The following is a 115,343-nucleotide window of genomic DNA, read 5'->3' as shown; positions in this document are numbered from 1 at the left end:
GCAGAAGTGATTGGTCTAAATGAATTTCCTGAAGATGAAATTCCTCCGCTTTATATCCACTATTTGTTTAATATCATGGTATTTATTGGAATGTTTATGACGTTACTTTCAATACTTTATGTTGCTGGTGTATGGAGAGGATGGCAATTCATTAAAAAGGCATGGTTCAGATGGTTGACCGTTTTAGGAGGACCATTATCCATTATTGCGATAGAAACTGGTTGGTGGCTTGCAGAAGTAGGGAGACAGCCATGGATTTTAAGAGGATATATGCGAACTGCACAAGGAGCTACAACGAGTGAACATGTCGATATGATGTTTATTTTATTCTGTATTTTGTACATCGTTTTAGGAATTGGAAGCATTGTCGTATTAAGTAGAATGTACCGTGCTAACCCAATTGAACAGGAGATCCAAGACCGAATGGCTGAAGTGGAAGGGGGCGTACGATGAATCTAGAAGTGTTAGGAATTATTGTGTTATGGATTTTCCTTTTCGGGTACGTCATTGTCGCTTCAATCGATTTTGGAGCAGGATTTTTTAACGCTTATAGTTTATTAACGAACAAATCACATATTTTATCGAATATTATTCAACGATATTTATCCCCTGTATGGGAAGTGACGAATGTTTTTTTAGTATTTTTCTTTGTCGGCATAGTTGGATTTTTTCCGCAAACTGCCTTCTATTACGGAACGGTATTGCTCGTACCTGTAAGCATTGCAATCATTTTATTAGCGGTACGAGGTTCATATTATGCCTTTGAATCGTACGGATCAAGAGGCCATAAAGGATATGCATTTGCTTATGGAGTATCAGGCTTACTCATTCCTTCATCACTTTCTGTTGTGTTGACGATTTCAGAAGGTGGATTTGTTGAGATAATCAATGATCGCCCTCAGTTAGATTTTTGGGCTTTGTTTACAAGTCCCTTAACTTGGAGCATCGTTCTTTTAAGTATTGCCAGTGTGTTATATATATCTGCCGTGTTTTTAACATGGTATGCATGGAAAGCGCAAGATTGGGAAGCGCATGAATTAATGAGAAAGTATGCGCTCATTTGGGCAGGACCGTTAATTTTTATGGCCGTTGCAATCATCATACAAATGCAACAGCATAACCCGGAACGATTTCGAAATATGATTTCCATTTGGCCGATGTTTGGCATCTCTGGGATGTTATTTTTGATGACGGTTTGGCTGATTTGGAAGAAACGGGGTCTTGGGCTTTCAGTGGGGTTGTTGATTCTTCAATTCTTATTTGCATTTTTTGCATACGGTATTTCCCATTATCCATATTTACTCTATCCCCATTTAACAATCTATGAAGGGTTTACGAATCAAGAAATGGCCATTTCTCTTGTGATTGCCTTTATTGCGGGACTATGTTTGCTTATTCCGTCACTCTATTTACTGTTTCGATTGTTTTTATTTAATAAAGAATACCTTACTGGGAATCAAAAGGATTTTCATGCCTAATAGGAGGGGTTGCCATGAATGAATTCATGATATTTGTAGCGCCGTTTTTGACGGTTCTACTTTCTCTTGTGATTGCCTTTTTCACAGCGCCACTAGATAAAGGGGTTAGGGAAGAAGAAAAATAAACTCTCGCGAAAGCTGCGAGAGTATTTTATTTTTGTTCACGGGAAGAAGCGATTCTTCCTCCCACTTTAAATAATAACGGAATCAGAGCGAGTAGAAGGCTTCCAACCGCAATAGTTGATATGATAAGCTCTTTCCAGGTAATATAATGGTTTAGGAACATTTGAACGATGATGAATAAATTGAATGGAATGTTTAGGAATAAACCAGTGATAAGCCTGGGTGCATACTTTTTCATCAAAATGGTTGTAATAAGATGCGGAAAAATCGCATTCACGATTATGGAACCTAAAAATCCGATGAAAAACCATTTTGCCAATTCTGATGCCTGATTATAAAAAAATAAAATGCGGATAAATAAGCCAGCATAGTAATGACAAACACTGCAAAATGAAATTCACTTGGGGTGACGGGTTTATGAAACTTCGAAGCTTGTTGTGACCAATTTCGGCAACCAAACGGCTTCTTCTTTGTTATGAAAGGTAATGGCAAAACAATGCGACAAGATAAAAGTCCATCTTCATCCACACGATACATATTGATAGTTCTATTTTACAAGCGGTTCGAAAAAAAGGTGAAATTTAAATATATCCATTTCCTATTTTGAGGTAGAATAATATTTGTTTGATTTTAATAAAAACTCCGTGCGACAAAGAAAAACGAAATGGAGGACGGAATGTATGACAGCACCCGTAAAGAAAAATGATCGAGTAACGGTTTATATAGAAGATTTGACCCATGATGGCCTGGGCGTGGGAAAAGTGGATGGTTATCCATTATTTATCCATGGAGCGTTGCCTCAAGAAACGGCGGAAGTGCATGTATTAAAAACGTTAAAAAGCTACGGCTTTGCCAAAATTGTAGAATTGAAAGAACCTTCACCTGACAGGGTAGACGCGCCTTGCATTTACTTTGAAAAGTGCGGTGGATGCCAATTGCAACATTTATCTTATGAAGCCCAGTTGCAATGGAAAGAAAACATGGTTCGCAATGTCATGAAACGCATTGGAAAAATTGATGCACCAGTACGACCAATCAAAGGAATGGAACACCCTTGGAATTACCGCAACAAATCGCAAATCCCTTTTGCTATGAGTGAAACAGGTCCAATTGCAGGTTTCTATAAAGCGAGAACCCATCAAATCGTTGATATGGAGCGCTGCCTCATTCAAATGAGTGAGGCGGATATCATCATGGCCAATTTGAAAAAAGAGTTGGAGAAGATCGGGATCGAGCCTTACAATGAAACGACTCATCAAGGAATGTTGCGCCATGTGATTGTGCGGACAGGAAGAGCTACTGGCGAAGTGATGGTGGTGCTCGTTACAAAAAAACGCAAATTTCCTCAGAAGGATGCGGCGGTGGAAGTGATTCGAAAGCTCATTCCGCATGTTACATCCATCGTACAAAACGTGAACAGTGAAAAAACGAATGTCATTTTAGGAAAAGAAACGATTGTGCTGTGGGGTCAGGAAACGATTGAAGATACCATCGACGACATCCGGTTTGAAATCTCTGCCCGCTCCTTTTACCAAGTAAACCCGATTCAAACGGAAGTATTATACAACCAAGCTTTGAAATATGCAGGGTTAACGGGAGAAGAAACAGTGATTGACGCCTATTGCGGCATCGGAACAATATCCTTGTTTTTAGCAAAAAAAGCAAAACAAGTGATGGGGGTTGAAATTGTAGAGGAAGCCATTGAGGACGCAAAACGCAATGCAGAGCTGAACGGTTTTACAAACACTTACTTTGAATCTGGACCTGCGGAAGAAGTAATTCCTCGTTGGTATCAGGAAGGAAAACGCGCGGATGTGCTTGTTGTCGACCCGCCGCGCAAAGGCTGCGACCAGGCATTGCTGAACACCATCATCGAATACAAACCAAATCGGGTGGTGTATGTATCCTGCAACCCTTCAACTTTAGCGCGGGACTTGCGTATTTTGGAAGACGGGGGATACAGAACGGTGGAGATTACACCGGTGGACATGTTCCCGCAGACGACACATGTGGAGTGTGTAGCGAAACTAGCCTTGAAATTGTAGAAACTGAATAAACTTGTGCGAAAATTAAAATAAAGTTTTGCGAGAAAAAAGGGAAAGGGGAAGGGAAATCCTTATTTCTCAAGCCCTTTCCCCTTTTCCATGTCAAAAGTTTATTTTTCGGTCTTTATTCTGTTTGACAACACTTTTTCGAAACCATCATAAATGCAAAACGAGCGAAAACTAAAACTATAAGTTAAAGTTAATGAGTTCTGCTGCTCAACAAACATTAAAGCAATTTAATAAAGACGAATTTTTCGAATGAAGTTATTCGCAATTCAAATACAAAAAGGCAGAACATTTCATATTCCAATGTCACCGGCTTTTAAGAAAAAGCAAGTTGTAGATGATCTATGCAAAAGAGTATGAAAGTCGGACAATTGAGAGGGAAAGTCCTCTCTTGTCTAAAGCTGATTCATTCTGACGGCAAGATGACAGGTTTTCTTGGCTAAACTTCTATAAACAAGTACACCTATTTCATTCAGCTTTCAGGCTGATCAATGAACTTCACTCTTCTTTTCAAAGTTAAAGTCGCACTATTAGAATTTTATTTCTATTATTTTTTTGCCGGCAATTTCTTTATGTTCTTTATTTAGCACTTCACTTGTCATTAGTTTGATCCATTCTAAATGATTACTCTTAGCTTTGTCTTCTTGCCCATGAACATGGTTATTTAAAGGAAATCCCATGTTGCCTATCTTCTCTTCGCTGCCGCTATACATGCCGTTTAATTCTTCAAGATAAAAATCATTTTCCCAAGTCATCTTTTCCCCTGAGCTTGTTTCTAATAAAGCGATTGGTGCGAAGTATACTTCTTCATTTGTTGTATTTTTAATCTTCATCTGCACTCTTATAAAATCAAAGTCTTCTGCTTCATGTGTAAATCCATGGAAAAAATCAATTAAGTTATATGCTGGAAGATAATGAAGTACTTTGACATCTAATATGGTTAACTCTATAGGACCGATTTTATACGTTTTGTTCACCTCTTTTATGTCTTCTAATATCAATTTTCCTTTTTCATCCCAAAACGAATCACCGGCTTTTTGTAATGACGAATCGTCTGTAACTTGAGGATTACCGCTATATTCTGTCTTTGAATACTCGGTCTTATTTGCTTCGTTTTCTCTTATTTCGCTTTGATTAGCAGCTTTTGTCCGGGTTATTTCTTCTTTTTTATCTTGATTGGCTGAACATCCAAATAACAGCATAAAACTTAAAATCAATGGAACATATTTCACCATTCGTGTTCCTCCTAAAACGAAATTTTTAAGTAGCATAAATTTATGATAATAAAGAAATATGAATTTTCTTTTAATATAAATTAAATGAATGTAAATTGGTGTAAAAATAATGGCATATCTCTTTGAAGCATTGTAAGCCCGTAATCAAATAACGCATATAATATATTTGGCACCTTCGGTACGATAGACGTATCAATTAAAGGAGGTGCCATATCTATGTCCAAAAATAAATTAACAATTGTCCCTGTTAAACTTAATCCTCTTCCAACTGAAGCTACTTCGTTTCATTCTCCACATGATGCAGCTAAACCAGGTTGCGTCATTAAAACTGCTCTCGCTGAGATTTCCTTCTTTAATGGCGTAGATGAGCACATTATTCAAACCATTATGAGGGAGTTGAAAAATCTATGAAACATGATTTTACGAGCGTAAAAAATATTTATATTATTTGCGGGAAGACCGACATGCGAAAAGGTATCGATGGTCTGGCTACGCTCATTCAAGATTCGTTTCAATTAGATCCATATGGTGATTCAATTTTTCTATTTTCAGGTTGGAGTAAGGATCGCTATAAATGTTTGTATTTCGATGGTGATGGATTTGCGATGCTTTATAAACGCTTGGATAATGGAAAATTACAATGGCCAAAAAATGAAAATGAAGTAAGAAAACTCTCTCAACAAGAACTACGTTGGTTGTTAGAAGGATTATCCCTTCAACAACCGAAGGCTATTGTAAAATCTAAAAAAGGTGTCTTTTAATCAAAACACTTTCAATGGTATAATTATCCATAGTATATATTGAACGAAATGTGGTGAATGATTTGGGCAACACTTCTATGCAACAAAAAGAACGATTGATTCAATTACTGGAACAACAATTAGCACATTCAAATAAGCAGAATAACGAATTAGCAAAGAAATTGGAGCAATCGTTGAAACAAATTGAGGTGTTAACTGAACAAGTTCGCCAATTAACAAAAGCTTTATATGGTTCTAAATCTGAAAAGTCTAAGTATCGAGCGCCTGATGGGCAAATTTCTTTATTTGAAGATGAAGATGACCCTTTTTTTAACGAATCTGAGCACACAGAAGAACAAAGCACGGAAACAATTTGTTATACCGTTACTCGTAAAAAGACAAATAAAAAGCGAAATGATTCCTTTCGTGGAGATATTGAAATAGAAGAAATTCATCATCATCCAGAAAACATAATTTGTGACTGTTGCCATGGAGAAATGGTGGAATTTAGTTCAGTCCTTGTGCGTGAAGAGGCGAAATTTATTCCAGCAACAATGAAACGGGTACAACATTTTGAACATGTATACGAATGTAAAACATGTAAAAAAGACAACTTACAAAAAGCTCAAATTAAACGTGGGAAAGCACCACAAGGTGCCATTCAAAGAAGTATTGCCGGGCCTACTGTTCTAGCGAAACTTATTTATGATAAGTTTATTCAGTACTTACCTCTCTATCGTCAGGTAAAGGAATGGGAACGTTATGGTTTACTAACGAATGATAAAAATTTATCGAATTGGGTCATTCGTGTATCTGAAGATTGGCTACAGCCCTTATATGACTTGATGAAGCAGCAGCTAATGAAAAAATCAGTGTTACACATTGATGAAACTTATTCGAAAATCATCAAACGTTCCGATGGAAAGGCTCCTCAATCAAACGCCTATAATTGGGTGTGTCGTAGCGTCCAAAGTGAAGGTCCGATTATTGTTTTATTTAAGAGTGCTCTATCTCGTGGACGAGCTATCTTAGAAGATTTAATCAAGGACTTTAAAGGAACTGTCATTTGCGATGGTTATTCAGCTTACAATCAATTGCCTAATGTGAAATTCGCCAACTGTTGGGCCCATGTACGTCGATATTGGTTAAAAGTAGACAGTAAGAATGGTCGAATAGGTGTGGAATATTGTGATCGGTTATTTCATATCGAGCGTAAAATAAAACATCTGTCACCAGAAAAACGTGTGCAAATTCGGCAAAAAGAAGCTAAACCCATCATCGACGAATTTTTTGATTGGATTGATCGCTCACCTTTCTTCGGTAAAAATGCCATTGCGAAAGCTGCGGAATATACATTGAGCCGAAAAGAAGAGTTAAAGGTGTTTCTCGATAACGGAAACGTTGCCATTGATAACAATCCAGCTGAAAATGCCATTCGTCCCAATGTGATTGGTCGAAAAAACTGGCTTTTTTCTTTTAGCGAAGCAGGTGCAAAAGCAAATGCGATTTGTTTAAGTTTAGCTGAAACAGCCAAAGCAAATGGGATTGACTTCTATCGATATTTAGTAAAGCTGATGACAGATCTTCCTAATTTACCAATTCATCAGCAACCTGAAATTTTACATGACTATCTGCCTTGGTCTGAAAATATCCAAGCCACATGTGCAAAATAGCCAGCTAACCGAAAAAATTTTCAGTTAGCTGGCCATTCGTCGTGCGTACCGAAAGGTGCGCTATTTTTATTTCGGGCTTACGAAGCATTACGTGAAGAATGAACAGTTTTTGTACAGTTGGTCAAGTTTAATTGTTATTGTATTTTCGGAAATTTTACAAATATTAATAGAAAATTCATAATCTATTAATACAATCGTTGTATGTTTATTATTGATATAAAACATTGTAAGGAGGTTTTGTATTTGGACAAGAAGAAGTTTTTTAGAGGATTAACGGCGTTCACGTTAGCTTCTAGTTTAGGAGTCAGCAGCTTAGTAACGAATCATGATGTTGTCAAAGCTGAGACAAAACCGAAGCAAGTTAAAAATATCATCTTTATGATAGGGGACGGAATGGGGGTTTCTTACCTAACAGCACATCGTTATATGAAAGATAACCCTGATACATTTGTTGTCGAAAATACAACATTTGATGACTACTTAATTGGTATGCAATCTACAAATCCAGAAGATGAACATCAAAATATCACGGACTCTGCTTCTGCAGCAACAGCGATGTCAGCCGGTATTAAAACGTATAATGCGGCTATCGCGGTTGATAATGATAAGACGGAAGTAAAAACGGTATTGGAAGCAGCAAAGGAAAAAGGAATGTCGACAGGTCTTGTAGCGACATCAGAAATTACGCACGCAACACCGGCTGCTTACGGTGCCCATGATGTGAACCGAAAGAACATGAATGCGATTGCGGATGACTACTATGACGAATTAATCAATGGCCAACATAAGATTGATGTCATGTTAGGCGGAGGACTTAAGAACTTCATTCGTGAAGATCGGAGTTTAGTCGAAGAATTTAAAAAAGATGGATACAGTTTTGTGACAAATAAAGATGAATTGTTAAAAGACAATAACGAACGTATTTTAGGATTGTTCGCTGAAGGCGGTCTTCCTAAACGCATTGACCGTACTGAAGAAACTCCGGATCTAGAAGAAATGACAAGAGAAGCGATTGAACGTTTAAGTAAAAACGAAAATGGTTTCTTCTTAATGGTTGAAGGAAGCCAAATTGACTGGGCTGGACATGATAATGACATTGTAGCGGCAATGTCTGAAATGGAAGATTTCGAACAAGCTTTTAAAGTAGCTCTTGATTTTGCGAAAAAAGACGGTGAAACCTTAGTCGTATTAACAGCAGACCATTCTACAGGGGGATTCTCATTAGGAGCTAATGGTATTTATAACTGGTTCCCAGAGCCAATCAAAGCAGCGAAAAGAACACCTGATTTTATGGCAGAAAAAATCGTCAATGGTGCAAATGTGAGAGAAACATTAAAGAAATATATTGCTCTTGATTTAACGGAAGAAGAAATTAAATCCGTAGAAGACGCTGCGCAAACGAAAGACCTTAGAACAATTGATGATGCGATTGAAGCAATTTTTAATACCCGTTCTGTTACTGGTTGGACAACAGGCGGTCATACTGGAGAAGATGTAGCGGTTTATGGATACGGACCGCAAATTGAACGTTTTGCTGGTAAAATTGACAACACTGATCATGCGAAAATTATTTTTGACATTTTAGAAAATAAAAAAGTGAATAAACCAAAAACAGGACAAACTCCTGCCGATATGAAAGAGGGTCAATTTGCTTATAATGAAATTCAACATTTAATCAGTCAAAATGTCATTTCTCTAGATGATAAAGGAAACTACTATCCAAACAAAGCGATTACACGCGCTGAGGCAGCTGTTATGTTGCAGCGTGCATTAAATCTTGAGATTCCAACTGATTTAAACGCTTTTAAAGATGTGAATGAAAATCATCCATATGCTAAAGAAATTGCTGCAACAAAAGCAAAAGGCATTTTTAAGGGAAAAGCAGATGGAACATTTGGTGTTAATGATGTATTAACCCGTGAACAAATGGCGACTATTTTAGTTCGTGCGTTTTCTTTAAAAGCTCAAAACCATGTTCAAGTAAAATTATCTGATTTAAAATCCGCTTCGCCTGCTCATCAAGAAAATATAAAAATCCTTTATCAAAATGGGGTAACAACTGGTAGAAAAGGTGGAATGTTTGATCCACGTTCTAAAACGACACGAGCTGAATTTGCAGTGTTCTTATATCGTGCGTTAAATTTAAATAATTAAGGTACATGATAGATTATAGAAGAAAGCCTGAAAACCTTAGTTCCACTACACATATAGGGAACTAAGGTTTTTATTTGGTTATATGTAAATTATTAGGTGTTGGATATGAAGTGTACTTCTTTTATGTTAGGCCCATCCTCCGGCGTTTTCGCTATTTTCAGCGAGCTTGCGGGCTTCGGGAAGTCCCTCCTCGTTTTTCCGCGCGGCGAAGTGGTTGAGAACAGGGATTTCCTGTTTTTCGCGCACAGCTGCTCAAAGATTTAGAAGTACGGTATCCCCAAATTGTGTGGATCCGACAGCACGGAACTTCGAAGTAGTTTTTACGATTCGCAAGCAAAATGAGGAGCGGCCACCCGATACCACTGGTTTAAAGGATATAAGCTCCATCTCTTCACCACTGCCGAGGGAATCATTTTATCTCCTGTGTTGACCACAGCGAATCGGAATGATGCGGCAGTAGCACCAGAATTGCTTGTTTCAGGATATAGTTCTAAAGAAATAACATCTTGAACACGGGTATTAAGAAAACAGCAAACACTATCCACTTCTGAATAATTGTTCTTACTGTATAGTCAACACACGTTGAGTGCGTTTCGCAGATAGTTTTAAAATAAAAAAATGAGGCAAGATAAGGTTTCTCTCTTGCCTCTATGCAATTTTTGGTGTGGCAAACCGGTAATGAATTATTGGTGTACCGTCCTCTTTTTCCTCGATTCGATTAATCAGTCGATGAAGAATATCCTCGGTTAATTCATCGAAATTTAGGAATTGAAGTAATTCCTTTTTGAGCTTTTCAATCGTTTCGATTACATCCTCGCTTTCCATCAATGAAAGAAGTTCATTTTTCTGTTCCATTAATTCAGTTAAATCCTTGTTCGTTGCTTCAATACTCTCTTGATATTCTTCATTGGTAATGATTCCGTCAGCTAACAGGTTGATGAATTTCCTTTTTCGATTTTTTAAAACATCCATCTGTTTGTTAATCTTATTGATTTTCTTTTGAGAATCCGATTTTGTACTTTTCGATTTTCTCTCCATCTTCTTTAAATATTGCTCTTTGTCAATTTGATGAATTAAGGATTTTATGTCATTTAGAATTGTTTCTTTTAAAAAATCCTCTTTTATTGTGTGGGCGGTACAAGCTTTTTTTTCCATGACGCGCATAAGCCCCACAAATGTATCCGTCTCGATTGCTTCGGAACCACATACCTGTACCACAATCGGCACAAAAGAGGACATTAGTAAAAAGATGTATCTTGGGTGCTGTAATATATTTTCTTCTCTGCTCTAATTGATTTTGGACAGCATCAAACGTTTCCCTAGATATAATTGGCTCATGTGCATTTTTGATAATAAACTGTTCTTCTTTAGGAACGTTTTTTCTTCTTTTACTTGTTACACTTACTGTCGTTGTTCTTCCTTGAACAAGATCCCCAACGTAATGGGGATTTGTCAAGATGCATCTAATTGTAGAATCATGCCACTTATCTCCTGCGTTTGCTTTTCCAGCTATTTGAGCAGGGGTTGGAACTCCCTCGTTATATAGCCGTCTTGCAATACTTTGTCGTCCGTTTCCTTCCAAATATTCTTTAAAAATTCGTCTAACAATATTTGGTGTTTCATCATTTCGGATATACAATTTTCCATCTCTTACTTCATACCCATATGGAGGGTTTGATCCTTTAAAAAGTCCATTTTTTGCTCGAGTTTTTAATGTCTCTTTCACACGATTACTCGTGTTTTGAGATTCTTGTTCGTACATCCATGCATAAAGGCCAAACATATGAGTGTTCTCTGTTAATGTATTGATCGCATTATCTAATGTAATAATGTGAATCCCTTGGTTTTCACATAAGTTTTTGATTTTATAGGATAACTCTCCATTTCGGGCAAGACGTGATAACTCTTTGGCAAGAATGATATCGAACTTCTTATCCTGAGCATCTTCAATCAGTTTTTGAAGTTCTTCTCGTTTTGCCGTCGTCCCGCTCTCAACGTCAATATAAAATTTGTAAATATCCTAACCTTTTTCCGCTATATAATTATAAAACAGTTCTTGCTGATATTTTAAGGAATCTTTTTGTTCTTCTTTATCGGTAGAAACACGAACATAAACTGCACATCTCATTTTGAATCATACTCCTTCTCGTCTTTTTGAGATGTAGCAGTGTTTACCTTACTAGCATTATTGACGAGTTCTTCAATTTTATGATCAATAATGGAATTTATAACATCCATGAAAGTGAGCGAAGTATCTGCAAAAATTCGCTCAACGGTGTTTTCTGATCTATTCATGATTTATCGCTCTCCCTTTTATAATTTTTCAATATAAAAAAATCCGCAGAATTACATAACCAACAATGTGAATGGTTACGTAACCTCTGCGGTTCTCGCTTTTTTTCGGGTTACATTATTTATTTGACTTTGACAAATATTCTTCAATACGACGTTTATATGAATTTCTTTTTCCGTTGAAACTATCCTTTTTATACTCAATTAAAAAATTGGTTAATAGTGAATTCAAAATCTGTGAATATCTTATTGTTGATCCATTCGTTCTTGTATAGATAACTATTTTCATATTTTCTAGTTTGTTAATCATTGTACTTCTCCTTTCATTTATTGAATCCGCAGAAAATTTCAGCTAAGTATTCGCTTATGCTACATAGCTTCTGCGGTTTCTTTTTTTATAGGATTATTTAATCGTTTGATTAACTGTGTGTTTTGATAGAATGTTTCGTTTTATCCCGGCTTTAATTAACCCACTTCTTTTCTCGATTTGTTCGAAAAACAAACTGCAAATATTTAATAATTAATCTTTATCGTTTTGAATGGTATTAATCCGATTATCAACTGTTACGATATGGACTTTGTTCGTATTACGAAGATTTCCATTTTCCGATAATAGTTCAGTACTTCTTAAAATTCTTGAAGGATCTGTTGCAACGATAATATCAAACTTACCTTGACGGGCATCTTCAATCATTAATTTTAAATTTTTATTTTTACCAAACCCAGAATCAATATCAGACATAAACGTATGTGAGTTTCCAACCTTTTTCCAAGACAAAATCCTTAATTAGCTCTTTTTGCATTCTCAATTTTTCATCTGCATGGTTTTTATTCGAAGTTCGAACATAAGCTACACATTGCATTATATAAACCTCTCCTTTGTTTTTTTGTGATTTCTGTTTTGCATAAAGCATTGTATCTTCGTTTTTTCATATTTGAAGAGAAAAAGGAATTTTTTTTCTTAGACGGAATAAATCAAAAAAATATTTAAAAAATTCGTAAGCGGAACCAATGTTTATGTACCAGTATTGGTTCCGCTTTTTTAGAATAAAGAAAAAATTTTATGAAATGAAAATTATCAAATAATTTATTGACAAATCAAATTAGCTGCATATATAATCGTACCTAACAATCGTTAGGTGGTGATATATTGCATACAAAATTAATCGATGCAGCCATAAAGCTATATGCGATTCACGGATATCACGGCGCCACAATGCGGAAAATCGCGGATGAAGTTGGCATTAAGCCGGCGTCCATTTATTTTTTCTACAAAAATAAGGAAGAATTGTTTATGGCTGCATTTAAACAGCTTCTGGATAACCATTTCCGGAAGATGGAGAGCATCGTTAAAGAAAATCAGGACAGGCCTGTTGAAGAGATTTTCGTTGCGATGATTCACGGAATCGTAGCTCACCACAAAAGGGATATGGAGGGAACGGATGCGTATATTTCCCTCGTCACCGCGCCGATGAAAGAAATTTCCAGCCATCTCTTTCAGCATATGCAGCGTTACAATCAGTGGCTGTCCGAGTCGCTGGAATCCTTGTTGCGAAAAAGCTATCCGAACATTACAGCTGCTGAAATTGACCGGATCATTAAACAGTTTGTGCTGATCGGCAACGGCGTTTTTTGGGGAATCAAGCTGTATAAGGATGATGCTTTTGAGGAGCAAGTAACCCTTGCCATTCAAATCATCCGGGCGTTGTTTGATGAGCTGGACGAAAAGTATGCATAACCACCACGAAAGAAAATTTTTAACAATATATTTCTGAAAAAAGCTGATAATGGGATTTTTATTAAATTTCAAGAAAATTTCGTCATTCAACATGCGGGTTTTACGATTTTTGAAATCCCTCATGTTTAAGTTCCGAATCACGAAATTGGGGGGAAAACTTATGCAAAAGAAAGTAAATATTGGGGATGACTATTCGCTGACAAGGGTGCCGATGTCGGCAAGGCAATCCCTTTGGAGCATAACAATTATACGGGTCGGGGCGCTGGCAACGATTTCCCAGTTTATACTGGGGGCGTCCCTTGGATACGGAATGACCTTCTGGGAAGCCTTTTGGGCAACGATGCTCGGCAGTGTCATTTTACAGGTTATCAGTTTTCTGTTAGGTTATGCCGGTGCGAGAGAAGGACTTTCGACGAGTCTATTGTCCCGGTATACCGGCTTTGGCCGATACGGGTCAAGCATTATCGGCGGGGTCATCGCCATTTCCTGTGTCGGCTGGTTTGGCGTCCAAAACTCAGTATTTGCGGAAGGAATTGTCCAGTCCACCGGAGGAAAACTTCCGCTTGCCACTGCGGCGGTCATTACAGGTTTGAGTGTCACCGTGCTTGTTATTTTTGGCTTTAAATTATTAAGTATTACCGCGACGATTACCGTCCCGCTCTTTCTATTGGCGGTCGGCTACGGCTTTTTCGATGTGTTGAGCGAACATTCCATTGGCCAATTGATTTCTGCTGCACCGGCCGGGGAGGCGTTGTCCATGGGCGCAGCGGCAACGATGGTTGCTGGCGGATTTATCATTGGTGCGGTCATTACTCCGGACTTTAGCCGGTTTGCGAAAAGCGGCAAAGACGTATTTTGGATGGCGACCATCGGGGTGCTTGTCGGCGAACTGGGAATTAATATGATTGCGGTACTCCTCGCCCTTGCTGCGAGAACGAATGACGTTGTCAGCATTATGGTGCAAACTTCCGGCTGGTTTGGAGCCTTGGTCGTGATTCTATCGACGGTTAAAATTAATAACTTGAACCTTTATTCCTCTTCATTAGGTTTTACAAATATTTTTGACTCGATGTTTAACATCAAATTAAATCGCGGCATGGTTACATTGGTCATCGGCGTCATAGGAACGGTGTTGTCGGTAATGGGAATTCTAGATCACTTTGTTGCCTTTCTGACATTCCTTGGCGTACTCGTTCCGCCGATTGCGGGAATTATCGTGGTCGAATACTTTATCTTAAAAACGTACCGGAAAGAACTGGACGAAACAAGGGAAAAGGGAACGTTGCCGGAAAATATCGGAAAAATGCATCCGATTACGCTGATTGCCTGGGCGGCCGGATTTGCCTCCGGTTACGTCATCACCATCGGCATTCCTTCGCTGAATTCCTTGATCATCAGCGGTGTCGTGTACTATATCGGCGCATTGGTCGTCAAAAAGGCAAAAAGCGATGTAGCTGGGGATGCAGTATAAAAATTAGGGGATTTCCGCTCCATGACCGCCTAAAATCTTGGAGCGGTTTCTCCTTAATCGTTACAGGAAGGGAAGCGTATAGGTACAACAATTCGTATGCAGGAGGTAATGGATGAAATGAGAAAAATAGGGAAACAAGAGATAGAAGATATTGCCGTAGGAGCCGCATTGCTGGGCACCGGCGGCGGCGGAGACCCTTACATCGGAAAATTAATGGCGCTGCAGGCGATCGAAGAATTTGGGCCGGTCACTGTGTTAGACCCGGAGGAAGTTCCCGACGATGCCCTGCTCGTTCCGTCTTCGATGATGGGGGCGCCGACAGTTATGCTTGAAAAAGTGCCGAACGGGGAAGAGGCGATTGTCGCCTTTAAGCAGCTGGAAGAATATGTAGGAGAAAAAATTTATGCCACGTTTCCGATTGAAGCCGGCGGATTAAACTCGATGCTGCCTTTCGTCCTCGCCGCCAGATTAGGGCTTCCGGTCGTTGATGCGGACGGCATGGGACGTGCATTCCCGGAACTGCAAATGGTTACCTTCTACCTGGACGGCATTTCCGCTACGCCGGCTGTCATTGCCGACGAAAAAGGAAATACCGCATTGCTGTCGACGATCGATAACGTATGGACGGAACGAATTGCCCGGGCGGCAACGATACAAATGGGCGGGTCCGTTATGAACGCTATGTATTCGATGCGCGGAAAAGATATTAAAGCAAGCGGCATTCCAAACATTTTACAGCTGGAAGAAGAAATCGGAAAAACGATTCGCCTAGCGAAGGAGAATAATGCCAATGCCATCGAAGAGGTGCTGAAGACGGTGGGCGGCTTTGAATTATTCCGCGGAAAAGTAACCGATATTGACCGGAAAACGGAAACAGGCTTTGCGAGAGGCGTTGCCACCTTTGAAGGCATGGACAAATATAAGGATGAAACATTAAAGCTCCGGTTCCAAAACGAACATCTCATTGCCCAGACGGAAAAACAGCTGCTTTGTGTCACACCGGACTTGATTGCTGTCCTTGACGCAGAGACAGGGCTGCCGATTACGACGGAAGGAATCCGTTATGGGGCAAGATGTGTTGTCATCGGCATCCCGTGTCATCCGAAATGGCGGACGAAGAAGGGAATCGAAACCGTCGGGCCGAGATATTTTGGCTATGATGTAGATTATGTTCCGGTGGAAGAACTGGTGAAAGGAGCGGCGAAATAATGGGAACTTATCGTATCGGAATTGATGTAGGCGGAACCCATACAGACGCAGTTTTATTAGACGAAAATAATGAAATTGTTTCAGAAACGAAAGCATCCACAACGCCGGATGTTACAACGGGCATTTATAATGCGATGCATAAAGTAATCACTGAAGCCAATGTCGACCGGGAAAACATCCGCTATGCCATGCTCGGGACAACCCATTGCACCAATGCGATTGTGGAGCGAAAAGGACTGAACAATGTAGCCGTCGTCCGGATTGGCGCACCGGCTACGTTAGCGGTGAAGCCATTGACCGGCGTTCCGGAAGATTTGAAGGAAGCGCTAGGCAAATACGTCTATCTCGTGCGCGGCGGACATGAATTTGACGGCCGGGAAATCGCAGCGTTAGATGAAGCCCATCTATATGAGATTGCCAATGAAGTAAAAGGCAAAGTCGATTCGATTGCGATTACATCCGTATTTTCTCCGGTGTCGCGGGTTCATGAAGAACGGGCCCGGGATATTTTCGCCGAAGTATTAGGCCCGGACGTCGCAATTTCCTTATCTTCAGAAATCGGTTCGGTCGGCCTGCTGGAAAGAGAAAACGCGACCATCCTGAATGCTTCCGTTGTGAATGTGGCAAAAACCGCTGCGGACGGGTTTATTCAGGCGCTGAAAAATGAAGGAATTAACGCAAACGTCTTTTTCGGGCAAAATGACGGAACGTTAATGTCCGTTGATTACGCCGTGAAATATCCGATTTTTACCGTCGCTTGCGGACCGACAAACTCCCTGCGCGGCGCCTCCTACTTAGCAGATTTAACCGATGCAATTGTCGTTGACGTAGGCGGAACAACATCGGATGTGGGGATTTTAGTAAATTCCTTCCCGCGGGAATCTTCCTTAGAGGTGGAAATCGGCGGAGCCCGCACGAACTTCCGCATGCCGGACTTAGTTTCCATCGGTCTAGGCGGCGGGACAATAATTCGCATGAAAGATAATGGGGATTTCACCATTGGGCCGGACAGTGTCGGCTACCGTCTGCCGGAAAAAGCGCTGATTTTTGGCGGAGATACCCTTACAGCAACAGACGTTGCCGTTGCTCTCGGGAAAGCAGAGCTCGGCGATCCAGCCAAAGTGGCTCATTTGGACCGGGCGCTATTGGAACGGGTCTATGCCAAAATGGTAGAGATGGTAGAAGAAGCGATCGATAAGATGAAAACGAGCGCTGATCCGATTCCAGTTATTCTCGTCGGCGGCGGAAGCATTCTCCTGCCGACGGAATTAGAGGGGGCTTCCGAAGTTATCCGTCCGGAGCATTCGGGAGTTGCCAATGCCATCGGTTCGGCTATCTCCCAAGTGAGCGGTCAAATTGAAAAAATTTATCTGCTCGATGAGGTCGGCCGGGAAAATGCATTGGAAGCGGCGAAGGAAGAAGCGAAGGAAGAAGCGGTGACCGCAGGAGCAAATAAAGACAGCTTGGTGATTGTTGATATTGAAGACGTTCCGCTCGCATACTTGCCGGGAAATGCGACGAGAATCCGCGTAAAAGTGGCAGGAGAACTGCGTTAAGTTTTTTATAAAGTTCTGTAATTATTTCTTATATAAGTTGTAAAAAAATTGTTCCTGTCATCAAACTTATGACGTTACTCTAAATAGGTAAAATATTTATAATGAAACTGTTTGGCTGGTTTGAGTTCGGTTTTTGTATCGGGCTTAAACCAGCCTATTTTTGTTATATTCGCTCTAGTAATTTATGTAGCCATTAATTAATTTCATAAAAGACAGTAACGGTTAGCTAAAGTACATTTTTTTTTCGTAATCCCAATAATATCCATCGATGCATTATTAGTACTTGTAGCTTTTAGACATACATTGAAAATTATTTGTTTTAACCAATTTACGGTATTGTTTGAGGTGATAAAAAACAAACCGATTATTTAGAAAAATAAAAAAAAAGAACTTGTCTAAATATTTTATTTAATATATAACTCAACTTTCGCACACAGAAATTGTCAGACTTCTCTTGATGTAATTGGGTAAAGACGCAATCCATTCTTGTACTTTACTTTTAAATAATTCCATGTTCAAACAAACATTAGCTTCTGCTAATGTTTGGAAGATCGCTAATAATTGATTCAATGCACTCTCTAGATTCATATCTTTTACATCTTCACATAATAGAAAAAAGAGATTTCCAATCGTTTTAGGATCGTTGTTTTGTCTACGCTCCCACTCTAAGAGTATAAAGCGAGTAAACACAATCGTTGTATGACTAATCAACAGATCATACGAACGACCTTGAAATTCTTTTGCTAGGTTAAGCAATGATTTGGTACACTTGAAAAATGTTTCGATGTCCCAGCGCATCCCGTAAATACGCACAATTTCTTCATCTGAAAGTGTGGTATCTGTACTCAAAATGGCTAACCATTCACTCTTTTTATTGCGGTTACGCACGAATACAATCTTGACTTGTCGTCCTTTTGCAAGATGAACATGGATCGAACCGAGTAGGTCTTTCTTTTCCATGGTACGCTTTGCTTTTTTAAAGAGTTCATCCAGAGTATGGGCTTCACCATCTATGAAATAACGTTGTTTTAGCTGCTTGACCATACCAATGACAAATAAACCTTTATCCGTGATTTTTTCAATCAAAGGCTCATGCGTAAACCAAGTATCCATTAACACATAATCAGCTGTAATTCCTGCATTTAAGGCATGATCCAATAAAGCAGAGACAACGCTTGGCTTATCTTGTTGTGCTTCAAGACGACGCTTGTAGCCGGAAGTGCGTTTATCAATGGATTCATCGACCCCGTTAAGTTGATTTTCCTTTTTCGCTGAACTCAATAAAGCAAAGTCTACAGGTAGAAAAGAATATCCATCAGACCAACCAAGAGTAAGCAACTGAAACCCCTTATAGAATCGTTTCTCTGTATGATCAAATACTCGTGAAAGAAGTTCAACAGACTTGCTTCGGTTGCGTGAAAAGAGTGAATCATCAACAATAAACACCTTCACTCTGTTGTTTGATGTAAGCTTTTTTATACGTCCAGTAAGATCTTGACATAAGGAAAGTAAAAAAGTTCGCCAAGCATAAGTAGATGAATTTAGAAAACGGTAGATCGTATCTTTTTTAGGTAAGTCCACGGCTTTCTTACTTTGAAGTGCTTGAAACCAATTTTTATATTGGAAAACAAGCAAAAAAATAAGACGGAAAATAGATAAGCATGAATAACCAAATCCCTTAGTAATTCTCGCTTTTCTCAAATGTTTGCCTATATTTAATTCAGAAAATCTTCGTTCAAGTTCTTTTGGTAGTTGTGCAAAAGTATCTTTTTTCGTTATCATAATGGTGACACCTTCTTTGGTATTTGGTTTGTTCACCATAATTTTACCAAAAGATAGGTGTCTTTTTCTTTTAAAAAAATAAAATCAATAAAAAACAAGAGAAATAATGAAAGACGATATAAAACAGTCATATCAAGAGTTGCAATAAGATATTACTCTGCGAAAGTTGAGTATATAATTTCATACAACTAAGAATGATATAATTCTCTATTTATATAAAATGTAGCAAAAAATTCACCATATAAAAGAGGTGGTACATATGAAGACAGAAAAGAAAATCGAACAGTTAATTGCCGGAAAATTCAGGGAATTATCTCCCGGACAGCGGAGAGTTGCAGAATATTTAACCGACAGTCCGATAGAGTTTTGCATGTCTACAGTTGCCCAAATTGCCAAAAAAGTAAATTTAAGTGAAACAACGGTTATCCGTCTTTCCTATAGCCTGGGTTTTGACAGTTTTTCGCAAATGCAGCGAAAATTGCAAAAAGAATTTTTGGAAACTTCCGGTAAGGAAAACGTTTCACATGAAGAAACAGCGCAAGAAGATCCGGTGGATACAATGTTAGAAAAAATTGTTCTGCGGGAAACGAAGATTATTCAAGAAATGTTGAAAAAGATGGATAAAAGAGCGTTTCACCAAGCTATCGATTTATTAATGACGGCTGATTTTGTAAAAATCGGTGGATTCCTTGCCTCGCATTCTTCCGCAAGCTGGTTTTATTTAAAAATGTCCATGATGCGGGATAATGTGATGCTTTTGTCAAGAGAGCATCATCCTTTTAGCAGCTTTATCATGGAAAACGGTAGAGAAACGGTTGTCTTCCTCGTTTCCATGCCTAGTTATGCAACAGAAACACTACAAATCGCCCAAATTGCAAAGGAACAGGGTGCAACCTTGATTGTCTTGACTGATCGCCGATTATCACCGGTTGGCCGCCTTGCAGATATCTGCCTAACCACTGATATTGAGGTTTATTCTAAAGGGATGATTTCTATTGCTTCCGTAATGACCTATCTGAATTTAATTACAGCTGGAATTGAAGTGAAATACAGTGAAGAAGTTTCTCAACGATTAAAGAATCAGATGGATTTCTTTTCGAAGCTAAATCTTGTCATTGAATAGAATTTTGGGAGGTTAATTTGTTGGAGCAAATTGTAGTACATTTGGAAAAACAAACAGAAGAAATGTGTAATTATTTGCAAGAACTTGTAGAAATGGAATCGCCCTCTATGAATAAGCAGCTTGTTGATCAAGTTGCGGAATGGCTGGCGAAAAACTTTCAAAATTTAACTGGAGGAAGTGCAGAAATAATCCAGGATAATACATTTGGAAACCATGTTAAATGTCAATGGGGGAGCGGGGAAAAGCAAATTTTAGTCTTAGGTCATATGGATACGGTTTGGCCTGAGGGAACGATTGAAACAATGCCCTTCCGGATAAAAGATGATAAAGTATTTGGCCCGGGAGTATTTGATATGAAGGGAGGGCTAATACAAGGTCTGTTTGCACTGAAAGCCTTAAAGGAACTGGAGATTACCTTAAATAAAAAAGTAGTCTTTCTTATCGATTCGGATGAGGAAATTGGGAATCCTTCTTCAAGGGCAATCATTGAAAAGGAAGCGAAAAAAAGTGATGCCGTTTTTGTTCTTGAGCCTGCTATTGGTAAAAAAGGAAGTCTAAAAACTTCGCGCAAAGGTGTTGGCATTTTTCATCTGGAAGTCACAGGGATTGCTGCCCACGCCGGAATTGAACCGCAAAAAGGCGTCAGTGCGATAGAAGAGCTCGCACATCAAATTATTAAAATTCAATCGATGAATGATTTAGAAAAGGGAACGACTTTTAATGTGGGAACAATTTCAGGTGGCAGTACGATTAATGTTGTTCCGGAGAAGGCGTACGCGGAAGTGGATGTTCGTGTGAAGACGAAATCTGAAATGGAAAAAGCTATTGCCTCACTTCAGAAATTAAAGCCGGTGTTAAAAGGAACTTCCGTTTCAATAACAGGGGGTGCCAACCGTATGTCTCTAGAACGAACAGAAGAAGTTGCTGCATTGTTTCGAAAGGCAAAACAATTGGCAGGCCAATATTTACATATTGAATTAACTGAGAGAGGAACGGGAGGAGGAAGCGATGGTAATTTGACGGCTCCATTTGCCCCTACCTTGGATGGATTAGGTGCGGTTGGTGATGGAGCCCATGCTAATCATGAGCACCTTCTCGTCAACCATATGCCAAAACGAAGTGCGCTTTTGGCAATGCTGCTTGCAATATGTGGGAAGTAAGGAGTGAGAAATGGAGTTTATGATAAAACGAGATAAAGTAGAATTATTGAACCAAGTAAACCAGGAAAAATTAATGGAAGAAGGGAGGCTGTTAAGAGAAAAATATTTGGAGAAGAAAAAAGTATTCCATCACTCAAGTGCATTTGCCATAACAACTCCAGAAGGGAAACGATTGACTGAAGAAGAGTTTTCAGATTACTTGAAAGGCGCCAAGCTGACAAGGTTGAGCATGGAGTTTAATGCGCATTATTGCCGGGGACTGTTGGAGGCATGATATAATTTGTCTGCTGATTATGAAGACAGTTTGGCAAAATGATTCATAATTTTTACAGCGTACAAATAATTTCATAATAAAAGGAAAGGTGATGTAAGATGAGTAAAAATGTTCTTATTATTACTGGCGATGCTGCTGAAGCATTAGAAGTGTTTTATCCTTATTATCGTTGTATTGAAGAAAATATTAATTGTACAATTGCCTCACCTGTTAAAAAGAAGCTCCAGACGGTTGTCCATGATTTCCTTCCTGAAATGGAGACTTTTACAGAAAAATGGGCATATAAAATCGAATCTCATGCATCAGTAGATGAGATTAATCCTGCCGACTATGATGGATTAATTATCCCAGGAGGGCGTGCGCCTGAATATATTCGTATGAATCCAAAGGTTCAGGAAATTACTGCTCACTTTTTAAAAGAAAATAAACCTCTTGGGGTGATCTGTCATGGACAATTAGTCTTAACAACTGTAAGAGAATATATCAAAGGAAGAGAGATGACAGCTTACACTGCTTGTAGACCAGAAGTGGAAGCAGCAGGCGCTACTTATGTGGAAAAAATGCTTCATGTGGATGGGAACATTGTATCGGGCCACGCTTGGCCGGATTTACCGGGATTCATGAGAGAATTCTTTAAATTGTTGAATGTAAGAGAAAAGTCTGCTGTTTAAAACATAAAAGGGCTGATGTATTTGAAAATGCAACCCGAATATCGGATACTTAAAAAAAGTTCGATATTCGGGATTTTTTGTTTCATCAGGAAAAATACGTTTATCATCGAATCCAAGATGTAAGCGGAGGAAATCCAATGAGGATGATTTTGAGTGACGTTCAAATGAGACAGTTAGTGAAAATCATTGGAATGTCAAACATGTGTCCAGACGTTCTCCACATTTAGAGCAGTTCTTAATTACTTGTCTAAAAGGAAATTGCCCATTGAAAGACACTATGGACTTAAATACTTGGTGTATGGCAGTAATCCCAAATTTTTCCTGACGGTCGTCTCCCCGAACAACATTTGCCGATTGTCTTTTTTCATTCACTCCCGTTTCGATCAAATTATACGGACTTAACGGTTTAAAGAATTTAATAACAGTAACGATATATAAAATATGACAATTCCTTCTGTTGTTTTAGGGTTAATTCCTGTCAGCTCTTCGATTTTATTTAAACGGTAGTGCAGTGTATTAATATGGATATTCATTTCCTCTGCCGTTCTTTTGATCGATTGATTATTGTTCATATAGTGTTGTAACGTTTCGATTAGAATTTGATCTTTTTCCATCATATGAATGGTTTGCTTCAAAAAATCCTTTTGCATCTCTGTTGGGATATCATCCAAGATGATTTCTAATATAAGATCCTCATAAAATACGATGCCTTTATTTTTTCGCGCTACCTTTAATGCTTTTTGTGCTTCTTTAAAAGATTTATTGATCATGTGTTTGCAAGCTGTTTTTCCTATGCCAATAGCTAAAGTGCTTTTGTATCTGTTTTCGATTCTTTTTTTAAAATCGTTTAACTGACTGTAAAAATAATTTTGTTTATAAGAAGCATCCATCTTTTTTAATACTAAAAAGCGCTCTTGCCCCCATCGAACAATAAAATGTTTTTCTTTCCCGAAGATAGAATAAAACAATTCTATGATTTCTTTTTGAATTCGATGAATATCGTAATTATTTAATGTGTGTATCTCCAATTCCATGAGTGTGCAAACATGAGTGTCATACACAGGAATGCCTAACATAAACCCGCGCTCTAAAAAATCTTTATCCACAGATGAAGCATTGATCCATTCATAAAGATACGATTCTATTCCTCTTATTTCCCATTCGTTTCTTTCAGTATAATATGCTTCTTGTATAATGAGCTCTGTCATTCTTCTAATTAAGTCCGCATAAGGCTCCACTTGTTTCGGTTCGCCAGTTATTCCGATCACTCCAATTACCTTCTTATGAAACATAATGGGCATATTGATTCCTGCTTTGACGCCTTTCAGCACTTGTGCTTTGATTTGATCAATGTAAAGCTTTTGTTTGGACTTAATAACAATCGTAGCTCCTTCATGAAAAGAGCCGATCCGACTCTCATCAGTGGAGGATATGATGATCCCATTAATATCAACTAATATAATATCCTCTTTGACTACGTCCTGAACCTCTGAAATAATTTTAGCAGCCAGCTTTGGGGATAATTGCAACTCGTATCACCACCCTTTTGGTTAAAAAGACAATAAAAAAGGCATTTTTGGTATGTTAATTATATCATCATACATAGATAATATGACTCTCATTCTTTATAATAAAACGAAAAGAATAAAAGTGAGGGGTTTGAATGATTGCTCCTGATATAAAGAGGGAATTCATAAATATTGTAGGAGAAGAAAATTTTGAAGATTCGGAAGTTGAAAGGTTAGTATATTCGTATGATGCGACTCCAAATTTTCAATCGATTCCGGATGCGGTCGTTTCGCCTAGAAATACAGAGGAAGTATCTAAAATATTGCAATTATGTAATAAAAATAAAATACCGATTGTTCCGCGGGGCTCTGGTACGAACTTATGCGCCGGCACTTGTCCTGTTGAAGGAGGAATCGTTCTTCTATTTAAACATATGAACAAAATTTTAGAGATCGATGAGGAAAACTTAACCGTCACATGTCAACCGGGAGTTATCACACTTGATTTAATCCATGCGGTGGAACAAAAAGGTTTGTTTTATCCACCAGACCCAAGCTCAATGAAAATATCTACAATTGGGGGAAATATTAACGAAAATTCTGGAGGATTAAGAGGACTGAAATATGGAGTAACTCGTGATTATGTGCTGGGGCTAGAGGCGGTTCTTCCTAATGGGGAAATTGTTCGAACAGGAGGAAAGCTAGCGAAAGATGTGGCAGGGTATGATTTAACGCGCTTATTTATAGGTTCTGAAGGAACGTTAGGAGTGATTACAGAAGCGACATTAAAGCTGATCCCACTGCCTGAATCAAAAAAGACAATGCTTGCTTTATTTCAAGATTTAGAAGCTGCTGCGCGTTCCGTATCGAAAATTATTGCCAATAAAGTAATTCCGGCAACTTTAGAGTTTTTAGATCAGCCGACGCTAAAAGTAGTGGAGGACTATTCACAAATCGGACTGCCAACAGACGTTCAAGCCGTATTACTGATTGAACAAGATGGAACGCCTGAAAATGTGAGTAAAGATATGAAGGTCATGGAAGAAATATGCAGGAGTGAAAACGCCGTATCTGTACAAATTGCCCAGTCAGAAGAAGAAGCTGAAGCTTTACGAACAGCGAGACGCACCGCTTTGTCCGCCTTAGCCAGACTAGCACCAACTACCATTTTAGAAGATGCGACTGTTCCAAGATCAGAAATTGCCAAAATGGTCAAAGCCATTAATGAAATAGCCGCAAAACATAACGTAAAAATATGCACGTTTGGTCATGCGGGAGACGGAAACCTTCATCCTACCTGCACGACAGATATTCGGAAGAAAGATGAGATGGAACGGGTGGAAAAAGCTTTTGCTGAAATATTTGCAAAGGCCATTGAACTGGGAGGAACAATTACTGGAGAACATGGAGTAGGAGCCATGAAAGCGCCTTATTTAGAATGGAAGCTGGGGAAATCTGGCATCGATGTGATGAAGTCGATCAAAGCTGCATTGGATCCAAACAATATTATGAATCCTGGGAAATTATTTGCAAAGGATACACGAAAACGAGTGGTGATCTCAAAATGATGACAGAATCAGAAAAGCAAAATATCCAAAGAGATTTCAAGGAACGCATGGACGAAGATGAGCTGTTAAATTGTATGAGATGCGGTTTTTGTTTGCCATCTTGCCCAACTTACATTGTGTCTGGATATAAAGAAAGCCAATCACCAAGAGGAAGAATTGCCTTAATGAAGGCAGTTTATGATGGGGTCCTTCAACCGGATGATGAATTTGAAAAGTCTTTAAACTTGTGTTTAGGATGTCGTGCGTGTGAGCCGGTTTGTCCATCAGGTGTGAATTATGGACATTTATTAGAAGAAGCAAGAGACATAATTAACCAAAATAAAAAGCATTCTTTACCTGTGCGGGCAGTTCGAAATGTGGTTTTTAAACAACTATTTCCTAAAAAAAGTAATTTAATCAACATAACTAGCTTAGTTGGATTTTATCAAAAATCTGGACTTCAAAAAGCGGCACGTAAAATAGGATTTATGAAACTGTTTCCAGATCATCTCCGGGAAATGGAAAAAATATTGCCTGATGTTCCTGAGAGAAAGACACTGAAACAGCGATCTGAATATTTCCCGCCAAAAGGAGAGAAAAAAGCAACTGTTGCTTTCTTTTCCGGATGTTTAATGGACACGTTGTTTCTCGAAACAAATCATGCAACCATTCAATTATTGCAAAAAGCCGGGTGTGAAATTGTTATTCCTAAAACACAAGCATGCTGTGGAGCTTTGCACGGTCATAGCGGAGAAAAAGAACTAGCGAAAGAATTAGCAAAACAAAATATTGAAGCGTTTGGAAAAAACGAAGTAGATTATATTATAACAAACGCAGGTGGCTGCGGCGCTTTCTTGATTGAATATGATCACTTATTAAAAGATGATCCGCAATGGTCAGAGCGCGCTGAAAAATTTGTTGCAAAAATAAAAGACATTACGTCCATTTTATATGAGCTTGATTTTCACAAACAATTTCGCCTTTCACTTCCTGAACAAGTCGTCACATATCAAGATTCCTGTCACCTGAGAAACGTCATGAAAACGTCAAAAGCTCCTAGAGAATTGCTTCGTTCAATTAAAGGAGTAACATTCACAGAAATGGAAAATGCCGATAACTGCTGTGGCTCTGCAGGCATTTATAACATTGTCGAACCGAAAACATCCATGGAAATTTTAGATCAGAAAATGGAAAAAATGAAAAAAACCAGTGCCACTACAATAGTAACAGCTAATCCAGGATGCTTCATGCAAATGAAGCTAGGAATTGAAAGAGAAGGATTAAAGGATGTAAAAGCTGTTCATATTGTGGATCTATTGTTAGAAGCAGCGAAATAACGAACAAGCACTTTAGTTGAAGTAATTTTGAAACTTAATGTGAATGTTTAATTGTTAAGCTGCAGTTTTTTGTTCAGATGATTATGGGGGGAGGACTTTCTCTAAGAAGTGGACTTGTTTGAAGTAGCTTCTACTCAAGTTCCTCAGACCTTCGGAAGCATCTGTGTCTGATTTTAAGTTAAATTCAACATAAAATGAAGAAAAGAAACGGAATGTACCGCGCATGCATTCCGTTATTTCAACCGCCATCAAGATAGATTTTACGGTTGTGAGAACATTTAGATTTTTCATGAATGAAATAACTAAACGTTTCTTTTTATTCCAGACTTTTCATCATTGGAGATTTTGCTTGCGGCGTTGGCAAGTTTGCTTTCGTTTGATGATCCAGTCTAACTTTAAGCAGTCTCATTCCCTTTTAGAACAAGAATATTTTTTGGGCTGTCCAGAATGAAACATCATAATCATTGATATATCAGCGTTTCTAAAATATTAAAGGGGCGCCTATAAGCGGAAAATCGACTTATTAGACAGCCCCTATGTGTAGAAGACTCCGCTCATGGAATACATTAGTTAGCATTCCGCCTATGTGAAACATCTCAGCCAAAAGGTGCCTTCACCCGCAAACAAGTTACGATTGCTCCGCTAAAAAATAAATTTTCTTCACTTTCTCCTTAAACTGCTCAACATGAACAAACCGTGCTTCTCGCAAAACCTCTTTTCCATCGACATATAAAATTAAAACAGGTGCGGTAAATATGGATAAGTGACCGGCTATGCTCGGAATATCATCGACGTTGATAAAGCCCATTTGAATTTTTGGAAACTCAGCCAGCACTTTTTCCACCTTTGGCAGCAAAGCATGACAAACACTGCAATTTGTTTTGGATATATATAAAAATGCCAAATGATGACTATTAATAAATTGCTCGACATCTTCTATGGAAAATAAATCATGGTTTGTCTGCAAAATTCATTTCGTCTCCTTTCATGATCAAAAAACTTACTTCATTATACCATAGGAAGGTATAAAGAAATTGAACAGATGCTTCACACGTTGAGAAGCAGGAGATTCACTTGGAGGGGCTTTAGAAGATGAGTATTGACGGCTTCTATTCTTTAATCGTTTGAATAGAAAATATTTGGAAAAACGATTATGAACAAAAACTGGAAGTGATGAATCAAATTTGAGAGTAAACGTTCGATGATTTCAAATTGTGCGGATGATATCGCTTACCTTCACAGTAAAGAACACGGAAAAACGAATGATGTTAGAAGTCTTTCTTGTATATAACAAAGAAATTTTAACTTATTGCCCTTTGTATTGTTCTTGTTCGTTGATCTGCCGGGCAAAAATACCTTTTTCTATTTATTAGGCAGCTGGCAGCAAAATCAACGGATGCTCTTTTCTACCCCTTGTAAGTGAACACGTACATTAATTATGTTGAATTACACAAGTAATTCAGCCGCTTTGATGCGAAATCATTCAACATTGCAGACCTTAATGTAGATTTTCTTCGTAAGAAATCTTCTCCAATAAATACATTAACCCCCAGCACCTAAGTACTGGGGAAAAAAACATGAATCCCCCGCTGACGGGGTGAAATGGCCTGCGACGCGGCAGGCAACTTATCATTAAGTTATGAGTTTATTGTTGATATTATGCAATGAGAGGAACCATTTAGGGCTCCTCTCCGTTGAAAACACAAACGAATCCACGTTTTTTCACGTGTGAAATGGTCTGTGACGAGACAGACAACTTATTTTGTATTCTAAGTATAGAAAAATCTTGGGAAATGTCAATACATGTCAATACGTTGTAAGTACGTTACAGATTAAATACCCATTTTACACGGTTCATAATCTTATTTAAATCATCCTTGTTTATATTGCCGATATGTTGCTTTAGCCTTACTTTGTTGACTGTCGTTAATTCTTCCACCTTTACAGCTGAAGTCTGCGTTAAAAACGGATAGACTTCCTTTTTGAGAAATTAATGTGTCGCAAGTTTTGGCGATACCTTTGTTTTTCCTTTCCGGTCTGTTATAATTTTGGTTTTTAACTTTGTAGTCAAAGGAGCTATCTTAACATTACCGGATGTACGGTTAATTCTGTCATTAGAAAGGACAAGCACCGATCGTTCTCCGTTTTGCTCTGTGCCGATATTTTCCCCGAGTTCACAAGTGAAAATGGTCCCTTGAACGATCAGTCGTTTCATTTGCGTTTGCTCATTCTCAATCCATTCATTAGCTAATGTGATCTTATTGGGATAACATTCGTCTATTTTAGCTTTTTGTCAGCTTTTTTTAAACTAATCATCGCTCCTGTTTTACTGCATCTGATTCCATCTTCTTCTCCCTTTCCCTTTGTTTTATACCGTCACACTCATGATTGTATCACGTCATGATCTCATGATTGTATCACGTCATGATCTTAAAGTTTGTTAAAGCTTCAATATTTTTTCCGCTATACATTCTCATTATTTTGTCGTTTGCAGGGTATGCCGAAACATCAATAGAATGATTATATAACAGTGTTATAACAGAATGTATCGGTGTTTTGACTAGTGATATAGACGAAGGACTAATATTGATTGAACTGAGAGACGTGTGTACCTAGTTAAGAATGAAGGAATCTGCTTTAAGAAAGTATGTTCTCATTCTCCAAGCAAGACGCGGGTGGGAGCGAGGCTATTTAGAAAAGACATTATATTCTCTTGAAGCGTTTTATGGATATAAAATAGAGCAGCGATATGACCTATGACCCGATGATGGACTGGTTTTCTGAATGGAGATGGAACCGCGTGGATCACCGCTTGCCGGGAGTATTTCGGAAAACGGCAGGAACACCGATTTACAAGCATTAAAAGTGTTGAAAGGGTTTTAAAAAACAAAAGAGGCACACACAAACAGGATGAGATGGTTGGCGAACGCTTACAAAACAGATCGTAAAAACGAAATATACCCAAAAAATCAAAACATCAAAAAAATCCCCATCAAAATCTTATCTCAATCTCTCTGCAAATCTATTACAATAGAAATAAAAACATAATTTATAAGGTGATGCATAATGGATTCTTCATGGCTGAAGCCGATTTCTGAGGCAAAGTATTTGGCAACGGACAATGCTTATCGCTATCGGGCGATTTTACGATATTTTTATATGCAGCATGAACGAATGCGGCAATATTTGTTTCCTGAAGAAGTATTTGCATTTTTAAAAGAACATGAGGAGTTTCAGAACTATACGGACGACGATCTCCAGCAGGATTTAGATCAGCTTGTCAAATGGAAAAACTTAATTGCTCGGCAAGAGACGGTGAATATTCGCACAATCGAAGAATTTAAAAAGAAACGGTTTCGTTATCAATGCAGTCCTTACACGGTTGAAATTGAGAGGATGATCCGCACGTTAGAGAAGCTAGGGGATTCATTCGGAGGATCTTTAGAAAAAACGCGTTTTGACCGTTTATACTCTTCACTCGTTCGGATAGAAAATATTATACAAAACGATTTTCAAGAAAAACGAGAAGAGATTAATCAAAATTGGGAAGAAACATTCGATTATTTCAAAAAAATCATTCAAAATTCTGCAGATTACATCGCTTACCTTAACAGTGAGAACACGGAAGAACGAATGATGTCGGAAGCCTTTCTTGTATATAAAGAAAAATTTACGACATATTTACGTGATTTCATCGTTGCCTTACAGAAAACATCGTTAAAAATTGAAAAGTTGTTGGAAGATATCAGAGAAGATGATGTTCACAAACTAGTCGCAATTGTTGCTGATTATCAAATGACGATTCCTCGATTAGAAGAAATGGAAGTGACGAAAAAACAACTTGAAGAAGATTTATTCGAAAAATGGAAAGGTCTAAAAGAATGGTTTTTAGGCAGAGAAGGACGTGAAAGCGAATTGTATTTTCTTCAGCACCAAACGAATGAAGCCATTCGCCGCATGACCCGGGTCGTGCAAAGGCTGGGGGAACGTCATCACAATTTCCGCAGCCGCAAGAAAGATTTTCTCCATTTAGCAAAGTGGTTTTCCGAGCTTCCGAGTTTAGTAGACGCCCACCGACTATCCTCTGTTGTTTTCGGCTGTTTCCATACAAAGCATCTCATAACAGAGAACGATGCAACAGAAAACTTTTATCGCGATATTTGGGAAGAAGAGCCGACAGAATGGACGGTAAAGCCTCGCGTTCGCCATTACCGTGAAAAGAAAAAGCCGGAAGCGATCGAAACACATGAAAAAGAGAAACAGGAGATGAAGGAGAAATTTTTGCTTGAGAAAAAACGTGAGAAAGAAGAGTTAGAGAACCTCATTCAAGACAATAAAATCGTATTACGAGAGTTGCCGGTGATCGAACCGCACATTCGAAAAACATTGTTAAGCTGGATAGCAAAATCAATGACAAAACAAGACGGAGTCGTAAAAACGGAAAACGGGTGGAAAGTGAAAATCTTGCAAAAGGATTCTTCCTCGATTCAATTGAAAGCCTCTGACGGTACACTTACGATGCCGAATTATGAACTTTATGTCCTCGAAAAGGGAGAGATGTAACATTGGAAAAGACGGAGCAAGGGTTTGATGAAAAAGCGAAAGAAGCCATGACAGCCCTGTTTGAAAACTTCTGGATTGTCCGGGAAGAGGAACCAGAGCTTTATCAAAAGATTAGAGAACGTGAAAAAGTATTGAAACGTTACTTGCAAGAAAAGTTTGGATATCGGCTAATCATTCACCGCTATTTTGCAAAGCTCGAGAAAATCCCGGCTGAGCCAGAATCGTGGATGGGTATTCAAGATTTTCAAGATATATTAGATTATGCCTTGTTTTGCTGCTTATTAGCATATTTAGAGAGCAAAGCCGTCGATGAAAAATTTCTTCTGTCCGATTTATGTGAAGAGATTCAAGCGATGTATCCTGGGGAACTGCCAATCGATTGGACGAATTATCAACATCGGAAGTCGCTCATTCGCGTGCTGAGAACGTCGGAGCAAATTGGTATCGTAAAACGCGTCGATGGGGATATTGAAGGGTTTGCAAATAAAGAAGACCATGAAGCACTCTATGAAGTTCCCGTTGTATCCCGCTATTTTATGAGATCATATCCGAAAGACTTGTTTCAATATGAAACGATAGAGGAGATTTTAGAAGAAGAATGGAAAGCGTCCCCGCAAGACTATCGCCGCCATCGGATATATCGGCAACTATTTTTGTCGCCAGCCATTTATCGAAGACAAAAAGACGATCCTGACTTTTATTATTTAAGAAACTTTCGCCATCGCTTGCGGGAAGATATTGAAAAACATACTGATTATCACTATGAACTTTTTAAAAATGCGGCACTTTTAACTTTACCGGAACGTCAAAGCCGCTATACGCTGTTTCCGGATCAAAAAGGTACTTCGGAGATTATTCTTCATTTTTCCAAAATTATTCGCCAGCATCTTGATGTTCACATGCCTGATGAATATGGACAAATCCGCTTAACACCAAATGATTTTTTAGGTCTGTTAAAAAAATGCCGTGACGAATTTTCCGAAGGATGGAGTAAAACATACCGCGACATGACAATCTCTCAGCTTTCTGATGAAGTATTGAGTGCATTAAAGGAGTGGAAAATGGCAGAACGTGAAGCGGAGACTGGGATGATTATTCTCTACCCTCTTTTAGGTCGATTAGTCGGAACATATCCTGATGATTTTCTAATGAAAGGAACGAATGAAGATGACGAGTAAATGGGAGTTATATCGAGCGGGAGTGTTAAATTTTTGGTATTATGATGAAGAATTTTTTCATTTCGCAGACGGAAAACTTTTATTGCGTGGAAGCAACGGCTCCGGCAAATCGGTGACGATGCAAAGTTTTCTTCCGGTTCTGCTTGATGGAAAAAAGAGTCCTGACCGCCTCGATCCGTTCGGTTCCCGAGCTAGAAGAATGGAAGATTACTTGCTTGGGGAAAAAGAACTCGTCGACAGGGACGAACGAACAGGCTATTTATTTTTAGAATATAAGCGGAAAAACTCTGAACAATATATCACAACGGGTATCGGCTTACGGGCAAAACGGCAGAAAAATATGGATTTTTGGGGATTTGTCGTTTTTGACAATCGGCGCATCGGCAAAGACTTGCGTTTATATAAAGAAGAAAAGACAGACGGGAAGACGCAAAAAATTCCTTTAACGAAACGGGAGTTGATCACTGTTATTGGTGAAGGCGGTACGGTTGTTGATTCGCAACGTGAATATATGGAGTTAGTGAATAAACATATTTTTCGATTTGAGTCGCTTGATGCGTTCCACGAATTGATTGAATTACTCATTCAATTACGCAGTCCGAAGCTTTCAAAAGATTTTAAGCCAACTGTGATCTACGAAATATTAGAAAGCTCGCTGCCAGCACTTACAGATGAAGAGCTGCGACACTTGTCAGAAACGATAGAAAACATGGATCAAGCAAAACAACAATTAGAACAGCTTGAAAAAGACGAGAAGGCTCTAAAGCATCTTTGCCAGCATTATTCGACTTACAATGAGTATATGTTGGCTGAGAAAGCGAATGAATATTTAAAATCGGAAAAAAGCTTTAAAAAGTTAGCTGAAGAAAAGGAACAGCTTGTCGCACAACATCGTGAATATGAGGAAACACTTGCGACATTGAAAGAAGAAACTAGCAAATTATCGATTGAACAAGATGTGCTTCTTAAACGGGAACGTGATTTATCCAATCATGAAGTGTTTCAGGCAGAAGAAAAGCGTAATGAAACAGCGGAAAAACTGCAGAATGTAAACAAAGAGCTCAAAAAGAAAGAAAGATTTATAGATGAAAAACGAGAGCAAGAACGGAAAATTGAACAAAACTTAAACATGTATGAAGAACGTTTCGAACAGTTATTGAAAAAGCTAACAGAACAGTTAGAAATGATGCGGAACGATGCGTTAGAAAGCTCTTTTTCCGAGCATACAATCAACGAAGAAGATTTTCAGCGGAACCGAGAATATGAATTTGATTTTACCGTATGGAAGCGGGAAGCTAATGCACATTTTGATCGACTGGAGCAAATTAACGGACTTTGGAAAGAGCATGATGAAATTCAATTACGTTATGAAGAAACGTATAAAGAGCTCGGCGAATTAAATAGGGAATTAGACCAACTAAAAAATGAAGAGAAAAAATGGTATGAACTGGTTGAAGACGAAAAATCCCGTTTGCAGGAAAGCGTGTTTGAATGGAGCAAAATGTATCCGGATATAAAGGTGGATGACGAAGCATTTCAAGTATTTTTACAAAGGTTGAATGAGCTATATGAGCGCTATCATTTCGAAGAGGTGAAACGACCGTTTACAAATCAATATTATCAATCTTTAGAATCGTGGAAAGCGGAAAAAATTAAAAAACAACATGAAATGAAATTGATAGAAAATGAAATTCGTGAAACGGAAGAAAAATTACGCTATTGGAAGGAACAAAAAGATCCTGAACCAGAACGAGACATGCAAACGGTGCAAACAAGGGTTTTGTTAAAAGAGAAAGGAATACCTTACGTTCCGTTTTATGCAGCTGTGGAATTTCAGGAGCACGTTTCTGAAGAGTTGAGGGAACGGATCGAATCTACATTAAATCATGCTGGATTGCTCGACGCTTTAATTGTGGAAGCGGATTTAGATATCCAATATGATCGAGTAATCATGCCAAACCCGGCAATGATGGCACACACGCTAGAGGATTATTTAAAACCTGATGTAGAGAATGACTCAGGTGTTACTAAGGAACGAATCGAAGCGGTATTGCGCAGTATTATCGTATCGGACGAACCGCAAGAAAAGGATTATTTTGTCATAAACGAATCCGGACAATATTCACTAGGACTTTTAAAAGGACATGCCCCTGAAAGGGAAAAGGCAAAGTATATTGGAAGAGCCGCACGGAAACGGCTGCGTCTTGAGAAAATTCAGCAATTTGAGGAAGAATTACAGCTTTTAAACACTCAACTCAGAGAAAAACGAGAGCAGCTGGTAGCCATTGATGAACGAATCCGCCACATTACGGAAGGGTTTCAATTGTTTCCAACTGACAAAAATGTCAAATATGCCTATGACCAGTGGGAGCAAACGAAACTCCTGGCAGCAAGCAAAGAACAAGAAACAGTAAGGAAAAATGAAAAACTCGGACAAATCGCTAGAGAATGGCAGCAAGTGAAAAATACTTTGCGCAACAAGACAGAAGGACTGGACCTTAAGTTTTCAAAAAAAGGGTACGAAGATGCTTTGTCTTATATGAAATCATATTTAAAAGAGTTAAATGACGTACAAATTACTCATGGAAACATTGTGCACACCGATGAAATGATCAAAAATCTAAATGATCAGCTTGAAACATTACAAAACGAAATAGACGAAGCGAAAGGCGAAATCAATGTTCTTCTCGATCAACAACAGCGGGTATCACTTGAACTTGAGCATATCGAATCGATGTTAACGAAAATGGGAGCGGAACATATTCGCCAAGAGATTCAACAGATTCGAGAACGATTAACGTTTTTAAAAACGGAAATTCCTGAGATAATTAAGAAGCAAGAAGGTATAAGGAATCAACTTTCAAACATGGAAAACAAATTAAGCAGTTTAGAGAGAAAACTGGAATTTGCAAAGGTTCTTGTCCAAGCATGGGAAGAGCTATTTGCCAAAGAATTGGAACGAGGGCTAGTGTTTGTTGACGAAAATGAAACAGGCTCACTTTTGGACAAAGCAATAGACATTTCCAAGAAATATGGTTCTGTATTAAAAGAGAATACACGACTTTCTGTCACCGAACGATTAAACCGAATATTTTTCCAAGAACAACCGAATTTAATCGAATATCGTCCGACACAGGAACCTGCCGATTGGAACAAACAAAATCCGTTCGTCGAGCTTTCATTAGATGAGGAATCGGAGCTAAAAGCGAACGATTGGAAGGAAAAAGCAGGACGTATCATCATTTTACTAGACTACAAAGGACAACGCGTCACACCATATTATGTATTAAAAGAGATTGAAAAAGATATATTGCTGCAAAAAGAATATATTAACGAACAGGACCGCGAATTGTATGAAGATATTATTTTGAAAACGATCGGGCGAATATTGCGAAGCCGCATACAGCGTGCCGAACGCTGGGTAAAAGATATGAACGCATTAATGGAAAAACGTGATACTTCTTCAGGTCTGACGTTTTCAATTCAATGGAAGCCGAAGACCGCGGAAACCGAAGAAGAAATGGACACGAAAGATTTAGTCGAATTGTTGCGAATGAATTCGCGGCTGCTAAAGGAAGAAGATTTGCAGCGGGTTACGATGCATTTCCGCTCAAAAATCAACCGAGCGAGAGAAATGCTTGAAGAAAGTGGGCAGGGCAATACGCTTCACCAAGTCATTAAAGAAGTGCTCGATTACCGAAAGTGGTTCTCGTTTACGCTTTATTACCAAAAAACAAATGAACCAAAGCGGGAATTAACGAACCAAAAGTTTTATAAATTTAGCGGCGGAGAAAAGGCGATGGCGATGTATATTCCTCTTTTTGCCGCGGCATATTCACGATATCAAGAGGCTGCAGAGGATGCTCCATATATTATTTCGTTAGATGAAGCGTTTGCCGGCGTTGATGAAAATAACATTCGTGATATGTTTGCTTTAGTCGAAGAGCTTGGTTTTAACTATATCATGAACTCTCAGGCGCTTTGGGGAGACTACGACACGGTACCATCGCTTTCTATTTGCGAGCTAGTTCGTCCGAAAAATGCACCGTACGTTACGGTTATTCGTTATCATTGGGATGGAAAAGTGAAACGACTTGCGTCAAATCTGGATGAAGAATTTACTTTTACATCATCCATATAGGAAGGATGGTTCATGTTGGAACAAAAAGTAGCGGATGCTGTTGAGTTTTTTCGCGGTGAACCCGGCTTTCACCGCCTTTTTTTGCTGATGAAAAAGAAATATCAATCACTTGGGAGAATCGGCGGAACGGTCAAATTAGACGGTTTTTCATTTGAAGAAAAAGAAGCGCTCGGGGCGTTTTTTGGGAAGGATTTTCATCAAGAATCTACTCCTTCGGTTTCATTAAAAATGTTTGCCGAACAATTAGAGAAAACGCGCTTTGCCGGTATATCGCTCGTTACGTTACTTGAGAATTATTTTGGTGAAGACATTACAACCAATCAAGAGAAGAGGGAAACAGATCGGAAGAAAAAAGAAGAATTTTTTCAAAACCTTATTCATCAATATCCCGAACAAGCAAGGCTTCTCTCTTTTATAACTGAATCAGCTCCCCAAAACCGCTTTATTCATATCGCCTATTCGCAAGATCGGGAACATTTGGAGACTGTTTTAAAGAATGTGTGCACTGCGCTTCAACATTTGCCGAAAAAAGGTGATTATGAACGTCTTTCAATTTTTTCACAAAAAGTGCTAAAAGATCCGCACGCATTTGACTTACATACGTTTCAAGGAAAAGTATTTCTTCATGCACTTCAATTTTACTCTGATCAAGACTATGACTTATCCTCAGTCGAGGAAGTCAATGAGCTCCTGCAATCATTTGGCATTTTACGGGAAGATATTTTAAACTTTGTGACATGTGCGGGAATTTTGACAGAAACGGAACAGGGAATTCATTCTGTGTTTGCTTCTGCTGTAAAAACCAATACAGTACTCAATGTGCCATTGCGGGAAATATTGAAGTTAAAGCGTGCATATCCTGCTAAGGGGCAGACCGTATTTGTCGTTGAGAACTCAGGCGTATTTTCCGCTTTGTTGGATTTATTTCCTGACGCTTTCCCGCCGCTGATTTGCACAAATGGGCAATTTAAACTAGCGTCACTGATGTTAATAGACTTAATCATCCAAGAAGGTTGTCAAATATATTATTCTGGAGATTTTGATCCTGAAGGACTAAAAATGGCGCAGCGATTAAAGGAGCGGAATCAGGAGCATATTCATTTATGGCATTTCCAATTAGAAGATTACTTAGCGTCATCTCCAGAGGTTTTGCTGTCGGATGACCGAGTAGCGAAACTAGAAACTGTTACGATCGAAGAATTGCAGCCGATCAAAGAGAAAATACGGGAAATCAAAAAAGCTGGGTATCAAGAAGAAATCCTGAAGAAGCTTTATGAAGGTATTTGTCGCCACATGTGGGATTAGGCTGGAAGCATGATTTGCGAGTCTGTTCCCATTCGATTTGCTAACAATGTGCGAATGGGACAGGTGGTTACATAGTAAAGAAAATACACGTTTGGATAGACGTGCTTACTTTTCGAGTTTATATTAACATATTTCATTATTTGAGGTTTTAAGCTTCTTGTTGGTTTTAAATTAACTCGAATGTCTATTTCTTTATTATGATGAGCTTGCTCATTTTGGTGCAAGTGGTCAATAATTCCTATGTTGAAATGGAAAGACAAGCGAATTATTTTGCAGCTGCTCTAATATTGCCGTGGAAGCTCTTCCTATACTTATATAAGTTAGAGGGGTTTATTAATTGAAAGAAATTTTGGATGGTTTCTATAAATGCGATGATTGTAAGAAGTTATCATATATGTTTAATAAGTTATAATTCAATACCAATGCCAGCAAAAGCAAATGTACAAAAGGAAATAAAAACACTCAGTTGAAATTAAGTTGGACCGCCAAACTCTAATGGAGAAAAGATTTGAAAGTACCAAAACAAGATTAATCTAGATTTAGAAATTTTGCATCAACTCTTTCAAGGAAATTCAAAAAATTCGCGGTTAAAATAAACCAGATTTTACAAGCTCAAGCATCTGAAAGGATCGGATTTGAAATTGGCTAGTATTTTTAACCCATCCATTTTTACACAATTATACGGACTTAACTCTATTAAATAGATGTATGACTGGAAATGATATATATTGTAAAATTTATGATAAAATAGCACTATATACATGTTCTTATGGGTGAGGTGTGTATATGTCGCAAAATTTTCGCTTTTTAGAAGAAAAATGGGAAGTTCTCGCCCGTGTTGGGGAAACGGCAGAACGAAATGTCTATCAAAATCCCAATGTGGCGATAAGTGAGCTTAGAAAATTTGCTGAAACTATAACAAAATATATTTTAGCGTTAGAAGAAATAAAGGAAGAACGTAGAACTGATCATTTTTAAGTTCTTCAACAATTCGTGTAAATGCCAGGGATATTGCTCTTGAGGTTAAGGAATCTTCCTGTAAGGAATGTGGGGATCTGTGTGGTGACTCTGTGGATTGCAGGGTTTGGGTGCAGGATGGTATAGAGTATACGGAACCTCCAAAATCCATGATTATCAACGCAATTTTGAAAGAAGTTTATAGTGGCCATGGTTCAATCCCTTTATCAAATGAGAAATATGAAATCCCACAAAACTTAATTACATTTTTTGATAGCTTGGAAAGAAAGGAGGATTGATTTAACATGAGTAAGGAACAAAATAGTGGAATTGGATTTTTTGAAAAGTACTTAACCGTATGGGTTATTTTATGTATGTTTGCAGGGGTATTGATTGGAAAGTTTTTACCCGGAATCCCAGCGTTTTTAGGGCGTTTTGAATATGCAAATGTTTCAATACCTATGGCTATTTTAATCTGGCTTATGATATATCCAATGATGTTAAAAGTAGATTTTCAAAGCATAAGAAATGTAGGCAAAAATCCCAAGGGACTTTTTGTTACATGGATAACTAACTGGTTGATAAAGCCATTTACTATGTTCGGCATTGCATGGCTGTTTTTCTTTGTAATTTTTAAATCTCTAATTCCGGCAGAATTGGCACAAGACTATCTTGCGGGAGCAATACTTCTTGGAGCTGCACCGTGTACAGCGATGGTATTTGTATGGAGTTATTTGACTAAAGGCAATGCGGCTTATACCGTCGTGCAAGTAGCAACAAATGATCTTATAATTCTCATAGCTTTCACGCCCATAGTTGCGTTTCTTCTAGGTGTGGGCGGTGTAACCATACCCTGGGACACTCTTGTTTTATCTGTAGTATTGTTTGTTGTTATCCCGCTGGCTGGTGGTATAATTACCCGTAATTACATCACAAAAAAGCGAGGACTCGATTACTTTGAAAAGAGTTTTATACCGAAGTTTGGGAATATCACTACCATAGGTCTATTGCTAACATTAATAATAATCTTTTCATTCCAGGGCGATGTAATTCTGAACAATCCACTCCATATTGTTTTAATTGCTATACCATTAATTATTCAGACTTTCCTAATCTTTTTCATTGCATATCTAGCAAGTAAGGTTATAAAACTACCTCATGAGATAGCAGCGCCTGCTGGTATGATTGGTGCCTCTAACTTTTTTGAACTGGCAGTTGCCGTTGCGATTGCATTGTTTGGAACACAAAGCCCAGCTGCACTTGCTACCATTGTAGGGGTTCTAACAGAAGTGCCTGTTATGTTGATATTAGTAAAGATAGCGAATAATACAAGGCACTGGTTTCCAGAAAAAAGCTAGAAAGGAGGTAATGCTTAGTGAGTAATAAACTAAAGGTCGCATTTATATGTGTTCATAATTCATGTCGAAGCCAAATAGCCGAGGCACTTGGTAAGCACTTTGCAGGAGATATATTTGAAAGCTACTCTGCTGGCACAGAAACAAAACCTCAAATTAACCAGGATGCTGTGCGCCTAATGAAAGAGCTTTATGATATAGATATGGAGAAAACTCAACATTCAAAGTTGCTTGATGAAATACCTCCAGTAGATATTGTTATTACAATGGGGTGTAATGTGGAATGCCCTTACCTTCCATGTAAACACAGGGAAGATTGGGGGTTGGATGATCCTACAGGTAAGAGTGATGAGGAATTTAAAAAAGTAATATCAACTATAGAAACAAAAATAAAAGAGTTAAAAGCAAAACTAAAGTCATAATAATTATAACGCCAATTACAAATCTAGTAGTTGGCGTTATAATTATATATGTCGATATGTTCCCGCCTACCGATAGTGCAAAAAGTGGCAATGACTTGTTTCCGACTACCGACAATGTAAAAGACATCAATCCACCCCGCTCGTTGCATGTGGAGTGCGTAGTATTGATGTCAAGGGTTGAGAAATAAAGATACTTTAAGCACTTATAGATAAAGGGTTTCCTGACATTGAATTTTTCTCATGACATCTTTGTCGAGGACGTTAATGTCGGGAAACCCTTATTTTTATTCTTTGAGGAAACATGTCAACTACCATGAAAGTGATAGGGGTTGAGTTGATAGGTTAGATTTTTTATTGGGGTTGAGAAGGCAGGATAGATAATTAAAGGTTCTTTGTCAAATGGTGTTGGTGAATAAATTTTAGTGACATTATTTGGTGATGTGTAATCGGATGGCTTAGGGGAAATTCGAGGTTCCCCTAAGCTGTTTTTATTTTCGCTAAGTTTTGGGTAATGAATATTCGGTTTCTAAAGTGATAGAAGGATCGATAACCGAAAGAAATGCGTTTAATCACTTTGATTTTGTTATTAATCCCCTCTAAAATGCCGTTATTATAATCGTACTTTAGCGTATTCTCGACGTAATTGATGTATTTGTTGATTGTCTTGATGGCGGTTTTCATATAGCTGGAAACGATATTTTGTTTATTCTCTAATGTTTTCTTTAGGAGTAAGCGTCAAATCTTGCACACCTTCTTGGTGTGCTAATTTCATGAGATAATCTCCTCAAGATGAAATTGAAGGAGGTTTTTTTATGCCTAAGAATCCTGAATTACGAAAGGTTTGGGAACAACGAATCGCTGACTATCGTAAAAGCGGTCAAACTCAAGTAAACTGGTGCAAGGAAAATCAATGGAGTATTCACCAGTTTAAATACTGGTTAAGAAAAATTGAAAATCCAATAAAAAATCAAGGAAAGTCTACAAAATGGGCATCCGTTACCCTAGAAGATCATTCACAAACAGTTGAAAATTCATTACGGATTGAAATTAGTGGGATTTCAATTGAAGTAAAACCTGGTTTCGATCCGGCCTTTCTTTCAGAAGTGGTTAGGACGTTGAAATCAACATGTTAGTTGGTACAAGAGCTGAACGAGTTTACTTGGCAAAAGGAAGTACTGATTTGAGAAAATCCATTGATGGATTAGCTGCTTTGGTGAAAGAGGGATTTGATTTAGATCCCTTTTCATCAAGTTATTTTGTGTTCTGTAATCGAAAGCGAGATAAATTAAAAATTCTTCACTGGGACTATAATGGTTTTTGGCTTTATTATCGTCGATTGGAAAAAGGAAAATTTCAATGGCCAAATGAAAATGACACTGGAACGATACAAATTAGTTATCGGCAATTACGCTGGTTATTGGATGGTCTTCCAATGGAGCAAAAGAAAGCACACCCAGAAGTAAAGGCTAGAACAGTTATATGAATTTTTTACTTTTAACAAAAACCTTGGAGGAAAATAGCTAAAACCGTCGAATTATTACTACATGATGAAAAATTTAAAGAATCCTAACCAAAACCCATTTGAATTAATTGAAAAACTTCAACAGCAAATCGTTGAATTGACGGCGAAATTACGATGGTATGAAGAACAGTATCGTCTTAGTCAAAAACGAAAATTTGGCTCTTCAAGCGAAAAAACAAATCCTAATCAATTAGAACTACCTTTATTCAATGAAGCAGAGGTAGAGTCTAATGTAAAAGCCGAAGAGCCAACTGTTGAAACAATTACATATCGTCGTAAAAAGAAACGTGGTCAACGTCAAGCTACGTTTGAAAACCTGCCTATGGAAACGATTGAATATCGTTTACCCGAAGAAGAGCAGGTCTGTTCGTGTTGCGGTGAAAAAACACACGAAATGAGCACAGAAGTACGACAAGAATTAGTGATTATTCCGGCTCAAGTCAAAGTTTTAAAACACGTTCGATATGTCTATGGATGCCGTCATTGTGAGCGTAATGAAATAGAGACACCAATCGTTACAGCACCTGCCCCAAAATCTGTGTATCCAAAAAGTTTAGCTTCACCGTCAAGCATGGCCTATATTATGAATCAAAAATATGTAGAGGGGCTACCTCTATATCGCCAAGAACAACAGTTCAAACGATTAGGTGTGATCTTATCCCGGCAAACCATGGCCAATTGGATGCTTTATGGTGCCGAAAAATGGCTTGCGCCAATTTATCAACGAATGAAAGAGCATCTCCTCTCTAAAGACATTCTACATGCGGATGAAACAACTGTTCAGGTTTTACATGAACCTGGAAGGTCAAGTACATCGAAATCTTACATGTGGCTTTATCGGACTGGAAGAGAGGATCCACCACTTGTCCTTTATGACTATCAGGAAACTAGAGCAGGAGAACATGCCAAAGAATTCCTAAAAGGGTTTAAAGGATACCTGCATGTCGATGGATATGCAGGATACCATAAGATATCCGGCGTAACATTAGTTGGATGTTGGGCTCATGCCCGCAGAAAGTTCGATGAGGCTTTAAACGTACTTCCTGAATCCAAACGTCATTCAGCAGTCACAGCTCGGGAAGGACTCAATTTCTGTAATCAGCTATTTGCCATCGAGCGTGATTTGAAAGAATGTACACCAGAAGAACGATATAAAAAACGACTTAAACACAGCCAACCATTGTTGGAGGCTTTTTCAGCATGGCTAAAAACAGAGAAAAGCAATGTTTTACCAAAGAGTCTATTAGGTCAAGCCATTACATACTGCCTCAACCAATGGGAAAAACTCGTGGCATTTTTAGAGGATGGACGTTTAGAAATCGATAATAATCGAAGTGAACGATCCATTAAACCATTTGTGATCGGAAGGAAGAACTGGATTTTTAGCAATACTCCGAAAGGAGCTAAGGCCAGCTCAATCATTTACAGTATTGTGGAGACAGCAAAAGAGAATAAATTAAATCCATTTTATTATCTTCGCTACTTATTTGAAAGGCTTCCCAATATGGATATAAGCAATATGGATGAGCTTGATCAACTACTTCCTTGGTCCAAAACAATTCCTTTGAATTGTCGGGTTTTTAATAACTTATCACAATAATAGTATTTAATCCCTATCATTAAAAGGTGGGGATTATTTTACGCTTACTTCATAAGGATGGTTTGCCTGTTGTTGATGATGTTGGTGGTTTAAGTGGATTTGTGAATATGTTAGCAACTATTTATGAAGGGAAAGACAAAGAAGAAAAAGCTGAAAGGCTTTCTTGGGCAAAAAGTTTAGGATGGAATACAAAAAAGTTGCAAATAAATGATGCTATAATTCTAACTTTTTTTGTAAGGATAAAATAATCTCTTGATGTGTTCGTCACATTTAAGGGATTTATTTTATCTACAAACAGCAATTTACTATTTTTAGAAAGATTGAATGTGATGAGTTTTGAAGTGAAAGGAATTATTTTTATATTTTCGTAAAATTCAATAAAAAGCCTAAAAGAAAAAAATGGTAAAATATTTAATGGAATATTTTAGTTAATTTCCTAATGTCGTTTAAGTTCTTCTATAAAAGAGTTAATTAATTGAGATTGCAAAAGCGTTATAGCGCGCCACAAAAATGTAGTCAGAGGGACAGTATTTTAAATTGAAATCGAGGTAAGGTTTATGATAAAAGTAGGAGATTTTAAAAATGAATTAGTCGCTGTAGGAATAAAACTTATTGCTGGGATAGATGGATTGGATAGAGAAATTGAATATCTTGCTGTTCAGGAATTTCCTTTTAAAAGTGCGAGAGTTCTGAAAAACACAGTTATTTTAACAACCTTTTATGGATTTAAGAGCAATGATGAAATAATCGAACATTTTAAATGGTATGCACAAGTAGGGATTAGTGCAATTTTTGTCCATAACGTAGTTTATTCAAAAGTGCCAGAAGAATTAATTGAATTAGTTAATAAAGAAAATATACCTCTATTTTATATTCCAGAGGATGTTCCTTACTATATTTTATTCGAGAAATATAATTATCTTGTTAATAAAGAACGGTTAAAAATAAAAAATGAAATTGAGCAAATTAATCAAAGAATGTTGGATGCACTAGTAAATAGTAAAGATATTAATTTTATTATTCAAGCAATAGGTAGGCACTTAAATGAATTTATTATTTGCCTTAATAATCATTTGAAAGTTGAATTATTATGGACCCCAAGGGAGCAATCTAATATAAGAAATGAAATAAGTGAGATAATTAATGAAAATTATGAAGTTTTTCATGAAATTCGTACTACCCTTAAGCCTAAAAAAATAGTTAGTCAGAAAACTCTTGGAAACTTTAATATACTACCTATAAATAATACAACTGATTTTTTTGGTTATTTAATCATTGGGCAACGAAATAATGAACTTCCTTACCGTGAGATAATTATCAGAAACATGTTAACCACATTAACTTTGGATGCAATGAAAAAAAATCAAATTAAAGAGTATTATAAAAATAAGGATATAAAGCTTTTAGAAAGAATTTTCAAAGATAAAAAAATCTCGGGCATTAAAATGGAGGATTTTTACTTTAATTTAAAAAACATAAATTATTTATTAATTATTAAACCAAAGGACAAGTCTAGGTTAAGAGAATACTATACTTTAACAGAAACAATATTCAAAAATCCATCTAATAATTTCGTCTGGATAAAAGATAATAAAATAATTGCTTTAGTGCCAAAAGTAAGTCAAGAAAATATCAGTATCCTAACCAAAGAAAAGGGAATACATATTGGTCTAAGCGGAAGATTAAAAAAGTTGACAGTTAACAATTTAAAAGCCTTATATGAGCAAGCGAATATAGCCCTTCATTATTCCGGTGTTTGTGATAAATCTTTTTATAGCTGGGATGAATTGGGCATCAAAAAAATTTTATATTTTATGAGAAATTCAGAGCTATTAAAAGATTATCATGTAGATTACCTTCAGCCCCTAATTAATTACGATCAAAAACATAATACAGATTTAATTAAAACTTTATATGTATATTTATCAACATTTTTTAGTTTAAAGGATAGTGGAGAGCGACTTCATTTACATCCAAACACAATTAAATATCGTATTAAAAAAATAGAAGATATATTAAAAATTAAAGTTGACGATAAAGCAAATTATTTAGAATTGTTGATTGCATTAGAATATTATCTTTACTATTCTGAGATAGAATTGAAAGAAAAACATTAATTATAGATATGAATTGTTTTCTGATTACAATGTAATCAGATTTTTTTATTTTCTGAAACCAATGTTTTTTTTAGAAGTATAATTTATAATACTCATAAATTCAGATATATCTGAATTATCTGTTATTTATAATATTTTAAGCTAGGTAGTGTCAAAAAATCTATGAAAACTTAGTTTTGGAGGGATGTGATCTAGCGAAACTAGAGGAAATGCCGCCGCAATCGCTCTTGACAAACACGTCAATGGTTTGATTTCGAACCAACAAGGGCGAAGGGAACAAAAAGAAGGCACACCAAAGAAGCCCTTGCCAATTCCCATTTTAAACCATTGACTGGTTCGGTTTGTCAAGAGTTCGCTTCGCCGATGCTGGTAAGGGCTCTGCTAAACAAAAAGTTAGGCAGTTTGCTCTACTAGCCATTGTTGAGCTAAACCAATCAGTTTTGTCCAACGTGCAGGCATATTCGGCAGTCCTTTTAGCTCTGGAATAACTACAGGCACTTTGCCTTCCAGGGCTGAATGTGGCCGCAAGAAATTAAAATAAGCCACAAACAAAGTCACATAAGAAACGGATCCGTGATCGGATCCAAATCCGTGTGTCGATCTGTAATTGCCCTTAAATGTTCGATTCAGTCTTTCAATAATTTGTTTTAGCGGTCTGTATTCCGTTGAAACCTGGTCTTCGTTGGTTAGTCCAATGACCTGCTTCACATCAAACGTAATACCGTGCTGGGCAAAAAAGTGTTGTGCTAAAAGGTAAATCGGATTGCCATCTACGACAAAGGTGAGGTCTTCCGGGATCTCTTTCATCTTCCATAAGGCCTCATCAATCGCACGAATGGCTGATACCGTATCACGATTTGGAGAAACAGGGTAGGACAGAATAATTTTCTTTACCGCATCAAAAAAGAAAAAAAGATAATGCCAACGACCATTCACCTTAATGTATGTTTCGTCTCCGCAGAATTGATCAGAAAGCTCGTAAGGATAATGATCCACATAAGGTTTGAGAAGAAGTGCTACGCTGTTTTCGTAATTCAATATACTCTGGTGAGAGATGGGTACGCCATGAACATCCTTCATCAGTGCAGCTGTTTTCCGAGCCGATAAGCCATAGTTTACATGGTAGGTTAAAATGAGCCCCAATGTGTGCGGTGACACATGAAGCCTGGACAAATCCACTTTTGGCTTCTTAGGTGAATGTTTGGCTAACGGCTGATAATCAATTTGAAACTGACGGAATATGTATCGAACTTTAAAAGACGGAGAATCCTTTTCGAACTGCTTTTTCTCTTTTTTAGACATTCCTTGCAGTTTCTTTTTGTAATACGGACAGTCATTGTTTTTGCACTTAAATACGAGAAAATCTTTTCTTTCCTTGATCTTCTCGAGTGTTTTCGAACAGTGTGGACATTTTAGTATAGCCTCCTTGGCATATTGATTCTTTTTATTAAACAGACACGCACACACCTTGCATTGATACTGTCCTTTACCTCCGTTATTGGCATAAAGATAATCTGACGGAGCACCACACCTTGGACATTTCATGGATGAAGGTACTTTACCTTTTGAATTGGAACGCCTCTGAACAGGTTTGAGAGGTTTCCCGTTCTTCTCCAAATATTCTTTGAGAAGAATTTGATAATCGAGCTTTTGTAGAGTTTCAATGATTGGCAGCTCATCCACCTGGAGTTTTTGATAAGGCTTATTGACAGGCTTTTCAGTTGGCTTATCAAACATGTTTTTTCCAATCAGAAGGGTAAGTAATGTTCGAATCATTTGATCTTGGTACTTGATATATTCAAGCAAATAGGTTAATAATTGAGGTAACAACTTGTCACTTCCTTTATTAGGGATTTTTGAGTGTGTGGTTACCTCATAAATACCCTAATTTTAAGGGGGTGGCAAGTTTTTTGCTTATAAAGCCCTCTAATATAGGATTCTATAACCTATTTCTATATAAAGTTTTGACAATACGTTAAGCTAAATGGGGGTTGAAGGATGACAACAAATTTACAAACACAAAGTGAGGATCAAGTTTTATCGAATAAGCCAGAAAAAAGGAATAAATTTTTAGTGGCTGGAATTATCGGTAACATATTAGAGTGGTTTGACTATGGAATTTATGGTTTCTTTGCTGTCGCTATTTCAGCTAATTTTTTCCCAGCAAATGATCCGATGGTTAGTTTAATCTTATCATTTATGGTTTTTGGTTTGGGCTTTGTTGCTCGTCCAATTGGCGGTTTTTTATTTGGATACTTTGGAGATAAAATCGGACGAAAAAATACTCTTTCAATAACAGTTATTTTAATGGGAATAAGTACATTTATTATGGGGATTTTACCAACTTACGCGCAAATTGGTTTGGCAGCTCCTATTATTTTAACAATTTGCAGATTACTTCAAGGAATTTCTGCAGGTGGAGAATGGGGTAGTGCTGTATCCTTCTTAGGAGAGTATGCAAAACCTAATAATCGTGCATTTATTGTAAGTTTTTCACAAGTTGGATCAGCTGCTGGTTTACTATTAGGTTCGCTTTTAGGTTTGTTAATAAGTAATATTCTTTCGGCTGAAGCAATAAATGACTGGGCTTGGCGCATTGCATTTCTGCTCGGAATAGTAATAGCTATATTTGGTTATTTTTTTCGCCGAGGGGTAGATGAAACACCAGTTTTCAAGGAAACAAAAGAATCTAATGATATTAACAATCCTTTAAAAGAAGCATTTAAAAATCATAAAATCGGCATGATAACATGCTTTTTACTCATTAGCGGTGCTTTTGTAACTTATTGGTTAATTTTGAGCTTCATGCCAACATATATTTCTGAATTCCTAAAATTGCCAATAAATGCTGGTTTTTCTTTAACAGCTCTAACATTAGTTTCTTACATGATATCTTTGCCAATTGCAGGATACTTTGCTGATAAATTTGGTAGAAGACCACTAATGCTTCTTGGTTCGGGTGGAATTGTGTTATTTAGTTATCCTCTATTTAGTATTTTGGCAAATACAGATAGCTACTTTGTAATGGCTATCGTTGTCTGCTTGGAAGCAATGATTTTTGCAATGTTCCAAGCACCGAATACGGTTGCAATGTCTGAGCTTTTCCCTGCAAAAGTAAGAGTTAGTGGTTTCTCGGTACCATATCAACTAGGTAGTGCTGTATTTGCAGGTACGACAATGATGATAGCAACATGGCTGATTTCTATTACAGGGAATGTTTTAATGGTACCAATTTATATGTGTTTAACTATGTGCCTCTCTTTATTAGCGACGATTTTCCTCTATAAAGAGACGAAAGACAAACCATATGATCAGTAATTTATTTATTATAGGAGGAAAATATGTACTTTCAAAAACGTCGTGAAAATTTATTAAATTCCCTAAGAAAAATAGGAATTCATAATATTCTTGTTCAAGATTTGGATAATATATTTTATCTAACTGGATTTCTTGCAGCAGTTCACTCACGTCCTTTTGGATTAGTTTTAGGTCAAGAAAAATGTGTGTTGATTGTTCCTGCAACCTCTGCCGAGAGTGCTAAGAAAGAAACTAATAATATTGATATTGCAATATATTATGAACATCCGGTTGATAGTGAAGAGTGCTTAAGTTTTCATGATTGTTTAGCACTTATTGTGGAGCAAGTTGCAGACGAAAAACTTATAGGAGTAGAAGAAAATAAATTATCATTATCAGATTTAAAACTATTAAAAGAAATAGGATTTGATGTGCAGAATATTAGTAACTATCTAATAAAAATGCGTTCCATTAAAGATACGAAAGAGTTAAAAGAGATTCGATTATCTGCTAAATATGTTGATTTGATGAATAAAAAAACTTTGGATATCACTCATCCTGGCATTACTGAAATTGAATTGGAACAAGAAGGTGCTTTTTATTTAAGAAAAGAAGTCTTGCAAAACTTATCCGATGCTAGCTTATCAACATTTATTATGACCACTTCTGGAACTGATAGAACAGTAATGCCTCATACAAATTCGAGCAATCGCAAGATTCAACTTGGAGATGCTGTAATCTTATGTAGACAAGTTGCTATTAATGGTTATCGTGCTCAATGTGATCGCATGGTGTTTGTAGGAAATCCTAGCAAGGAAATGATTAAATATTATTCCATAGTACTTGAGGCGCATTCGGAAGCATTGAATGTAATTCGTTCGGGAATTTCAGCGGCAGAAGTCGATCAAGCGATAAGAAAAGTTTTCAAAAAAGCTGATGTTGATGAATATTTTGTTCATCGCTCTGGCTCAGGGTTAGGAATTAGCATGGGGGAAGCGCCTTATTTGAGGTTTGATAGCCAAGAAACTTTAGCTGAAAATATGGTTCTCGTTGTTCAGCCAGCAATATATATCCCTGGAGTAGGTGGATTTAGATGTAGTGATACGGTTATTGTTCAAAAAGAAGGATGTGAATTAATAACTAAACATCCTCGAGATATTCAATTATTGACAGTTTCATAGAATAATGAGAGGGGATACGTTTAAAGTGAAATCTGATAAAATTATAAAAATTAAATGTGGGAAATTATACGATGGTATAAAAGCTGAATTACAAGAAAATATGGAAATATTAATAGAAGGAGAAAAAATCGTTGCTGTTGGCAGAAATTTATCTTTTCCAGAAGGTACAGAAATAATTGATTTATCAGATGCAACTGTAACTCCAGGCATGATTGATGCCCATGTTCATCCACAATTTTTTGATTGGCGAGATACTTATAATGATACCATTTATTATTCAGATGGATGGAGGGCTCTTGCGGTTGCGAATACAGTAAAAAAATCGCTAGCTGGTGGCTTTACAACAATTCGCTCAGTCGGATGGTTCCGTGAAGACTATGCATTGGATGTTAAACGTGCAGTTGAAAAAGGATATATTGAAGGAGCAAGACTAATTGTAGCGCCTCATTTTATGTGTACACCTGGTAGTCATGGAGATATGACACAGATTGTAAGTACAAATCCACACCTTGCTGATTATTTACAAAGTAATTATCCTGGATGTGGAAGTGGACCTGACTTTTTTGTAAATGCAGTACGACGAGAAGTAAAGTTAGGGGCAGATTTCATTAAAATAATGGCGACAGGCGGTTTCGCTACACCTAATGATTCTCCAGAAGATATTCAAATGAATGACCAGGAATTTAAAGCAATCATTGATACTGCCAATGAGTTAGGTATACCTACCACAGCTCATGCATATGCTCCAAATTTAATTCAAAAACTTGTTAAATTCGGAATTACTGGAATTGAACATGGAGCATTAATGGATGAAGAAACAGCAAGGATGATGGAGGAACATGGAACGTACTTGGTTCCCACATTCATGCCTTATGAAGATGCCATCCATGGTGATGAAGCTAGTATAACTAAAAAGTCACCAGAATTTCAAAGAAAATTAAAGATTTATAAGGAAAGATTAGTTAAGGGACGAGAAGTGATCATTAACAGTAAAATTAAATTAGGTTATGGTACTGATTTTGTAACAGTTCATAATGCTTATGAACATGGCTGGGAATACTGGGCTTGGTTAAATAATGGCATGGATCCTTTCCGTGCATTGGCTGCAGCAACTAGAATTAATGCAGAAATATGTGAAATTAATGATATAGTTGGCACAATAGAAGTAGGTAAGCTTGCTGATATTTCAGCATGGAAACGCGACTTGCTAAAAGACCCTTATGCATTAATGGACTGTGCTTTTGTTATGAAAAGTGGAAAGGTTTATCCAACTGAATGTCGACTTCCTGAGGAAGTTTCTAAACAAGAATCATGAGAATCCTGGATTTTGCATACAAGAAGCTAAAGCAGAAGAATTTGATGCTGTTGTAATTCCAGGTGATAGTGCTCCGGAAGCATTGCGTATTAATGATGACATTGTCGTAAAAGAAGTGTATGAACAAGGTGAACTTATTGTTGGCATTTGTCACGGACCACAGGTGATGATTAGCATATCCTAAAAGGAAAAGTTCAAGGTGCTACATCGATATTTGAGACGACGTGAAACTAGCAGGTGCAGATGATCGAGATGAGGAAGTTGTTGTTAGTGAAAACATCATCACATCTCGCAAACCGAAAGATGAACCTGCATTTATCCGAGAAATTCTAGCAAAATTAAATGAATAAAGATAGAAATAACTAAAATAGACAGAATACAAAAAGGACGAATTCCATTGGTGAATTCGTTCTTTTTTCATTTTAAATCGATGTCTGGCAGTAAATAAAATTTTTGTTTAATTCCTCGTAAGCCCGAAATATGTGAGATAAATAAAAAAATGCGCACCCTCTGGTACGCACGACGAATAGCCCTTCAATCCAATATTTTTTCGGATTAAGGGCTATTTTGCCATTGCACATGATTCACAAATTGTTTTCGACCATGGCAAATAGCGATCTAATATTTCTGGCTGTTGATGGATTGGTAAACTTGGGAGTTCCGACAATACTTTCACTAAGTATTGATAAAAATCAATTCCATTAGCTTTTGCCGTTTCAGCCAAGCTTAAACAGATGGCGTTTGCATCGGCTCCCGATTCACTCACGGAAAACAGCCAGTTTTTTCGTCCAATGACATTCGGCCGAATCGCATTTTCAGCTGGGTTGTTGTCCATTTCAATGCGTCCATCATACAGAAAAGCTTTTAAACCTTCGGCGTGCTTCAATGTATATTCCGCAGCTTTGGCAAGGGCATTCTTCCCATAGAAAGGAGATTCGTCAATCCATTTGAAAAATGCCTCAACGATAGGTTTGGACTCTTTTTGTCTAGCTTTTCTCCGTTCGCTCGGCCGAAGTTTCTTAAATTTCCGTTCTAGGCGGTAAAGTCGATCACAATAATCGACACCAATCCGTCCATTTTTACTTTCGGCTTTTAACCAGTATCGACGAACATGAGCCCAGCAGTTGGCAAAATGAATATTTGGCACATCATGGTATGCAGAATATCCATCGCAGATAATCGTCCCTTTAAAGCCTTTCATAAAGTCAGTCAAAATTTCCCGACTTCGGGATAAAGCACTATGGAACAGAACAATTGCTGGACCTTGAGATCCTACGCTACGGAACACCCAGTTGTAAGCTTTAGATTGAGCTGGCTTTCCATCTGAGCGGTTCAATACTTGGGCATAGGTTTCATCGACATGAAGAATTGATTTTTTCATGAGGGTTTCTTTCATTCGATTATATAATGGAAGAAGCCAATCTTCTGCCGTGCGAATCACCCAGTTGGATAGGTTCTTATCATTGGTTAGTAAACCATAACGATGCCATTCCTTTACCTGCCTATATAAGGGTAAATAAAGAATAAATTTATCATAGATGAGTTTTGCTAAGACCGTTGGTCCTGCGATACTTCGCAGAATGGCAGGTTGCGGTGCTTTTCCACGTTTGATTTGTGAGTCTTTATTCGAATCTTTTTTACAAGACCTGCACTCATAAGCGTGTTCAATATGCTGAACACGCTTCATAGTAGCTGGTATGAATTTTGCTTCTTCTCGTACAATCGTGCTGCCAATCTCTGTCATAGGTGATTGACAACACTCGCATTGTAAGTTTTCTGGATGATGATGAATTTCTTCAATTTCTAAACCATCCATAAAAGAATCATTTCGTTTTTTCTTGTTATGTCGTTTACGAACAACTGTGTATGTCACAGTGTCCGTGCTTTTTTCTCCTGTGTGCTCAGGTTCATTAAAAAAAGAGTCGTCATCAAACAAAGAATACTGTCCGTCTGGAGCTTGATACTTTGATTTTTCAGATTTTGAGCCATAAAGCCGTTTAGTTAAATAACGAACTTGTTGTGACAATAATTCAATTTGTTTCAACAATTCATCATTTTTTTGATTGGCATGAGCTAGTTGCTCTTCTAATGACTGAATTAACTTTTCGTATGAATCATTGTTCACAACATCCACCACTTTTCCGTACTGATTCTATATAGAGTTGATTATATCATGAATCGGTATTTAGAAGACACCTTTTTTCGATTTTTGGATGGCTTTAGGTTGTTGAATCGAGAGCCCTTCGAGTAACCATCGAAGCTCCTGTTGAGTCAAATTTCGAACCTCATTTTCATTTCTGGGCCATTGGAGTTTGCCGTTATCGATTCGTTTGTATAACATGGCGAAGCCATCTCCATCAAAATACAAACATTTATAGCGGTCTTTCTTCCGTCCACAAAATAAGAAAATGGCGTTGCTATATGGATCCAGTTCGAAAGAATCCTGAATTAAGGTGGCAAGACCATCAATTCCTTTTCTCATATCCGTACGACCACAAATGATATAGATATTTTTACACTTAGTAAAATCATGAATCACTGCTATTCAACTCCTTGATGACCGTTTGAATGATGTGAGGTTTTACACCGGGGTAAAAGGAGATTTTAAAATTTGTTGCTTGAATAACGCATACAGGTTTGAGAGGACCACGACTCGTTGAGGGTGAAGTTGAATCAGAATCGGATTCCAAATTGACAGGGACGATATTTAATTTTTCAACTGCCAAACAAAAACACCTCCTCTGTAATCGATAACTCTATCTTACAGGGAGGTACGATCGATTGATATGCGTCGTTTGAATTCGGGCTTACAATTCCTCCCTATATTTACCGATATTAACATGAATAAAAAATTATCAATAATCAAAATAAGTTATTAATTTTATTTAAAATACAACCTCTATGTAGTTGAGAAAGGGTGGTTTAATAAAGAAGATGGTGTTTATGGCAAACTAAAAATGTAACGTTTGGCAATTAATTTATGCAGGTCCTATAAAACAAAAAACCACTTGCCAACATTCCCCAAATACACTACCCTCCTAGTTGGACAAAACAGTTCAACGGGAGGTATTCAAGGAGATGTTAGCAGTGGCTGAAATTCATTATATCAGATATGAAGCAAACCAAAAAGGATGTTCCTATTCCGATATTGCCAAAAGAATGAATCGTGATCCAAGAACAGTGAAGAAGTATGCGGAAATGGAAGACTTCAATCCCTCAAAAGTTAAACAAACGAGAAAAGCGAAAGTGATGGATCCAGTGAGACCGATATTGGATCAATGGATTAAAGAGGACTTGACAAAGAAGAAAAAATATCGAAGAACTGCGAAACGAATGTATGAAATCTTAAAAGAAGAATATGGATTTACAGGTTCAGATCGTTCTGTTCGGCTCTATGTATCAAAAAGAAAACAAGAACTGCTCGAACAAAGTGAACCAGCTGCGTTACCTTTAGAATCGAAACCTGCAACGGCTCAAGTTGATTTTGGAGAAGCTCCTTTTCTCTATCAGGGGAAATACGTCGATTTTCCTTACCTGGTCGTTTCATTCCCTTACAGTAATGCGGCCTATGTGCAAGTCATGCCAGCTCAAAATCAAGAATGTTTCTTGGAAGGATTAAAACGAATCTTTCACTATATGGGAAGGGTTCCAAGGGTCATTCGTTTTGATAATCTCTCCCCTGCCGTAAAAACGATCTTGCCAAACGGAGAAAGAGAATTGACAGAGACATTTCAACGATTCGTTTTACATTATGGCTTTGAATGCGAGTTCTGCAACCCAGCCAGCGGAAATGAAAAAGGGAATGTCGAATCAAAGGTGAAATATATTCGAAACAATTTCTTTTTACCTGAACAAACAATCTATCAACTAGAAAGTTTTAATGAATCTTTATGGGAGAAATGTGAGAAGGACTGGAATCGTCCGCATTATGAGAAGGAGCGACTCATCGCTGAATTATTTGAAGAAGAACAAGCGTTATTTCTTCAATTGCCAGCCAAAGAATTTGAATGTGTCCGATATGAGCAGGTCACGGCTGATAAGTACGGTTTCATCCATTTAGAAAACAATTTATATTCCACGTCTCCCCGTTTTGCCAAACAAAAGGTTTTGGCAAAGATCTCTTATCATGAGATTGCCATTTTAACAGAAGAGCATGAGCTGATTATCAAGCACGAGCGTTTATATGGCACAAAACAAAAATCAATGAAATGGCAACCATATCTTACGTTAATGGCCAAAAGGCCAAATGCATTAAAATATACGGATTTCTATGAAAAGATGCCGGAAGAATGGAAAAATTATTTTTCCAATTGTACCGTTCAAGAAAAGAAGGAAGCATTACAACTACTAGCTGTTTTACTAAAAGAACATGATTTCGAAGTTTCGACACAGGCTTTGAGGATTGCCTCCCAGTATGGTCATCCGAAAGTAGAATCGATTAAACAGGTATTTTATCAATTAATCAATGGAAGAGGTATACGAGAGCCAATTCAACCGAAAAAACACGTTCCAGATATGCCGGAAGCCATCCGAGGAGTAAGGCATTATGACCGCCTATTCGAATCCCAAGGAGATGTGGCATCATGGAACAAATGATTAAGGAATATGCCAAAAGACTAAAATTAAGCTGGATTCCAGCCAATTACCATACCATCCATGCGGAAACAAATGAGGAATTTTTACTGAAGCTGTTTGAACGAGAAGTGCAGCATCGAGATGAGAGAAGGATAAATTTACTACTAAAACAGGCGACATTGCCGAAAATTCCAAATAAACCTTATGATTGGCGGGAGATTCAACTAGCCCCAGGCATCACAAAAGATTATATTTTAGAAGGTGAGTTTACGAAAAATCAGGAAAACCTTATCTTCTATGGCGGAGTGGGAACCGGTAAAACATTCCTTTCCACTCTCATCGCCCTCAATTTGATGAAAAAACAAGGAAAAAGAGTGAAGTTCTATACGGCCGCCTCCATTGTCAATGCTTTATTGGAGGCCAATGAAAAAGGTGACCTTGGTAAATTTCTCAATCAAATCGAAAAGTTGGATCTCTTGATTCTTGATGAATTGGGCTATATTCCATTGCATAAACAGGGGGCAGAGTTATTATTTCAAGTTATTTCCATGTGTTATGAAACCAAAAGCATCATTGTGACAACCAATTTACCTTTTAGCCAATGGAATAATGTCTTTGGCGATCCCATTTTAACAGAGGCCGTCATTGATCGGCTGATTCATCATTCTCATTTAATCATCTTCAATGGTGAAAGTCACCGATACAAAGACTCAATCTCTCAACGTTAACCATGGAATTTGGCAAGTGTATGTATGCATTTTTAATTGCCATTTCATACAATTTCTACTTGCCAAAAACACCAACGTCTGATCCACTTTCACTTCATTATATTTGTTTACTTTAACAAGATGCTCTTTAAATACAGGATAGGGCTTTTCTGGTAACGCTAGAAGATAATCCCGTTCTTCCTGCCATAAGTCCTCAATACGTACGTTTTTGGCATAATGAATTCTATTTCTGTCCGCCTCTAATTTATGAAATAATTGATCAGTTAAACCCTCATAGCTGTCCATTATTGGAGCTGAAGTAAAAAAGTTATAGCGTATATATCCAACTTTATTCTCAACATTTCCTTTTTCATGGCCACTTCTTGGATTGCATACCTGCACATCAAAGCCATAATAATTCTGAAATTGAACAAATTCATCAGTTAATTGTGCTTCTTCATTTTTTGTCCTTTTTTTCTTCACAGCGGGGGTCAAATTATCGATTCTTATCCTTTTAGGTACTCCCCCAACCTGTTTAAAAAGAATATTGAGACCATGTAAGAAGCATTCTTGATTTTCAGCTGGTAACGGTACTGCAAATCCAGCATTACTATGAGGAAACGTCATAACTAAAGCATGAATATCCACAATTTCTCCATCTTGTACAGCTTCCATTACTCCAAAGTCTACTTGAGCTTCACCCGGAGGATGTTCTAATCTTTCATACCCTTTATCCTTTTCTTCTTGGTGAGTATTCATCCATTCAGAGATAAAGTAACAAACAGTACGATAAGAACCTTGGAAACCCATTTCCTTTAGTTCTTCAAATATTTGTTTCTTTGTTCTTCTTAATTTTTTCCTTAACTTTAAATCCTCAAAAAGCCAATCTGAAACAATTTCTCCCCACTTTTCCTCATACATCATCCCTTTCTTTTTAAATGATTTCTGTTTAGGGAGTTGATCTTCATCCGCATACTTCTTAGCTGTTCGCCAATTAATTCCCATTGTTCTTTGTATTTCTGAAATAGATAAACCTTTGTTATTTCTTAAATGTTTGATACAATTAATATCAGACATTGCTAGCATCCTTTCTTACCTCCACTACCAATTGCTTGACACAATTACTGTAGTGGGACTTGGGGTGACTGGCAAGTCTTTTTTTGTTTATGCACAAAAATTTAGTGCAGGACTCTGCATTTTTCCTTTGCAAAGCTCTGCACTTTTATTTTGCCATACACAGCCGGGGCAGATTTAGATTTTCTATATTTGTTATTACATTCAAAAGTACATAGTATTATAGTTGGAGATAATCGACAGGCTACTTATTTTACCAATAATTCAAGGAAAAATAAAAAGTATAAAGGAGAAACCATTTTTGATTTGTTTAGGAAATGGGAGAATGAAGGTTTGTGTTCAATTGAATATAAAACGGAATGCTTTCGTTGTAACCAGTTAATTTGTGATATAGCAGATTCATTATATCCTGATATGCCGAAAACTATTTCAAAGAATACCAAGAGAACTGGACATGATGGTGTTTTTTATATTCGAAGTACTGAAGTTAATGACTATGTAAGAAAGTTCTCTCCAGTTGTCTTGAGATATGATAAAAGGACTAAAAATATTCCAGAAACTTTATCACCAATAAATTTCGGGAAGTCTAAGGGACTTACTTTTGATAGAGTACTTATTTATCCGAATGGTCCTATAAAAAAGTTCTTAGAAGGTGATTATGAGGCAGTTAGTAGTCCGAAAACTAAAGCAGGCTTATATGTTGCTTTAACTAGAGCAAGATATAGTGTTACATTTGTAACAGATCAAAAGGTAATTTCAAATAAATATGTTGAAAAATTTACAATGAACAATAGTGAAATTATAGAGGTTTAAACAATTTTGTCTTTTTTGGAATTACTGTATAAGTTGAATAGAAGACTATAAAATTTTTAACCCTTTGTATTTCTCCCAGATTTTAATCAAAGGAAGAGATAAATTAAGTTCAATGGGGTTTTAAACCTAAGAATAGTTAGAATAACCGATACTACTGTTTCCCAAAATTTATAAAAGATGTAGAAATCGGCGTTGGTATGATAATGTTAATCAATTTTTATAAAAAGGTTAATGAATTTGGATTCAAAACAAATTTAAAGTGAAAAAAGACCACTCCTGTCAAAACGGTGACTGGATGGTCTCTTCTTTAAAAACTCCCTATCAAAACGGTGACTGGAAGTAATACATACTATATTATATGTAAATTATAAACAAATATTCATTTATAGTCAAGAAGGTGATAACTTTTGAAATACAATATCTTTTTTGACGAGTCAAATAAATTAGATACAAAGAAAAAATATTCTTACTATGGTGCTTTTGGTGTTGAACAATCTATATGTGACAGTTTAGTGATGGATATAAATAAGATTTTAAGAATAACAGGTAAGAAGAGTGAGTATCACTTTACTGAATATAAAAATGACAAAGATATTGCTCCTTACATATATTGTTTACACCATTTCATAAAAACAAACTTACAAATTAACATTTTTGTTGTAGATAATACTATTGCATTTAATTTTGCTAGAAATGCCGATATTACAGTTACAGAATTACGTAATTTATTTTATGTTAAAATTCCAGAAAGACTCTTTTATGGATTAACTAGAGGTCTTTCAAACGATTATAGAACAGTTGAAATTGTAGTCGATCACAGTCCTGAATATGGAAGAATGAGAGTATATTCAAAATTAAAGCAGCAAATGAATGCACATGCAATTTATCGTGGTATGAAATATTATGTTAATAAAGCCTGGTATAAAGAATCGCATGAATCCATTCCTCTTCAAATAGTTGATCTATTTATGGGAATTGTTGTTTTTCTAATGGAAAAGTCATATTTAAATATAGATGATTATAAACCGATCATTAAGGCTGATCTTATTTACCGTTTTTTAATTGAAGAAAATAATATAGAATTATTTCAACAACATATAAACATATTTAAATGGGATGGACAAAAAGATATTATTCATGAAGTGAATATTTCAGATTATTTATCACAATTTATGGCATTCAAAACACAGTTTGATATTAATGAAATGACAAAGATAATGAGAATTAGAAAACCTAATGATTCCACTAAAGATATAAGATTAAAAATGGGCTATTCAAATAATCAATTAAGAATGCTACTTGGATATCTTGATCAGCTAGATGGTAAAGGAAGAAACACATTTATCATGAAAAATTATTATAAAAATTTCAAAACATGAATAGAACAATTTCCTATTAAACGAACGGGTTTTATTTCTGTTCAATCTATGCTGAAATTTTTACAACACAATTTTAATTTAATGAGGTAATTAAATTTTCAAGATGTTACACATCAATTTTAAAAAGTTTGCATTTATAAAATATAATAATCGTAAATTTAATTTTACTTAGAATTTTTAAGTTATTTATATCTTGTAAGGCAAACACTACTACATCCATATATCTGCGATTACCAATCAAGTCATGTGGAGTTGGTAGCATTGATGTCAAGGGAATAAATACACTAGCTGTTCAAGCATTGATAGAGCAAGGTTTATAGGGTTTCACTTAAGTTTATTTTATGTTAATAAACAGGTGGGACCCTAACTGGTTACTTGTTGATACGTATATAGATATTGCTTCAGGAAAAGCGAAGTCTAACCGTAAAGCATTTCATCGTCTGATAAAAGATTGTGAATCCTAAGACTTAGAAATTGTGATAACGAAAAACATTAGTCGATTTGGTAGAGATACGGTTGAAGTACTTGAATGGTTGAACAAACTAAGAGAACTGGGAGTACGTGTTATTTTTGAACAAGAAGGCTTAGATACAGCGGATGAAGTGAAAATATTAAATGGGGATATAAACGTCATGCCGTCTAAGGAACTTCTAAACTATATAACAGGAAATGCTATGGCTATGAAAATGATGAAAACGGTCTGCTAGTTATAAAAAATGAAGAAGCTAGAAATGTTCGGTTGATTTTTGAGCTGTATTTGGGCGGATTTAGTATTATAGGTATAAAGCAGGAATTAGAAAAACGTGGAATAAAAACACCAACAGGGAAAGAAAAATGGAGTAAACGAACCATTATGGCAGCTTGGAAAAGAAAAGTTTCCGAAGAAGTATTAAGTAGTTACGGAGGAGGTGTTCCAATTGCAGATACAAAAAGTAAGAATTATTTCAAATAATATATGCTTCGGTCCAGAACCACTTCCTGATGACGAAGTAGAACAGCATTTGACCATATCTGCTAATGGTGGCATATGGTTTACAGGATATAAATATGGAAATGGTTTTGGTCGGTTCGAGATTTCTAGAAAGCAACAGTTTAATATAGGGAAATCCGCAGTAAAGAAAATATTGGAGCTTTTCTCCCAGTATCTAGATAGTGATCAATTGACTTGCTATGCTACCGATATAGGAACTTGGGAAATGACCATTACAGATACCAAAGGTGAGGTACATACTTTCAAAGGTTCACTTTGCGGTGGAGTGACTGTCGGAGATATTGATATAACTTTTTATTTGCGCCAACAAATTCCAGTTTCTAACTTGTTTGTATTTGAGGATAATTTCATGGAGTCAGATGAAAAGTGAATTATTATTAAGTAAGGGGTGAAGTTTTGTTCTTACCGAAATTTAAATTAAAAGATAGTGAACCATGCCCATGTGGTAGCAATATAAGGTTTCAAGAATGTTGTAAGGGGAGAAAACCGCAAATAATAAAACCTTCTAAAAAGCCCGTAGAAGTTCAGGTAATGGAAAAAATGAGGGCTTCGATGAAGAAGTTTTGTATGCATCCAGATCAAGAAAAATGCAAAGGACCAATCAAAGGAGCACATGCGTTACAGAACAACAAGATTATTTCTTTATTAGCTGGTTCGGAACGTCATGTATATATGTTAAACACAAAAAAACAACCTCTTCTCATTCCTTTATATAATGGTGAAGTAGTCCCTATAGTGGAACTGAGTAGAGTAAGCGCTAATGATGCAACTACTGAAACTTGTTTTTGTGATTATCATGATAATATAGCCTTTGCTGTTATAGAAAAAGATGCTCCGGATTTTGATGAAACAAGCGAAGAGATGAAATTTGTATATGCTTATAAAGCTTTTATTTTTGAATATTACAAGCAGAGAATAGCATTTGATATATTTCAAAGTAACTTTAGAGACAATCCGATAGCATTTCAATCTCCAGAAATGATTGGTATGTATAGAATGTTACAGCTTAAGATGCAGGAGTTTGAACCTATAAAACAACATTTTGATTCACAAATAATCGGAAATACATTTGAAGGAGTTGTAACTTGTGCAATTAGGATTCCAGAACAAATAAAGTTTGCGGGTTATGCGTATATTGCTCCTGACTTTGATGTAAATGGTAAAAGAATTAAACATACAAAAAAAGGAATTATGCATAGAATTGCAATTACTATTTTCCCAGAAATAACACAGTCGTGGTTACTATTAAGTTGTCTAGAATCGGAAAAACATATTTATGAAAAATTATTTAACCAGCTTGAAACTGTATCAATAGATAAACTTAAGTTTTACTTAAATATGATCTTACCACTATATTCTGAGAATATGGTGCTTAGTCCTTTGTTGTGGAGAGCCTGGGATGAAGAAACACAGATGGCTTATACGTATTATGCTAATCTTCATGGTCCAGAAGCAATGCAAATGGGGATGTGTATCGGATTTGGATTGAAGAATGCTGCAAGAGACAAATCAGGCAAAGTATACGAACAAGCACCAAAAATCAATTTGTTTTTATAATTAGTCGATATGTTCCCTCATACCGATAGTGCAAAAAGTGGCGATGACGTGTTTCCGACTACCGACAATGTAAAAGACATCAATCCACCCCGCTCGTTGCATGTTGAGTGCGTGGTATTGATGTCAAGGGTTGAGAAATAAAGATACTTTAAGCACTTATAGATAAAGGGTTTCCTGACATTGAATTTTTCTCATGACATCTTTGTCGAGGACGTTAATGTCGGGAAACCCTTATTTTTATTCTTTGAGGAAACATATCAACTACCATGAAAGTGATAGGGGTTGAGTTGATAGGTTAGATTTTTTATTGGGGTTGAGAAGGCAGGATAGATAATTAAAAAGATACCATAGAACAAGTAATTCAGAAGTATACAAATCCTTTTACACAAGCGGAATATGTATACAGCTTAATAGAAAGTGAGGTGCAGCAAGATGGCAGTTAACAAAAATGTAATGATTATACCTGCAATAAAACGTGTAGGCAACAATCGAAAAGAAGATGAAACACCAAAACTTCGGGTCGCTGCTTATTGCCGAGTTTCTACAGATAGTGATGAGCAGGCTAGTAGTTACGAAGTGCAGATTGAACACTATACAGAGTTTATTAAAAAGAATTCAGAGTGGGAATTTGCAGGGATCTTTGCTGATGATGGTATCAGCGGCACAAATACAAAAAATCGCGACGAATTTAATCGAATGATTGATGAGTGTATGGCTGGGAAAATTGATATGGTTATTACCAAATCAATAAGCCGATTTGCTAGAAATACCTTGGACTGTCTACAATACATCAGAAAACTTAAAGATAAAAATGTTGCGGTATATTTTGAGAAAGAAAATATCAATACACTGGATGCCAAAGGTGAAATTATGCTTACCATTATGGCATCCTTAGCGCAACAAGAGAGCCAGTCATTAAGCCAGAATGTAAAGCTTGGTTACCAATACCGATACCAACAGGGAGAGGTAATGGTCAATTGTTCTAGGTTTTTAGGATATACCAAAGATGAAAATAAGCGATTAGTAATTGTGCCGGAGGAAGCTGAAATTGTTAAAAGGATTTACCGAGAGTATCTTGAAGGCTCAAGTATGGATAAAATCAAAAAAGGACTTGAAGCTGATGGCATACTTACGGGAGCGGGGAAAAAAAGGTGGCATACCAGTACTATAAGGAAAATATTAAGCAATGAAAAATACATTGGTGATGCATTGCTCCAAAAAACTTATACGGTAGATTTTCTTACAAAAAAGAGGGTTGTGAATAACGGAATCGTACCTCAGTATTATGTAGAGAATAACCATGAAGCCATTATCCCGCGTGAAATCTTCATGCAGGTACAAGAAGAGTTAGTTCGTAGAAGTAAAGGACTGTTTTTGGCAAGTAGAAAATGGCTCTTACGTTCTTTTGGTGAAACCATATATGTACAGTCCTTCATCTCTTTATTATTTTTTTAAAATAACATTTTATAAATGATATAACACTCGTTTTTCGAGTAAATCCAGCTTCGCCCGGCCATACATGATTCGTTTCATCAGCTTCAATCGGTGAACATGGCCTTCTACAACTCCGTTACTGTAGGAAGTACTAAATGCCAGCTTAATCGACTGTAAATCCCTACGGAGTCGAAGTGCACAATCATATAAATGATTGTTTGGAGAAGACAATTGTTTTTCCAACCATTTGAAAAATACCGGATAGTTCCGTTCATCAAATGCTTCTCTAAATGTTTGAACCATTTGGTGGAAAGAATGAAGGGATGGGTACATCTTAAAGGATTGTTCAAGAAGTTGCAGTTCCTCTTCTAAAAGTCTAGATTTTCGTTTCCAAACATATGAAATCATTTGCCGTCTGGAAATTCGAACGGAAGATTCCTTAATCCCCTGCCGTTTTCTTTCTTTTCGTATGCTTTCGATTGCAACGCGGACACCTGAAAGTGTCCCCGTATATCCATATTTACGAAGTTGCGCATCAATTTCACGGATGGTCTTGCCCTCTTGTTCGAGTTGCTGAATGTATTGCTCAAAACCATCGGTTTGCCGTTTTCGCTTTCTTTTTACTTGAACCGGCATCTCGGTTATGTTGAGATATTTTGAAATGGTTCGGGGATCCATATGAAATTCTCTGGCCAACTCCGCTTTTTTCTTTCCTTTTTTGTATTCCTGTTGAATGCTTTTGATCATCATCCATTTCTTTTCGGCTCTTTCTTTTTGTCTCCTTTGCAGTTTGGTTTCATGCGGAAAGGTTTGTTGGTCCGTTTCTTCTTTTTCCAACGTGATGACGGAAGGAAGAATCGAGGTGAGGCAAGCATCGATCTGCTTCTTTACCGCCCGGACAAAATGCCATCGGTCATATACTTGCAAAATACTTTGCGAAGCGTTCTGAATCCCTTTCCGAAAAGCCTGATAGCCATCACGACTGACAACTTGGATGTTTTGATGATTTTTTAGCCATTTTGATATGGTTTCCGGATAACGTTCCGGAAGTAATGCAACAGGCTTGTGCGTGCTCAGATCACAAATGATCGTGCCATAGCTGTGTCCTTTCCGAAAAGCAAAGTCATCGATTCCGATAAAAGGGGGACACCTCTTGATGAATCTCCGTTTTCCGAATAAGGGAGAGCAATACGTCATGGCTAACAGGGAGGGGCAGGGTTTTCGCTACTTTTTCGCCATTGAGGCAGCTGGTGGAAAACGCGATTTTACGTAATACTTCTTCAGCTCGTAAAGTTCGGCGTCCATTTTCAGAAATCCAATCATACCGTTCTGTAAAAATTTTTTGGGTGCAACTGGGTTGGTCGCAAAACCATTTTCTTGTGATAAGCAGGATGGAAACAGCTTTTCCGGCAATCGGCAAATCTTGAATCATGCGTGTATATCGGCTGTGTGGACGTGTGGAAGGCACTTGGCAATGAGGACAAGGGCAGGATTCATGAGTGCTTCGAACAATAAAGGTAATGGAGGATGGTTCTTCTTGAATATCGAGAACTTCTAGGAAAGGATCTGGTGAAGACCAATGGATTTGACGATTCATCATTCATCACACCTTTTCTTTTATTATATTATAAAAGTAAAATTATGGACCTTCACCAAATATGCGTAAGAGTCATTTTCTGCTTGCCAAAAACAATTTATATTAATATTTAGAAAAAGTTTAACTTTATAATATAAGAGGGGAATGAAAATGGGAATACCGAATAACATTACAAAAAATCATGTTCTTCAAGCATTGGAAGAAATAGACCAAGTTGGAGTAGATCCTCGAAGACAATCAACTAAGTTTGATTTGTACCATAATAATAAAAGATATCCACCGAAGGAAGTATTACGAATTGCAAACAGATTGGCTAATGGATATGAACTTGTCCGTTTTAGTGGTGGAGATGAAACAAATAATTTTTTAATTAAACTTGGTTTCACAATAGTTTTGAAAGATACAAATAAAATCATAGGTCTAGATTATACAAAAAATAAGCAACAATCCATTGACAATTTTAATAATAAAAAAGAATATGCTGTAATAGATTTGGAAAAAATTGAAAATGATAATCTTACAAAAACAGAGAAAGAACAGCTAGTAAAGTCAAGAATTGGTCATTCAAATTTTAAAGAAGGTCTGATAAAGAGAGAGTGTAAATGTAAGTTATGTGGTGTTACAGATAACAGATTTCTAATTGCTAGTCATATTAAACCTTGGAGTCAGTGTGATAACAAAGAAAGACTGGATTTGGATAACGGTTTTTTGTTTTGTCCTAATCATGATGCTTTATTTGATAAAGGTTTCATAACTTTTGATGATAATGGTGAAATTATCATTTCAGAACAAATAGATGAGCTTACGAAAGTATTTCTGAACATAAGAGATGGAATTCGAATTAATGTGAGTGATGGTCAACGTAAGTACTTGGAATGGCATAGGAATCATGTGTTTATAGGGATTTGAAGCAAGGAGAATGATGATTATGTGCTTACGGATTGAAAGCGCGAACAAGAAGATTTTTGATTAAGTATCTAGGAAAACACTGCTACATCAATATGTCTGCGATTACCATTCAACACACGTTGAGTGTGTATCGCAGATAATTTTAAAGTAAAAAAATAAGGCAAGATGAGGTTTTCTTATCTTGCCTTTATTCAATTTTTGGTGCAGAAAATCGATAGTAAATAATCGGTGAACCGTCCGCTTTTACTTCGATTCGATCAATCAGACGATGAGCATATCCTCAATTAATTCATCAAAGTTTAAGAACTGAAGTAATTCCTTTTTTAACTTCTCAAGGATTTCAATAGTATTTTCACTTTCCATTAGTTCATTTTTTTGTTTTATTAATTCATTTAATTCCAAATTTATTGCTTCAACACTCTCATGATAGTCATCACGAGTGATGATTTCATCCGCTAATAGGTTAATGAATTTTCTTTTTCTATTTTTTAAAACGTCTATCTTTTGGTTAATCTTGGTGGTATTGAAAAAACTGTAAAAGAAATTTATGATCGATATAAACTGTTAAAAAGTTGGAATTATAGAACATACCAAGTGATCTTCGTAATGCATTTTTAGACTTTTTTGGCATAGCGAATATTATTAGGGCATGTACTTAAGATGAGGAGGATAAAATGAGAAAGCCCGTGATTCCTTCTAATTCAGCTTTTATTCTGCTGGCATTAATTCAACTATATATAATATTTGCTAATTGGGGAGGAGACACTCTAACTATTATTTTTTCTTTTCTAATTTTTATTGGCTGCATAGCTATTTTAATTGTAAGTATACTTTTGTAAACGCTAAACTAGAATCAACAGTTTTCCACAAATAGAACTCAACAGAATTCCCCAAATAAGATTAAACAGTTTCCCCACCATCAATCACTTTCAAATATACTGTTACTAGTCTATTGAAAGTGAGGAATTAGGAGTGAACAGATTTATGCTTTACATCGAGATTCATCGTTTATACAAAGAGGGATTCTCCAAGAGTGCTATTGCAAGAAAACTAAATATTTCAAGAAATAGAGTGATAGATTATTTGAATATGAGTACTGATGAGTTTGAAGAATTTTTAAGTACATTACGTACAAGAGAAAAGAAACTAGACCCTTATCATGATCAAATTCTAGGGTGGTTGAAGGAACATCCTGATTTAACTGCTGCACAAGTTTATGATTGGTTGGAAGAAAAGTTAGGTTTCAGGGAAGTCGCTGAGAACACTGTACGAAATTATTTAAACGAAATGAGGGATTACTATCGGATTCCAAAGGTAAAGGTTCAGAGGACATATAGTGTAGTTCCAGAATTACCAATGGGAAAACAGGCTCAAGTGGATTTTGGACAAACTACCGTCAAAAACAGACAAGGTGAGAATAAAAAGTTGTATTTTATCGCATTTGTTTTATCACATTCAAGATATAAATATGTAGAATGGCTCGATCGACCTTTTCGTACTTCCGATATGATTCGAATGCATGAAAATGCATTTGAATACTTTGGAGGAATGCCAGAAGAAATGGTCTATGACCAAGATGCGTTATTAGCAGTTAGTGAAAATGCAGGTGATTTAATTCTGTAAATTTTCACATTATTTCAGTCTGACTTTTTCAAATTATTTTGGTTCGTTTTCTGAAATAATGTGCAATTTTTTTGCGGATTATTTTAGATTTTGCGATTTTCCCCAGGTTCTTTGCACATTTTTCCGGTCGTTTTTCGATGATTTTTCCGCCCCTCTTCGAAAAAAATGGAACCCTCCGTACAAAGAGCTCCGATCGCTTAGTAAAGATGATGTTCCTCTGCCGCCATTCGAACGATTTCTTCATCGATCTGTTCTTTTTTCATTTGGTATCCATACAAGAGGCAAGTCGTGGCTAGGATATTGATCACTCTTGGCCATCCTTGAGATTGTAAAGCGATGGCCTCTAGCGCTGCTGGAGTAAAAATCGGAATCTTCGCTCCCGCCATTTTCATTCGCTGTTCTATATATTGACCAACTTCTTCTTTCGTCAATGGCCCCATTTGATATCGCATGATGATACGTTGATTCAACGGCCGATGCTGGTTGAGCCGAAGCCGCGTTTGTAAATGCGGAAGGCCAGCTAAAATCAAGACAAATGGATTCGTCGAATCCATTTGAAAATTAAACAAAATCGCAAGATCTTGCAGAAAGGCATCTTTAGCCAGATGCATCTCATCCAAAATCAAGACAGGAGTGATTCTTCGTTCGGTGTACAATCGTTCGATTCCTTGCTGAATTTGATAAAACAAATCGACCTTCCGGTATTTTGGCTCTTCTCCCAACCCAAGCGCAAGCCCTCGGTAAAAATCCATCACTCCTCCTGTGGAAAGAGGAAAATAGACGACATGATACAACGATGGATTCAACGACTCTTTAAACGTTCGTAACGTAAACGTTTTTCCAGATCCCGGTTCACCAATGAATAGACCGATTCCTCTCGTTCGTTTGATATAATCCAATCTCGCCAATGCTTCTCGATACGAAGTAGCGAGATAGGCATCCGACGGCTTCATTTCTTTCGAAAAGGGTTCATGAGAAAGGGAGTAGAAGGTTTTATACATGATCTCCTTCCCCCTTTGCCCATTCTGTATTCAACGAAAACGGGGACCGATTTCGTTTCACATGGGCGTTATCATGCAGGCATACAGGTTTGGCTTGAGCGACTTCCTTGCCATCCTCATATACATATACACCATGATCATCGTAACGAATATCTACGGATTGGCCAATGAAACGAGGAGGCACTTCGTACAATTGTTTGTTGAGCGAAATCGTTCCATCGGCCTTCACTTTCCGAAACTCGCGTTTCAGAAAAATTGAATCCAACACCGTCGGATCTTCTAGAAATTGAACCGTATGGTTTTGAGACAGAAAGATTTCATGAGGCGTTTTTCCATTGAGCGATGCATGGGGTTTACGATGATAATCTTCCTCCAGCCATCTCCAAAATCGTTCATTCAACTCTTCGAGTGAATGAACCGGATTCATGTCTAATAACGGATAAAAACGCGTCTGCACCGTCTTGAAAAAGCGCTCAATTTTGCCCTTGCTTTGCGGGTCATATGGCTGCGTATGAACGAGGGTGATCCCTAACTGTGCACACGCATACTGAAGAGTTTCGGAACGATAAATCTTTCCGTTATCCGAGTAAATCATTTTCGGCTTTCCATACCGAATGAGCGCTTCTTTGGTGACGACTCGCAGCCCATCAAATTTCTCGGAAGAGAAAAATTGAGCGTATGGCACGATGCGTGAACAATCATCGATGTAAGCGATGAGAAACGTTCTTTTCTTCTTCCCGTTGATTGGAACATACGGACCGTAAGAAAGGTCTCCTTGCCATAAGGCGTTCACTTGATCATGCGCAAAACGTTTTCTCTCCGGCATCGGTAAAATTTCTTTGCCGACAAGGTTGAATTTTTTTAATAATCGGTATATAGTAAAATAAGAAATTTGTTTTGGGTTGATTTCCCCTTGGTGTACCAGTTGTTGGTAAAAAACCGTCACTGGCACTTGGGGAAATTTTTTTTTCATCGCTAGAATATAATCCTCATCTTCTGGAGACAGCTTTCGGGAATGGGAATGTCCACGATCCGAGCGCTTCTTCGGTTTTAATCCCTCAAATCCCATTTTCCGATAACGCAAGTACCAGTCTTGAATCGTTTTCGCAGCGATCCGTTTCTCTCCGTAATACGGCATTTCATGAATGCGATTAGCCATCTCAGTGAGGTAGCTCTTCGGATCTACTTGTTCATTCAAAAGTGGGGCAATCAATCCGAATCGGAATAAGGCAATTTGTTCTCTCATGTGTTCGTCCATCGTTTCCATCCTCCTTTTTCATTTCGAAGGACAGCCGGCTATCCATTTCACCTTTGATGATAAATTCTTCTTTTCTACCTGTCGAGGCAAAAGGTATGTGGGACGGCCTCAACACCTAGATGCGCTTCCTTATCGTCCAAAACAATGTGCCATAAAGTAGGTCGACAAATACCCCCACGACTCTTTGACAAACCGTTCCTCTCCCCATTGTTGGATTTTCCCGATCGATCGACAAGCTTGTTGTTGGGTATCTCGCTCCCAACCGAAAGATTTCTTCACCGAAGCAAAATACATATAAATCCATGAAATTGTTTGGATAAATCGTCGGAGATAGAAAGAAATGAGTTGTCTTTTTGATGGATTTGTGCCGGTTTGATGAAGCACATCATGGAGCCATTGAACGATGGTACGAGTCGTATGTTGAAAGTATGGGAGAAGAAAGTGAGGGAGGATGGACACCGTTTGGAAACAAATCGAACAACGAAAACGGCAGATCAAGAGACGATATTCCTTTTCTGCGGTGATGGCATTCCGTTCATAAAAACCATGGCGATGAAGGGAATGCTTCGCATGACAATGTGGGCACTCCTCCACCATAGGAAAGTCATTGTTTTTTCCTAATTCATGATAGGTTTCGAGATCGACTCCAAAATCATGAATCAAGATCACAGATCTTCCATCCCCCTATGAAATAATTCACAAAAAATTTAGCACATTTTTTCAGAGGATGGCAAAGATGATTCCGAAGGAATTTGAAAAAATCGTACTCTTTTTAGATGAGATAAAATGAAAGTTTACATTAATTCTTACAGCTGAATTTACTAAATATCATCATACCCGTAAATTTAATGTTTATTTATGTAGAAAGAGTGATCCGGAATCAAAAGGTAAAATTGAACAGGTTGTGAAATTTGTAAAAAATAATTTTAGCAAAAATCGAGTATTCGATCATCTTTCAGATTGGAATCAATCGTGCCACGCTTGGTTGAAAAGAACAGGAAACTATAAAGTTCATCATAATACGAAAAAGAGACCTTCTGAAGTGCACGCCCTGGAAAAGCAACACTTAAAGAAAGTCTCTGGTACTTACATTTTCGCAAATGTTTCAACTCCAAGTATAACAAGAAATATCCATAAGGACAATGTTATTCGTTATGAAGGAAATCGATATAGCGTTCCTAAAGGAACATATAGAGCAGATGCCCCAAATCTTGCTTATTTACAAGAAGAGGATGGTTGGTTAATTATTCGACTGAAAGAAACTGGGATGGAGTTAGCAAAGCACCGAATATCCGAAGGAAAAGGATTGATTATTACAGATCCCTCCCATCGGGAACATAGCACAAGTAAACGAGATCTTTTAATTCATCAAATTCAAGAAACATTCATAGATAAAGAGAATATTCAATGGTTAATACACAAATTGAAAGAACGATATCCACGTCATTTAGTGGATCAACTCAAAGTACTACAACAAGCCATCAGAATTTACCCAAATCATTGTGAGGAAGCTTTATCTGAAATGAAGAAACTTGGAATGACCAGTGCAAATGATTTTCGGGATATTGCACATGCATTATCTGTACAATATCAAAAAAGTTCACCTAAAATCGTTGAATTGAATGAGAAGTATAAAGATTTATCAGCACCAGAACGATCCGAAGACATTTATTTAAAAGTCTTATCTGGAGGTGAAAATGAATGAATCATCATCCCTATGAAATTTTACAAGATAAATGTCGTACCTTGCGCCTCGCTGAGACGGCTAAAGAATTACCGAATTTACTCCGTGAAGCTGAAGCAAAGAATTGGACATATCATGAACTGGTTTATGAAATCTTAAGCTATGAGATGCGATGTAGAGAGCAGAAAAATAATGAGAGATTAATGAAATGGGCAGAGTTCCCAGAAATATTGACGTTTGATACCTATGATTTGAAGGAACAAACAGCTCTTGGTGAAAAACAACTAAATGTATTAAAAGAACTGAATTGGATTGAAGAATTTTTTACTTTAATTTTGATGGGACCAACAGGAGCAGGAAAAACACATTTATCCGTTGCATTAGGAATACACGCTGTGGAGAGAGGATACAAAGTATCCTTTGTCTCCATGAATCAGCTTATGTATATTTTAAAAACAAAAGAATATATCAATAAATCTAAAATACGCTACAAACGTATTATAGCTTCGGATTTAATTATTATTGATGATGTCATGTACATGACTTACGAGACTCAGGAAGCCAATCTATTTTTCCAGTTTATCTATGATTTATATGATAAAGCAGCATTCATTCTAACCTCTAATAAAGGGCCAAATGAATGGGGAAAATTTCTTGGTGATCCTACTTTAACAACAGCTATACTTGACCGTTTATTACATAGGAGTGAAATTATCACTTTCGATAACGAAACGGATAGCATTCGTATGAAATACAGAAAGGTATTATTTTAATTTAGCAAACTGTTGAATCTTAATTGTAGAAAACTGTTTAAAATTATTTGTAGAAAACTGTTTAAAATTATTTGTGGAAAATTGTTTAATTCTACTTGACGGTTACAACTTTATAAAAAAATATAAAATAATCAAATAAAATACTATAACATAATAAAGCTATTAAATAGTTTTTTCAGTATTTTATAATATGACTTTTCCAAATAAAAATTGGATTAGAAAGAAATCTTTTCCTCCAATTTTTTGTTTTAGCTTATTTTACATTTGCTATTATTCGACATACACTTTGTAAGTATATTTCTTATAGATTTTCGTAGTTTGATAATTTCCTCAAAATGAATAAAAAAACTAATTATAGAAGATAATCAAATTTTTTACATTTAATCCTAAATAATGTAACATTATCAATAAATAGATATAAATAAGAGGTGATGTTTAAGAAAGTACTGGTTTAAATTTTTACATCTTTCTCCCACTAATGATGGAAATGATTTTTGAAAAAGAAATGCATCACGTTGAGTGTGTATTTCAGATGATTTTAAAGTAAAAAAATAAGGCAAAATGAGATTCCTTATCTTGCCTTAAAAAATTCCTAAGAAAATCTTCAGATCCTCTCTTCCTTTCTCTTCATAATTGTTACCTATACTGAATACGTCATATTAATAAAGAAATGACAAAACTTGACTACAATTCAATCAACTGCACCATACCTTTTCAATCAGTATATTAATGGAGGAATAAATATGAATAGAACTGTAGAAAAATTATTAGGGATTATCGGGCTGATAATTAACATTTTATCGGCAGTTCCGATTTTTTTTATGTTATTTTTTTAAATGGGATTGCAGATGATCCAATGTTTGAAAGAGAATTAGAAGATGCGTTATATTCAACCGGTTTTACTGAAGCGGATCTATCTTCAGTTTGCAAATGATTTCTTGGCATGGTTTAGTGGATTCAGTTGGTTTATTGGGATACTAACAATTATTGCAATTGTTCTTACGATTATTGCCCTCGTTAAATTAAAGAGTAACAGCAAACAGGCTGGAATTCTCTTTATTATTTCTGGTGTGATTTCCGGATTTATTTCGATTCAAGGTATTTTATTATTAATCGCTGGTACTGTGTGTTTAGTCCGCCAACCAAATCAAGATGAACCAATAATCTAAATTGATGGAAAATGGCTCTTTCCTTGAAGAATAAAGGAGAAGCGCCATTTCGCTTTAAAGGCCGTATCCGTGAATAATAGATGTTACATTGAAACTTGACAGAAAAGTAAAACATTTATTATAATTCCAGTCAATAGGCTATAGGCTAATGAAAGCCGAATGAAGAGCCTAAGAAAAATTTAAGAAAGGTAAGGTATCTGCAGAAAATGTACAACTAATTCACTTAACTAGGAAGGAAAATGTAATGAAGTTTTGAGAAAGTCGTTGGAAAACGGCTTAACAATCATGCATTTTTTACCAGTGAGTGGATAGTACTGACTTCTGTAGATAGCTTTCGATAACTATACTTTGCTGTAGATTCTGTTGCCAGAGAGAGTGTGCTTATTTTTTGTTTTTTGGCTTATGGCCATGGGCAATAGAAGATATAGTTTTTTTGGTATGGTTATGGTCTGATAGATACTATCCTCTCCGGTAAATTTAGGAGGGGTTTTTATTTTATTAGTCGAATGTAGAAATCTAAAAAAATCTTTTGGAGATCGTCTTATTTTGGATATTGAAAATCTCTGCATATATGATCAAGATCGTATTGGTATTGTGGGCGTAAATGGGGCAGGAAAAACAACACTATTGAACCTTTTAAGCCAAAGAATAGAGCCTGATGAAGGATGGGTAAAACTTTATGGGGAATGCGCCTATATCTCCCAACTAGAGCCCCCTGAAGAAAAAACAATAAAACAAGAGACGGCTTCAAAATTTAAAGTTCCCCAAACCTATCGGGAGAGTATGAGCGGAGGAGAAAGAAACCGCTTTAAGCTGGCGGCCAGCCTAGGTCAAAATCATGCCATCATTTTCGCTGATGAACCCACTAGTAATATGGATATTGAAGGAATTCAATTAGTCGAAAATTCCTTTGCCAACTTTTCTGGTGCCCTAGTCTTGATTTCTCACGATCGAGATTTGCTAGATAGCCTTTGTAACAAAATAATCGAAATAGAAGAAGGGAAAATCAAAACCTATTCCGGTAACTATAGTGAATATATTAAGCAAAAAACTGAAGAGCGAGAGCTAGCACAATTTGAATATGAGCAATATGTTAAGGAAAAGAAGAGACTAGAAAGGGTTATAATTTCTACACGAGAAAAAGTAAAATCCATTCGAAAAACTCCCCGAAGGATGGGTAACTCTGAGGCTAGACTCCACAAGATGGGCAATCAAAGAGCAAAAGCGAATTTGGATCGCGCTATTAAAAATGTGGAGGTAAGAATTCAACATTTAGAAGTTAAGGAGAAACCACCAAAAATCGAAAAAATCAAATTTGACATTGGGGACGTACAGAAAATATATAGCAAAGTAATCATTGAAGGAAATGGGATTAACAAGAGTTTTGGGGATAAAGTGATCTTTAAAGATGCTCAATTTCATTTAGAAAACGGAGCTAAGGTAGGTTTAATAGGTCCCAATGGATGTGGAAAAACTACTCTGCTAAAAATGATTCTGAACCAAGAGTCCCCAATCAAAATTGCTCCTAACGTAAGGATTGGTTATTTCAGTCAGGAGTTAAGTATCTTAGATGAAAATAAGAGTATCCTCGACAATGTGATGGCAGAAAGCGTTTATGAGGAGAGTTTTGTTCGAATATTATTGGCCCGTCTTCTTTTCAAAAGAGATAGCGTGTATAAAAAGGTTAGGGTTTTAAGCGGAGGGGAGCGAGTGAAAGCTTCCTTTGCCAAAATAATATGTAGTGGCTTTAACCTATTGATTCTTGACGAGCCTACAAACTATCTAGATTTAAACTCTCTGGAAGTGGTGGAAGAAGTTCTACGAGAATATGAACACACCCTGCTCTTTGTCTCTCATGATCGGCGCTTTATAAATTCAGTAGCTAATCAGATTATGATTATCGAAGACTGCAAACTTAAAACTTTCAAGGGCAGCTATGATGAATATATGGCTAGCAAGACTGAAGTTAAAGACAGGAAAAAAGAGCAGATTAAGGAAGAAATTTTACGATTAGAAACTCGGTTGACGGAGGTAATAAGTAAAATTTCTATGCCTTCCAAAAAGGATGACCCCAAGCTTTTAGAGATAGAATACAATGAGATTTTAGGAGAAATCCATCGTTTGAAAAATCTCCTTCAATAAAATGAAATACAAAATCTACGCCAATCATAAAAATAGCCCTCAGTCCGAAAAAATCGTGATTGAAGGGCTATTTGTCATGTGTCCTAAAAGAGCAGGCGTTTTTTATTCGTCTCACTTGATTCGAGCTTACTTTAATTTGATGACAACGATAATAGTTGTCGTTTTTTATTTTGATGAAAAATTCAATCATACTAAAAAAATCAGTATGAGCCATTTTTCGTGTAAAATAGATATGGACAATTTGTATAGGAGGATACATAAATGTATTTCGTTGATAATAAAGGCATTACAGACCCTAGAGTGAACTTGGCAATTGAAGAATATCTTGTAAGAAACATGGATGTTGAGCAAGATGATTTTTTACTGTTCTATATCAATCAACCGTCCATTATTATCGGTAAAAATCAAAACACATATGAAGAAATTAACACAGACTACGTTGAAGAAAATGGAATCATCGTCGTTCGGCGACTTTCTGGTGGCGGAGCGGTGTATCACGATTTAAATAATTTAAATTTCAGCTTTATCACGAAGGACGACGGAAACAGCTTCCACAATTATAAAAGATTCACCCAGCCTGTAGTAGATGCATTGGCAAAATTAGGGGTGAACGCGGAACTTTCTGGTCGCAATGATATTTTAGTGGAAGGACGAAAAGTTTCAGGAAACGCGCAATATGTAACACGCGGCCGTTTGGTTAGCCACGGCACATTGATGTTCAATCTAGATCTGGATGCGGTGGTAAATTCATTAAAAGTAAAGCAAGACAAAATTGAATCAAAAGGCATTAAATCCGTACGTTCACGTGTAGCAAACATCATTGATTTCTTGCCGGAAAAAATTACGGTAGAACAGTTCCGAATGGAAATTTTGAAATCGATTTTCGGTGGCGAGGAGAATATCCGATATTACGAGCTGTCAGAACAAGATTGGGAAAATATTCATACGATATCGAAAGAACGCTACCAAAAATGGGAATGGAACTATGGAAAATCACCGCGCTTTAATATGCAAAAGCAAAAGCGCTTCCCATCTGGGGAAATTGATATTCGTTTAGAAGTGAACAAAGGAATCATTGAAGAAATTAAGATTTTTGGTGATTTCTTTGGCATGGAAGACGTAGAAGAAATCGAGCAACGTTTAGTTGGTGTACGCTATGCTAATAAAGATATTGAAGAAGCTTTAGCGGATGTTGATATTTCCAGATATTTCGGCGGCGTAACGATGGACGATTTCTTACAATTAATTTATTAAGTAGTTAAAGTTAAGCTAACAGTTGAATATTAACAGCAAAGGCTGAAATAAAAAAAGAACGAATTTCCGGTTAAAGAAGTTCGTTCTTTTTCATGTGTGTGCGCCTGGCATGGATGTAATCTATAGGGTGCAAGTCCCGAGCCGTGAAGGCAGAAGTAACGGTTAGCTTAACGCAAGGGTGTCTGTGGTGACGCGGAATCTGAAGGAAGCGAGCGGCAAACTTCCGGTCTGAGGAACACGAACTTCATACAAGGCTAGGTATCATTGGATGAGTTTGCACAACAAAACAAAGTCCTTTCTGCCGAAGGTGATACAGAGTAAATGAAGCAGATAGATGGAAGGAAAGATTACATTCTTACCCAGGGAGGTCTGATGGATACGTGAAGTACACTTCATAACCTACTTAGTGATAAGTAGCTGAACCATCAGAAGTCAGCAGAGGTCATAGTATTAGTTGGTCTAGAACAACTGAGAAGGACCGAACAATTAAGAGAGAATAGCCCTTGGCATTCAGTGAGTCATGATGAACACAGAAAACGTAGTACCTCACTTGAGGGAGGAAGCGGTGAATCCCGTGGGGGACCTCTTGGAGGGTGGAGTGACCACTGGCATAAGAAGACAAGCTATTCACGGAAGGAGAATAACGATGCTTTTGAATCAAATCCTGTCACGGGAGAACATGCTTCAAGCACTAAAACGTGTAGAACAGAATAAAGGAAGCCACGGAGTAGATATGATGCCCGTACAAAATCTACGACAGCACATAGTTGAAAACTGGCTATCGATTAAAGAAGCAATTCTCAAGGGAACTTATGAACCGATGCCAGTCCGCAGAGTCGAAATCCCGAAACCTGATGGCGGTGTTCGTTTACTAGGAATCCCTACCGTAACAGACCGTTTGATTCAACAAGCAATCGCCCAAGTACTTTCAAAAGTGTATGACCCTACATTCTCTGAAAACAGCTACGGATTTCGACCAAACCGAAGTGCTCATGATGCGGTGAGGAAAGCGAAAGAATATATAAGAGATGGATATCGATGGGTTGTAGATATGGACTTGGAGAAATTCTTTGATAAGGTCAACCATGACAGATTAATGGGTACACTCGCGAAGAGAATCCAAGATAAACCATTACTGAAATTGATTCGTAAGTATTTACAATCGGGCGTCATGATTAATGGTGTGGTGTCAAGCACATTAGAAGGAACTCCACAAGGAGGACCATTAAGTCCGCTACTATCTAACATTGTACTAGATGAACTAGATAAAGAATTGGAAAGAAGAGGACACAAATTCGTTCGATATGCGGATGACTGTAACATTTACGTGAAAAGTAAACGAGCAGGACTTCGCACAATGGCAAGTATCCAGCGATTTATTGAAGGAAAACTACGACTGAAAGTAAATGAAAAGAAATCAGCGGTCGACCGTCCATGGAAACGTAAGTTTCTAGGATTTAGCTTTACCTATCATAAAGAGCCAAAGGTTCGTATCGCAAAAGAAAGCCTTAAACGAATGAAGAATAAAGTTCGTGAAATCACATCACGCAAGATGCCCTACCCGATGGAATACCGCATTCAGAAACTGAATCAATATCTAATGGGATGGTGTGGATATTTTGCGTTAGCAGACACCAAATCTATATTCCCTGAATTAGATAAATGGATTCGTAGAAGACTTCGAATGTGTCTATGGAAGAACTGGAAGAAACCGAAAACAAAGATACGCAACCTTATTCAACTTGGCGTACCACAATGGCAAGCGTATGAATGGGGAAATACTCGGAAGAGTTATTGGCGTATTTCAAAAAGTCCAATATTACACAGAACCCTTGGTAACTCCTATTGGAGAAACCAAGGGCTGAAAAGTCTTGAAGCTCGTTATGAAAACTTGCGTCAATTATCTTAATTGAACCGCCGTATACGGAACCGTACGTACGGTGGTGTGAGAGGACGGGAGTTAATCGCTCCCTCCTACTCGATGATATATGTTGAGAAAACAACTGATTAGGAGAAACCACTTATGTACTACTACCAATCGAACTTAGAGATTCAACAAAATCGTCAAGCTTATGAATCCATGTATGATCCTAACCATATCTTGGTTCAAATCGACAAATTGATGGATTGGAATCATGTATATCAGTTACTTGAACCATTTTATCCAAGTACCATTGGTCGCCCTACGATTGATCCATTGATTTTTGTAAAAATCCTCATGATTCAGTATCTGGAAGGGTTTCGATCCGTTCGGTTTACCTGTAAACAAATCCAGCAACACGCCACATATCGCTGGTTTTTAGGTATTTCCCCCACCGATAAAGTCCCTTGCCACTCCAGCGTTTCCAAGTTTCTTCGCCATCGGGTCGATCCCGGTGTATGGGAAGCGTTATTGGATCATGTCCTTCAACGGATTCAAGAAGATGGGTTCTTGTCTCCAGAGACATGGGCAACGGATGAAACAGAGTTAAAAGCGAACGCCAATAGACTGAAACGCATCCAAGTGATTCAGACGATGGTGGAGAAAGAAGACGAGGACGTGTTACAACTGGTCAATGAAAAACGACAACAGCATGGAAAAAAACGTTAGCTCCCAAAGCAGAGAAGCTGGTAACCAAAAAGATGATCTGTAGCGTCACAGATCCAGATGCTGGGCTATCGGTCAAACATGATCCGCGTGGTCTCTTTGCGTTCCACGATCATCGAATCGTTGACACCTTGCATAATTTTATTTTGGATGCTTACGTGACTGCCGCCACCGTGCCTGGTCATCGTATTTTGATGGAGCGAATCGAGCGTGTTCAACATCGAGTAGGATATTCTCCTAAAGAAATCGTGTTAGACGCTGGCTATTATAACGCCCGACTAGCAAGAGAATTAGAGAAAAAAGGGATTTTGGCGTATATGTCGTATCGACGTTTTCATCGAAAGGAACATCCCGATTGTCGTTCCGTAAAGTTCCAGCAAGTCACAGACGATGTGTATGCGTGTCCCTGTGGCGTAAAGTTCACGTATTCCACGTCCACCCGTTCTGGATATCATGAGTACAAACCAGCAGTAAAAGGAAGTTGTGTGGGATGTCCTGCCGCAAAAGGCGCAAAGGATCGTGTATTTCGAGTTTCCGTTCATCAAGATATCTACGAACGAATGCGGAAACAACGATTATCGATGAGAGGAAAAGTGTTGCGATCGGTACGTCCATCGACGATTGAGCGAAGTTTCGCCGAAAGCAAAGAACTCCACGGTCTTCGTTTAACACGATACCGTGGAGTCCAGCAGAAGGAGTTTTGACAAAGGATGTCAAATATAAGACATGGCAAGGAGGAGATTGTGATGAAAACAGCTGATTTATGCGATGAATTTTTAAGTGAATTGCAAGTATGCCAGCTGCCGATGCAATCTTACGGCGGCAAAGCGGAATTTTCCGGACCGATCGCGACGGTCGATGTATTTGAAGATAATGTGCTCGTTCGTGAGGCGCTCGAAACTGTTCCAGCGGGCACCGTATTGGTCGTAGACGGAAAAGGTTCGCGAAATTGCGCGCTGCTCGGAGACCGTCTTGCCCAGATCGCTTGTGAGCGCGGGCTTGCCGGGGTGATTATTCACGGATGCATTCGCGATTCCGCAGAAATCGCCAATATGCCGCTTGGGGTGATGGCGATTGGCACTTGCCCGGTGAAAAGCAAAAAAGAAGGAAAGGGAAAACGGGACATTGCGCTCGAATTTGGCGACGTTCGTTGGGAGCCAGGCGCCTATGTGTACGCTGATCAAGACGGGATTGTATTGGCGAAAACGGACTTATTGAAAAAAAGTGGTTGACGATGTTTGAAAATTTGTACTACTATGAATAACAGAAATGTTCTTTGAAAAATCGACATTATATGCCAAACAAATAAGGTGCCTTTCTCATTAGAGAATAGGCTTAAAAGGGAAGTACGGTGAAAATCCGTCACGGTACCCGCCACTGTGATGGGGAGCTTTGTTGCATCATGTCACTGAAGGAAACTTCGGGAAGGCGCAATAAAGCGATGATCCTAAGTCAGGAGACCTGCCTTATTTGTTCGGACGGATACCTACGGGATTATAGGTAGACGTGCGGGAGAATGGTATACTTTTTTTTCTATATTTGTATGCATTTTTCTGCACCTCTGCGTATAGAGGTGCTTTTTATTTTGCAAAAAAGGAGAGACTCAACATGACAACATGGAACTTAATCGGAATGAAACATCATGTGCTGATTTGCAATGGAGGCAGCTGCATGCGTAAAGGGGGAGAAGAAGTAACGCTTGCCATCCGCGAAGAAATCGCGATGCTGGAGTTAGATGGCATTGTACATACGACGCGGACTCGCTGCAATGGCCGTTGCCAAGACGCGTGTGTAGTCATCGTTTACCCTGAAGGCGTATGGTACAACGGTGTGACGCCGGAAAAAGCAAGGGAGCTTGTGCGAAGGCATTTGCGAGATGGGGAATGGTTGGAAGAAACGATAACGTACCGTTATGAAGAGAAGCAAGGATTGATGATGTCAAAACAATCAAACGCCCCTCTAGGAATCTCGAAATTATGTAAAGCAACGGGAGGAACGAAAGCATGAAAAAATGGAAAGTCGCCCTTTTCCTTTGCGGTTTAGTCGTCTATTTTACGTTTACCGGCAGCACATCGGCATTTGCGATGCATATTATGGAAGGATTTTTGCCTGTTGGATGGGCGATTTTTTGGTGGCTTGTTTTTTTGCCATTTTTGATCATCGGTATGCGTTCACTAATTCGGATTACACGCGAGCATCCGGAACTAAAGCTGCTCATTGCGCTGTCCGGGGCATTTACGTTTGTGCTGTCCGCCTTAAAAATTCCATCCGTTACTGGGAGCAGCTCACATCCAACGGGGGTAGGACTCGGTGCGGTGCTGTTTGGCCCATGGACGATGGTAGTGATGGGAAGCATTTTATTGCTGTTTCAAGCGTTATTGCTGGCACATGGCGGATTGACGACATTAGGGGCAAATGCCATGTCCATGGCACGTCGGCCCGCTTGTGGCTTACGGCATTTATCGTTTTAGAAAAAAATAGAATATATCGCGACGCTGGACGATTTTTTTCGCTGCATTTTTCTCTGATTTGGCCACATATGTTGTCACCTCATTGCAATTAGCGCTGGCGTTCCCGGATGCGACAGGTGGGGTTTTCGCTTCGTTTGCCAAATTTGCCGGCATTTTTGCTATCACGCAAATACCACTGGCGATTACAGAAGGGCTGCTTACGGTCGTCGTTTGGAATTTCTTAACCACTTACAGTAGCGGCGAACTAAATCAGTTAGAGAGGGGAGTGTAATATGAAGCGAAGTCTTTTTCTTCTTGCTATTGCTGTTTTACTGGTAGTAGCGCCGTTATTGTTCATTCATCACTCTGATTTTGGCGGCACGGATGGCCAGGCGGAAAAAATGATTCAGAAGCTCGCTCCTCATTATCAACCTTGGATGGAAACCATATTTGAGCCGCCAGGCGGAGAGGTGGAAACGTTTCTGTTTTCTGTGCAGGCGGCAATCGGTGCCGGAATTATTGGCTATATTATCGGCGTCTATAAAGGCCGGGCGAACCGAAAAGAGGAAGCAAAATGATCCGGCAGTTTGACACCATCGCTTACGATAACCGCCTGCGGACAATACGCCCCGAACAAAAAGTGATATTTGCGCTTCTGTTATTAATGATGGCCATCACAGGAAACTGGAAAACGCAAGTAATGATGACGATTTGGCTTGCCATTTGGATTATCGGTTATGCGCGTGTTTCGTGGAAGGTGTACGCCAAAGCCCTCAGAGTCGTGGCATTGTTTCTGATGATGAGTTTTCCAGCTTTGCTTGTTTCGATAGACAAATCTTTTCATGTTTCCATTGACCGTTCGCAAATTTTCATCGCAATGTCTTTGCTCTCTCGTTCGGTCGCGGCATGGTCTTGCTTATTTTTTCTCTTGGTGACTACCCCGTTTCCAGAGATATTGTATGTGCTCAAACGAATGAAAGTACCATCCATTATCATTGAGTTGTTGTTTTTTATGTATAGGTTTGTATTTGTTTTCGAGAAAGCAGCAGAAGAGCTATACGTAGCAATGAAAGCAAGAAATGGAGGAAACCATTGGCGGCATGGTGGGATGTTGGTGTTCCAGCTTTTTTAAAAAATATGGCATTCCTATGAAGTGTTGCGCCTTGCTTTATGGGCACGCGGAGTTTCCGATGAAATGACCTATGTTCATGTGGAAACATATAACGAAAAAAATAAATGTTATCTGTGGGAAGCAGCCATCGGCATATGTTTGCTTCTACGGCTTGGATGATAGGAGGGCAGCAGGCAATGCTGAAAATGGACGAAGTATATTATACGTATCCGAACGGACCATGCGTGTTAAAAGGATTAAGTCTTCATGTTCCCACTGGAAAAAAATGCGCACTTATCGGTCATAACGGATGCGGCAAGACAACGTTATTTTTACATGCGAACGGGCTGTTGCGGCCCGACTCCGGAGACATCTATTGGAATGGAGAGAAGATGGATTATCGGCGTCAAACATTGCAAAAATGGCGGAAAGAGGTCGGCATCGTTTTTCAAAATCCGGAACACCAGCTTGTTGCGCCGTTGGTACGTGATGAGCTGGCGTTTGGCCTGCACCATTTAGGAATGAAAAAACATGAGATGGACGAGCTCATTGAAAAAGCGCTGGACGAGTTTGGATTACGTTCATGGTTGGACAAGCCCATTCATCATTTAAGTCTCGGTCAAAAAAAATGGCTGACGCTTGCCGCCATAATGGTGATGAATCCGAAATTATTAGTGCTCGATGAGCCGACGGCATATTTAGATCGCCTGCAAATCGAGAGGTTTGTCGAGAAGATTAACGATATTCATCGAGCTGGCACGACAGTTTTGATCGCTACTCATGATTTTGATTTTGTCTTAGAGTGGGCAGATATCGTGTTTGTCATGCATGACGGACAAATTGTCATGCAAGGATCACCGCAAGACGTATTTGCAAGGCAGCATCAATTGCAAAAATGGCGTCTTGGTGTTCCGCTGCTTGCTTCTGTATGGAAAACATTGTTTCCACACGATACGCGCATCCCGCGAAATGTGGAAGAAATGAAACAATGGATGAGAATGGTTGAGCGCACAAACCTCCGTATTAGTGAAAAAGTGATATAGTGTTTAAGTTTTTTCATTTATAACAAGAAAAGACTTGCAGAAACAGAAAGAATCATCGGTATTAAATGACTTTACCATGTGATTGTTACATGTATAGCGTGAGTCTAAAAGAAAACGGTTTTAAAAGTCATAAGTAAAGGGGCTTTGCCCCTTTTCGTAAGAGTATGTTGCTGGGAAATATTTATAACTCAACTTTCGCAGAGTAATATCTTATTGCAACTCTTGATATGACTGTTTTATATCGTCTTTCATTATTTCTCTTGTTTTTTATTGATTTTATTTTTTTAAAAGAAAAAGACACCTATCTTTTGGTAAAATTATGGTGAACAAACCAAATACCAAAGAAGGTGTCACCATTATGATAACGAAAAAAGATACTTTTGCACAACTACCAAAAGAACTTGAACGAAGATTTTCTGAATTAAATATAGGCAAACATTTGAGAAAAGCGAGAATTACTAAGGGATTTGGTTATTCATGCTTATCTATTTTCCGATAAAAATTGGTTTCAAGCACTTCAAAGTAAGAAAGCCGTGGACTTACCTAAAAAAGATACGATCTACCGTTTTCTAAATTCATCTACTTATGCTTGGCGAACTTTTTTACTTTCCTTATGTCAAGATCTTACTGGACGTATAAAAAAGCTTACATCAAACAACAGAGTGAAGGTGTTTATTGTTGATGATTCACTCTTTTCACGCAACCGAAGCAAGTCTGTTGAACTTCTTTCACGAGTATTTGATCATACAGAGAAACGATTCTATAAGGGGTTTCAGTTGCTTACTCTTGGTTGGTCTGATGGATATTCTTTTCTACCTGTAGACTTTGCTTTATTGAGTTCAGCGAAAAAGGAAAATCAACTTAACGGGGTCGATGAATCCATTGATAAACGCACTTCCGGCTACAAGCGTCGTCTTGAAGCACAACAAGATAAGCCAAGCGTTGTCTCTGCTTTATTGGATCATGCCTTAAATGCAGGAATTACAGCTGATTATGTGTTAATGGATACTTGGTTTACGCATGAGCCTTTGATTGAAAAAATCACGGATAAAGGTTTATTTGTCATTGGTATGGTCAAGCAGCTAAAACAACGTTATTTCATAGATGGTGAAGCCCATACTCTGGATGAACTCTTTAAAAAAGCAAAGCGTACCATGGAAAAGAAAGACCTACTCGGTTCGATCCATGTTCATCTTGCAAAAGGACGACAAGTCAAGATTGTATTCGTGCGTAACCGCAATAAAAAGAGTGAATGGTTAGCCATTTTGAGTACAGATACCACACTTTCAGATGAAGAAATTGTGCGTATTTACGGGATGCGCTGGGACATCGAAACATTTTTCAAGTGTACCAAATCATTGCTTAACCTAGCAAAAGAATTTCAAGGTCGTTCGTATGATCTGTTGATTAGTCATACAACGATTGTGTTTACTCGCTTTATACTCTTAGAGTGGGAGCGTAGACAAAACAACGATCCTAAAACGATTGGAAATCTCTTTTTTCTATTATGTGAAGATGTAAAAGATATGAATCTAGAGAGTGCATTGAATCAATTATTAGCGATCTTCCAAACATTAGCAGAAGCTAATGTTTGTTTGAACATGGAATTATTTAAAAGTAAAGTACAAGAATGGATTGCGTCTTTACCCAATTACATCAAGGGATGTCTGACAATATCTGTGTGCGAAAGTTGAGTTTATAATATTTGGGAAGGAGGGGTGTACGAGAGATGAAAAGATGATTCTTATCTTATTTTGTATTGTACGATCTCGTTGTTCTTATCCATAGGAATGAGGATTTTTTATGTGTATGAAGGTACTCTATGTTTAAGAGGATTACAGATAGGGAGGTTTGCTTCGTTTGCTTCAGGATCATTTAAAGAAAAAAGAAAAAATTGTTCCACAAGTTCCATTTTCAGATTACCACCATAAACGAAGGTTTCGTTTGATTTTTTTGTTTCTTTTTTGTGCGTTTTTATTGTCCATTACATTTGCTGTTATACTTGGTCCGGTCAAAATGTCTCCCTTCACAGTATGGAAAATTGCTCTATCACATCTTTCTTTTTTGGGTGATCACATTGAAGTAAATTGGAGCAAAGCACAAGAACGAATTATTTGGGATATTCGATTACCTCGTGTCTTACTTGGAGCTGTTGTAGGAGCTGGACTTTCCGTTGTAGGAGTAGTCATTCAAGCATTAGTACGTAATTCACTCGCTGATCCGTACATACTTGGCATTTCTTCTGGTTCATCTGTTGCAGCAACACTTGTAATTCTATTTGGCGCACTACCATTTTTCGGTCAGTATGCCTTGTCGCTTGGAGCTTTTTTCGGTGCAATGTTAGCGTTGGTGGCTGTTTATTTGTTAGCTCAAGTTGGAGGAAGAATTCAGACAACACGCCTTCTGTTAGCTGGGGTTGCTGTTTCTTTCATCATGTCAGCTTTAACAAATTTTATTGTGACGCTCGCACCAAAAGAATCGGGCATTCGTGAAGCAACGTTTTGGATTATGGGTAGTTTAGCTGGAGCTAAATGGGAGTACTTAACTATTCCAAGTGTTGTGGTGATAGTTGGCTTAGTATATCTATTATTTCAATATCGCTCTTTAAATATTTTATTAATGGGAGAAGACGTTGCAGCAACACTTGGAGTCAATATCGATACGCTTCGTAAAGGACTCATCATAATCACATCGCTTATCACAGGAACAGTTGTAGCAGTCAGTGGTTCAATTGGTTTTATTGGTTTAGTTGTTCCACATCTTTCACGTTTGCTAGTCGGATCTGACCATAAACGAGTGCTTCCTACGAGTATATTAATTGGAATGATTGTCGTTATTTGGTCTGATGTATTTGCCCGCTTGGTACTTGCCCCTCAAGAGCTTCCTATTGGTGTAGTGACAGCGTTTTTTGGTGGCCCTTTTTTCATTTGGCTTTTACGTCGCAGTACGTATTCATTTGGAGGTGACAGTAAATGAAACTAGCCATTGAACATGTATCCTGTACCATTATGGAAACATCAATTATTCAGGATATTTCCATTCATATAAAGGATGGACAGTTTGTTGGCATAATTGGTCCAAATGGCAGTGGAAAATCAACACTTTTAAAAATCGCCTCACGTATTTTGAAACCAAATGCTGGTGCCGTTCGATTAGATGGTCAACATTTATATGAACTGTCACCTAAAAAAGCAGCTCAAGAAATAGCGGTGGTTAGTCAAGAAACATCCTTAACATTTGATTTTTCTGTTCAAGAAATCGTTTTAATGGGGCGTAATCCACATAAGCGGTTATTTCAATCGGATACAGATGAGGACCTTCGCATTGTCAACGAAGCTTTGGAGCGTGTTGGAATGCAAGGATATGAGGAGCGAAGTTTTATGAGTTTATCAGGGGGTGAGAAACAACGAGTTTTGATCGCAAGGGCGCTTGCTCAGCAGGCGAAACTTATCATTTTAGATGAACCGACAAACCACCTTGACATCCGTCATCAACTTCAATTAATGGACCTTGTAAAAAAACTTAATGTCACTGTTTTAGCGGCATTGCATGATTTAAACCTTGCATCCAATTATTGTGATTATTTATATGTAATACAAAATGGACAAGTTGTTATGTCTGGCACACCAGAAAGCGTGCTAACAAAAGATCGAATCAGAGAGGTATTTGGAGTAGAAACAGAAATCATTATTCATCCTTTAACTAAAAAACCTTATATCACTTTTTTAACACACGTTTAAACATGGCAATGAAACATATATAAATTTGGAAAGAGGAGGAAAATTATGGAGAAAAAGAAAAACAACCACATGTTTTGGCTAAGTATTTGTTTACTTGTAATGATGATGTTGGCAGCTTGTAACAGCTCAAATGAATCTGTTGCCAAAGAAGAAAAGCAACAAAAAGACAACAGTGAATACAGTGAAGTAGTGATCAATAACATGGGGCGTACTGTTAAGTTTACAGAACCTCCAAAACGAGCGATCACATTAAATCAACATGCAACAGAAATTATGCTTGCATTAGGATTGCAAGATTCGATGGTTGGAACAGCTTACTTGGATGATCAAATTTTACCAAAGTTCAAGGATGCTTATGAAAAAATTCCTGTGCTCTCAAAGCAGTACCCATCAAAGGAAGTCTTTTTAGCAAAAGAACCAGATTTTGCGTATGCAGGTTGGAAAAGTGCTTTTACAGAGAAAACGTTAGGAACAGTTGAAGAGCTCGAAGAGTTAGGCATTAAAACGTATATTCAAGAATCTTCAAATAAGGTAGCACCAACATTAGAAGATGTGTACAAAGATATCGAAAATATCGGACGTATTTTTCAAGTGGAAGCAAAAGCAAATGAAGTGATAAATCAAATGAAAAAAGACATAGAAGAAATAACAAAGCAAATTGGAACAGTTGAAAAACCGCTGAAGGTGTTTGTGTATGATAGTGGAGTTGATAAACCGTTCACAGCAGCTAACAACTATTTAACTCATTTAATCAAAATAGCAGGCGCTAAAAATATCTTTGATGATATTCAAAAAGGATGGGCCGACGTCAGCTGGGAAGAAGTTGTAAACCGTAATCCAGATGTAATTGTCATCATTGACTATGGAGATACAACAGTCAAACAGAAACAAGATTTATTGCTTTCTAAAAAGGAACTTGCTGATGTTACTGCTATTAAAAACAAGCGATTTATTATTCTTCCTCTTTCAGCAGCAGCAGAAGGAATTCGTGCTCCAATTGCATTAAAGACACTAGCTGAAGGGCTATATCCAGAAAAATTCAGGAAATAACAATGGAATAATAAGGCACAAACCTATCTATGTTTCATGAAATGATATGATGTTGCAAGAAGGCTAAGCTTTTTTGATATGATCCCCTTATAATAGACAGAAAAAAGAAAGCCAATTAATCTGTCTACTATGGAGGGGATTTTTCTATGGGGAAAATACGAAAAACATATGATGCAAAGTTTAAAAAGAAAGCTGTGGATTTATATTTGAAAGAGGGCATGGGATACAAAACGGTGGTGAAAGAATTGGGGATTAGTCATTCCATGGTACATCGATGGGTGAAACGCTATGAAAAGGAAGGAATACAAGGTCTGGAGGAGAAATGTGGTAAAGCGAAAGGACCAAATAAAGGAAGACCGAGAACTCGTCTGGAAGATCCTGAAACGAAAATCAAGCATCTTGAGGCGGAAGTAGAGATGCTAAAAAAGCTCTTAAAGAGGTGAAAGGGGGAATGGAAGCAGTACCAGCCCACAAGAAGTTCGCGATCATTCAAGAAATGGCCGGGTGTTATGGTTCTATTCAACAATTATGTGAGATTGCAGGCGTGTCTCGAAGCGGATATTACAAATGGGTAAAACGACAGGAACACCCTTCTCAGAAGCACTTGGAAGACGAGCAGCTAAAGGAAAAAATCAAAGAGTGCCATGAAGAAGTGAAAGGAATCTATGGGTATCGGAGAGTTCAAGTTTGGCTGAAACGGAAATACCAACTGGATATCAACCATAAACGAGTACAAAGGCTGATGAGGGAGATGGGAATGCAGGCGGTGATTCGGAAGAAACGGCCTTATTACGGAAAGAAAGAGCCTTATGTGATTTCGGACAACCATCTAAACCGAGATTTCCACGCGTCAAAGCCAAACGAGAAGTGGGTTACAGATATTACTTATTTAATTTTTAATGGGCAAAAGCTCTATTTGTCCGCCATTAAAGATCTGGAATTCGACCAAGACGCGTGGGAACAGGCGAGACGGAAAGCCTCCCGGTTTGTTCTCGTCACGACGGTGCCGGAGGAATGGAAGGACCGACGAATGGACGAGAAAGAAATCTTGAAGCTGTATAAAGGGCAGATCTCGGTGGAAATGAACTTCTCCTTCCTGAAAGATCCGTTCTTTACGGACGAGATTTACGTGAAAAAACCGGAACGAGTGGCGGTGTTGGGCTATTTGTTTCTCCTCGCATTGGCCATTTACCGCGTCTTCCAGCGCCGGGTGCGTCAGTTTATTACGCCGGAGCGCCCGTTAAAGGGCGCAGGAGGCCGCAAGCTGACCCGTCCGACCGGGCAGGCGATTTTTCAGTTGTTCTGGTATGTGAAAGTCGTCCTGTTGGAGCTGCCGGATGGGCAAATCCAACGCGCGTTAGGTAAACCGCTCACCTACGAGCAGCGAAGGATTCTGCAAGAGTTGGGAATGGACGAAAGCATTTACGTCTAATCTCATAAGGAACAATGAGCGATGGTAAAAAAGGATTGCCATCGCTTGTTGTGTGTGCGCCTGGCATGGGTGTAATCTATAGGGTGTAAGTCCCGAACTGTGAAGGCAGAAGTAACAGTTAGCTTAACGCAAGGGTGTCCGTGGTGACGCGGAATCTGAAGGAAGCGAGCGGCAAACTTCCGGTCTGAGGAACACGAACTTCATATAAGGCTAGGTATCATTGGATGAGTTTGCTAAACAAAACAAAGTCCTTTCTGCCGAAGGTGATACAGAGTAAATGAAGCAGATAGATGGAAGGAAAGATTACATTCTTACCCAGGGAGGTCTGATGGATACGTGAAGTACACTTCATAACCTACTTAGTGATAAGTAGCTGAACCGTCAGAAGTCAGCAGAGGTCATAGTATTAGTTGGTTTAGAACTACTAAGAAGGACCGAACAATTAAGAGAGAATAGCCCTTGGCATTCAGTGAGTCATGATGAACACAGAAAACGTAGTACCTCACTTGAGGAAGGAAGCGGTGAATCCCGTGGGAGACCTCTTGGAGGGTGGAGTGACCACTGGCATAAAGAGAACAGCTATTCACGGAAGTTATAAAGACTTGCGTCAATCATCTTAATTGAACCGCCGTATACGGAACCGTACGTACGGTGGTGTGAGAGGACGGGAGTTAATCGCTCCCTCCTACTCGATTCTTGAAGCCAGTTATGTACCAGCCGTGTTCTTGTTCTGTCATCATGTCATTGGCATACAATGCTCCGTCGGAAAATAAAGGTTTCCCAAAAGAAGCAATCTGTCACAGTCTGGAATTACAAAACCGATTATTATAATAATTCCGTAAATAAAAAACTAATTATAGAAGATAATCAAATTTTTTACATTTAATCCTAAATAATGTAACATTATCAATAAATAGATATAAATAAGAGGTGATGTTTAAGAAAGTACTGGTTTAAATTTTTACATCTTTCTCCCACTAATGATGGAAATGATTTTTGAAAAAGAAATGCATCACGTTGAGTGTGTATTTCAGATGATTTTAAAGTAAAAAAATAAGGCAAAATGAGATTCCTTATCTTGCCTTAAAAAATTCCTAAGAAAATCTTCAGATCCTCTCTTCCTTTCTCTTCATAATTGTTACCTATACTGAATACGTCATATTAATAAAGAAATGACAAAACTTGACTACAATTCAATCAACTGCACCATACCTTTTCAATCAGTATATTAATGGAGGAATAAATATGAATAGAACTGTAGAAAAATTATTAGGGATTATCGGGCTGATAATTAACATTTTATCGGCAGTTCCGATTTTTTTTATGTTATTTTTTTAAATGGGATTGCAGATGATCCAATGTTTGAAAGAGAATTAGAAGATGCGTTATATTCAACCGGTTTTACTGAAGCGGATCTATCTTCAGTTTGCAAATGATTTCTTGGCATGGTTTAGTGGATTCAGTTGGTTTATTGGGATACTAACAATTATTGCAATTGTTCTTACGATTATTGCCCTCGTTAAATTAAAGAGTAACAGCAAACTGGCTGGAATTCTCTTTATTATTTCTGGTGTGATTTCCGGATTTATTTCGATTCAAGGTATTTTATTATTAATCGCTGGTACTGTGTGTTTAGTCCGCCAACCAAATCAAGATGAACCAATAATAAAAGTTGATGAAAATGGCTCTTTCCTTGAAGAATAAAGGGAAGCGCTATTTCGTTTTAAAGGCCATATTCGAAAAGATATTGTTAGGAAAAGGATATCCAACAACAGTGGAAACTTTTAAATTAAACTTAAATAACGATAGAAAAATGAACTTTATTTTCGGATGTGCAAATGGCATTATTCTATTATTAGATTATAGTAGCAACGTTTATTAAGAATAGTAATTAATATTTTTATTTGACGTAATAAAAAATAGGCATCTACATTGTAATCGGGTAGATGCTTTTCTTATGTTTCACTTCCTCCAAGATCTTTCTTTTTGAAAGGTGTGTCTGAAAAGTTCCATCACTTGATTATTTTATTTTATCAGCAATATGAATTGTATATCCCTCACTATTTATTTGATAACTAACACTTGTTGCAAAATGTCTATTTTTCGGATAAATCAGCTTTAAATGGATTTTTCCATTTATTTTACTATTTGGTTTCACTGTCACATATCTAATTACATCATTTTGGATTCCGCTCGGTACGTTAATTCCAGAACTAATATATAATTTTGTGATAGGCTTAGCCACCCTAATTTCATCATCGGTTTGATTATAAATTCTTGTTTGAAATGTGGTGATAAATAGTAAATAATTATTAATTTTTACTTCAACTAAAACCCCATTCTCTTCACCTAAATATACATATTCCTTATGAAGAAGCTTACTAGAAAATAAAATAAAAAATATAATGATAATTAAATAAAATTTTTTTTTCATTTAATCACCCTATTTTCAAATTTTTTGTTGATATATACCAATATTATACCATTTAGGTAAAAAAAGGGAGATATTTGAGATGAGATTAATTAATCATTTACTAGTATTTTTTGTTACTTTTTTTCTTTTTTTCACTAGTACATCTTTTGTAATGGCTTCCGAGATTAATAGAAATCCGACTCAAATGGAATTGGAGAAAAACATTAAATTAAGGAAAACCCTTGGATTTGATATAAATAGAAATCATGTATTATCAATTTTAAATGATGAAAACAAAGAAGAACGCTTTTCTTATGGATTTACAAAAGAAGAAGCAAAAGAATTTGATAGATGAATGAAATTCCAAAAAGATGAAGTACCGAAGATTAAGCAGAAGGTCTTTGAAAAAATTAATGAGAATAACATTGGTTCATTTTACATTGATCAGAAAAATAACGGAAAACTAATTTTGGGAATTACAGTAGGTACTCCAAAATCAACAATTGAAAAAATAAAAAAAGAGATTAATGAATTAACAACGGAATCTGAAAATGTTGAATTTATTTTTGTTGAAAACTCACTAATTGAATTAGAGGAATTACGTGACAAAATTATTGAAGAAAGTGGAAATTTATTAAATCAAAATATAAAAATTTTAGATATAACACTTAATATGAAATTTAATAAATTAGTAATTGGAGTAGAAGATAACAATTCATATGTAACAAATACTCTTAAGAATTTATATGGAGAAAAACGAATTGATGTTATAAAAGTATCACCTTTACAAAATGATTCACGTACAGATTATTATTACACTTTACAAGGCGGACTTAGAATTGTAAGTGAAAATAAGGATTCATGTACATCTAATGTAACTGTTTATGATAGTAAAAATAAGTATTATCTTTTAACTGCTGGACATTGCTCAAAAGTAGGGGTTAAGTGGACTCAAGGTGGGAAAGATATTGGTACTATGGTTTCAAGAATATATTCTGGAAACACCGATGCAGCAATTATTTCTATGGATAGTGGAAGAAAGGGAAAATATATTTATGCACATAAACCATCAGATATAAAGATTTCAGGTGTGCAGAGTTTATCAGGAGAAACCGTAGGCGATATTGTATGTAAAGCTGGTGCAACAACTGGTTTTAGTTGTGGCGAACTATTAGATAAAAACTACTCAGTATATGATCTTACACAATGGTGGAAAGGTTTAAGAAAAGCAAGTTATAGTTCTGCTGGTGGTGATAGTGGTGCACCGGTTATCACAACGAATGCAACAAATTATCTAATCGTTGGAATTCATAAAGGCAAGGATAATTCTAATGGTTATACCATATATACTCATATTCAAAATGCACTCAATAATCTTGGAGGTCTAAAGGTATATTATTAATAGAGGTCATGTATATATTACAAAAATGATGAAAACAAAGAAGAACACTTTTCTTATGAATTTACAAAAGAAAAGGCAAAAGAATTTAATAGACGAATGAAATTCCAAAATGCCATCAGAAACATCCTATTCACATATCATTCAAGTGATTAATGAATCAGATGTCTTAGACAAAATGAATGATATACTCAAAGAAACGGCTATTCTTGAAAGTTTTCTAGAGGATGAACATGTCGCATTTATGCGAGCCATTTTGAAACGCGTGATGCTTCTAGTCCATCAATAAAGAACCTAAAAATCTTGGATGTAAAACAAAAGATGAACGAGATGTTTAGTTAGCTGAACAGGTAGAAAAAGTGCCAAATCAATCAACTTACGAATAAGAATTAAAAGAGCAACTAGATATTCCATTGGGAAACCTTTGAATGATATACCCATCGAACCCAAATGGGTTGTGAAAAGAATAGTGAAGGTAAAATACATTCTAGTTTGGCTAAAAAGCACAGTTAGCAGTTTCAAAGAAGAGTTATTATATTGTCACTCGGATGATGTCTTTAGGAAATTTAAGTAATAGTAAAACTGCTATTCCTGATATTGATGAACTAGGGAATCCGTATCCGCTGCTCTATATGCATTTATAGAAGTAAATGGAAGTCGGCTCTACTGCATAAGATGATAATATCATAAGCCTCTTTTTTTAATTTTTTGCATTCTTAAAATAAATATTTGTATTATTGTGTAAGAAATAAAGCCCGAAAAGTCTTGAAAATATTAGGTTTAATCACAAGAGTTTAAAGCTGTCAGCTCAGCTTATACCATCAATGTGTGTCCATGGACCATATTGATGGTATTTTTTTGCCCTTAATTAGGTAGGATCGAGGATAATACAAGTCGTCAGCTGGTCCAAAGATCCAAATATACCACTCCAAATTTAATTATAACATCTATAAAATGGCAGAAATAGACTGTTTATTCTGAATTTCGACTGCTATACTTCGATAGTACATTATTGGTATTTCTTCGGGGGAATTTGCCATACTAATAATTTGGTCAGCTCAATTAATTGAAGAATTAGCTAACTGCAAGCCAATGGAGAAGGTTTTGAGAAGTTAGCTTCTGTATTTACTCATCATAACTATTTGGAGGAAAGATGAAATGAATAAAATATTTGATCCAAATAATCCTATTAAACTCTGTATAAGTGGAATGGAATTGGAGGAAAGTGGAAACAGTGAGGATGCAATCACGATGTTTCATAAAGCATGGTGTACCGTCCTCTTTTACCTCGATTCGATTAATCAGTCGATGGAGAATATCCTCGGTTAATTCATCGAAATTTAGGAATTGAAGTAATTCCTTTTTAAGCTTTTCAATCGTTTGGATTACATCCTCGCTTTCCATCAATGAAAGAAGTTCATTTTTCTGTTCCATTAATTCAGTTAAATCCTTGTTCGTTGCTTCAATACTCTCTTGATATTCTTCATGTGTGATAATTCCGTCAGCTAACAGGTTGATGAATTTCCTTTTTCGATTTTTTAAAACATCCATCTGTTTGTTAATCTTATTGATTTTCTTTTGAGAATCCGATTTTGTACTTTTCGATTTTCTCTCCATCTTCTTTATATATTTCTCTTTATCAACTTGTTGAATTAAGGTTTGGATGTCATCTAGGATCGTTTCTTTTAGAAAATCCTCTTTTATCGTGTGGGCGGTACAAGCCTTTTTGCCATGACGGGCATAATTTCCACAGATGTAGCCCCGACGATTACTTCTATACCACATTCCCGTACCACAGTCAGCACAATAGAGAATGTTGGTAAAAAGATGTAATTTGGGTGCTGTAATATATTTTCTTCTCTGCTCTAATTGATTTTGGACAGCATCAAACATTTCCCTTGATATAATTGGCTCATGTACATTTTTGATAATAAACTGTTCTTCTTTAGGAACGTTTTTTCTTCTTTTATTTGTTACACTTACTGTCGTTGTTCTTCCTTGAACAAGATCCCCGACGTAATGGGGATTTGTTAAGATACATCTAATTGTAGAGTCATGCCACTTATTTCCTGCATTTGCCTTTCCAGCAACTTGAGCAGGTGTTGGAATCCCTTCATTATATAGGCGTCTCGCAATACTTTGTCGTCCGTTTCCTTCAAAATATTCTTTGAAAATTCGTCTAACAATATTTGGTGTTTCATCGTTTCGAATATACAGTTTTCCATCTCGTACTTCATACCCATATGGAGGATTTGATCCTTTGAAAAGTCCATTTTTTGCACGGGTTTTTAATGTCTCCTTAACACGATTACTCATGTTTTGAGATTCTTGTTCGTACATCCATGCATAAAGGCCAAACACATGAGTGTTCCCTGTTAATGTATTGATCGCATTATCTAAAGTAATGATGTGAATCCCTTGGTTTTCACATAAGTTTTTGATTTTATAGGATAATTCTCCATTTCGGGCAAGGCGTGATAACTCTTTGGCAAGAATGATATCGAACTTCTTATCCTGAGCATCTTCAATAAGTTTTTGAAGTTCTTCTCTTTTTGCCGTCGTCCCGTAAGCGCCAAATATCCCACACCTTCTAACCATTATGATGTTTTGTGATAATTAGATCAACATCAAAAGTTAGGAGGTTTTTATTTTTATGTCCCCAGATGAACGAAAACAATTGTGGCAACAACGAATCGAATCTTATCGATCTAGTGGAGAGTCAAGTATAAAAGCTTGGTGCAAACAAAATCAAGTAGATCATCAAAGTATGTATAAATGGATGAAAAGACTAGAGTTAGAGACAACTGAAACTTCACGGACTTCCCCTCAATGGCTAACTGTTGAAGTATCCCATCCGTTGGATGAAAAAAACTCCCCGCTCATCGTTAACATTGGGGAATTTTCCATCGAAGTAAAAGAAGGTTTCAATCCACTCCTTTTCAACGAAGTGGTTCAGGTGCTGAAAACACATGTTAAGTAAAACATCCATTCAACATGTTTATTTAGCAGCGGGGGCAACGGATTTACGCAAGTCGATTGATGGATTAGCAGCCATTGTTCAAATGAGCTTTCAGTTAAATCCTTTCTCTTCTAATCTCTTTGTTTTCTGTAATCGGAAACGAGATAAATTGAAAATTCTCCATTGGGATCACAATGGGTTTTGGTTGTACTATCGTCGTTTAGAGAAAGGGGTCTTTCAATGGCCTGATGAAAGAACTCCCGTCCCTTTGTGCATCACTCCCCGCCAATTCAGTTGGTTGCTCGATGGTCTTTCATTTGAACAAAAACAAGCACATGAACAAGTATCAGCTAAAATCATGGTTTAAAAGGAATTTGACATTGACCTGTCAATTCCTTTCCTTTATGTGCGCCCGGCATGTACATGAACTATAGGGTGTAAGTCCCGAACCCCGAAGACAGAAGCAGAGGTTAGCTCAACGAAAGGGTGTCCGTGGTGACGCGGAATCTGAAGGAAGCTGGAGGCAAAACACCGGTCCGAGGAACACGAACCTCATATAAGGCTAGGTATGATTGAGTGAGTTTGCAAAACAAAACAAAGCTCTTTCTGTCGAAGGTCATATCGAGTAAATGAGGCGGATAGATGGTGTGAAAGTGCATGTACTTACCCGGGGAGGTCTGGCGGATAGGTGAAGTACTCTTCATAACCTACTTAGTGATAAGTAGCTGAACCGTCAGAAGTCAGCAGAGGTCATAGTATTAGTTGGTTTAGAACTACTAAGAAGGACCGAACAATTAAGAGAGAATAGCCCTTGGCATTCAGTGAGTCATGATGAACACAGAAAACGTAGTACCTCACTTGAGGAAGGAAGCGGTGAATCCCGTGGGGGACTCTTTTCGAACAATTACCATTGATAGATCACAATGATGTAGAAGCCATCGATCAACTCCTTCCTTGGTCGAAGACAATTCCAGAAGAATGTCGCATACCAAATAAAACTAAATAGAGCATATAATAAACGCCCACGAAAAAACACGTGAGCGTTATTTTACGCTTACATTGATAAGGAGATGACAACATGAGTGATGTTAATGAGCTACTAGAACAAGCTATTAAGGAAACTGAAAACTTGAATGAAGGTGAAGTCTTTCTTGTTAAAGACCTGTTCAAGGGTTATGTATGGAATAGAATACCCAGAAAGGATCGACTTCTGCTTGGGACTTTATTTTTAAACTACGTAAATAAAATGGAAGGTAACATAAAGGCTATTGAAAAGACCTCATCTAACCAGCAGAGGTATCAGAAGGTTTGAGGATATAGCAAAGCTATTATGAAGGGCAATAAAAAACTATAAATTATATTAGGGTGTATGAGGTGGATCTTTGCTTAATTTAAGGCAATTAGTAGATGACTTTTTCTTGTTTGTTCAGTCTAAGAGCATTGAAATTTATAATGAGTTTAGCCTCCAGCATGAGCTGGGGATATTCCTACGTGAAAAGCTTACAAACGAAATTATGCAAATAAAGAAACGCTTGATTCTTACGTTACGTAAAGTTGTACAATGAATTCGGAGGTTGATTGAGATGATGAAAGAGCAAATGTCCATTGGAGAATTCTCCCGTATAGCCCGTGTCAGTCCACGCACGCTGCGATTTTATGAAGAGCAAGGCTTGCTCAAGCCAAGCTATATTAGTGATTCCGGGAGAAGGTATTATCGCCCGGACGATCTAATTCCGCTACAGCAAATCATTGCATACAAATATCTTGGTTTTTCATTGAAAGACATTAAAGGGATCATGTCCGGACAAGCGGGGGACAGCAACGCCTTGCTACGATCTTTGCGAATGCAGAAACAGGCTTTGGAGCATAAACAGCAACACATTCAGCAAATTTTGAAAGCGATTGATCATGCTGCCGCGGTACTTGAAGCCGAGCATAGAATAGATCCGCAAGTGATCTCCTTCTTGATTCACAGCATCGTGACGGAGCAGCAGCAGATGGAATGGATGTCTGATTGGTTTCCAGAGCCGTTGATTCAGAGAATAAAGGAAAATTTCGCGGACGAAAGCAAAGAGCGGGACTGGAACATGCGCTCGACATTGATCCTTCAAGACCTCAAACAAGCATTGCGCAACCATCGTCCAGACTCCGAAGAAGTCCAGCAGCTCATCGAGCAATTTATGGCTCTCGCTAACGAACTGATGGGCGACAATTGGTACTTTATGAATGAATATGCGGATCACTTAGAAAATATAGAACTGCCCGCTGCTATCGGCACCCCGTTTACAGAAGAGGAAGAGAAATGGTTTACAGAAGCGTTCGAGTACTATTCCATAAAGAAAGGACTGTTTTCAGATGGACACAGAGAGAGTGAATAATCATGACCAGGGACGACAATGGCGGAAGTTTTTGCGAATGTTGCGCAGTGCCGTTCCCAGGAGAGGGCTGTTTGCCGTTGCCATCATCCTAAGTGTATTGGAAGCTGCAGGCGGCTTGATTGTGCCGCTTTTCACCCGTGATTTGATTGATCAATTTGCGGCTAGTGGTCTCGATATCGGCGTCATCATTTGGCTCATAGCGGCGTTTTTTGTGCAGGCGGCTGCGGGCGGATTTTCCTACTATTTCATGACGTATATTGGCGAGATGTTCGTGAGAAACATCCGATTGCGCTTGTGGAATCACATTCTCAAACTCAAAGTTTCCTACTTTGACAAGCACGAATCCGGCGAGCTGATCAGCCGTGTTACACAGGATCCGAACACGCTTAAGACACTAATAACGAACCATCTCGTCACCTCCATCTCCGGCATTCTTTCGATCATCGGCGCATTAGCGATCCTGTTTATCATCGACTGGAAAATGACACTCATTATGCTTTCCGCAGTGCCAGTGTCCATGCTGATTTTGGCTCCATTAGGCAGACTGGTGTACAAAATTTCCTTGCAAATGCAAGATGAGCTTGCCGCTTTCAGCGCGGGACTCGGTCGCGTGCTCAGCGACATCCGTCTTGTGAAATCGCACAATGCCCAGTCCGTTGAGCGCGAACGGGGCGAGCGAAAGATTGCCAGCTTGTTTCACTTCGGCATGAGAGAAGCACGCATCCAAGCATTCGTCTCACCACTAATGACAACCGTGATCATGGCCGTGCTGGTCGTCATCATCGGATACGGTGGAGCGCGCGTTTCCGCCGGTGATTTGTCTGCCGGAACACTGGTTGCTGTCATTATTTATATGTTCCAGGTCGTAGTGCCATTCAGCATGCTGGCACAGTTTTTCACCGCCTTTCAAAAAGCGATGGGAGCGACCGAGCGCATCCAAGAGTTGCTATGCACTGATCCAGAGCAGTCAACAGGACGCATACAGCAAAATCAGCAAAATGATGATCCTGACCATCAGGAGCCAGACCGTCAATCGAAGTCTGATTTCGCAACCGCGTTAACGCTGTCTGCGGACTGGGAGCAATCGGAAGATGTGTCATACCAAGTCGATTGGAATCAGCCCATCCACTTCCAGGACGTATCCTTTGGCTATGGGCAAGAGGACGAGGTGCTGCGCAGCTTAAACTTCACGATTGAGCCGGGGCAAACTGTCGCCTTCGTCGGGCCGAGCGGTGCCGGTAAGACAACGATCTTCTCCTTGTTGGAGCGGTTTTATGAAACGTCGGCGGGCAGCATCATGCTCGGAGAGCAGAACATCGAACAAATTCCGCTTCACGCTTGGCGGGAAGGGATCGGCTACGTCCTGCAAGAAAGCCCGCTCATGTCAGGTTCGATCAAAAGCAACATCACGTACGGGCTCACGCGTCCGGTTACCGACGACGAAGTGCGCGAGGCTGCGCGTCTGGCTAATGCCGCGGCATTTATCGAACAATTGCCGTCAGGATACGACACCGAGGTTGGCGAACGGGGCATCAAGCTGTCCGGTGGTCAGCGCCAGCGCATCGCCATTGCTCGCGCTCTGCTGCGCGATCCAAAGCTGCTACTTCTGGACGAAGCGACGTCGAATCTGGATAGCGAATCGGAAGCACTTGTCCAGGAAGCACTGCAAAACTTGATGCATGGTCGCACGACGCTTATCATCGCGCATCGCTTGTCAACCGTCGTTGATGCAGACCAAATCATCTTCCTGGAGAATGGCATCTTGACTGGCCAAGGAACGCATGCTCAATTGATGGATGGACATGCATTGTACCGTAAGTTCGTTCATCAGCAGATGAAGCAAGAATCCAACTTCAGCGTCTATACATCCTAGGGACGCAATCGGCGATGTATTCATTTTTTCGATATGTAAAAATTAATCGATATATTCCCGCCTACCGATAGTAAAAAAAGTGCCTTTGACTTGTTTCCGACTACCGACAATGTAAAAGACATCAATCCACCCCGCTCGTTGCACGTTGAGTGCGTGGTATTGATGTCAAGGGTTGAGAAATAAAGATACTTTAAGCACTTATAGATAAAGGGTTTCCTGACATTGAATTTTTCTCATGACATCTTTGTCGAGGACGTTAATGTCGGGAAACCCTTATTTTTATTCTTTGAGGAAACATGTCAACTACCATGAAAGTGATAGGGGTTGAGTTGATAGGTTAGATTTTTTATTGGGGTTGAGAAGGCAGGATAGATAATTAAAGGTTCTTTGTCAAATGGTGTTGGTGAATAAATTTTAGTGACATTATTTGGTGATGTGTAATCGGATGGCTTAGGGGAAATTCGAGGTTCCCCTAAGCTGTTTTTATTTTCGCTAAGTTTTGGGTAATGAATATTCGGTTTCTAAAGTGATAGAAGGATCGATAACCGAAAGAAATGCGTTTAATCACTTTGATTTTGTTATTAATCCCCTCTAAAATGCCGTTATTATAATCGTACTTTAGCGTATTCTCGACGTAATTGATGTATTTGTTGATTGTCTTGATGGCGGTTTTCATATAGCTGGAAACGATATTTTGTTTATTCTCTAATGTTTTCTTTAGGAGCTCAAAGTCTTTGATTTTTATGCAATGTTGCACGTATTGATATAACTCATAGGACGCTTTTAATTCAGAATCTAAATCAATGAGATAGTGGAGTGTGTATGGCAAAATAAAAGTGCAGAACTTTGCAAAGGAAAAATGCAGAGTCCTGCACTAAATTTTTGTGCATAAACAAAAAAAGACTTGCCAGTCACCCCAAGTCCCACTACAGTAATTGTGTCAAGCAATTGGTAGTGGAGGTAAGAAAGGATGCTAGCAATGTCTGATATTAATTGTATCAAACATTTAAGAAATAACAAAGGTTTATCTATTTCAGAAATACAAAGAACAATGGGAATTAATTGGCGAACAGCTAAGAAGTATGCGGATGAAGATCAACTCCCTAAACAGAAATCATTTAAAAAGAAAGGGATGATGTATGAGGAAAAGTGGGGAGAAATTGTTTCAGATTACTGCTTCCGTTAAGATTGGATCACCAAAGACATTATTCCACTGGCTAAACTGTAAATTTGTTGTGACAATGATACTTTTGGTTTCATAACACATGGAGATAACCTGAAATAACAATTCTGCCCCTTGTTTATGCAAAGGAATGAAAAGAATCCATTTTGTTCACTCTTTTTTCAAAAATGGATTCTTTTTGATTCTCACCAGATAAGGATTCTAATTCAAACGTAGCATTAATTATTGCATTATCAAATGTTAATGGATATTGATATTTTCCCGAACAGAATTATTGTCGAAAACTCATTTACTAAAATCCATATTCATTCAGATTGTTTGATAATTTTCAATTGATAAAATCCTATGCTACATACAAAAATGCCTAAAAATAAAAAGAATGGGACAAAAAAATTGTCTAGAAATTTTGGATAAAAAACGGTAAGGTCAGCTCCAGATGCACTTCCAATCCACATAACATACGTTGATAAATAAGCGTTTATTCTCTCCAAAGTATAAAGTAAACCCCCAAACATCATTAAGATAGATCCTAAATAGATAAATTTCAATGTGTATCCCTCCATTCAATTTTATTATAATAAAAAGTAGAAAAAACAACATTTAACATATTTATAATAATTAACGAATAAAGTAAAATGTTACTAATAATAGATTAGCAGGGAAAATATATGAAAAAATTAAAGTTGCTACTTTAGGTTTTTCTGCATTACTTCTTGCTACTGCTCCACTTGCATCAGCACAAACTAATATTGAACCTACATTAACACCTTTAATTCAATCTGAAACTCAGGATACAGTTGTTTCAGCTTATGGAAAAAAATTTATTATTTCTCCTAGTGCGGAAGGACAAATTACTGATGAAGAACTAGAAGCAATTTCAATGCAAGCTACTAGCGACGAAATCATTATTAATAATGTATATACTTCATTAAATGATAATAATTTACGATTAGGAGGAGCTTCACCAGAAAGAGAAAATAATAATGTAATTTCTCCTAATGCTTGGTATGATCTTTCAATCAAATGGTCTGTAACAAAATTTGTAAAACAAACAGATACCCCATTACAAGCCAAACAAATCGCAACTGTTCCAGCAGGTGGTACTAAAAAAATATCTACTAAATATACAACAAAATCCTCATTTACTGTTAGTGGTTCTGCAAAGGAAAAGGGTTTAACTGCTGCTGTAGAAAGTAATTTAACTGGTGATTTGACTTACACAATCGAAAAAACCTACACAGGACCATCAATTGATTCTGGATATGTTTCGTATGTTTTTTGGCTAACTCCATTTGTAAATCGTGGTACTTGGACTGCAAAAGGTACAGGAGTTCCATCAGGCGATGAATATGGACCATACAATGGATCATATGAGGAACCGACTAAGTTTGTAGAATGGACTCAACCTATAAAATAATATGTAATTAAGAGGTTGGGACATAAGTATTTTTCAACCTCAAAAATAAGGGGTGAGTTGTTTGAAACAGCTCATCCTTTTACAATTTCATCCAATTTATGAGAGTTTTACACCCCTCGTAGTGCATATTTTCTTAAATTTGTGGCCATTAGGGCAATTCCCATTTCAATTTTTACTTTGAATTTTCCTCGAACGGAAAATCGTGTGAATCCCAAAATAGCCTTCAAAAATCCAAAAACTGGTTCTAACTCTCTGGAAGTGGTGGAAGAGGTTCTTCGGGAGTATGAACACACCTTGCTTTTTGTCTCTCATGATCGGCGCTTTATAAATTCAGTAGCGAATCAGATTATGATTATCGAAGACTGCAAACTTAAAACTTTCAAGGGCAGCTATGATGAATAAATGGCTAGCAAGACTGAAGTTAAAGACAGGAAAAAAGAGCAGATTAAGGAAGAAATTTTACGATTAGAAATTCGGTTGACGGAGGTAATAAGTAAAATTTCTATGCCTTCCAAAAAGGATGATCCTAAGCTTTTAGAGGTACAATGAGATTTTAGGAGAAATCCATCGTTTGAAAAATCTCCTTCAATAAAATGAAATACAAAATCTACGCCAATCATAAAAATAGCCCTCAGTCCGAAAAAATCGTGATTGAAGGGCTATTTGTCATGTGTCCTAAAAGAGCAGGTGTTTTTTATTCGTCTCACTTGATTCGAGCTTACTTTAATTTGATGACAACGATAATAGTTGTCATTTTTTATTTTGATGAAAAATTCTATCGTACTAAAAAAATCAAAATGATCCTTTTTTCGTGTAAAATAAATATGGACATAAAGGAGGATATGCACATGTATTTCGTTGATAATAAAGGCATTACAGACCCTAGAGTGAACTTGGCAATTGAAGAATATCTTGTAAGAAACATGGATGTTGAGCAAGATGATTTTTTACTGTTCTATATCAATCAACCGTCCATTATTATCGGTAAAAATCAAAATACTTTTGAAGAAATTAATACAGACTACGTTGAAGAAAATGGAATCATCGTCGTTCGGCGACTTTCTGGTGGCGGAGCGGTGTATCACGATTTAAATAATTTAAATTTCAGCTTTATCACGAAGGACGACGGAAACAGCTTCCACAATTATAAAAGATTCACCCAGCCTGTAGTAGATGCATTGGCAAAATTAGGGGTGAACGCGGAACTTTCTGGTCGCAATGATATTTTAGTGGAAGGACGAAAAGTTTCAGGAAACGCGCAATATGTAACACGCGGCCGTTTGGTTAGCCACGGCACATTGATGTTCAATCTAGATCTGGATGCGGTGGTAAATTCATTAAAAGTAAAGCAAGACAAAATTGAATCAAAAGGCATTAAATCCGTACGTTCACGTGTAGCAAACATCATTGATTTCTTGCCGGAAAAAATTACGGTAGAACAGTTCCGAATGGAAATTTTGAAATCGATTTTCGGTGGCGAGGAGAATATCCGATATTACGAGCTGTCAGAACAAGATTGGGAAAATATTCATACGATATCGAAAGAACGCTACCAAAAATGGGAATGGAACTATGGAAAATCACCGCGCTTCAATATGCAAAAGCAAAAGCGCTTCCCATCTGGGGAAATTGATATTCGTTTAGAAGTGAACAAAGGAATCATTGAAGAAATTAAGATTTTTGGTGATTTCTTTGGCATGGAAGACGTAGAAGAAATCGAGCAACGTTTAGTTTGTGTACGCTATGCTTATAAAGATATTGAAGAAGCTTTGGCGGATGTTGATATTTCCAGATATTTCGGCGGTGTAACGATGGACGATTTCTTACAATTAATTTATTAAGTAGTTAAAGTTAAGCTAACAGTTGAATATTAACAGCAAAGGCTGAAATAAAAAAGAACGAATTTCCGGTTAAAGAAATTCGTTCTTTTTCGTGCGCCCGGCATGTACATGAACTATAGGGTGTAAGTCCCGAACCCCGAAGACAGAAGTAGAGGTTAGCCAAGAGCAAGGGTGTCCGTGGTGACGCGGAATCTGAAGGAAGCTGGAGGCAAAACACCGGTCCGAGGAACACGAACCTCATATAAGGCTAGGTATGATTGAGTGAGTTTGCGAAACAAAACAAAGCTCTTTCTGTCGAAGGTCATATCGAGTAAATGAGGCGGATAGATGGTGTGAAAGTGCATGTACTTACCCGGGGAGGTCTGGCGGATAGGTGAAGTACGCTTCATAACCTACTTAGTGATAAGTAGCTGAACCGTCAGAAGTCAGCAGAGGTCATAGTATTAGTTGGTTTAGAACTACTAAGAAGGACCGAACAATTAAGAGAGAATAGCCCTTGGCATTCAGTGAGTCATGATGAACACAGAAAACGTAGTACCTCACTTGAGGAAGGAAGCGGTGAATCCCGTGGAAGACCTCTTGGAGGGTGGAGTGACCACTGGCATAAAGAGAACAGCTATTCACGGAAGTTATATAAAGACTTGCGTCAATCATCTTAATTGAACCGCCGTATACGGAACCGTACGTACGGTGGTGTGAGAGGACGGGAGTTAATCGCTCCCTCCTACTCGATATGTGTTCAACAATTATTTTTATTGAATGAATAGCCGAGGATAACTTATTGTCGCTTTTTCGTTTTCTTATTATTATGTTTTTCTTGCGGTGTTAAAGGTTCGTTTGCAAGTTCATGATCAAATTCTCTTGATAGTTCTTTTCTTACTGCCTGCTCATCACTGAAGTTGCCACTTAAGTTTTTCTTTTCTCTGTTACTCATCATCACACCTCCATGACATTAGTTTGTCATTAGGTGTCTTAACTATGCATTTGAAAAGAGATAAAGTCCTTTTTCATCTGTTGGTTTATTTCATAATTGAAAGGGTATTGAAGAAGAAAATATATAGAAACCAATCAATGTTTGTGTAAAATATTTGAAATTTAGTATGACAAAGATAGTATTAACCAATTCAAATTTGTCAATGATAACAAAAGAGGAGGTGTGAGATAATGCAACAAGAGATTCTTTGCGAAGTATATAACTGCAAGTATTGGGCTGATGGAAACAAATGTAGTGCTGAGAGAATCTATGTAGTAAGTCAAAAAGGAAAAGAAGCATCCAATAGTGAAGAAACAGATTGCAAAACATTTACACCAGAGAATTAATTTTTATCAGGTAACCAATGAAAATTGGTTACCTTTTATAGTTATAGTATTGATAATAACTCTCATTTTCATTCGTTTTTATTGAATTATTTTTAGCTTTTCTAATTGTTAAATTTTTTTATAAGCATAAAATAGGATTTCTCCACTTTATCTTCAATATAGTCTAACGAATAACAACCGAATGGATCCGCTAATTCTCCAATAGCACGAGAAAGGTTGTCAATCACAAAGTTCAAATCTTCAGATTGTTTTTGTTCTGCTTGTGAATTTATTTCATACATAATTTCATGAGCTAAACGTTGTATACGCTGTAAACGCATTTCTTTTATCAGCACAGATTTCCTCCTTTTTTCAGCATACACAAAACATTATATGGTAGAGGTGTAAAGTACATGAAAATGTTTCAAGACGATTTTCTCTCCTGGGGAGCAGGATTAATTAATGCATAAAAAGAAGTACATCCGAAATGAACGATAAGTTTTCGTATAGCGGAAAATTAATGGTATGATTTATGAAAGGAGGAAACGATAATTGAGGATGACTGGATTAGTCTTAGGGGGAATCGCTTGGATTTTCAGCATCGGGTTTGTCTTTGTTTTTTATAATCCTTATTCGTCTACAGTTATTGAAGCTGGTCCAGCAATTAATACTTTTCTGATGTTATGCCTCCCAGCCTGTTAAGCAATAATTGCTTTAATTATTCAAAAAGACTACCTTATGCTAATCGCTTTTATTTGGTTTTTGCCAATAAGCCTGTATATGCTGGGAACACCAGGAATCTTCCATTGGTTTTTTGCTCCATGTATTGCTTATTTTATATGTTTTTTACTTTTATATTTTTCTAAGATAAAAGAAAAAAACAAGACGGATTTAAAATGATTTTAACGATTTGTTTGATTCGATTTGGAGAATTTCCAAATAAGGAGGAGATAAGATGTCATTAATTACTCCAAAATGTATGAAATGTAATAAAGTAATTGAGGGCGATGAAGAAGTATTAATACAACTTCGATATCCTAAGAGAAAAGGAATCACTGAAATTAAAGCGTATTTAAATCTTGAAGGCAAATTTATTTGCAGCGATTGTACAAAGGAAATGGATATTTAAATCTGTGTGAGTTAAGGAAATTCAAGATATGAGAAGATTAAGAGATGTATTTTATATCAATGCCAATTTTGAAGAACAATATTTTATTTACTATGGAATGGAATTTCAAGAATTTATTCAGTATTGCCCGGTCAACTTAGAAAATCTAATAATTACAGATGGGCAATTTATTGCCAACGGTTTTAATGATCATTGGTCACTTGAAACGGCAGTGGGGAAAGAGGGAATTTTAGAATTAGCAAAAGAAGATATTTACGGTTTAGGTAATTTTCATTGGATTGATTACAACAATGAAGAAGATTTAAACCAATGTACACCGGAAGAGAAAGCAGAAGTATTGTATTTGTCTCATTTTGGCAAGCCATTAAAATCGCCATTTTTTGATCGAATCAAAAATCATTTTGTTTATCTCGCCCACGATGATGGATGGTATTGCAAACTATATTGCAGAGATATATTAGTGTTTAAGGATATACTCGCAAATAAAATCATTGGAACTGTTTCCACGAATAAAAGAAGAAAAATCTATCCAATGGCTGAGGAAATAAAAAATCAACTATTTGAATTAACGAAAGAAGGTCTATTAATCGATTTTTCGAATATTTACAGGGATAGTCGATCAATTGGGCTAAGATTTTATGTAATAGGTCACTTTGAAGATATGGATGAAATGTATAACAATCTTGAACGTAATAAGCGTAAAGCGAAATTAAGTCGGTTTTTAGAACATAAAAATAAGCAGTGGAAAATTTGTAATTGGTAACATTTTATAGCTGTAATGCTCCAAATCCTTTATGTGTTTTTATATTAAACATAGTAAAGGATTTAATATGTATTAAGAAAAGAAATAGATGATTCAATAAATTTATAAATAACTGAAAAAATCACATATTTTGCTATTCTTTCTGCATATCAATTATACTGAATCCTGTAAGATTTATTGCATAGGAGGTTTTTGATTTGGCAAAGGTTGCATTTTTACTAGCAAATAATTTTGAGGATTCTGAGATGAAAAATCCATATGAGGCAGTTAAGGAAGCTGGACACCAAGCAGTCATCGTAGGCTTGGAAAAGGGAGCAGAGTGCAAAGGAAAAAAAGGAACAGTTTCATATACAGCAGAGATTGGTGCGGAGGAAGCAAAAGCAGATGAATTTGATGCTGTTGTGATTCCAGGCGGAAGTTCTCCAGAAGCATTGCGCGTCAATGATGATATCGTTCGCTTTGTAAAAGAAGCCAATGAACAAGGCAAATTAATTGCGGGTATTTGCCACGGACCTCAAGTGATGATTAGTGCGGACATTTTAAAAGGAAAAGCGGCAACGTGCTATATCGGTATTCGAGATGATGTAAAGCTAGCTGGTGCAGACTATCGTGATGAAGAAGTCGTTGTGAGCGAAAACATCATCACATCCCGTACTCCGAAAGATGAACCTGCATTTATTCGTGAGATTTTAGCGAAATTAAATTAATGGAGGATCATGAAAAAAACGATTTCCGAATGACGGAAGTCGTTTTTTTAGTGCGCCTGGCATGGGTGTAATCTATAGGGTGTAAGTCCCGAACTGTGAAGGCAGAAGTAACAGTTAGCTTAACGCAAGGGTGTCCGTGGTGACGCGGAATCTGAAGGAAGCGAGCGGCAAACTTCCGGTCTGAGGAACACGAACTTCATATAAGGCTAGGTATCATTGGATGAGTTTGCTAAACAAAACAAAGTCCTTTCTGCCAAAGGTGGTACAGAGTAAATGAAGCAGATAGATGGAAGGAAAGATTACATTCTTACCCGGGGAGGTCTGGCGGATATGTGAAGTACGCTTCATAACCTACTTAGTGATAAGTAGCTGAACCGTCAGAAGTCAGCAGAGGTCATAGTATTAGTTGGTTTAGAACTACTAAGAAGGACCGAACAATTAAGAGAGAATAGCCCTTGGCATTCAGTGAGTCATGATGAACACAGAAAACGTAGTACCTCACTTGAGGAAGGAAGCGGTGAATCCCGTGGGGGTCCTCTTGGAGGGTGGAGTGACCACTGGCATAAAGAGAACATCTATTCACGGAAGTTATGAAAACTTGCGTCAATTATCTTAATTGAACCGCCGTATACGGAACCGTACGTACGGTGGTGTGAGAGGACGGGAGTTAATCGCTCCCTCCTACTCGATTTTAATAAATAAACAATATTATTTATAACAAAAAATTTGAATGGAAAAAGACATATTTTTATTTAAAATCTATAAAATTTCAAGTGACATTGTGTCCTAGTATAATTTTAATATTCCAAGTCAAAAATGGGGGTGTTAATAACTTATTTGGAGGAAAGCCATGATAATTAAATGTCCTTCATGTAATAGAAAAGTAAAAATAAAGAAAAATGGTCATGGAAGATGCAAATGTGGTGCTCATGTAAAAATAATTAATTGATAATTTACCTAATCCCTAAATATAAAAAGATAAGAAATTTTATATTTAATACTAGATTTTTTTTTATTGATATGAAAAAATAATCTAATAATTACATTTAGGGGGGCAGGGTTGTGAGGTATTTGTATAAGTTATTCTATGAAAAAGATAAAAATGAATTTCATAATAAATATTTCGAACGAATCAATTCGGACGCAGTTAAACGGTTAATGTTATTCATAAAGCCAATTGATCAGCCAGAATCTTTTGAACTATATTATGTTCCAACTAATAATATTATTGATATGGTAGCAAAAATTTACAAATTATCTGGAGAATTAAACTTTATCTTCAATCAATTACCTAAAGTAGCAAAAGATCATTTCATTTTAGAATGTTTAGTAGAAGAATTATTCAATACAAATGAACTTGAAGGTGTAAAAAGTTCAAAAGAGGAAATTGCTAGAAGTGTTAAAACTGTTAAAATGAAGAAAAATGATAAAAAGAGATTCAATAGTATGATTAAGTCGTACATGAATTTAATTAATGGAATTACATCGCTTCCTATTAATCCAGTTAATATTAGAAAAGTATATGATGAAATTACTGAGGGTGAAATTGAAGAAAGTGAATTGCCAGATGGTGAAATTTTCAGAAAGGAAGTAACACACGTATTAAAAAAGTCAGGTACCGGTAAAGTTATACACCGAGGTATAACTCCTGAAGAAAAAATAATAAATGAATTAGAAAAATTATTAGTTTTTATGAATCAACCTAATGAAGTTCCAGAGATTATTAAAGTGGCAATAGGACATTACTTCTTTGGATATATACATCCTTTTTATGATGGAAATGGAAGAACATCACGATTTATTAGTAGTTTATATTTATCAAAAACTTTAGGTAATATTCCTGCTCTTTCGCTATCTAGAGGCTGTAATAAATATAAAACAAATTATTTAAAAGCTTTTGAGATTACTAATAGTATTACAAATAGAGGAGAAATGAATTATTTTATTGATACATTTTTAGAAATTATTTTAGAAACTTTAAAAGAAATGATTTTAGAATTAAAAGAGAAGGTTGAACTAATTGATACAGCATATAATAAATTAGAAAAAGACACTAGATTAGCGAAGAAGAAAAACTATTTTGACTTTATGTTTATCTTAGCACAAAATCATTTCTTTCATTTTAATGATGGTTTAACAGTAAAAGAATTATCTTCTGTTATGGAATTATCAGAAGTAACAGTTAGAAAAATTGCAAATGATTTATTTGAAATGAACTTAATAGAACAAATTGGAAAAAGGCCAGCACACTATACTATTAACCCAATTTATTTTGAAGAAAAATGAATCCTGATACAATTTTGATTTGAACATCACATCGAAGAAGTTTTAAAATAAATGTGATTCCAATATACAAAATGCGAAAAGCTAAAAAAACAAAAGTAAGCATTTTACAAAATAGAAATCTATAAACATGAAGTAACATGTTGTGATTGTTGCGTATTTATGCGGCTTGAGCCACTGTGGTGCTTAAGCCGTTTATTCATTTAGAGAGTTTTAATTTCAATATGATGGGTACCCAATATTTCCATATTAATATAGAGATATATTTAGATATAATGAAGTTATATGTGTAGAAGTAGGAGGAAGCTAGATGATTACAGGTGAAATCAAAAATAAGGTAGATAAAATATGGGAGACGTTCTGGACGGGTGGAATCACCAACCCATTAACGGTAATCGAACAATTTACCTACCTTTTATTTATAAAAAGTTTGGATGAAGCAGAAACCATTAAAGAGAAGGAAGCAGAAATTCTTGGTATTCCTTTTGAAGGAATCTTTCCAGAAGATAAACAACATTTACGTTGGCATCGTTTTAAAAATCTTGGTTCCCCAGAAGAAATGTATCATATCGTATCGGATGAGGTTTTCCCTTTCATTAAAAATCTTCATGGTCAAGAAGATTCTGCATACTCAAAATACATGAGCGATGCAATGTTTTTAATCCCAACTGCTAATATGCTGGCAAAAATTGTAGATGGCATTGATACCCTTCCATTACAAGACCGAGATTTCCAAGGAGATTTATATGAGTATTTATTGTCGAAAATTTCAACGGCCGGTACAAACGGTCAATTCCGTACACCAAGGCATATTATCCAAATGATGGTGGAATTGGTTAAGCCTATGCCAGAAGATATCATGATCGACCCTGCAATGGGAACGGCTGGATTTTTAGTTGCAGCAAGTGAATATTTACGGAAACATCATCAGGATTTATTTCTCGTTCAAGGGTTAAAAGAACATTATCATAACACGATGTTTTACGGAAATGATATGGACCGAACAATGCTTCGAATTGGTGCCATGAACATGATGCTGCATGGTGTAAATAATCCGAATATTGAATATCGGGATTCCTTATCTGAAATGAATAAAGATCAAGATAAATATACGTTAGTGCTAGCAAATCCGCCATTTAAAGGATCATTAGATTATGAAGCAGTATCAAACGACTTATTGAAAATTGCTAAAACGAAGAAAACGGAATTATTGTTCTTATCTTTATTTATTCGAATTTTAAAACCAGGTGGACGTGCAGCAGTTATTGTTCCAGACGGTGTGCTATTTGGAAGTTCGACAGCCCATAAAGCTATACGCAAGGAAATTATTGAAAATCACAAATTAGAAGCCATTATTTCCATGCCTAGTGGAGTGTTTAAACCGTACGCAGGAGTATCTACGGCGATTATCATTTTTACAAAAACAGGTGCAGGTGGTACAAATCACGTTTGGTTCTATGACATGAAAGCAGACGGATTCTCTCTAGACGACAAACGCACTCCAATTGAAGAAAATGATATTCCGGATATTATTTCACGCTTTAACAATTTGGAAGCAGAAAAGGAACGGAAGCGAACAGAACAATCTTTTTTTGTACCGATAGAAGAGCTACGAGAAAATGAATATGACTTGTCTATTAATAAATATAAAGAAATCGAGTATGAGGAAATTGAATATGAGAATCCTATGGAAATACTCGAAAAAATTGGAACTTATGAAAAAGAAATAATGGATGGTTTAAAAGAAATTGAAAATTTAATAAAAGGGGCTAATTGAATGATTTCGAAATATGAATGTTATCCCCTTAAAAATTTTATCAATCAAATTAGAGGGGTATCTTACAAAAAAAATCAAATATCAGAAAAACCAATCGATGGATATATCCCATTGTTAAGAGCCACAAATATTCAAAATGGAGAAATAATCTATCAGGATGTGTTGTATGTAGATTCTTCTCTCGTAAAATTGGAACAAAAATTAAGAAAAGGCGATATCTTAATTGCAGCATCGAGCGGCAGTAAAGAAGTTGTTGGAAAGTCGGGACAAGCAAACGAAGATTGTGAATATACTTTTGGAGCCTTTTGTAAATTAATTAGGCCAAAACAAAATATTAATGCGGATTATTTAAGACACTTTTTTAATACAGATTATTATTCTCGAACAATCTTACAGTCTATTAATGGGGCGAATATTAATAATTTAAGAAATGAACATATAGACGATTTAATGATTCCCATTCCATCATTAGAGATACAAAGCAAAATAGCGGC

General features: G+C 37.3%; 114 protein-coding genes, 10 pseudogenes and 1 riboswitch (2 of these 125 only partly in view). Of the genes and pseudogenes, 92 read left to right on the top strand and 32 right to left on the bottom strand.

Going from position 1 to position 115,343, the window contains the following annotated elements; genetic code table 11:
• The 3 genes in view from NST98_RS10670 to cydS are tightly spaced (at most 14 nt apart) and all read left to right on the top strand, a layout consistent with a single transcriptional unit that may run on beyond the window.
• Positions 1–453: the final stretch of a cytochrome ubiquinol oxidase subunit I gene (locus NST98_RS10670; RefSeq protein WP_340715096.1), read on the top strand. The gene continues 897 nt to the left of window position 1, outside the view; 453 of the gene's 1,350 nt are visible here — the last part of the coding sequence; its start codon lies off the left edge, out of view; its stop codon occupies positions 451–453.
• On the top strand, positions 450–1,478 hold the full coding sequence (locus NST98_RS10665; protein ID WP_340715095.1) for a cytochrome d ubiquinol oxidase subunit II: 1,029 nt from the start codon (positions 450–452) through the stop codon (positions 1,476–1,478). The genes NST98_RS10670 and NST98_RS10665 overlap by 4 nt, the downstream gene beginning before the upstream one ends.
• A 14-nt stretch (positions 1,479–1,492) precedes the next feature.
• The gene (gene cydS, locus NST98_RS17325) at positions 1,493–1,603 is read left to right on the top strand and encodes a cytochrome bd oxidase small subunit CydS (RefSeq protein ID WP_016838744.1); all 111 of its coding nucleotides are present in this window, start codon (positions 1,493–1,495) and stop codon (positions 1,601–1,603) included.
• A gap of 26 nt (positions 1,604–1,629) precedes the next feature.
• Here cydS and NST98_RS10660 read toward each other — a convergent pair.
• A pseudogene (locus NST98_RS10660) lies at positions 1,630–2,109 on the bottom strand (HXXEE domain-containing protein).
• Positions 2,110–2,281: 172 nt separating this feature from the next.
• Here NST98_RS10660 and rlmD point away from each other — a divergent pair.
• The gene (gene rlmD / locus NST98_RS10655; RefSeq protein WP_340715094.1) at positions 2,282–3,646 is read left to right on the top strand and encodes a 23S rRNA (uracil(1939)-C(5))-methyltransferase RlmD; all 1,365 of its coding nucleotides are present in this window, start codon (positions 2,282–2,284) and stop codon (positions 3,644–3,646) included.
• 536 nt (positions 3,647–4,182) lie between these two features.
• Here the strand turns inward: rlmD and NST98_RS10650 are convergent.
• Together NST98_RS10650 and NST98_RS10645 are read right to left on the bottom strand one after the other, a co-directional pair.
• Positions 4,183–4,887 (bottom strand): hypothetical protein, encoded by a 705-nt coding sequence (locus tag NST98_RS10650; protein WP_340715093.1) that lies wholly within the window; start codon positions 4,885–4,887, stop codon positions 4,183–4,185.
• 80 nt (positions 4,888–4,967) lie between these two features.
• Positions 4,968–5,099, bottom strand: coding sequence for a hypothetical protein (locus tag NST98_RS10645; RefSeq protein WP_340715092.1), 132 nt, complete (start codon positions 5,097–5,099; stop codon positions 4,968–4,970).
• A gap of 4 nt (positions 5,100–5,103) precedes the next feature.
• Here NST98_RS10645 and NST98_RS10640 point away from each other — a divergent pair, with 4 nt between their 5' ends.
• From NST98_RS10640 to NST98_RS10615, 6 genes and pseudogenes are all read left to right on the top strand, one after another.
• On the top strand, positions 5,104–5,298 hold the full coding sequence (locus tag NST98_RS10640; RefSeq protein ID WP_340714536.1) for a hypothetical protein: 195 nt from the start codon (positions 5,104–5,106) through the stop codon (positions 5,296–5,298).
• The gene (tnpB, locus tag NST98_RS10635) at positions 5,295–5,648 is read left to right on the top strand and encodes an IS66 family insertion sequence element accessory protein TnpB (RefSeq protein ID WP_340714537.1); all 354 of its coding nucleotides are present in this window, start codon (positions 5,295–5,297) and stop codon (positions 5,646–5,648) included. The genes NST98_RS10640 and tnpB (NST98_RS10635) overlap by 4 nt, the downstream gene beginning before the upstream one ends.
• Before the next feature lie 77 nt (positions 5,649–5,725).
• The gene (gene tnpC / locus NST98_RS10630) at positions 5,726–7,300 is read left to right on the top strand and encodes an IS66 family transposase (protein WP_445684053.1); all 1,575 of its coding nucleotides are present in this window, start codon (positions 5,726–5,728) and stop codon (positions 7,298–7,300) included.
• A gap of 201 nt (positions 7,301–7,501) precedes the next feature.
• A pseudogene (locus NST98_RS10625) lies at positions 7,502–8,905 on the top strand (alkaline phosphatase); the annotation flags it as partial.
• A gap of 27 nt (positions 8,906–8,932) precedes the next feature.
• Positions 8,933–9,454: an S-layer homology domain-containing protein gene (locus tag NST98_RS10620; RefSeq protein ID WP_244151156.1), complete on the top strand. Its 522-nt coding sequence runs from the start codon at positions 8,933–8,935 to the stop codon at positions 9,452–9,454.
• 134 nt (positions 9,455–9,588) lie between these two features.
• Positions 9,589–9,934 (top strand): annotated as a pseudogene (locus tag NST98_RS10615) (transposase); the annotation flags it as partial.
• A 168-nt stretch (positions 9,935–10,102) separates the two neighbouring features.
• On the opposite strand, the gene NST98_RS10610 reads toward NST98_RS10615, so the two are convergent.
• The 5 genes from NST98_RS10610 to NST98_RS10590 all read right to left on the bottom strand — a co-directional run bounded on the left by NST98_RS10610 (position 10,103) and on the right by NST98_RS10590 (position 12,609).
• A complete protein-coding gene (locus NST98_RS10610) occupies positions 10,103–10,492 on the bottom strand; it encodes a hypothetical protein (protein WP_340715091.1) in 390 nt (129 codons plus the stop codon).
• A 49-nt stretch (positions 10,493–10,541) separates the two neighbouring features.
• Positions 10,542–11,456: a recombinase family protein gene (locus tag NST98_RS10605; protein ID WP_340715724.1), complete on the bottom strand. Its 915-nt coding sequence runs from the start codon at positions 11,454–11,456 to the stop codon at positions 10,542–10,544.
• A gap of 122 nt (positions 11,457–11,578) precedes the next feature.
• Positions 11,579–11,749: a hypothetical protein gene (locus NST98_RS10600; RefSeq protein WP_162835916.1), complete on the bottom strand. Its 171-nt coding sequence runs from the start codon at positions 11,747–11,749 to the stop codon at positions 11,579–11,581.
• A gap of 517 nt (positions 11,750–12,266) precedes the next feature.
• A complete protein-coding gene (locus NST98_RS10595) occupies positions 12,267–12,488 on the bottom strand; it encodes a recombinase family protein (protein WP_340715090.1) in 222 nt (73 codons plus the stop codon).
• Positions 12,481–12,609 carry a recombinase family protein gene (locus NST98_RS10590; protein ID WP_340715089.1) on the bottom strand — a complete coding sequence of 43 codons (129 nt, stop codon included), beginning with the start codon at positions 12,607–12,609 and terminating at the stop codon, positions 12,481–12,483. Before NST98_RS10590 ends, NST98_RS10595 begins: the two co-directional genes overlap by 8 nt.
• 287 nt (positions 12,610–12,896) lie before the next feature.
• Between NST98_RS10590 and NST98_RS10585 the strand changes: the two genes are divergently transcribed.
• From NST98_RS10585 to NST98_RS10570, 4 genes are all read left to right on the top strand, one after another.
• The gene (locus tag NST98_RS10585) at positions 12,897–13,484 is read left to right on the top strand and encodes a TetR/AcrR family transcriptional regulator (RefSeq protein ID WP_340715088.1); all 588 of its coding nucleotides are present in this window, start codon (positions 12,897–12,899) and stop codon (positions 13,482–13,484) included.
• Between the two features lie 160 nt (positions 13,485–13,644).
• Complete coding sequence (locus NST98_RS10580) at positions 13,645–14,955, top strand: purine-cytosine permease family protein (protein ID WP_340715087.1); 1,311 nt, start codon at positions 13,645–13,647, stop codon at positions 14,953–14,955.
• A gap of 117 nt (positions 14,956–15,072) precedes the next feature.
• Positions 15,073–16,164, top strand: a complete 1,092-nt coding sequence (locus NST98_RS10575; RefSeq protein WP_340715723.1) for a DUF917 domain-containing protein — start codon at positions 15,073–15,075, stop codon at positions 16,162–16,164.
• Positions 16,164–17,720, top strand: a complete 1,557-nt coding sequence (locus NST98_RS10570; protein WP_340715086.1) for a hydantoinase/oxoprolinase family protein — start codon at positions 16,164–16,166, stop codon at positions 17,718–17,720. The genes NST98_RS10575 and NST98_RS10570 overlap by 1 nt, the downstream gene beginning before the upstream one ends.
• Positions 17,721–18,140: 420 nt before the next feature.
• On the opposite strand, the gene NST98_RS10565 is transcribed toward NST98_RS10570, so the two are convergent.
• Positions 18,141–19,502, bottom strand: coding sequence for an IS4 family transposase (locus NST98_RS10565; protein ID WP_340715722.1), 1,362 nt, complete (start codon positions 19,500–19,502; stop codon positions 18,141–18,143).
• 259 nt (positions 19,503–19,761) lie between these two features.
• Here NST98_RS10565 and NST98_RS10560 point away from each other — a divergent pair, with 259 nt between their 5' ends.
• The 5 genes from NST98_RS10560 to NST98_RS10540 all read left to right on the top strand — a co-directional run bounded on the left by NST98_RS10560 (position 19,762) and on the right by NST98_RS10540 (position 22,957).
• On the top strand, positions 19,762–20,625 hold the full coding sequence (locus NST98_RS10560) for a MurR/RpiR family transcriptional regulator (RefSeq protein WP_340715085.1): 864 nt from the start codon (positions 19,762–19,764) through the stop codon (positions 20,623–20,625).
• Positions 20,626–20,645: 20 nt separating this feature from the next.
• Positions 20,646–21,785, top strand: a complete 1,140-nt coding sequence (locus NST98_RS10555; protein ID WP_340715084.1) for a M20 family metallopeptidase — start codon at positions 20,646–20,648, stop codon at positions 21,783–21,785.
• Positions 21,786–21,795: 10 nt separating this feature from the next.
• The gene (locus tag NST98_RS10550) at positions 21,796–22,059 is read left to right on the top strand and encodes a hypothetical protein (protein ID WP_340715083.1); all 264 of its coding nucleotides are present in this window, start codon (positions 21,796–21,798) and stop codon (positions 22,057–22,059) included.
• 98 nt (positions 22,060–22,157) lie between these two features.
• Entirely contained in the window at positions 22,158–22,730 is a 573-nt protein-coding gene (locus NST98_RS10545) for a DJ-1/PfpI family protein (RefSeq protein WP_311067065.1), read from the top strand.
• A 77-nt stretch (positions 22,731–22,807) separates the two neighbouring features.
• Positions 22,808–22,957, top strand: coding sequence for a hypothetical protein (locus NST98_RS10540; protein ID WP_340715082.1), 150 nt, complete (start codon positions 22,808–22,810; stop codon positions 22,955–22,957).
• Positions 22,958–23,128: 171 nt separating this feature from the next.
• Here NST98_RS10540 and NST98_RS10535 read toward each other — a convergent pair whose 3' ends face one another.
• Positions 23,129–24,259 (bottom strand): CdaR family transcriptional regulator, encoded by a 1,131-nt coding sequence (locus tag NST98_RS10535; RefSeq protein WP_340715081.1) that lies wholly within the window; start codon positions 24,257–24,259, stop codon positions 23,129–23,131.
• 134 nt (positions 24,260–24,393) lie between these two features.
• On the opposite strand from NST98_RS10535, the gene glcD reads away from it, so the two are divergent.
• Positions 24,394–25,806, top strand: a complete 1,413-nt coding sequence (gene glcD / locus NST98_RS10530; protein WP_311067068.1) for a glycolate oxidase subunit GlcD — start codon at positions 24,394–24,396, stop codon at positions 25,804–25,806.
• Positions 25,806–27,122 (top strand): (Fe-S)-binding protein, encoded by a 1,317-nt coding sequence (locus NST98_RS10525; RefSeq protein ID WP_340715721.1) that lies wholly within the window; start codon positions 25,806–25,808, stop codon positions 27,120–27,122. Before glcD ends, NST98_RS10525 begins: the two co-directional genes overlap by 1 nt.
• A 628-nt stretch (positions 27,123–27,750) precedes the next feature.
• Here the strand turns inward: NST98_RS10525 and NST98_RS10520 are convergent.
• Together NST98_RS10520 and NST98_RS10515 are read right to left on the bottom strand one after the other, a co-directional pair.
• The gene (locus tag NST98_RS10520) at positions 27,751–28,089 is read right to left on the bottom strand and encodes a thioredoxin family protein (protein WP_144597540.1); all 339 of its coding nucleotides are present in this window, start codon (positions 28,087–28,089) and stop codon (positions 27,751–27,753) included.
• Positions 28,090–28,947: 858 nt separating this feature from the next.
• Positions 28,948–29,337, bottom strand: a pseudogene (locus NST98_RS10515) (type II toxin-antitoxin system PemK/MazF family toxin).
• 851 nt (positions 29,338–30,188) lie between these two features.
• On the opposite strand from NST98_RS10515, the gene NST98_RS10510 reads away from it, so the two are divergent.
• From NST98_RS10510 to NST98_RS10470, 9 genes and pseudogenes are all read left to right on the top strand, one after another.
• On the top strand, positions 30,189–31,685 hold the full coding sequence (locus NST98_RS10510; protein WP_340715080.1) for a TIGR02677 family protein: 1,497 nt from the start codon (positions 30,189–30,191) through the stop codon (positions 31,683–31,685).
• A gap of 47 nt (positions 31,686–31,732) precedes the next feature.
• Positions 31,733–32,863, top strand: coding sequence for a TIGR02678 family protein (locus NST98_RS10505; protein ID WP_326973875.1), 1,131 nt, complete (start codon positions 31,733–31,735; stop codon positions 32,861–32,863).
• Positions 32,853–37,004: a TIGR02680 family protein gene (locus NST98_RS10500; protein ID WP_340715079.1), complete on the top strand. Its 4,152-nt coding sequence runs from the start codon at positions 32,853–32,855 to the stop codon at positions 37,002–37,004. Before NST98_RS10505 ends, NST98_RS10500 begins: the two co-directional genes overlap by 11 nt.
• Positions 37,005–37,016: 12 nt before the next feature.
• Complete coding sequence (locus NST98_RS10495; RefSeq protein WP_340704958.1) at positions 37,017–38,309, top strand: TIGR02679 family protein; 1,293 nt, start codon at positions 37,017–37,019, stop codon at positions 38,307–38,309.
• A 197-nt stretch (positions 38,310–38,506) separates the two neighbouring features.
• Entirely contained in the window at positions 38,507–38,650 is a 144-nt protein-coding gene (locus NST98_RS10490; RefSeq protein WP_331854851.1) for an ImmA/IrrE family metallo-endopeptidase, read from the top strand.
• A 445-nt stretch (positions 38,651–39,095) separates the two neighbouring features.
• Positions 39,096–39,278 (top strand): annotated as a pseudogene (locus tag NST98_RS10485) (hypothetical protein); the annotation flags it as partial.
• A 20-nt stretch (positions 39,279–39,298) separates the two neighbouring features.
• Complete coding sequence (locus NST98_RS10480; RefSeq protein WP_340715720.1) at positions 39,299–39,565, top strand: DUF2703 domain-containing protein; 267 nt, start codon at positions 39,299–39,301, stop codon at positions 39,563–39,565.
• A 6-nt stretch (positions 39,566–39,571) separates the two neighbouring features.
• Positions 39,572–40,624, top strand: a complete 1,053-nt coding sequence (gene arsB / locus NST98_RS10475) for an ACR3 family arsenite efflux transporter (RefSeq protein ID WP_168412303.1) — start codon at positions 39,572–39,574, stop codon at positions 40,622–40,624.
• 17 nt (positions 40,625–40,641) lie between these two features.
• Positions 40,642–41,043, top strand: coding sequence for an arsenate reductase ArsC (locus tag NST98_RS10470; RefSeq protein ID WP_014097261.1), 402 nt, complete (start codon positions 40,642–40,644; stop codon positions 41,041–41,043).
• Between the two features lie 477 nt (positions 41,044–41,520).
• Here the strand turns inward: NST98_RS10470 and NST98_RS10465 are convergent.
• Positions 41,521–41,757, bottom strand: a pseudogene (locus NST98_RS10465) (transposase); the annotation flags it as partial.
• Positions 41,758–41,855: 98 nt separating this feature from the next.
• On the opposite strand from NST98_RS10465, the gene tnpA (NST98_RS10460) reads away from it, so the two are divergent.
• The 5 genes from tnpA (NST98_RS10460) to NST98_RS10440 all read left to right on the top strand — a co-directional run bounded on the left by tnpA (NST98_RS10460) (position 41,856) and on the right by NST98_RS10440 (position 46,282).
• Positions 41,856–42,176 (top strand): IS66 family insertion sequence element accessory protein TnpA, encoded by a 321-nt coding sequence (tnpA, locus tag NST98_RS10460; RefSeq protein ID WP_003352856.1) that lies wholly within the window; start codon positions 41,856–41,858, stop codon positions 42,174–42,176.
• Positions 42,170–42,526, top strand: a complete 357-nt coding sequence (gene tnpB / locus NST98_RS10455; protein ID WP_145986160.1) for an IS66 family insertion sequence element accessory protein TnpB — start codon at positions 42,170–42,172, stop codon at positions 42,524–42,526. The genes tnpA (NST98_RS10460) and tnpB (NST98_RS10455) overlap by 7 nt, the downstream gene beginning before the upstream one ends.
• A 61-nt stretch (positions 42,527–42,587) precedes the next feature.
• Positions 42,588–44,165: an IS66 family transposase gene (gene tnpC / locus NST98_RS10450; RefSeq protein WP_340715078.1), complete on the top strand. Its 1,578-nt coding sequence runs from the start codon at positions 42,588–42,590 to the stop codon at positions 44,163–44,165.
• Between the two features lie 26 nt (positions 44,166–44,191).
• The gene (locus NST98_RS10445; protein ID WP_340715077.1) at positions 44,192–44,413 is read left to right on the top strand and encodes a hypothetical protein; all 222 of its coding nucleotides are present in this window, start codon (positions 44,192–44,194) and stop codon (positions 44,411–44,413) included.
• 309 nt (positions 44,414–44,722) lie between these two features.
• Entirely contained in the window at positions 44,723–46,282 is a 1,560-nt protein-coding gene (locus NST98_RS10440) for a PucR family transcriptional regulator (RefSeq protein ID WP_340715076.1), read from the top strand.
• Between the two features lie 393 nt (positions 46,283–46,675).
• Here NST98_RS10440 and NST98_RS10435 read toward each other — a convergent pair whose 3' ends face one another.
• Positions 46,676–48,112 (bottom strand): DDE-type integrase/transposase/recombinase, encoded by a 1,437-nt coding sequence (locus NST98_RS10435; RefSeq protein WP_340714312.1) that lies wholly within the window; start codon positions 48,110–48,112, stop codon positions 46,676–46,678.
• Positions 48,113–48,280: 168 nt separating this feature from the next.
• Between NST98_RS10435 and NST98_RS10430 the strand changes: the two genes are divergently transcribed.
• The 5 genes from NST98_RS10430 to NST98_RS10410 are packed head-to-tail and all read left to right on the top strand — an operon-like array spanning position 48,281 to position 52,425.
• Positions 48,281–49,600 carry an MFS transporter gene (locus tag NST98_RS10430; RefSeq protein ID WP_340715075.1) on the top strand — a complete coding sequence of 440 codons (1,320 nt, stop codon included), beginning with the start codon at positions 48,281–48,283 and terminating at the stop codon, positions 49,598–49,600.
• A 23-nt stretch (positions 49,601–49,623) separates the two neighbouring features.
• The gene (locus tag NST98_RS10425) at positions 49,624–50,760 is read left to right on the top strand and encodes a M24 family metallopeptidase (RefSeq protein ID WP_340715074.1); all 1,137 of its coding nucleotides are present in this window, start codon (positions 49,624–49,626) and stop codon (positions 50,758–50,760) included.
• A gap of 25 nt (positions 50,761–50,785) precedes the next feature.
• Positions 50,786–52,075, top strand: a complete 1,290-nt coding sequence (locus tag NST98_RS10420; protein ID WP_340715073.1) for an amidohydrolase family protein — start codon at positions 50,786–50,788, stop codon at positions 52,073–52,075.
• Entirely contained in the window at positions 52,014–52,259 is a 246-nt protein-coding gene (locus NST98_RS10415) for a DJ-1/PfpI family protein (protein WP_340715072.1), read from the top strand. Before NST98_RS10420 ends, NST98_RS10415 begins: the two co-directional genes overlap by 62 nt.
• Before the next feature lie 40 nt (positions 52,260–52,299).
• On the top strand, positions 52,300–52,425 hold the full coding sequence (locus NST98_RS10410; protein ID WP_340715071.1) for a DJ-1/PfpI family protein: 126 nt from the start codon (positions 52,300–52,302) through the stop codon (positions 52,423–52,425).
• Positions 52,426–52,637: 212 nt separating this feature from the next.
• Here the strand turns inward: NST98_RS10410 and tnpC (NST98_RS10405) are convergent, their stop codons facing one another.
• The 3 genes from tnpC (NST98_RS10405) to NST98_RS10395 are packed head-to-tail and all read right to left on the bottom strand — an operon-like array spanning position 52,638 to position 54,801.
• Entirely contained in the window at positions 52,638–54,212 is a 1,575-nt protein-coding gene (gene tnpC, locus NST98_RS10405; RefSeq protein WP_445684030.1) for an IS66 family transposase, read from the bottom strand.
• 48 nt (positions 54,213–54,260) lie between these two features.
• Positions 54,261–54,614, bottom strand: coding sequence for an IS66 family insertion sequence element accessory protein TnpB (tnpB, locus tag NST98_RS10400; RefSeq protein ID WP_222837117.1), 354 nt, complete (start codon positions 54,612–54,614; stop codon positions 54,261–54,263).
• Positions 54,604–54,801, bottom strand: a complete 198-nt coding sequence (locus tag NST98_RS10395; RefSeq protein ID WP_096550383.1) for a hypothetical protein — start codon at positions 54,799–54,801, stop codon at positions 54,604–54,606. Before NST98_RS10395 ends, tnpB (NST98_RS10400) begins: the two co-directional genes overlap by 11 nt.
• 352 nt (positions 54,802–55,153) lie before the next feature.
• On the opposite strand from NST98_RS10395, the gene istA (NST98_RS10390) reads away from it, so the two are divergent.
• Complete coding sequence (gene istA / locus NST98_RS10390; protein ID WP_340715039.1) at positions 55,154–56,671, top strand: IS21 family transposase; 1,518 nt, start codon at positions 55,154–55,156, stop codon at positions 56,669–56,671.
• A complete protein-coding gene (istB, locus tag NST98_RS10385) occupies positions 56,659–57,378 on the top strand; it encodes an IS21-like element helper ATPase IstB (protein WP_013399917.1) in 720 nt (239 codons plus the stop codon). The genes istA (NST98_RS10390) and istB (NST98_RS10385) overlap by 13 nt, the downstream gene beginning before the upstream one ends.
• Here istB (NST98_RS10385) and istA (NST98_RS10380) read toward each other — a convergent pair.
• On the bottom strand, positions 57,361–58,443 hold the full coding sequence (istA, locus tag NST98_RS10380; RefSeq protein WP_340715070.1) for an IS21 family transposase: 1,083 nt from the start codon (positions 58,441–58,443) through the stop codon (positions 57,361–57,363). The two genes, istB (NST98_RS10385) and istA (NST98_RS10380), sit on opposite strands and share 18 nt — an antisense overlap.
• A gap of 141 nt (positions 58,444–58,584) precedes the next feature.
• Between istA (NST98_RS10380) and NST98_RS10375 the strand changes: the two genes are divergently transcribed.
• The 7 genes from NST98_RS10375 to NST98_RS10345 all read left to right on the top strand — a co-directional run bounded on the left by NST98_RS10375 (position 58,585) and on the right by NST98_RS10345 (position 64,626).
• A complete protein-coding gene (locus NST98_RS10375; RefSeq protein WP_340715069.1) occupies positions 58,585–59,244 on the top strand; it encodes a hypothetical protein in 660 nt (219 codons plus the stop codon).
• Between the two features lie 407 nt (positions 59,245–59,651).
• On the top strand, positions 59,652–60,623 hold the full coding sequence (locus NST98_RS10370; protein ID WP_340715068.1) for a DUF3800 domain-containing protein: 972 nt from the start codon (positions 59,652–59,654) through the stop codon (positions 60,621–60,623).
• A gap of 476 nt (positions 60,624–61,099) precedes the next feature.
• Positions 61,100–61,330: a recombinase family protein gene (locus NST98_RS10365; RefSeq protein WP_340715067.1), complete on the top strand. Its 231-nt coding sequence runs from the start codon at positions 61,100–61,102 to the stop codon at positions 61,328–61,330.
• Complete coding sequence (locus NST98_RS10360; RefSeq protein WP_445684056.1) at positions 61,324–61,575, top strand: recombinase family protein; 252 nt, start codon at positions 61,324–61,326, stop codon at positions 61,573–61,575. Before NST98_RS10365 ends, NST98_RS10360 begins: the two co-directional genes overlap by 7 nt.
• Complete coding sequence (locus tag NST98_RS10355) at positions 61,541–61,984, top strand: hypothetical protein (RefSeq protein ID WP_092561643.1); 444 nt, start codon at positions 61,541–61,543, stop codon at positions 61,982–61,984. The genes NST98_RS10360 and NST98_RS10355 overlap by 35 nt, the downstream gene beginning before the upstream one ends.
• A 26-nt stretch (positions 61,985–62,010) precedes the next feature.
• The gene (locus NST98_RS10350) at positions 62,011–63,171 is read left to right on the top strand and encodes an SEC-C domain-containing protein (protein WP_092561645.1); all 1,161 of its coding nucleotides are present in this window, start codon (positions 62,011–62,013) and stop codon (positions 63,169–63,171) included.
• A gap of 432 nt (positions 63,172–63,603) precedes the next feature.
• A complete protein-coding gene (locus NST98_RS10345; protein ID WP_445684041.1) occupies positions 63,604–64,626 on the top strand; it encodes a recombinase family protein in 1,023 nt (340 codons plus the stop codon).
• Positions 64,627–64,635: 9 nt separating this feature from the next.
• Here the strand turns inward: NST98_RS10345 and NST98_RS10340 are convergent, their stop codons facing one another.
• Positions 64,636–65,802 carry an ISL3 family transposase gene (locus NST98_RS10340; RefSeq protein WP_340715065.1) on the bottom strand — a complete coding sequence of 389 codons (1,167 nt, stop codon included), beginning with the start codon at positions 65,800–65,802 and terminating at the stop codon, positions 64,636–64,638.
• Complete coding sequence (locus NST98_RS10335) at positions 65,729–66,205, bottom strand: transposase family protein (protein ID WP_340715064.1); 477 nt, start codon at positions 66,203–66,205, stop codon at positions 65,729–65,731. Before NST98_RS10335 ends, NST98_RS10340 begins: the two co-directional genes overlap by 74 nt.
• Before the next feature lie 147 nt (positions 66,206–66,352).
• Here NST98_RS10335 and NST98_RS10330 point away from each other — a divergent pair, with 147 nt between their 5' ends.
• Complete coding sequence (locus tag NST98_RS10330; RefSeq protein WP_328216873.1) at positions 66,353–67,111, top strand: HNH endonuclease; 759 nt, start codon at positions 66,353–66,355, stop codon at positions 67,109–67,111.
• Between the two features lie 261 nt (positions 67,112–67,372).
• On the opposite strand, the gene NST98_RS10325 is transcribed toward NST98_RS10330, so the two are convergent.
• Positions 67,373–67,513, bottom strand: coding sequence for a hypothetical protein (locus NST98_RS10325; RefSeq protein ID WP_340715063.1), 141 nt, complete (start codon positions 67,511–67,513; stop codon positions 67,373–67,375).
• A gap of 582 nt (positions 67,514–68,095) precedes the next feature.
• Between NST98_RS10325 and NST98_RS10320 the strand changes: the two genes are divergently transcribed.
• Positions 68,096–68,734, top strand: coding sequence for a DDE-type integrase/transposase/recombinase (locus NST98_RS10320; protein ID WP_340715062.1), 639 nt, complete (start codon positions 68,096–68,098; stop codon positions 68,732–68,734).
• Between the two features lie 197 nt (positions 68,735–68,931).
• On the opposite strand, the gene NST98_RS10315 is transcribed toward NST98_RS10320, so the two are convergent.
• The 3 genes from NST98_RS10315 to NST98_RS10305 form a co-directional block, all read right to left on the bottom strand.
• Positions 68,932–69,735, bottom strand: a complete 804-nt coding sequence (locus NST98_RS10315; RefSeq protein ID WP_340715061.1) for an ExeA family protein — start codon at positions 69,733–69,735, stop codon at positions 68,932–68,934.
• Complete coding sequence (locus tag NST98_RS10310) at positions 69,728–70,993, bottom strand: IS481 family transposase (RefSeq protein ID WP_340715060.1); 1,266 nt, start codon at positions 70,991–70,993, stop codon at positions 69,728–69,730. The genes NST98_RS10315 and NST98_RS10310 overlap by 8 nt, the downstream gene beginning before the upstream one ends.
• Positions 70,994–71,122: 129 nt before the next feature.
• Positions 71,123–71,662 (bottom strand): DUF6431 domain-containing protein, encoded by a 540-nt coding sequence (locus tag NST98_RS10305; RefSeq protein WP_208651667.1) that lies wholly within the window; start codon positions 71,660–71,662, stop codon positions 71,123–71,125.
• A gap of 235 nt (positions 71,663–71,897) precedes the next feature.
• Between NST98_RS10305 and NST98_RS10300 the strand changes: the two genes are divergently transcribed.
• The 21 genes and pseudogenes from NST98_RS10300 (at position 71,898) to NST98_RS10190 (ending at position 93,132) form a co-directional block, all read left to right on the top strand.
• Positions 71,898–72,698 carry a hypothetical protein gene (locus NST98_RS10300; RefSeq protein WP_340715059.1) on the top strand — a complete coding sequence of 267 codons (801 nt, stop codon included), beginning with the start codon at positions 71,898–71,900 and terminating at the stop codon, positions 72,696–72,698.
• Positions 72,695–73,450, top strand: coding sequence for an IS21-like element helper ATPase IstB (gene istB / locus NST98_RS10295; RefSeq protein WP_016839664.1), 756 nt, complete (start codon positions 72,695–72,697; stop codon positions 73,448–73,450). Before NST98_RS10300 ends, istB (NST98_RS10295) begins: the two co-directional genes overlap by 4 nt.
• A gap of 878 nt (positions 73,451–74,328) precedes the next feature.
• Positions 74,329–74,619, top strand: coding sequence for a DUF4064 domain-containing protein (locus NST98_RS10290; protein WP_096549691.1), 291 nt, complete (start codon positions 74,329–74,331; stop codon positions 74,617–74,619).
• A gap of 456 nt (positions 74,620–75,075) precedes the next feature.
• Positions 75,076–76,761, top strand: coding sequence for a ribosomal protection-like ABC-F family protein (gene abc-f / locus NST98_RS10285; RefSeq protein WP_340715719.1), 1,686 nt, complete (start codon positions 75,076–75,078; stop codon positions 76,759–76,761).
• 261 nt (positions 76,762–77,022) lie between these two features.
• On the top strand, positions 77,023–78,015 hold the full coding sequence (locus tag NST98_RS10280) for a lipoate--protein ligase (protein WP_340715058.1): 993 nt from the start codon (positions 77,023–77,025) through the stop codon (positions 78,013–78,015).
• 646 nt (positions 78,016–78,661) lie between these two features.
• Positions 78,662–79,924, top strand: a complete 1,263-nt coding sequence (gene ltrA / locus NST98_RS10275; protein ID WP_340715641.1) for a group II intron reverse transcriptase/maturase — start codon at positions 78,662–78,664, stop codon at positions 79,922–79,924.
• A gap of 114 nt (positions 79,925–80,038) precedes the next feature.
• Positions 80,039–81,294 (top strand): annotated as a pseudogene (locus tag NST98_RS17320) (transposase); the annotation flags it as partial.
• A 54-nt stretch (positions 81,295–81,348) separates the two neighbouring features.
• Positions 81,349–81,834: a ribonuclease E activity regulator RraA gene (rraA, locus tag NST98_RS10260; RefSeq protein ID WP_340715718.1), complete on the top strand. Its 486-nt coding sequence runs from the start codon at positions 81,349–81,351 to the stop codon at positions 81,832–81,834.
• 59 nt (positions 81,835–81,893) lie between these two features.
• Positions 81,894–82,085, top strand: a riboswitch (cobalamin riboswitch).
• Positions 82,086–82,210: 125 nt separating this feature from the next.
• Positions 82,211–82,609, top strand: a complete 399-nt coding sequence (locus tag NST98_RS10255) for a (2Fe-2S) ferredoxin domain-containing protein (protein WP_015863801.1) — start codon at positions 82,211–82,213, stop codon at positions 82,607–82,609.
• Positions 82,606–83,344, top strand: a pseudogene (locus NST98_RS10250) (energy-coupling factor ABC transporter permease). The gene NST98_RS10255 and the pseudogene NST98_RS10250 overlap by 4 nt, the downstream one beginning before the upstream one ends.
• Position 83,345: 1 nt before the next feature.
• Complete coding sequence (locus NST98_RS10245; RefSeq protein ID WP_340433727.1) at positions 83,346–83,630, top strand: energy-coupling factor ABC transporter substrate-binding protein; 285 nt, start codon at positions 83,346–83,348, stop codon at positions 83,628–83,630.
• Positions 83,627–84,184, top strand: coding sequence for a cobalt ECF transporter T component CbiQ (gene cbiQ, locus NST98_RS10240; RefSeq protein ID WP_340715056.1), 558 nt, complete (start codon positions 83,627–83,629; stop codon positions 84,182–84,184). Before NST98_RS10245 ends, cbiQ begins: the two co-directional genes overlap by 4 nt.
• A 176-nt stretch (positions 84,185–84,360) precedes the next feature.
• Positions 84,361–85,206 (top strand): energy-coupling factor ABC transporter ATP-binding protein, encoded by an 846-nt coding sequence (locus NST98_RS10235; RefSeq protein WP_340715055.1) that lies wholly within the window; start codon positions 84,361–84,363, stop codon positions 85,204–85,206.
• Positions 85,207–85,564: 358 nt separating this feature from the next.
• Positions 85,565–86,900 (top strand): annotated as a pseudogene (locus tag NST98_RS10230) (IS4 family transposase).
• A gap of 199 nt (positions 86,901–87,099) precedes the next feature.
• Positions 87,100–88,182, top strand: a complete 1,083-nt coding sequence (locus NST98_RS10225; RefSeq protein ID WP_422822736.1) for a FecCD family ABC transporter permease — start codon at positions 87,100–87,102, stop codon at positions 88,180–88,182.
• Positions 88,179–88,946, top strand: a complete 768-nt coding sequence (locus NST98_RS10220; protein WP_096549712.1) for a heme ABC transporter ATP-binding protein — start codon at positions 88,179–88,181, stop codon at positions 88,944–88,946. Before NST98_RS10225 ends, NST98_RS10220 begins: the two co-directional genes overlap by 4 nt.
• A gap of 45 nt (positions 88,947–88,991) precedes the next feature.
• The gene (locus NST98_RS10215) at positions 88,992–89,996 is read left to right on the top strand and encodes an ABC transporter substrate-binding protein (protein ID WP_339287842.1); all 1,005 of its coding nucleotides are present in this window, start codon (positions 88,992–88,994) and stop codon (positions 89,994–89,996) included.
• Between the two features lie 146 nt (positions 89,997–90,142).
• On the top strand, positions 90,143–90,439 hold the full coding sequence (locus NST98_RS10210; protein ID WP_340433730.1) for a transposase: 297 nt from the start codon (positions 90,143–90,145) through the stop codon (positions 90,437–90,439).
• A gap of 8 nt (positions 90,440–90,447) precedes the next feature.
• The gene (locus tag NST98_RS17315; RefSeq protein WP_445684040.1) at positions 90,448–91,428 is read left to right on the top strand and encodes an IS1634 family transposase; all 981 of its coding nucleotides are present in this window, start codon (positions 90,448–90,450) and stop codon (positions 91,426–91,428) included.
• A gap of 476 nt (positions 91,429–91,904) precedes the next feature.
• On the top strand, positions 91,905–92,048 hold the full coding sequence (locus NST98_RS10195) for a hypothetical protein (RefSeq protein WP_172597779.1): 144 nt from the start codon (positions 91,905–91,907) through the stop codon (positions 92,046–92,048).
• A gap of 760 nt (positions 92,049–92,808) precedes the next feature.
• Positions 92,809–93,132 carry a DUF4064 domain-containing protein gene (locus tag NST98_RS10190; RefSeq protein WP_168412305.1) on the top strand — a complete coding sequence of 108 codons (324 nt, stop codon included), beginning with the start codon at positions 92,809–92,811 and terminating at the stop codon, positions 93,130–93,132.
• A gap of 316 nt (positions 93,133–93,448) precedes the next feature.
• On the opposite strand, the gene NST98_RS10185 is transcribed toward NST98_RS10190, so the two are convergent.
• Positions 93,449–93,862, bottom strand: coding sequence for a hypothetical protein (locus NST98_RS10185; RefSeq protein ID WP_096549690.1), 414 nt, complete (start codon positions 93,860–93,862; stop codon positions 93,449–93,451).
• 79 nt (positions 93,863–93,941) lie between these two features.
• Between NST98_RS10185 and NST98_RS10180 the strand changes: the two genes are divergently transcribed.
• The 3 genes from NST98_RS10180 (at position 93,942) to NST98_RS10170 (ending at position 95,529) form a co-directional block, all read left to right on the top strand.
• The gene (locus NST98_RS10180) at positions 93,942–94,196 is read left to right on the top strand and encodes a hypothetical protein (RefSeq protein WP_340715054.1); all 255 of its coding nucleotides are present in this window, start codon (positions 93,942–93,944) and stop codon (positions 94,194–94,196) included.
• Entirely contained in the window at positions 94,197–95,243 is a 1,047-nt protein-coding gene (locus tag NST98_RS10175) for a S1 family peptidase (RefSeq protein WP_340715053.1), read from the top strand.
• A gap of 109 nt (positions 95,244–95,352) precedes the next feature.
• Positions 95,353–95,529: a hypothetical protein gene (locus NST98_RS10170; RefSeq protein ID WP_016839467.1), complete on the top strand. Its 177-nt coding sequence runs from the start codon at positions 95,353–95,355 to the stop codon at positions 95,527–95,529.
• A gap of 836 nt (positions 95,530–96,365) precedes the next feature.
• On the opposite strand, the gene NST98_RS10165 is transcribed toward NST98_RS10170, so the two are convergent.
• Positions 96,366–97,838: a recombinase family protein gene (locus tag NST98_RS10165; protein WP_340715052.1), complete on the bottom strand. Its 1,473-nt coding sequence runs from the start codon at positions 97,836–97,838 to the stop codon at positions 96,366–96,368.
• 55 nt (positions 97,839–97,893) lie between these two features.
• On the opposite strand from NST98_RS10165, the gene tnpA (NST98_RS10160) reads away from it, so the two are divergent.
• The 5 genes from tnpA (NST98_RS10160) (at position 97,894) to NST98_RS10140 (ending at position 102,450) form a co-directional block, all read left to right on the top strand.
• Positions 97,894–98,220 (top strand): IS66 family insertion sequence element accessory protein TnpA, encoded by a 327-nt coding sequence (tnpA, locus tag NST98_RS10160; RefSeq protein WP_340715051.1) that lies wholly within the window; start codon positions 97,894–97,896, stop codon positions 98,218–98,220.
• Positions 98,210–98,566 (top strand): IS66 family insertion sequence element accessory protein TnpB, encoded by a 357-nt coding sequence (gene tnpB / locus NST98_RS10155; protein WP_340715050.1) that lies wholly within the window; start codon positions 98,210–98,212, stop codon positions 98,564–98,566. The genes tnpA (NST98_RS10160) and tnpB (NST98_RS10155) overlap by 11 nt, the downstream gene beginning before the upstream one ends.
• A gap of 711 nt (positions 98,567–99,277) precedes the next feature.
• Positions 99,278–99,511: a single-stranded DNA-binding protein gene (locus NST98_RS10150; RefSeq protein WP_294185310.1), complete on the top strand. Its 234-nt coding sequence runs from the start codon at positions 99,278–99,280 to the stop codon at positions 99,509–99,511.
• Positions 99,512–99,782: 271 nt separating this feature from the next.
• A complete protein-coding gene (locus NST98_RS10145; RefSeq protein WP_096549678.1) occupies positions 99,783–100,577 on the top strand; it encodes a MerR family transcriptional regulator in 795 nt (264 codons plus the stop codon).
• Entirely contained in the window at positions 100,555–102,450 is a 1,896-nt protein-coding gene (locus NST98_RS10140; protein WP_340715049.1) for an ABC transporter ATP-binding protein, read from the top strand. The genes NST98_RS10145 and NST98_RS10140 overlap by 23 nt, the downstream gene beginning before the upstream one ends.
• 472 nt (positions 102,451–102,922) lie before the next feature.
• On the opposite strand, the gene NST98_RS10135 is transcribed toward NST98_RS10140, so the two are convergent.
• On the bottom strand, positions 102,923–103,279 hold the full coding sequence (locus tag NST98_RS10135; RefSeq protein ID WP_197722733.1) for a transposase: 357 nt from the start codon (positions 103,277–103,279) through the stop codon (positions 102,923–102,925).
• Between the two features lie 141 nt (positions 103,280–103,420).
• Here NST98_RS10135 and NST98_RS10130 point away from each other — a divergent pair, with 141 nt between their 5' ends.
• Positions 103,421–103,636 carry a hypothetical protein gene (locus tag NST98_RS10130; RefSeq protein ID WP_096549676.1) on the top strand — a complete coding sequence of 72 codons (216 nt, stop codon included), beginning with the start codon at positions 103,421–103,423 and terminating at the stop codon, positions 103,634–103,636.
• On the opposite strand, the pseudogene NST98_RS10125 reads toward NST98_RS10130, so the two are convergent.
• Both NST98_RS10125 and NST98_RS10120 read right to left on the bottom strand, forming a co-directional pair.
• Positions 103,619–103,768 (bottom strand): annotated as a pseudogene (locus NST98_RS10125) (ATP-binding protein); the annotation flags it as partial. The gene NST98_RS10130 and the pseudogene NST98_RS10125 sit on opposite strands and share 18 nt — an antisense overlap.
• A 170-nt stretch (positions 103,769–103,938) precedes the next feature.
• Positions 103,939–104,181, bottom strand: a complete 243-nt coding sequence (locus NST98_RS10120) for a hypothetical protein (protein ID WP_096549675.1) — start codon at positions 104,179–104,181, stop codon at positions 103,939–103,941.
• 332 nt (positions 104,182–104,513) lie between these two features.
• On the opposite strand from NST98_RS10120, the gene NST98_RS10115 reads away from it, so the two are divergent.
• Positions 104,514–105,050 (top strand): hypothetical protein, encoded by a 537-nt coding sequence (locus NST98_RS10115; RefSeq protein ID WP_096549674.1) that lies wholly within the window; start codon positions 104,514–104,516, stop codon positions 105,048–105,050.
• A 107-nt stretch (positions 105,051–105,157) separates the two neighbouring features.
• Here the strand turns inward: NST98_RS10115 and NST98_RS10110 are convergent, their stop codons facing one another.
• Positions 105,158–105,343, bottom strand: coding sequence for a transposase (locus NST98_RS10110; RefSeq protein ID WP_340715048.1), 186 nt, complete (start codon positions 105,341–105,343; stop codon positions 105,158–105,160).
• 555 nt (positions 105,344–105,898) lie between these two features.
• Between NST98_RS10110 and NST98_RS10105 the strand changes: the two genes are divergently transcribed.
• Together NST98_RS10105 and NST98_RS10100 are read left to right on the top strand one after the other, a co-directional pair.
• Positions 105,899–106,891: a lipoate--protein ligase gene (locus NST98_RS10105; RefSeq protein ID WP_168412799.1), complete on the top strand. Its 993-nt coding sequence runs from the start codon at positions 105,899–105,901 to the stop codon at positions 106,889–106,891.
• Positions 106,892–107,404: 513 nt separating this feature from the next.
• On the top strand, positions 107,405–107,554 hold the full coding sequence (locus NST98_RS10100) for a hypothetical protein (RefSeq protein WP_340714173.1): 150 nt from the start codon (positions 107,405–107,407) through the stop codon (positions 107,552–107,554).
• Between the two features lie 115 nt (positions 107,555–107,669).
• Here NST98_RS10100 and sspO read toward each other — a convergent pair whose 3' ends face one another.
• Positions 107,670–107,825: a small acid-soluble spore protein O gene (gene sspO / locus NST98_RS10095; protein WP_016839463.1), complete on the bottom strand. Its 156-nt coding sequence runs from the start codon at positions 107,823–107,825 to the stop codon at positions 107,670–107,672.
• Positions 107,826–108,055: 230 nt separating this feature from the next.
• Here sspO and NST98_RS10090 point away from each other — a divergent pair, with 230 nt between their 5' ends.
• On the top strand, positions 108,056–108,211 hold the full coding sequence (locus NST98_RS10090) for a DUF1540 domain-containing protein (protein ID WP_168412798.1): 156 nt from the start codon (positions 108,056–108,058) through the stop codon (positions 108,209–108,211).
• A 101-nt stretch (positions 108,212–108,312) separates the two neighbouring features.
• Here the strand turns inward: NST98_RS10090 and NST98_RS10085 are convergent, their stop codons facing one another.
• Positions 108,313–108,546: a hypothetical protein gene (locus tag NST98_RS10085; RefSeq protein WP_096549671.1), complete on the bottom strand. Its 234-nt coding sequence runs from the start codon at positions 108,544–108,546 to the stop codon at positions 108,313–108,315.
• A 599-nt stretch (positions 108,547–109,145) separates the two neighbouring features.
• Here NST98_RS10085 and NST98_RS10080 point away from each other — a divergent pair.
• From NST98_RS10080 to NST98_RS10050, 7 genes are all read left to right on the top strand, one after another.
• Positions 109,146–109,319, top strand: coding sequence for a Fe3+ hydroxamate ABC transporter substrate-binding protein (locus NST98_RS10080; RefSeq protein ID WP_340715047.1), 174 nt, complete (start codon positions 109,146–109,148; stop codon positions 109,317–109,319).
• 28 nt (positions 109,320–109,347) lie between these two features.
• On the top strand, positions 109,348–110,082 hold the full coding sequence (locus tag NST98_RS10075; RefSeq protein WP_340715046.1) for a hypothetical protein: 735 nt from the start codon (positions 109,348–109,350) through the stop codon (positions 110,080–110,082).
• Between the two features lie 197 nt (positions 110,083–110,279).
• Positions 110,280–110,789: a type 1 glutamine amidotransferase domain-containing protein gene (locus tag NST98_RS10070; protein WP_340715045.1), complete on the top strand. Its 510-nt coding sequence runs from the start codon at positions 110,280–110,282 to the stop codon at positions 110,787–110,789.
• A gap of 472 nt (positions 110,790–111,261) precedes the next feature.
• On the top strand, positions 111,262–111,405 hold the full coding sequence (locus NST98_RS10065) for a hypothetical protein (protein WP_339287845.1): 144 nt from the start codon (positions 111,262–111,264) through the stop codon (positions 111,403–111,405).
• A gap of 446 nt (positions 111,406–111,851) precedes the next feature.
• Positions 111,852–113,075 (top strand): Fic family protein, encoded by a 1,224-nt coding sequence (locus NST98_RS10060; RefSeq protein WP_340435841.1) that lies wholly within the window; start codon positions 111,852–111,854, stop codon positions 113,073–113,075.
• A gap of 307 nt (positions 113,076–113,382) precedes the next feature.
• Positions 113,383–114,849 (top strand): type I restriction-modification system subunit M, encoded by a 1,467-nt coding sequence (locus NST98_RS10055; RefSeq protein ID WP_016839456.1) that lies wholly within the window; start codon positions 113,383–113,385, stop codon positions 114,847–114,849.
• Positions 114,850–115,343, top strand: partial view of a restriction endonuclease subunit S gene (locus NST98_RS10050; RefSeq protein ID WP_340715044.1) — the 5' portion only. 622 nt of this gene lie beyond the right edge of the window; 494 of the gene's 1,116 nt are visible here — the first part of the coding sequence; its start codon is at positions 114,850–114,852; its stop codon lies off the right edge, out of view.

It is taken from the genome of Ureibacillus sp. FSL W8-0352, from assembly GCF_038004345.1.
Classification (GTDB): Bacteria; Bacillota; Bacilli; order Bacillales_A; family Planococcaceae; genus Ureibacillus; species Ureibacillus thermosphaericus.
This window is presented reverse-complemented; position numbering and strand designations above follow the sequence as displayed.

Coding starts and splice junctions, on each gene's coding strand:
- NST98_RS10665 (WP_340715095.1), top strand. CDS start 450: ATGAATCTAGAAGTGTTAGGAATTATTGTGTTATGGATTTTCCTTTTC.
- cydS (WP_016838744.1), top strand. CDS start 1,493: ATGAATGAATTCATGATATTTGTAGCGCCGTTTTTGACGGTTCTACTT.
- rlmD (WP_340715094.1), top strand. CDS start 2,282: ATGACAGCACCCGTAAAGAAAAATGATCGAGTAACGGTTTATATAGAA.
- NST98_RS10650 (WP_340715093.1), bottom strand. CDS start 4,887: ATGGTGAAATATGTTCCATTGATTTTAAGTTTTATGCTGTTATTTGGA.
- NST98_RS10645 (WP_340715092.1), bottom strand. CDS start 5,099: ATGGCACCTCCTTTAATTGATACGTCTATCGTACCGAAGGTGCCAAAT.
- NST98_RS10640 (WP_340714536.1), top strand. CDS start 5,104: ATGTCCAAAAATAAATTAACAATTGTCCCTGTTAAACTTAATCCTCTT.
- tnpB (WP_340714537.1), top strand. CDS start 5,295: ATGAAACATGATTTTACGAGCGTAAAAAATATTTATATTATTTGCGGG.
- tnpC (WP_445684053.1), top strand. CDS start 5,726: ATGCAACAAAAAGAACGATTGATTCAATTACTGGAACAACAATTAGCA.
- NST98_RS10620 (WP_244151156.1), top strand. CDS start 8,933: ATGAAAGAGGGTCAATTTGCTTATAATGAAATTCAACATTTAATCAGT.
- NST98_RS10610 (WP_340715091.1), bottom strand. CDS start 10,492: ATGGAGAGAAAATCGAAAAGTACAAAATCGGATTCTCAAAAGAAAATC.
- NST98_RS10600 (WP_162835916.1), bottom strand. CDS start 11,749: ATGAATAGATCAGAAAACACCGTTGAGCGAATTTTTGCAGATACTTCG.
- NST98_RS10595 (WP_340715090.1), bottom strand. CDS start 12,488: ATGTCTGATATTGATTCTGGGTTTGGTAAAAATAAAAATTTAAAATTA.
- NST98_RS10590 (WP_340715089.1), bottom strand. CDS start 12,609: ATGCAATGTGTAGCTTATGTTCGAACTTCGAATAAAAACCATGCAGAT.
- NST98_RS10580 (WP_340715087.1), top strand. CDS start 13,645: ATGCAAAAGAAAGTAAATATTGGGGATGACTATTCGCTGACAAGGGTG.
- NST98_RS10575 (WP_340715723.1), top strand. CDS start 15,073: ATGAGAAAAATAGGGAAACAAGAGATAGAAGATATTGCCGTAGGAGCC.
- NST98_RS10570 (WP_340715086.1), top strand. CDS start 16,164: ATGGGAACTTATCGTATCGGAATTGATGTAGGCGGAACCCATACAGAC.
- NST98_RS10565 (WP_340715722.1), bottom strand. CDS start 19,502: ATGATAACGAAAAAAGATACTTTTGCACAACTACCAAAAGAACTTGAA.
- NST98_RS10560 (WP_340715085.1), top strand. CDS start 19,762: ATGAAGACAGAAAAGAAAATCGAACAGTTAATTGCCGGAAAATTCAGG.
- NST98_RS10550 (WP_340715083.1), top strand. CDS start 21,796: ATGGAGTTTATGATAAAACGAGATAAAGTAGAATTATTGAACCAAGTA.
- NST98_RS10545 (WP_311067065.1), top strand. CDS start 22,158: ATGAGTAAAAATGTTCTTATTATTACTGGCGATGCTGCTGAAGCATTA.
- glcD (WP_311067068.1), top strand. CDS start 24,394: ATGATTGCTCCTGATATAAAGAGGGAATTCATAAATATTGTAGGAGAA.
- NST98_RS10525 (WP_340715721.1), top strand. CDS start 25,806: ATGACAGAATCAGAAAAGCAAAATATCCAAAGAGATTTCAAGGAACGC.
- NST98_RS10510 (WP_340715080.1), top strand. CDS start 30,189: ATGGATTCTTCATGGCTGAAGCCGATTTCTGAGGCAAAGTATTTGGCA.
- NST98_RS10505 (WP_326973875.1), top strand. CDS start 31,733: ATGACAGCCCTGTTTGAAAACTTCTGGATTGTCCGGGAAGAGGAACCA.
- NST98_RS10500 (WP_340715079.1), top strand. CDS start 32,853: ATGACGAGTAAATGGGAGTTATATCGAGCGGGAGTGTTAAATTTTTGG.
- NST98_RS10495 (WP_340704958.1), top strand. CDS start 37,017: ATGTTGGAACAAAAAGTAGCGGATGCTGTTGAGTTTTTTCGCGGTGAA.
- NST98_RS10490 (WP_331854851.1), top strand. CDS start 38,507: ATGATGAGCTTGCTCATTTTGGTGCAAGTGGTCAATAATTCCTATGTT.
- arsB (WP_168412303.1), top strand. CDS start 39,572: ATGAGTAAGGAACAAAATAGTGGAATTGGATTTTTTGAAAAGTACTTA.
- tnpA (WP_003352856.1), top strand. CDS start 41,856: ATGCCTAAGAATCCTGAATTACGAAAGGTTTGGGAACAACGAATCGCT.
- tnpB (WP_145986160.1), top strand. CDS start 42,170: ATGTTAGTTGGTACAAGAGCTGAACGAGTTTACTTGGCAAAAGGAAGT.
- tnpC (WP_340715078.1), top strand. CDS start 42,588: ATGATGAAAAATTTAAAGAATCCTAACCAAAACCCATTTGAATTAATT.
- NST98_RS10440 (WP_340715076.1), top strand. CDS start 44,723: ATGATAAAAGTAGGAGATTTTAAAAATGAATTAGTCGCTGTAGGAATA.
- NST98_RS10430 (WP_340715075.1), top strand. CDS start 48,281: ATGACAACAAATTTACAAACACAAAGTGAGGATCAAGTTTTATCGAAT.
- NST98_RS10425 (WP_340715074.1), top strand. CDS start 49,624: ATGTACTTTCAAAAACGTCGTGAAAATTTATTAAATTCCCTAAGAAAA.
- istA (WP_340715039.1), top strand. CDS start 55,154: ATGTTAGCAGTGGCTGAAATTCATTATATCAGATATGAAGCAAACCAA.
- istB (WP_013399917.1), top strand. CDS start 56,659: ATGGAACAAATGATTAAGGAATATGCCAAAAGACTAAAATTAAGCTGG.
- istA (WP_340715070.1), bottom strand. CDS start 58,443: ATGCTAGCAATGTCTGATATTAATTGTATCAAACATTTAAGAAATAAC.
- NST98_RS10345 (WP_445684041.1), top strand. CDS start 63,604: ATGGCAGTTAACAAAAATGTAATGATTATACCTGCAATAAAACGTGTA.
- NST98_RS10340 (WP_340715065.1), bottom strand. CDS start 65,802: ATGACGTATTGCTCTCCCTTATTCGGAAAACGGAGATTCATCAAGAGG.
- NST98_RS10335 (WP_340715064.1), bottom strand. CDS start 66,205: ATGATGAATCGTCAAATCCATTGGTCTTCACCAGATCCTTTCCTAGAA.
- NST98_RS10330 (WP_328216873.1), top strand. CDS start 66,353: ATGGGAATACCGAATAACATTACAAAAAATCATGTTCTTCAAGCATTG.
- NST98_RS10320 (WP_340715062.1), top strand. CDS start 68,096: ATGCTTTACATCGAGATTCATCGTTTATACAAAGAGGGATTCTCCAAG.
- NST98_RS10315 (WP_340715061.1), bottom strand. CDS start 69,735: ATGTATAAAACCTTCTACTCCCTTTCTCATGAACCCTTTTCGAAAGAA.
- NST98_RS10310 (WP_340715060.1), bottom strand. CDS start 70,993: ATGGACGAACACATGAGAGAACAAATTGCCTTATTCCGATTCGGATTG.
- istB (WP_016839664.1), top strand. CDS start 72,695: ATGAATCATCATCCCTATGAAATTTTACAAGATAAATGTCGTACCTTG.
- NST98_RS10290 (WP_096549691.1), top strand. CDS start 74,329: ATGCGTTATATTCAACCGGTTTTACTGAAGCGGATCTATCTTCAGTTT.
- NST98_RS10280 (WP_340715058.1), top strand. CDS start 77,023: ATGTATTTCGTTGATAATAAAGGCATTACAGACCCTAGAGTGAACTTG.
- ltrA (WP_340715641.1), top strand. CDS start 78,662: ATGCTTTTGAATCAAATCCTGTCACGGGAGAACATGCTTCAAGCACTA.
- rraA (WP_340715718.1), top strand. CDS start 81,349: ATGAAAACAGCTGATTTATGCGATGAATTTTTAAGTGAATTGCAAGTA.
- NST98_RS10255 (WP_015863801.1), top strand. CDS start 82,211: ATGACAACATGGAACTTAATCGGAATGAAACATCATGTGCTGATTTGC.
- NST98_RS10245 (WP_340433727.1), top strand. CDS start 83,346: ATGAAGCGAAGTCTTTTTCTTCTTGCTATTGCTGTTTTACTGGTAGTA.
- cbiQ (WP_340715056.1), top strand. CDS start 83,627: ATGATCCGGCAGTTTGACACCATCGCTTACGATAACCGCCTGCGGACA.
- NST98_RS10235 (WP_340715055.1), top strand. CDS start 84,361: ATGCTGAAAATGGACGAAGTATATTATACGTATCCGAACGGACCATGC.
- NST98_RS10220 (WP_096549712.1), top strand. CDS start 88,179: ATGAAACTAGCCATTGAACATGTATCCTGTACCATTATGGAAACATCA.
- NST98_RS10215 (WP_339287842.1), top strand. CDS start 88,992: ATGGAGAAAAAGAAAAACAACCACATGTTTTGGCTAAGTATTTGTTTA.
- NST98_RS10210 (WP_340433730.1), top strand. CDS start 90,143: ATGGGGAAAATACGAAAAACATATGATGCAAAGTTTAAAAAGAAAGCT.
- NST98_RS17315 (WP_445684040.1), top strand. CDS start 90,448: ATGGAAGCAGTACCAGCCCACAAGAAGTTCGCGATCATTCAAGAAATG.
- NST98_RS10195 (WP_172597779.1), top strand. CDS start 91,905: ATGATGAACACAGAAAACGTAGTACCTCACTTGAGGAAGGAAGCGGTG.
- NST98_RS10190 (WP_168412305.1), top strand. CDS start 92,809: ATGCGTTATATTCAACCGGTTTTACTGAAGCGGATCTATCTTCAGTTT.
- NST98_RS10185 (WP_096549690.1), bottom strand. CDS start 93,862: ATGAAAAAAAAATTTTATTTAATTATCATTATATTTTTTATTTTATTT.
- NST98_RS10180 (WP_340715054.1), top strand. CDS start 93,942: ATGAGATTAATTAATCATTTACTAGTATTTTTTGTTACTTTTTTTCTT.
- NST98_RS10175 (WP_340715053.1), top strand. CDS start 94,197: ATGAAATTCCAAAAAGATGAAGTACCGAAGATTAAGCAGAAGGTCTTT.
- NST98_RS10170 (WP_016839467.1), top strand. CDS start 95,353: ATGCCATCAGAAACATCCTATTCACATATCATTCAAGTGATTAATGAA.
- NST98_RS10165 (WP_340715052.1), bottom strand. CDS start 97,838: ATGGTTAGAAGGTGTGGGATATTTGGCGCTTACGGGACGACGGCAAAA.
- tnpA (WP_340715051.1), top strand. CDS start 97,894: ATGTCCCCAGATGAACGAAAACAATTGTGGCAACAACGAATCGAATCT.
- tnpB (WP_340715050.1), top strand. CDS start 98,210: ATGTTAAGTAAAACATCCATTCAACATGTTTATTTAGCAGCGGGGGCA.
- NST98_RS10150 (WP_294185310.1), top strand. CDS start 99,278: ATGAGTGATGTTAATGAGCTACTAGAACAAGCTATTAAGGAAACTGAA.
- NST98_RS10145 (WP_096549678.1), top strand. CDS start 99,783: ATGATGAAAGAGCAAATGTCCATTGGAGAATTCTCCCGTATAGCCCGT.
- NST98_RS10140 (WP_340715049.1), top strand. CDS start 100,555: ATGGACACAGAGAGAGTGAATAATCATGACCAGGGACGACAATGGCGG.
- NST98_RS10130 (WP_096549676.1), top strand. CDS start 103,421: ATGCTAGCAATGTCTGATATTAATTGTATCAAACATTTAAGAAATAAC.
- NST98_RS10115 (WP_096549674.1), top strand. CDS start 104,514: ATGCAAGCTACTAGCGACGAAATCATTATTAATAATGTATATACTTCA.
- NST98_RS10105 (WP_168412799.1), top strand. CDS start 105,899: ATGTATTTCGTTGATAATAAAGGCATTACAGACCCTAGAGTGAACTTG.
- NST98_RS10100 (WP_340714173.1), top strand. CDS start 107,405: ATGATGAACACAGAAAACGTAGTACCTCACTTGAGGAAGGAAGCGGTG.
- sspO (WP_016839463.1), bottom strand. CDS start 107,825: ATGAGTAACAGAGAAAAGAAAAACTTAAGTGGCAACTTCAGTGATGAG.
- NST98_RS10090 (WP_168412798.1), top strand. CDS start 108,056: ATGCAACAAGAGATTCTTTGCGAAGTATATAACTGCAAGTATTGGGCT.
- NST98_RS10080 (WP_340715047.1), top strand. CDS start 109,146: ATGTCATTAATTACTCCAAAATGTATGAAATGTAATAAAGTAATTGAG.
- NST98_RS10075 (WP_340715046.1), top strand. CDS start 109,348: ATGAGAAGATTAAGAGATGTATTTTATATCAATGCCAATTTTGAAGAA.
- NST98_RS10065 (WP_339287845.1), top strand. CDS start 111,262: ATGATGAACACAGAAAACGTAGTACCTCACTTGAGGAAGGAAGCGGTG.
- NST98_RS10055 (WP_016839456.1), top strand. CDS start 113,383: ATGATTACAGGTGAAATCAAAAATAAGGTAGATAAAATATGGGAGACG.